General features: G+C 57.3%; 117 protein-coding genes and 1 tRNA gene (1 of these 118 only partly in view). 40 read left to right on the top strand and 78 right to left on the bottom strand.

From position 1 onward, the window contains the following. Positions 1-520: the start of a mechanosensitive ion channel family protein gene (locus Z947_RS0107075; RefSeq protein WP_025043611.1), read on the bottom strand. Its footprint begins 1,907 nt before the window's first position; the window shows 520 of its 2,427 coding nt (coding positions 1-520); the start codon lies at positions 518-520; its stop codon lies beyond the left edge, outside the window. Between the two features lie 239 nt (positions 521-759). Between Z947_RS0107075 and Z947_RS0107070 the strand changes: the two genes are divergently transcribed. From Z947_RS0107070 to Z947_RS0107045, 6 genes are read left to right on the top strand one after another with little or no spacing between them, the layout of a single operon-like run. Next, positions 760-1,971: a glycosyltransferase family protein gene (locus Z947_RS0107070; RefSeq protein WP_025043610.1), complete on the top strand. Its 1,212-nt coding sequence runs from the start codon at positions 760-762 to the stop codon at positions 1,969-1,971. Next, the gene (locus tag Z947_RS0107065) at positions 1,968-3,212 is read left to right on the top strand and encodes a glycosyltransferase family 4 protein (protein WP_025043609.1); all 1,245 of its coding nucleotides are present in this window, start codon (positions 1,968-1,970) and stop codon (positions 3,210-3,212) included. Before Z947_RS0107070 ends, Z947_RS0107065 begins: the two co-directional genes overlap by 4 nt. Further along, positions 3,212-4,288 (top strand): glycosyltransferase family 4 protein, encoded by a 1,077-nt coding sequence (locus tag Z947_RS0107060; protein ID WP_179453250.1) that lies wholly within the window; start codon positions 3,212-3,214, stop codon positions 4,286-4,288. Before Z947_RS0107065 ends, Z947_RS0107060 begins: the two co-directional genes overlap by 1 nt. After that, a complete protein-coding gene (locus tag Z947_RS0107055; protein ID WP_025043607.1) occupies positions 4,285-4,869 on the top strand; it encodes a histidine phosphatase family protein in 585 nt (194 codons plus the stop codon). Before Z947_RS0107060 ends, Z947_RS0107055 begins: the two co-directional genes overlap by 4 nt. Further along, the gene (locus Z947_RS0107050; protein WP_025043606.1) at positions 4,866-6,011 is read left to right on the top strand and encodes a glycosyltransferase family protein; all 1,146 of its coding nucleotides are present in this window, start codon (positions 4,866-4,868) and stop codon (positions 6,009-6,011) included. Before Z947_RS0107055 ends, Z947_RS0107050 begins: the two co-directional genes overlap by 4 nt. Next, positions 6,004-6,762, top strand: coding sequence for a polysaccharide deacetylase family protein (locus tag Z947_RS0107045; RefSeq protein WP_025043605.1), 759 nt, complete (start codon positions 6,004-6,006; stop codon positions 6,760-6,762). Before Z947_RS0107050 ends, Z947_RS0107045 begins: the two co-directional genes overlap by 8 nt. 2 nt (positions 6,763-6,764) lie before the next feature. On the opposite strand, the gene Z947_RS0107040 is transcribed toward Z947_RS0107045, so the two are convergent. Further along, positions 6,765-6,947, bottom strand: a complete 183-nt coding sequence (locus Z947_RS0107040) for a hypothetical protein (protein ID WP_025043604.1) — start codon at positions 6,945-6,947, stop codon at positions 6,765-6,767. 160 nt (positions 6,948-7,107) lie between these two features. Next, positions 7,108-7,611 carry an alkylphosphonate utilization protein gene (locus Z947_RS0107035; RefSeq protein WP_025043603.1) on the bottom strand — a complete coding sequence of 168 codons (504 nt, stop codon included), beginning with the start codon at positions 7,609-7,611 and terminating at the stop codon, positions 7,108-7,110. Between the two features lie 240 nt (positions 7,612-7,851). Here Z947_RS0107035 and Z947_RS21465 point away from each other — a divergent pair, with 240 nt between their 5' ends. Then, positions 7,852-9,132 carry a DUF4214 domain-containing protein gene (locus tag Z947_RS21465; RefSeq protein WP_025043602.1) on the top strand — a complete coding sequence of 427 codons (1,281 nt, stop codon included), beginning with the start codon at positions 7,852-7,854 and terminating at the stop codon, positions 9,130-9,132. Between the two features lie 235 nt (positions 9,133-9,367). Here Z947_RS21465 and lepA read toward each other — a convergent pair whose 3' ends face one another. The 5 genes from lepA to Z947_RS0107000 form a co-directional block, all read right to left on the bottom strand. After that, on the bottom strand, positions 9,368-11,167 hold the full coding sequence (lepA, locus tag Z947_RS0107025; protein WP_025043601.1) for a translation elongation factor 4: 1,800 nt from the start codon (positions 11,165-11,167) through the stop codon (positions 9,368-9,370). Positions 11,168-11,443: 276 nt separating this feature from the next. Beyond that, entirely contained in the window at positions 11,444-12,592 is a 1,149-nt protein-coding gene (locus Z947_RS0107015; RefSeq protein WP_025043600.1) for a lytic murein transglycosylase, read from the bottom strand. Positions 12,593-12,695: 103 nt separating this feature from the next. Beyond that, the gene (locus Z947_RS0107010) at positions 12,696-13,751 is read right to left on the bottom strand and encodes a YeeE/YedE family protein (protein WP_025043599.1); all 1,056 of its coding nucleotides are present in this window, start codon (positions 13,749-13,751) and stop codon (positions 12,696-12,698) included. A gap of 42 nt (positions 13,752-13,793) precedes the next feature. Then, complete coding sequence (locus Z947_RS0107005) at positions 13,794-14,129, bottom strand: ArsR/SmtB family transcription factor (RefSeq protein ID WP_025043598.1); 336 nt, start codon at positions 14,127-14,129, stop codon at positions 13,794-13,796. A 60-nt stretch (positions 14,130-14,189) separates the two neighbouring features. Beyond that, the gene (locus tag Z947_RS0107000; protein ID WP_025043597.1) at positions 14,190-14,558 is read right to left on the bottom strand and encodes a thioredoxin domain-containing protein; all 369 of its coding nucleotides are present in this window, start codon (positions 14,556-14,558) and stop codon (positions 14,190-14,192) included. Positions 14,559-14,628: 70 nt separating this feature from the next. On the opposite strand from Z947_RS0107000, the gene Z947_RS0106995 reads away from it, so the two are divergent. The 12 genes from Z947_RS0106995 (at position 14,629) to Z947_RS0106940 (ending at position 24,869) form a co-directional block, all read left to right on the top strand. Then, entirely contained in the window at positions 14,629-15,369 is a 741-nt protein-coding gene (locus tag Z947_RS0106995) for a cytochrome c biogenesis CcdA family protein (protein WP_025043596.1), read from the top strand. 11 nt (positions 15,370-15,380) lie between these two features. After that, on the top strand, positions 15,381-15,941 hold the full coding sequence (locus Z947_RS0106990) for a thioredoxin family protein (RefSeq protein ID WP_025043595.1): 561 nt from the start codon (positions 15,381-15,383) through the stop codon (positions 15,939-15,941). 118 nt (positions 15,942-16,059) lie between these two features. Beyond that, positions 16,060-16,536, top strand: coding sequence for a sulfur oxidation c-type cytochrome SoxX (gene soxX, locus Z947_RS0106985; RefSeq protein ID WP_025043594.1), 477 nt, complete (start codon positions 16,060-16,062; stop codon positions 16,534-16,536). Between the two features lie 32 nt (positions 16,537-16,568). Then, on the top strand, positions 16,569-16,985 hold the full coding sequence (gene soxY / locus Z947_RS0106980) for a thiosulfate oxidation carrier protein SoxY (protein ID WP_025043593.1): 417 nt from the start codon (positions 16,569-16,571) through the stop codon (positions 16,983-16,985). A 23-nt stretch (positions 16,986-17,008) separates the two neighbouring features. Further along, positions 17,009-17,338 (top strand): thiosulfate oxidation carrier complex protein SoxZ, encoded by a 330-nt coding sequence (gene soxZ, locus Z947_RS0106975; RefSeq protein WP_025043592.1) that lies wholly within the window; start codon positions 17,009-17,011, stop codon positions 17,336-17,338. Between the two features lie 24 nt (positions 17,339-17,362). After that, positions 17,363-18,208: a sulfur oxidation c-type cytochrome SoxA gene (soxA, locus tag Z947_RS0106970; protein WP_025043591.1), complete on the top strand. Its 846-nt coding sequence runs from the start codon at positions 17,363-17,365 to the stop codon at positions 18,206-18,208. Between the two features lie 94 nt (positions 18,209-18,302). Beyond that, positions 18,303-20,006: a thiosulfohydrolase SoxB gene (gene soxB, locus Z947_RS0106965; RefSeq protein ID WP_025043590.1), complete on the top strand. Its 1,704-nt coding sequence runs from the start codon at positions 18,303-18,305 to the stop codon at positions 20,004-20,006. A gap of 27 nt (positions 20,007-20,033) precedes the next feature. Next, the gene (soxC, locus tag Z947_RS0106960) at positions 20,034-21,317 is read left to right on the top strand and encodes a sulfite dehydrogenase (RefSeq protein ID WP_025043589.1); all 1,284 of its coding nucleotides are present in this window, start codon (positions 20,034-20,036) and stop codon (positions 21,315-21,317) included. Beyond that, positions 21,301-22,353: a c-type cytochrome gene (locus tag Z947_RS0106955; protein ID WP_025043588.1), complete on the top strand. Its 1,053-nt coding sequence runs from the start codon at positions 21,301-21,303 to the stop codon at positions 22,351-22,353. Before soxC ends, Z947_RS0106955 begins: the two co-directional genes overlap by 17 nt. Next, positions 22,350-23,060 carry a c-type cytochrome gene (locus Z947_RS0106950; protein WP_025043587.1) on the top strand — a complete coding sequence of 237 codons (711 nt, stop codon included), beginning with the start codon at positions 22,350-22,352 and terminating at the stop codon, positions 23,058-23,060. Before Z947_RS0106955 ends, Z947_RS0106950 begins: the two co-directional genes overlap by 4 nt. Positions 23,061-23,084: 24 nt before the next feature. Then, positions 23,085-24,350, top strand: coding sequence for an NAD(P)/FAD-dependent oxidoreductase (locus Z947_RS0106945; protein ID WP_025043586.1), 1,266 nt, complete (start codon positions 23,085-23,087; stop codon positions 24,348-24,350). 81 nt (positions 24,351-24,431) lie between these two features. After that, positions 24,432-24,869: a DUF302 domain-containing protein gene (locus tag Z947_RS0106940; protein ID WP_025043585.1), complete on the top strand. Its 438-nt coding sequence runs from the start codon at positions 24,432-24,434 to the stop codon at positions 24,867-24,869. 3 nt (positions 24,870-24,872) lie between these two features. On the opposite strand, the gene Z947_RS0106935 is transcribed toward Z947_RS0106940, so the two are convergent. From Z947_RS0106935 to Z947_RS0106920, 4 genes are all read right to left on the bottom strand, one after another. After that, positions 24,873-25,949, bottom strand: a complete 1,077-nt coding sequence (locus Z947_RS0106935; protein ID WP_025043584.1) for a YeeE/YedE family protein — start codon at positions 25,947-25,949, stop codon at positions 24,873-24,875. Positions 25,950-26,095: 146 nt separating this feature from the next. Continuing rightward, a complete protein-coding gene (locus tag Z947_RS0106930) occupies positions 26,096-27,040 on the bottom strand; it encodes an MBL fold metallo-hydrolase (protein WP_025043583.1) in 945 nt (314 codons plus the stop codon). A gap of 2 nt (positions 27,041-27,042) precedes the next feature. After that, entirely contained in the window at positions 27,043-27,963 is a 921-nt protein-coding gene (locus Z947_RS0106925; RefSeq protein WP_025043582.1) for an MBL fold metallo-hydrolase, read from the bottom strand. An 81-nt stretch (positions 27,964-28,044) separates the two neighbouring features. Beyond that, positions 28,045-29,232: an MFS transporter gene (locus tag Z947_RS0106920; RefSeq protein ID WP_025043581.1), complete on the bottom strand. Its 1,188-nt coding sequence runs from the start codon at positions 29,230-29,232 to the stop codon at positions 28,045-28,047. Positions 29,233-29,315: 83 nt separating this feature from the next. Here Z947_RS0106920 and Z947_RS0106915 point away from each other — a divergent pair, with 83 nt between their 5' ends. Beyond that, complete coding sequence (locus Z947_RS0106915) at positions 29,316-30,284, top strand: GlxA family transcriptional regulator (protein ID WP_025043580.1); 969 nt, start codon at positions 29,316-29,318, stop codon at positions 30,282-30,284. Between the two features lie 56 nt (positions 30,285-30,340). Here Z947_RS0106915 and Z947_RS0106910 read toward each other — a convergent pair whose 3' ends face one another. From Z947_RS0106910 to glpD, 8 genes are all read right to left on the bottom strand, one after another. Continuing rightward, positions 30,341-32,062, bottom strand: coding sequence for an ABC transporter substrate-binding protein (locus Z947_RS0106910; protein WP_025043579.1), 1,722 nt, complete (start codon positions 32,060-32,062; stop codon positions 30,341-30,343). A gap of 68 nt (positions 32,063-32,130) precedes the next feature. Continuing rightward, positions 32,131-32,403 (bottom strand): DUF2160 domain-containing protein, encoded by a 273-nt coding sequence (locus tag Z947_RS0106905; protein ID WP_025043578.1) that lies wholly within the window; start codon positions 32,401-32,403, stop codon positions 32,131-32,133. Then, the gene (locus Z947_RS22040) at positions 32,403-32,906 is read right to left on the bottom strand and encodes a hypothetical protein (RefSeq protein ID WP_156026631.1); all 504 of its coding nucleotides are present in this window, start codon (positions 32,904-32,906) and stop codon (positions 32,403-32,405) included. The genes Z947_RS0106905 and Z947_RS22040 overlap by 1 nt, the downstream gene beginning before the upstream one ends. Further along, on the bottom strand, positions 32,906-33,745 hold the full coding sequence (locus Z947_RS0106900; RefSeq protein WP_025043577.1) for a carbohydrate ABC transporter permease: 840 nt from the start codon (positions 33,743-33,745) through the stop codon (positions 32,906-32,908). The genes Z947_RS22040 and Z947_RS0106900 overlap by 1 nt, the downstream gene beginning before the upstream one ends. Continuing rightward, a complete protein-coding gene (locus Z947_RS0106895; protein WP_025043576.1) occupies positions 33,745-34,617 on the bottom strand; it encodes a carbohydrate ABC transporter permease in 873 nt (290 codons plus the stop codon). Before Z947_RS0106895 ends, Z947_RS0106900 begins: the two co-directional genes overlap by 1 nt. Before the next feature lies 1 nt (position 34,618). Further along, positions 34,619-35,698 carry an ABC transporter ATP-binding protein gene (locus Z947_RS0106890; protein WP_025043575.1) on the bottom strand — a complete coding sequence of 360 codons (1,080 nt, stop codon included), beginning with the start codon at positions 35,696-35,698 and terminating at the stop codon, positions 34,619-34,621. A gap of 12 nt (positions 35,699-35,710) precedes the next feature. Then, on the bottom strand, positions 35,711-36,799 hold the full coding sequence (locus Z947_RS0106885) for an ABC transporter ATP-binding protein (RefSeq protein ID WP_025043574.1): 1,089 nt from the start codon (positions 36,797-36,799) through the stop codon (positions 35,711-35,713). Then, entirely contained in the window at positions 36,799-38,406 is a 1,608-nt protein-coding gene (glpD, locus tag Z947_RS0106880) for a glycerol-3-phosphate dehydrogenase (RefSeq protein WP_025043573.1), read from the bottom strand. Before glpD ends, Z947_RS0106885 begins: the two co-directional genes overlap by 1 nt. Before the next feature lie 294 nt (positions 38,407-38,700). Between glpD and Z947_RS0106875 the strand changes: the two genes are divergently transcribed. The 3 genes from Z947_RS0106875 to Z947_RS0106865 are packed head-to-tail and all read left to right on the top strand — an operon-like array spanning position 38,701 to position 41,163. Then, positions 38,701-39,459, top strand: coding sequence for a DeoR/GlpR family DNA-binding transcription regulator (locus Z947_RS0106875; RefSeq protein ID WP_025043572.1), 759 nt, complete (start codon positions 38,701-38,703; stop codon positions 39,457-39,459). 34 nt (positions 39,460-39,493) lie between these two features. Then, the gene (locus Z947_RS0106870) at positions 39,494-40,360 is read left to right on the top strand and encodes a carbohydrate ABC transporter permease (protein WP_025043571.1); all 867 of its coding nucleotides are present in this window, start codon (positions 39,494-39,496) and stop codon (positions 40,358-40,360) included. 5 nt (positions 40,361-40,365) lie between these two features. Next, positions 40,366-41,163, top strand: a complete 798-nt coding sequence (locus Z947_RS0106865; RefSeq protein ID WP_025043570.1) for a carbohydrate ABC transporter permease — start codon at positions 40,366-40,368, stop codon at positions 41,161-41,163. Between the two features lie 18 nt (positions 41,164-41,181). Here the strand turns inward: Z947_RS0106865 and Z947_RS0106860 are convergent, their stop codons facing one another. The 11 genes from Z947_RS0106860 to rpsL all read right to left on the bottom strand — a co-directional run bounded on the left by Z947_RS0106860 (position 41,182) and on the right by rpsL (position 49,536). Continuing rightward, positions 41,182-41,397, bottom strand: coding sequence for a WGR domain-containing protein (locus tag Z947_RS0106860; RefSeq protein ID WP_025043569.1), 216 nt, complete (start codon positions 41,395-41,397; stop codon positions 41,182-41,184). Between the two features lie 188 nt (positions 41,398-41,585). Beyond that, positions 41,586-41,792, bottom strand: coding sequence for a cold-shock protein (locus tag Z947_RS0106855; protein WP_025043568.1), 207 nt, complete (start codon positions 41,790-41,792; stop codon positions 41,586-41,588). Between the two features lie 302 nt (positions 41,793-42,094). Then, positions 42,095-42,391, bottom strand: a complete 297-nt coding sequence (locus Z947_RS0106850) for a 50S ribosomal protein L23 (RefSeq protein ID WP_025043567.1) — start codon at positions 42,389-42,391, stop codon at positions 42,095-42,097. Then, positions 42,388-43,005, bottom strand: coding sequence for a 50S ribosomal protein L4 (gene rplD, locus Z947_RS0106845; protein WP_025043566.1), 618 nt, complete (start codon positions 43,003-43,005; stop codon positions 42,388-42,390). The genes Z947_RS0106850 and rplD overlap by 4 nt, the downstream gene beginning before the upstream one ends. Next, on the bottom strand, positions 43,002-43,874 hold the full coding sequence (gene rplC, locus Z947_RS0106840) for a 50S ribosomal protein L3 (RefSeq protein ID WP_037938761.1): 873 nt from the start codon (positions 43,872-43,874) through the stop codon (positions 43,002-43,004). The genes rplD and rplC overlap by 4 nt, the downstream gene beginning before the upstream one ends. Before the next feature lie 19 nt (positions 43,875-43,893). Then, positions 43,894-44,211 carry a 30S ribosomal protein S10 gene (gene rpsJ / locus Z947_RS0106835; RefSeq protein WP_011567658.1) on the bottom strand — a complete coding sequence of 106 codons (318 nt, stop codon included), beginning with the start codon at positions 44,209-44,211 and terminating at the stop codon, positions 43,894-43,896. 196 nt (positions 44,212-44,407) lie between these two features. Beyond that, positions 44,408-44,950 (bottom strand): hypothetical protein, encoded by a 543-nt coding sequence (locus Z947_RS0106830; RefSeq protein ID WP_156026630.1) that lies wholly within the window; start codon positions 44,948-44,950, stop codon positions 44,408-44,410. Between the two features lie 186 nt (positions 44,951-45,136). Beyond that, positions 45,137-46,312, bottom strand: a complete 1,176-nt coding sequence (tuf, locus tag Z947_RS0106825; RefSeq protein WP_025043539.1) for an elongation factor Tu — start codon at positions 46,310-46,312, stop codon at positions 45,137-45,139. A 102-nt stretch (positions 46,313-46,414) separates the two neighbouring features. Next, on the bottom strand, positions 46,415-48,535 hold the full coding sequence (gene fusA, locus Z947_RS0106820; protein WP_025043563.1) for an elongation factor G: 2,121 nt from the start codon (positions 48,533-48,535) through the stop codon (positions 46,415-46,417). Positions 48,536-48,609: 74 nt separating this feature from the next. Further along, positions 48,610-49,080, bottom strand: a complete 471-nt coding sequence (rpsG, locus tag Z947_RS0106815; protein WP_025043562.1) for a 30S ribosomal protein S7 — start codon at positions 49,078-49,080, stop codon at positions 48,610-48,612. Between the two features lie 84 nt (positions 49,081-49,164). After that, entirely contained in the window at positions 49,165-49,536 is a 372-nt protein-coding gene (gene rpsL, locus Z947_RS0106810) for a 30S ribosomal protein S12 (RefSeq protein WP_025043561.1), read from the bottom strand. Between the two features lie 328 nt (positions 49,537-49,864). Here rpsL and Z947_RS0106805 point away from each other — a divergent pair, with 328 nt between their 5' ends. Next, a complete protein-coding gene (locus Z947_RS0106805) occupies positions 49,865-50,683 on the top strand; it encodes a putative rhamnosyl transferase (protein ID WP_025043560.1) in 819 nt (272 codons plus the stop codon). On the opposite strand, the gene Z947_RS0106800 is transcribed toward Z947_RS0106805, so the two are convergent. Together Z947_RS0106800 and Z947_RS0106795 are read right to left on the bottom strand one after the other, a co-directional pair. Further along, positions 50,669-51,538 (bottom strand): DMT family transporter, encoded by an 870-nt coding sequence (locus Z947_RS0106800; protein WP_025043559.1) that lies wholly within the window; start codon positions 51,536-51,538, stop codon positions 50,669-50,671. The genes Z947_RS0106805 and Z947_RS0106800 overlap by 15 nt on opposite strands. 17 nt (positions 51,539-51,555) lie before the next feature. Beyond that, complete coding sequence (locus tag Z947_RS0106795) at positions 51,556-52,362, bottom strand: glycosyltransferase (RefSeq protein ID WP_025043558.1); 807 nt, start codon at positions 52,360-52,362, stop codon at positions 51,556-51,558. A gap of 395 nt (positions 52,363-52,757) precedes the next feature. Here Z947_RS0106795 and Z947_RS22035 point away from each other — a divergent pair, with 395 nt between their 5' ends. Continuing rightward, the gene (locus Z947_RS22035) at positions 52,758-53,825 is read left to right on the top strand and encodes a hypothetical protein (RefSeq protein ID WP_156026629.1); all 1,068 of its coding nucleotides are present in this window, start codon (positions 52,758-52,760) and stop codon (positions 53,823-53,825) included. A 127-nt stretch (positions 53,826-53,952) separates the two neighbouring features. Here Z947_RS22035 and rpoC read toward each other — a convergent pair whose 3' ends face one another. The 15 genes from rpoC to Z947_RS0106710 all read right to left on the bottom strand — a co-directional run bounded on the left by rpoC (position 53,953) and on the right by Z947_RS0106710 (position 73,390). Further along, positions 53,953-58,200 carry a DNA-directed RNA polymerase subunit beta' gene (gene rpoC, locus Z947_RS0106785; RefSeq protein ID WP_025043556.1) on the bottom strand — a complete coding sequence of 1,416 codons (4,248 nt, stop codon included), beginning with the start codon at positions 58,198-58,200 and terminating at the stop codon, positions 53,953-53,955. Positions 58,201-58,272: 72 nt separating this feature from the next. Continuing rightward, positions 58,273-62,412, bottom strand: coding sequence for a DNA-directed RNA polymerase subunit beta (gene rpoB / locus Z947_RS0106780; protein ID WP_025043555.1), 4,140 nt, complete (start codon positions 62,410-62,412; stop codon positions 58,273-58,275). 287 nt (positions 62,413-62,699) lie between these two features. Next, positions 62,700-63,071, bottom strand: a complete 372-nt coding sequence (gene rplL / locus Z947_RS0106775) for a 50S ribosomal protein L7/L12 (RefSeq protein WP_025043554.1) — start codon at positions 63,069-63,071, stop codon at positions 62,700-62,702. A 72-nt stretch (positions 63,072-63,143) separates the two neighbouring features. After that, a complete protein-coding gene (rplJ, locus tag Z947_RS0106770; RefSeq protein WP_025043553.1) occupies positions 63,144-63,656 on the bottom strand; it encodes a 50S ribosomal protein L10 in 513 nt (170 codons plus the stop codon). Between the two features lie 376 nt (positions 63,657-64,032). Next, positions 64,033-65,211: a DegT/DnrJ/EryC1/StrS family aminotransferase gene (locus tag Z947_RS0106765; protein WP_025043552.1), complete on the bottom strand. Its 1,179-nt coding sequence runs from the start codon at positions 65,209-65,211 to the stop codon at positions 64,033-64,035. 54 nt (positions 65,212-65,265) lie between these two features. Continuing rightward, positions 65,266-66,147, bottom strand: coding sequence for a glycosyltransferase family 2 protein (locus tag Z947_RS0106760; RefSeq protein ID WP_162171867.1), 882 nt, complete (start codon positions 66,145-66,147; stop codon positions 65,266-65,268). 186 nt (positions 66,148-66,333) lie between these two features. Next, a complete protein-coding gene (rplA, locus tag Z947_RS0106755) occupies positions 66,334-67,032 on the bottom strand; it encodes a 50S ribosomal protein L1 (RefSeq protein ID WP_025043550.1) in 699 nt (232 codons plus the stop codon). A gap of 1 nt (position 67,033) precedes the next feature. Then, entirely contained in the window at positions 67,034-67,459 is a 426-nt protein-coding gene (gene rplK, locus Z947_RS0106750; RefSeq protein ID WP_025043549.1) for a 50S ribosomal protein L11, read from the bottom strand. A gap of 272 nt (positions 67,460-67,731) precedes the next feature. Continuing rightward, positions 67,732-69,696 carry a methyl-accepting chemotaxis protein gene (locus Z947_RS21460; protein ID WP_162171866.1) on the bottom strand — a complete coding sequence of 655 codons (1,965 nt, stop codon included), beginning with the start codon at positions 69,694-69,696 and terminating at the stop codon, positions 67,732-67,734. A 123-nt stretch (positions 69,697-69,819) separates the two neighbouring features. Then, positions 69,820-70,278, bottom strand: coding sequence for a cache domain-containing protein (locus Z947_RS0106740; RefSeq protein ID WP_025043547.1), 459 nt, complete (start codon positions 70,276-70,278; stop codon positions 69,820-69,822). Positions 70,279-70,596: 318 nt separating this feature from the next. Next, positions 70,597-71,130, bottom strand: a complete 534-nt coding sequence (nusG, locus tag Z947_RS0106735) for a transcription termination/antitermination protein NusG (RefSeq protein ID WP_025043546.1) — start codon at positions 71,128-71,130, stop codon at positions 70,597-70,599. 199 nt (positions 71,131-71,329) lie between these two features. After that, positions 71,330-71,527 carry a preprotein translocase subunit SecE gene (secE, locus tag Z947_RS0106725; RefSeq protein ID WP_025043545.1) on the bottom strand — a complete coding sequence of 66 codons (198 nt, stop codon included), beginning with the start codon at positions 71,525-71,527 and terminating at the stop codon, positions 71,330-71,332. Between the two features lie 90 nt (positions 71,528-71,617). Continuing rightward, a complete protein-coding gene (locus tag Z947_RS0106720) occupies positions 71,618-72,304 on the bottom strand; it encodes a hypothetical protein (protein ID WP_025043544.1) in 687 nt (228 codons plus the stop codon). Between the two features lie 112 nt (positions 72,305-72,416). After that, on the bottom strand, positions 72,417-72,713 hold the full coding sequence (locus Z947_RS0106715; RefSeq protein WP_025043543.1) for an AzlD domain-containing protein: 297 nt from the start codon (positions 72,711-72,713) through the stop codon (positions 72,417-72,419). Beyond that, positions 72,710-73,390, bottom strand: coding sequence for an AzlC family ABC transporter permease (locus Z947_RS0106710; RefSeq protein WP_025043542.1), 681 nt, complete (start codon positions 73,388-73,390; stop codon positions 72,710-72,712). Before Z947_RS0106710 ends, Z947_RS0106715 begins: the two co-directional genes overlap by 4 nt. A gap of 102 nt (positions 73,391-73,492) precedes the next feature. Between Z947_RS0106710 and Z947_RS0106705 the strand changes: the two genes are divergently transcribed. Further along, positions 73,493-73,948 (top strand): Lrp/AsnC family transcriptional regulator, encoded by a 456-nt coding sequence (locus Z947_RS0106705; protein WP_037938756.1) that lies wholly within the window; start codon positions 73,493-73,495, stop codon positions 73,946-73,948. 75 nt (positions 73,949-74,023) lie between these two features. On the opposite strand, the gene Z947_RS0106700 is transcribed toward Z947_RS0106705, so the two are convergent. From Z947_RS0106700 to Z947_RS0106670, 7 genes are all read right to left on the bottom strand, one after another. After that, a tRNA-Trp gene (locus Z947_RS0106700) sits at positions 74,024-74,099 on the bottom strand. 214 nt (positions 74,100-74,313) lie between these two features. Continuing rightward, on the bottom strand, positions 74,314-74,853 hold the full coding sequence (locus tag Z947_RS0106695; protein ID WP_025043540.1) for a hypothetical protein: 540 nt from the start codon (positions 74,851-74,853) through the stop codon (positions 74,314-74,316). Positions 74,854-75,127: 274 nt separating this feature from the next. Further along, the gene (gene tuf / locus Z947_RS0106690) at positions 75,128-76,303 is read right to left on the bottom strand and encodes an elongation factor Tu (RefSeq protein ID WP_025043539.1); all 1,176 of its coding nucleotides are present in this window, start codon (positions 76,301-76,303) and stop codon (positions 75,128-75,130) included. Between the two features lie 132 nt (positions 76,304-76,435). Then, entirely contained in the window at positions 76,436-77,002 is a 567-nt protein-coding gene (locus tag Z947_RS0106685) for a hypothetical protein (protein ID WP_025043538.1), read from the bottom strand. 73 nt (positions 77,003-77,075) lie between these two features. Beyond that, on the bottom strand, positions 77,076-78,170 hold the full coding sequence (locus tag Z947_RS0106680) for a M48 family metallopeptidase (protein ID WP_025043537.1): 1,095 nt from the start codon (positions 78,168-78,170) through the stop codon (positions 77,076-77,078). Then, complete coding sequence (locus Z947_RS0106675) at positions 78,167-79,519, bottom strand: DUF898 family protein (protein WP_338057817.1); 1,353 nt, start codon at positions 79,517-79,519, stop codon at positions 78,167-78,169. The genes Z947_RS0106680 and Z947_RS0106675 overlap by 4 nt, the downstream gene beginning before the upstream one ends. Before the next feature lie 11 nt (positions 79,520-79,530). Further along, entirely contained in the window at positions 79,531-81,849 is a 2,319-nt protein-coding gene (locus Z947_RS0106670; RefSeq protein WP_025043535.1) for a DNA topoisomerase IV subunit A, read from the bottom strand. Between the two features lie 249 nt (positions 81,850-82,098). On the opposite strand from Z947_RS0106670, the gene Z947_RS0106665 reads away from it, so the two are divergent. The 6 genes from Z947_RS0106665 (at position 82,099) to Z947_RS0106640 (ending at position 86,226) form a co-directional block, all read left to right on the top strand. Further along, positions 82,099-82,650, top strand: coding sequence for an SH3 domain-containing protein (locus Z947_RS0106665; protein ID WP_211100834.1), 552 nt, complete (start codon positions 82,099-82,101; stop codon positions 82,648-82,650). Between the two features lie 57 nt (positions 82,651-82,707). Next, positions 82,708-83,547, top strand: a complete 840-nt coding sequence (locus tag Z947_RS0106660; protein WP_025043533.1) for an SDR family oxidoreductase — start codon at positions 82,708-82,710, stop codon at positions 83,545-83,547. Between the two features lie 60 nt (positions 83,548-83,607). After that, positions 83,608-83,814, top strand: coding sequence for a twin transmembrane helix small protein (locus Z947_RS0106655; RefSeq protein WP_025043532.1), 207 nt, complete (start codon positions 83,608-83,610; stop codon positions 83,812-83,814). Then, the gene (locus Z947_RS0106650; RefSeq protein ID WP_025043531.1) at positions 83,814-84,386 is read left to right on the top strand and encodes a cob(I)yrinic acid a,c-diamide adenosyltransferase; all 573 of its coding nucleotides are present in this window, start codon (positions 83,814-83,816) and stop codon (positions 84,384-84,386) included. Before Z947_RS0106655 ends, Z947_RS0106650 begins: the two co-directional genes overlap by 1 nt. A 155-nt stretch (positions 84,387-84,541) precedes the next feature. After that, entirely contained in the window at positions 84,542-85,300 is a 759-nt protein-coding gene (locus Z947_RS0106645; protein WP_025043530.1) for an electron transfer flavoprotein subunit beta/FixA family protein, read from the top strand. Then, the gene (locus Z947_RS0106640; RefSeq protein ID WP_025043529.1) at positions 85,300-86,226 is read left to right on the top strand and encodes an electron transfer flavoprotein subunit alpha/FixB family protein; all 927 of its coding nucleotides are present in this window, start codon (positions 85,300-85,302) and stop codon (positions 86,224-86,226) included. Before Z947_RS0106645 ends, Z947_RS0106640 begins: the two co-directional genes overlap by 1 nt. A 58-nt stretch (positions 86,227-86,284) precedes the next feature. Here the strand turns inward: Z947_RS0106640 and Z947_RS0106635 are convergent, their stop codons facing one another. Next, positions 86,285-87,115 (bottom strand): DUF6473 family protein, encoded by an 831-nt coding sequence (locus Z947_RS0106635; protein ID WP_025043528.1) that lies wholly within the window; start codon positions 87,113-87,115, stop codon positions 86,285-86,287. Positions 87,116-87,272: 157 nt separating this feature from the next. Here Z947_RS0106635 and Z947_RS0106630 point away from each other — a divergent pair, with 157 nt between their 5' ends. Beyond that, positions 87,273-88,148: a 3-hydroxybutyryl-CoA dehydrogenase gene (locus tag Z947_RS0106630; RefSeq protein WP_025043527.1), complete on the top strand. Its 876-nt coding sequence runs from the start codon at positions 87,273-87,275 to the stop codon at positions 88,146-88,148. A 121-nt stretch (positions 88,149-88,269) separates the two neighbouring features. Here Z947_RS0106630 and Z947_RS0106625 read toward each other — a convergent pair whose 3' ends face one another. Genes Z947_RS0106625 through Z947_RS0106595 form a run of 7 tightly spaced genes read right to left on the bottom strand, consistent with a single transcriptional unit; the run spans position 88,270 to position 93,647 of the window. After that, positions 88,270-89,139: a lysophospholipid acyltransferase family protein gene (locus Z947_RS0106625; RefSeq protein ID WP_025043526.1), complete on the bottom strand. Its 870-nt coding sequence runs from the start codon at positions 89,137-89,139 to the stop codon at positions 88,270-88,272. 55 nt (positions 89,140-89,194) lie between these two features. Then, positions 89,195-89,464 (bottom strand): HPr family phosphocarrier protein, encoded by a 270-nt coding sequence (locus Z947_RS0106620; protein ID WP_025043525.1) that lies wholly within the window; start codon positions 89,462-89,464, stop codon positions 89,195-89,197. A gap of 12 nt (positions 89,465-89,476) precedes the next feature. After that, positions 89,477-89,869 (bottom strand): PTS sugar transporter subunit IIA, encoded by a 393-nt coding sequence (locus Z947_RS0106615; RefSeq protein WP_025043524.1) that lies wholly within the window; start codon positions 89,867-89,869, stop codon positions 89,477-89,479. Then, on the bottom strand, positions 89,866-90,783 hold the full coding sequence (gene rapZ, locus Z947_RS0106610) for an RNase adapter RapZ (protein ID WP_025043523.1): 918 nt from the start codon (positions 90,781-90,783) through the stop codon (positions 89,866-89,868). Before rapZ ends, Z947_RS0106615 begins: the two co-directional genes overlap by 4 nt. Beyond that, entirely contained in the window at positions 90,780-91,217 is a 438-nt protein-coding gene (locus Z947_RS0106605; RefSeq protein ID WP_025043522.1) for an HPr kinase/phosphorylase, read from the bottom strand. The genes rapZ and Z947_RS0106605 overlap by 4 nt, the downstream gene beginning before the upstream one ends. Positions 91,218-91,220: 3 nt before the next feature. Next, positions 91,221-92,912, bottom strand: coding sequence for a sensor histidine kinase (locus Z947_RS0106600; RefSeq protein WP_025043521.1), 1,692 nt, complete (start codon positions 92,910-92,912; stop codon positions 91,221-91,223). A 33-nt stretch (positions 92,913-92,945) separates the two neighbouring features. Beyond that, positions 92,946-93,647 (bottom strand): response regulator transcription factor, encoded by a 702-nt coding sequence (locus Z947_RS0106595; RefSeq protein WP_025043520.1) that lies wholly within the window; start codon positions 93,645-93,647, stop codon positions 92,946-92,948. A gap of 361 nt (positions 93,648-94,008) precedes the next feature. On the opposite strand from Z947_RS0106595, the gene Z947_RS0106590 reads away from it, so the two are divergent. After that, positions 94,009-95,607 carry a phosphoenolpyruvate carboxykinase gene (locus tag Z947_RS0106590; protein WP_025043519.1) on the top strand — a complete coding sequence of 533 codons (1,599 nt, stop codon included), beginning with the start codon at positions 94,009-94,011 and terminating at the stop codon, positions 95,605-95,607. A gap of 60 nt (positions 95,608-95,667) precedes the next feature. Here Z947_RS0106590 and Z947_RS0106585 read toward each other — a convergent pair whose 3' ends face one another. Then, positions 95,668-96,384 carry a hypothetical protein gene (locus Z947_RS0106585; protein WP_025043518.1) on the bottom strand — a complete coding sequence of 239 codons (717 nt, stop codon included), beginning with the start codon at positions 96,382-96,384 and terminating at the stop codon, positions 95,668-95,670. A 100-nt stretch (positions 96,385-96,484) separates the two neighbouring features. Next, the gene (locus tag Z947_RS0106575) at positions 96,485-97,405 is read right to left on the bottom strand and encodes a helix-turn-helix domain-containing protein (protein ID WP_240477514.1); all 921 of its coding nucleotides are present in this window, start codon (positions 97,403-97,405) and stop codon (positions 96,485-96,487) included. A 170-nt stretch (positions 97,406-97,575) separates the two neighbouring features. On the opposite strand from Z947_RS0106575, the gene Z947_RS0106570 reads away from it, so the two are divergent. After that, positions 97,576-97,935 (top strand): helix-turn-helix domain-containing protein, encoded by a 360-nt coding sequence (locus Z947_RS0106570; protein ID WP_025043516.1) that lies wholly within the window; start codon positions 97,576-97,578, stop codon positions 97,933-97,935. 1 nt (position 97,936) lies between these two features. Here Z947_RS0106570 and Z947_RS0106565 read toward each other — a convergent pair whose 3' ends face one another. Further along, entirely contained in the window at positions 97,937-98,701 is a 765-nt protein-coding gene (locus Z947_RS0106565) for a sulfite exporter TauE/SafE family protein (RefSeq protein ID WP_025043515.1), read from the bottom strand. A 143-nt stretch (positions 98,702-98,844) separates the two neighbouring features. On the opposite strand from Z947_RS0106565, the gene Z947_RS0106560 reads away from it, so the two are divergent. From Z947_RS0106560 to Z947_RS0106550, 3 genes are all read left to right on the top strand, one after another. Continuing rightward, positions 98,845-100,533: an acyl-CoA dehydrogenase family protein gene (locus Z947_RS0106560; RefSeq protein ID WP_025043514.1), complete on the top strand. Its 1,689-nt coding sequence runs from the start codon at positions 98,845-98,847 to the stop codon at positions 100,531-100,533. 63 nt (positions 100,534-100,596) lie between these two features. Next, positions 100,597-101,115 carry a TetR/AcrR family transcriptional regulator gene (locus Z947_RS0106555; RefSeq protein ID WP_025043513.1) on the top strand — a complete coding sequence of 173 codons (519 nt, stop codon included), beginning with the start codon at positions 100,597-100,599 and terminating at the stop codon, positions 101,113-101,115. A gap of 5 nt (positions 101,116-101,120) precedes the next feature. Beyond that, complete coding sequence (locus Z947_RS0106550) at positions 101,121-101,513, top strand: META domain-containing protein (RefSeq protein WP_025043512.1); 393 nt, start codon at positions 101,121-101,123, stop codon at positions 101,511-101,513. Here the strand turns inward: Z947_RS0106550 and recO are convergent. The 11 genes from recO to folK all read right to left on the bottom strand — a co-directional run bounded on the left by recO (position 101,497) and on the right by folK (position 110,285). After that, positions 101,497-102,222, bottom strand: a complete 726-nt coding sequence (gene recO, locus Z947_RS0106545; RefSeq protein ID WP_025043511.1) for a DNA repair protein RecO — start codon at positions 102,220-102,222, stop codon at positions 101,497-101,499. The two genes, Z947_RS0106550 and recO, sit on opposite strands and share 17 nt — an antisense overlap. After that, positions 102,222-102,551: a DUF1491 family protein gene (locus Z947_RS0106540; protein ID WP_025043510.1), complete on the bottom strand. Its 330-nt coding sequence runs from the start codon at positions 102,549-102,551 to the stop codon at positions 102,222-102,224. Before Z947_RS0106540 ends, recO begins: the two co-directional genes overlap by 1 nt. Positions 102,552-102,615: 64 nt before the next feature. Beyond that, complete coding sequence (era, locus tag Z947_RS0106535) at positions 102,616-103,542, bottom strand: GTPase Era (protein WP_025043509.1); 927 nt, start codon at positions 103,540-103,542, stop codon at positions 102,616-102,618. Further along, positions 103,539-104,225, bottom strand: a complete 687-nt coding sequence (gene rnc, locus Z947_RS0106530; RefSeq protein WP_025043508.1) for a ribonuclease III — start codon at positions 104,223-104,225, stop codon at positions 103,539-103,541. Before rnc ends, era begins: the two co-directional genes overlap by 4 nt. After that, the gene (lepB, locus tag Z947_RS0106525; RefSeq protein WP_025043507.1) at positions 104,222-105,058 is read right to left on the bottom strand and encodes a signal peptidase I; all 837 of its coding nucleotides are present in this window, start codon (positions 105,056-105,058) and stop codon (positions 104,222-104,224) included. The genes rnc and lepB overlap by 4 nt, the downstream gene beginning before the upstream one ends. Before the next feature lie 91 nt (positions 105,059-105,149). After that, a complete protein-coding gene (acpS, locus tag Z947_RS0106520; protein WP_025043506.1) occupies positions 105,150-105,560 on the bottom strand; it encodes a holo-ACP synthase in 411 nt (136 codons plus the stop codon). Beyond that, positions 105,560-106,321, bottom strand: coding sequence for a pyridoxine 5'-phosphate synthase (locus Z947_RS0106515; RefSeq protein ID WP_025043505.1), 762 nt, complete (start codon positions 106,319-106,321; stop codon positions 105,560-105,562). The genes acpS and Z947_RS0106515 overlap by 1 nt, the downstream gene beginning before the upstream one ends. An 11-nt stretch (positions 106,322-106,332) precedes the next feature. Continuing rightward, the gene (locus tag Z947_RS0106510; protein ID WP_025043504.1) at positions 106,333-106,998 is read right to left on the bottom strand and encodes a DUF2062 domain-containing protein; all 666 of its coding nucleotides are present in this window, start codon (positions 106,996-106,998) and stop codon (positions 106,333-106,335) included. Positions 106,999-107,055: 57 nt separating this feature from the next. After that, positions 107,056-109,197 (bottom strand): RelA/SpoT family protein, encoded by a 2,142-nt coding sequence (locus Z947_RS0106505; protein ID WP_037938753.1) that lies wholly within the window; start codon positions 109,195-109,197, stop codon positions 107,056-107,058. A gap of 36 nt (positions 109,198-109,233) precedes the next feature. Next, positions 109,234-109,587 carry a DNA-directed RNA polymerase subunit omega gene (rpoZ, locus tag Z947_RS0106500; protein ID WP_025043502.1) on the bottom strand — a complete coding sequence of 118 codons (354 nt, stop codon included), beginning with the start codon at positions 109,585-109,587 and terminating at the stop codon, positions 109,234-109,236. Positions 109,588-109,664: 77 nt separating this feature from the next. After that, the gene (gene folK, locus Z947_RS0106495) at positions 109,665-110,285 is read right to left on the bottom strand and encodes a 2-amino-4-hydroxy-6-hydroxymethyldihydropteridine diphosphokinase (RefSeq protein ID WP_025043501.1); all 621 of its coding nucleotides are present in this window, start codon (positions 110,283-110,285) and stop codon (positions 109,665-109,667) included. Between the two features lie 152 nt (positions 110,286-110,437). Between folK and Z947_RS0106490 the strand changes: the two genes are divergently transcribed. After that, a complete protein-coding gene (locus Z947_RS0106490; protein WP_025043500.1) occupies positions 110,438-111,001 on the top strand; it encodes a LabA-like NYN domain-containing protein in 564 nt (187 codons plus the stop codon). Between the two features lie 89 nt (positions 111,002-111,090). Here Z947_RS0106490 and Z947_RS21455 read toward each other — a convergent pair whose 3' ends face one another. Beyond that, a complete protein-coding gene (locus Z947_RS21455) occupies positions 111,091-112,017 on the bottom strand; it encodes a response regulator (RefSeq protein WP_025043499.1) in 927 nt (308 codons plus the stop codon). 262 nt (positions 112,018-112,279) lie between these two features. Here Z947_RS21455 and ispH point away from each other — a divergent pair, with 262 nt between their 5' ends. Then, complete coding sequence (gene ispH, locus Z947_RS0106480; RefSeq protein WP_025043498.1) at positions 112,280-113,230, top strand: 4-hydroxy-3-methylbut-2-enyl diphosphate reductase; 951 nt, start codon at positions 112,280-112,282, stop codon at positions 113,228-113,230. Positions 113,231-113,294: the final 64 nt, after the last annotated feature.

Below are 113,294 nucleotides of genomic sequence, written 5' to 3'. Positions count from 1 at the left end.
ACCCTTCGGGGTTTTCGCGCACACGCCGCACAATAATATTACGCATCAACCGTTTGCCGTAAATTTCACGTTCGAACAGAACACCCGCAGCAAACAAGAGCAGACTATAGGCAAGCGCCTTTCCAAAGGCCATCAAACTGCCGTCAGGACTGGCCGCACGCAGGACATAGAGCACTTCGTTAAAGGCGGCCGGTAGTTGCAACATCCGGTCCAGCAAAGCCGCGCGAAACCGCACAGTGCTGTCCTGTAGCGCCATCAGGGTCGATCCCTCCTGCGTGCCCTCGGCCTGCGCGGGCAAGGCTGGCGGGTCCGGTTGCAACAGGTTTCCCTCGCGGTCGATGACCACAACGCCAACCCCGTTCTCTGCCGCCTGACGCATGATCTCTTCGATCTTGGCACTCTGTTCGTCGGCCGCCGGTTTGGTGCCGGTGACAAAGGGAATGCCCTGCGCCTGCACAGGGGCGTGGAACGCACCGAACAAAAGGCTAAAAAGGAGAGAGACCAAAAGGATCAGGCGCATGAGCATTCCGAGGTTCGAAAAAGTTAAACCACGCTAGGCCACTGCCATAGGGATTGTAAATCGTGCAGCACAGCCCCGATGCACATAACCGTGATCCTTGGTGTTTTACAAAGCCCTGCGAATTATGTCATAGCGGAATGGGGCTGGTGCATGCAGCACCCTCAATTCACAGACGAATCCTGCGGGGGTCTGTTCACAGGCTAAGCCACGAATAACGCGTGGTGGAAAAGGTGACACTTATGGTGCCAACACCCTCGCACAGCAACCGCGGCGCGACACGTGCACGCCGGATTATGTTTTACAGTCACGATACCTTCGGTTTGGGGCATCTGCGCCGCTCGCGGGCGTTGGCGACGGCCCTGACCCAAGCGGACCCAGAAGCATCGGCGATCATTCTGACCGGATCGCCAATGGCGGGGCGGTTCACCTTTCCCGAACGGGTTGATCACATCCGTCTGCCCGGCGTGACCAAAACACCCGATGGCAGCTATATCAGCCAAACTTTGGGATTGGACATCGACGACACCACGTCGCTGCGCGCGGGGCTGATCCAAAGCGCGGTCGAACGGTTCGAACCGGATTTGTTGATTGTCGATAAAGAACCCACCGGCTTTCGCGGCGAATTGCTGCCAACGCTGGAATATCTGCGCATGCGCGGGCGGGCGCGCGTGGTTTTGGGGCTGCGCGATGTGCTGGACGAACCCGAAGTTCTGGCCGCCGAATGGACCCGCAAGGGCGCGTTGGCCGCAGCCGAAAACCTATATGACGAGATTTGGGTTTACGGGGTGCGCGATGTTTACGACCCCTCAGAGGGCCTTGCCCTTTCTCCGGAAACCCGCGCCAGAATGCATTGGACCGGCTATTTGCGCCGCCAGGTTACTGATGCATCAGACGTGCCAGACACCCCCTATGTCCTGATCACACCGGGCGGCGGCGGCGATGGTGCAGCGATGGTCTCGCTGGTGCTGTCCGCCTATGAACAGGACCCTGAACTCGGGCCGGATGCGATGTTGATCTACGGGCCGTTCCTGTCCGGCGAAGTGCGCGATGCCTTTGACGCCCGTGTGGCAAAACTGAACGGGCGGGTCACTGCCGTGGGTTTTGACAGCCGGATCGAGGCGCTGTTTGCCGGTGCCGTCGGGGTGGTTTGCATGGGCGGGTACAATACCTTTTGCGAGGTCTTGTCGTTTGACCGGCCCGCCGTGATCGTACCGCGCACCAAACCACGGCTGGAGCAATGGATCAGGGCCAGCCGCGCCGAAGAACTGGGGCTGGTGCGGATGCTGGATGAATTTCGTGACGGGATGACAACCGATGCAATGATCGCGGCCATTCGCGCCTTGCCCGATCAACCCAAGCCCTCTGCCGCCGGGGCGGATGGATTGCTTGACGGGTTGGATGTGGTTGTGCGCCGTGCGCTAGCTTTGATGGAAAAAGGATCAAGCCGATGACCAAGCCTCCCCGTCTTGCCGTCGTGGTCAAAGGCTGGCCGCGCCTGTCCGAAACCTTCATCGCGCAGGAACTTGTCGCCTTGGAAGAGGCCGGTCTGGATTTCGACATCTGGTCGTTGCGCCATCCGACCGACACGAAAACCCATCCGCTGCATGACCGGCTGCAGGCGCCTGTCCACTATCTGCCGGAATACCTGCGTGATGATCCGGCCCGCGTTGCCCGTGCCATGGGGGCCGCAGCCGAGATGCCGGGGTTCGAAGCTGCCGCTGCCGCATTTGTCGCAGACCTTGAACGCGACGACACGGCGAACCGCCGCCGCCGTTGGGGGCAGGCCTGTGTGATGGCCTATGAATTGCCCGCCGATGTGCGCGGCATTTATGCGCATTTCCTGCACACGCCGTCATCCGTGGCACGCTATGCCGCGATCCTGCGCGGGCTGCCATGGTCGTTCTCTGCCCATGCCAAGGACATCTGGACCTCCCCCGATTGGGAGTTGCAGGAAAAGTTGTCGGGTGCCACGCATGGGGCGGCTTTTGGCGCGACCTGTACGCGCTTCGGCGCAGAGCATTTACAGGCAATGGCAGATACGCCGTCACGGGTGGATCTGGTCTATCACGGCCTTGATCTGGGCCGCTTTCCTGCGCCGCCCACCCGTGCCTTGCGCCAACCCGACGCGCCCTTTGCCATGATGTCCGTCGGACGTCTGGTCGAGAAAAAGGGATATGATAACCTGCTGGACGCTTTGGCCCTGTTGCCGGCGGCGCTGGATTGGCATTTCACCCACATCGGCGGCGGGGCTTTGGACGCTGAAATGCGAGCGCGCGCCGACCGGCTGGGCATTGCCAGCCGCATCACGTGGCGCGGTGCCTGCGACCAGCCAGAGGTGATTGCCGCCATGCGCAAGGCCGACCTTTTTGTGCTGCCCTCACGTATCGCTGCCGATGGCGACCGCGACGGGTTGCCCAATGTCCTGATGGAAGCAGCCAGCCAGAAGCTCGCGATCCTCAGCACACCGGTCTCGGCCATTCCCGAATTTATCGACACCGGCGTGCATGGCATTCTCAGCGACGACGCGCCTGCCGCCCTTGCGATCGAGATGGCGAAAATGGCCGCCGATCCGGCAGGCACAACAGCAATGGCGAACGCTGCCTTTACCCGACTTACCGCCCATTTCCTGATGCACCCCGGGATCGAACACCTGACCAAGCGTTTGACCGCGATGTTGACGGCACAGGGCTGATGCGGCTGGCCTTTTATGCACCGATGAAATCCCCGACCCATTCGGTGCCGTCCGGGGATCGCAACATCGCGCGTTCCTTGATTGCGGCCCTGAAACACATGGGCGCGGAAGTCACGTTGGCCAGCACATTGCGCAGCCGCGATGGCAAAGGGGACGAGCGCGTTCAGCACAGTTTGCAAGACGCAGCGCAAAGCGAAGTGGACCGGTTGATCCCACGGGGCCGAACCGCCGGGTGGCAGGCATGGATCACCTATCACAACTATTACAAAGCTCCCGATCTGGTCGGCCCCAACGTCAGCAAGGCCTTGGGCATTCCCTATCTACAAATCGAATCCACCCGCGCCCGCAAGCGGTTAACCGGTGCATGGGCCGGTTTCGCCAGAGCCGCCGAAGCCGCCGCAGATGCAGCAGACGTTGTGTTTTACTTCTCTACCCGCGACGCTGTTGGTCTGCGCGAAAACGCAACTGCGTCGCAACACCTTGTCCATCTGCGCCCTTTCCTGCCCGCCGTTTCAGTGCCGCAGGTCCAGGCCAGTGATGGCGCGATGCTTAGCGTTGGTATGATGCGCGCCGGTGACAAAATGGCCTCGTTCGAGATCATAGCAAAAACCCTTGCGCTATTGTCTTACGACAACTGGCACCTTGATATTGCCGGTGATGGCCCCGCCCGCGCCGATGTCGAAGCCTTGATGGCACCCTTTGGGACGCGCCTGCGGTTTCTGGGACAACTCGATCCCGATGCCCTGAGCACCGCCTATCAAAACGCCAGTCTGATGTTCTGGCCCGGCGTGAACGAGGCCCTCGGCATGGTCTATCTGGAGGCGCAAGCCGCCGGTCTTCCCGTGCTTGCGCAAGATCGCCCCGGCATGCGGGAAGTTCTGGCCCCTGCGCGTTACCCCGCACCCGATGAAGGCCCTGCCGGACTGGCGCGCGTATTGGACGAAATGCTCGCCAACCCGTCGCAACGCCGCCAGTCAGGCAAGGCGGCGCAGGACTATGTCGCGCAGCATCATCTGATGCCAGCTGCCGCGTCTACGTTGCGCGACGGATTAGCCCGTGTGGGGGTAACCTTATGATCCGTCTCGCCCTTTTGCGTCACGGTCACACAGAGTGGAACCGCGCCGGCCGAATTCAGGGCCGTACCGATATCCCACTGGATGCTGAAGCTAAACGTGATCTTTCCAAGCTCATGCTGCCCGCCGCGTGGCAGGAGGCCACCGTGTTTTCCAGCCCCCTGTCGCGCGCCGCCGACACCGCGCGGATCGTCGCGGGCAAAGAGCCGCACACAGTTCCTGCCCTGATCGAAATGAACTGGGGCGCATGGGAGGGCAAGTTTGGCAAGGAAATGCGCGCCGATCCCGATAGCGGGTATCGCGACATTGAAACTTGGGGATGGAATTACACGCCACCGGGCGGAGAGCCGCCATTGGCCCTACTCAACCGGCTGGAACCTTGGGTCGCGCAGCTGCACGGAAACAGCATTGCAGTTTGCCATATCGGTGTGATGCGGGTTCTTTTGGCACGTGCCACGGGGTGGCAATTTGACGGCCCCGCCCCATTTCAAATCAAACGCAACAGGCTTTATATCATCGAGATCACAGGCAAGGACTGGCATTTGCAAAACGAACCGGTGCGACTGGTGGCGCGGCCCACATGAAGGTGATGATTGTCGTTACCCATCTGCTTGGCACGGGGCATCTGACGCGGGCCATGACGCTGGCGCAGGCGTTTCAGTCTGCGGGCCACCAGCCGGTTGTGGTTTCCGGCGGAATGCCAGTCGCGCGCTTGGCGTCAAGCGAGATCAAGCTTGAGCAACTGCCGCCCCTACGTTCTGACGGTGTTGATTTCAGCCGGCTTCTGGATGTCGCCGGGGAGGTTGCAAACATTTCCTTGATGGAAACGCGACAGGCACAACTGATTGCAACGCTTCATGCCTTTCAGCCTGATGCGCTGATCACAGAGCTGTTTCCGTTTGGCCGCCGTATTCTAAAGGACGAATTCACCGCGCTGCTGGCTGCGTCAGAAACAATGCCGAAACATCCCATTGTGTGCGCGTCGATCCGCGACATTCTTGCCCCGCCCAGCAAGCCGAAAAAGGTGGTCTTCGCGGATGAGATCATCGATACATATTATGACGGCGTTCTTGTGCACTCCGACCCCGATGTCGCCCCGCTTGACCTCAGTTGGCCGGTTTCGGACGCGCTGCGCGACAAGCTGCGCTATACCGGTTTTGTCGCCCTGCCCCCCGCCTTGCCGCATCCCGACGGTGCAGGTACGGGCGAAGTAATTGTCAGCGCAGGCGGCGGTCCGGTGGGCGAAAACCTTTTTCGATGCGCCCGCGCCGCGGCCAAGCTGGACGCAGCACGGGTTTGGCGTTTGTTGATAGGCGGGCAAGCGGCGCAAACAACAATTGCCGCCTTGCAGGAAGGTGCACCGGACAATGTGATCGTCGAAAGCACACGGCCCGATTTCCGGCAGATGTTGAACCATGCGGCGGCGTCGGTTTCCTTTTGCGGGTACAACACCGCGCTGGACCTGCTGCAAACCACATGCCCTGCGGTGTTTGTGCCCTTTGACGATGGCAACGAGGTTGAACAGGGCATTCGTGCAAATGCCCTTGCCCGCTCTGCTGGTATTGAAGTGGTGACGTCGGACGCTTTGACAGATGAAAAACTGCTTGCCGCTGTGACCCGCGCGATCTCAGATGGCGGTGCACGGCAAAAACACACGCAAATGTTCGGGGCGGAAACCTCTGTTGAAATCGTTGCGAATATGGTGAGGGAGCGGGAACGTGGTTGACTGGACAGGCTTGCAAAACGAGCTGCGGATCTGGCAGGCCGAGGGGCTTTACCTACCGCTCTGGTGGCGTGATGATGATGCGGTAAGCATGACAGCAGCCCTTGACCGGATGACCACCCGGGCCACCCAGTTGAACATGCCGGTTCATATCGCGGTAATTCCCAAACATGCGGACCAGACCCTTGTTGATGCTGTCGCAGAAACGCAAAAACTTGTGCCGCTCGTCCATGGGTGGGCACATGAAAACCACGCCACTGCGGGCCGGAAAAAATCCGAATTCGGTGAGCCGCGACAAGGGCAGCTGGAAGAGATCGGCGCAGCGATCGGCCAGATGAGAAACCTGTTCTCTACGGCCCTCGCAGAGATTTTCGTCCCGCCGTGGAACCGGATTGATCCCGCCTTGGTCCCGCAACTTTCTGCCCTTGGATACCGTGGCCTGTCCACATTTACACCCCGCGAAACGCGAACGCCGGCTGACCTTTTGGTTCAGATCAACACCCATATCGACCCCATCGACTGGCGTGGTGGTGGCGGGTTGCGATATCCCGAGGACCAGCTTTCAAATCTGACAGAGTACCTGCGCGACCGGCGCGAAGGGCGTGCGGATGCGGCTGAACCCTTGGGCATGCTGACGCATCATTTGGTGCAGGATGACGCGACATGGGCGTTTACACATGAGTGCCTGTCGCGTCTGCTGGATGCGGGGGCAACGCCCTTGAACCTGCGCGATGTGATACAGGACCTGCCCTAAGCTCAGGACCCCGTAAGCTTGCGCGCAACCAGATAGGACACCGGCACCGCCAGAACCGCACCTGCGGCGGCGGTGGCAAGGATAGGTGTCAGGGAAACATATCCCGCCGATAAAACGGCGATGACCCCTGCCCCCGCCATAGCGGAGGCAATGATGGAATAGAGCATAGAAGCAAGACGAAACATGGTTTGTCCTTTCGGTTTGATGCGAGTCGCGAAAGGAATAGCAAACGGCCAAACAGACGGCGTTGATTTGGGTCAAGCCGCCCTTAAACCGGTATAAGGTATGGCCGGTCTGAAAATCCGGGGTTAAGCACGTGGTCCGGCAGCAGTCTTGCGCCGCAGGTCAGCCGCGCTTTTTCACGAACTCGGTCAGGATCACGATCCGCTGGCCCTCGACTCGGCCCTCGATATGATCGGCGTTGTCCGCCACCAGCGAAATTCTGTGCACAGCCGTGCCGCGCTTTGCGGTGAACCCTGCGCCTTTAACATTCAGGTCCTTGATCAGCACAACCGTATCACCAGCAGCAAGCGCCACGCCGTTGCTATCCTTATGCGCCGTTTCTTGCGCCACATTATCGGCCCAGGCTTGTGTTTCTTCATCAAGATAAAGCTGGTCGGACAAATCACGGGCCCAACTTGTATCAAGCCGCTTGAGCGTGCGCGCCGCAAGGACCTGCACCGCCGCATCCTCTGTCCACATCGTTGACGCAATCGCACGGAAATGGTCGGGTGGCGTTTCAGGATCAGCGCAAGCCTCGCAAATGTTTACGAAAACATCAGCAGGGCCACCAGCAACCGGCGTTGCAACAAGCGGGACATCAGCGGTGGTACAAAGGGGGCAAGTCATAAGCAGGGTTTAGGCCCTGAAATGACGGTGCGCAACGGTTTATGATCAAGTAAGCGCAACACCGGAAAACCACATTGCATCGCTTTTTTCCATGGCGAGGACCCTGTAAGGAGGACCCTAACCGAGAGGATTTCAGCGCGATTGCAGGACTTTACCCGCCATTGCAAAAAATGCGCCCTATTCCTACCTAATAATAAACATATTCGCGTGCTGTAAGCTTGCGAAACAAGGAAATGCCCTATGCCAACCTATGATCTTACCGAAAACGACGACAGCTTTGCCGCGAGCAACGGCGACGACCTCATCCGTGGATTGGGCGGGAACGACATGATCGATGCCAGGTTTGGCAATGATACAGTCAGGGGCGGTGCGGGCGATGACACGATCTATGGGCGCGATCAGAATGACCTTATCTACGGTGACGCAGGCAATGATTCACTGATTGGTGGTCTGGGCACGGATACGATGTTTGGCGGCGACGGTAACGACCTTTTGGCTGGCAGCCAGGGGGACGATGAAATCCATGCCGGCAATGGCGACGATCTGGTGTTTCTGGGTGTACTGGAAGGGTCCGACCGGATTTTCATGGATGCGGGCAACGACATTCTGGACGGGGCGGCGGCAGATTCAGCCTTTTACGCCGAGGGCGGCACAGGCGACGACGAATTGCGCAGCGGGCGTGCCGATGACACGCTGGATGGCGGCGCGGACGACGATTGGGCGATGTTCACCAGCGGCATGGAAAGCTATACGCTGACCCTGCAACGCGGCGACCTTTCCATCACAGACCGCAGCGCCGGCGGGACGGGCACCGATACGTTGCGCAGCATTGAAAATCTGGAATTTGCAACCGGCGGAGAGGATACTCCGAACGAGGTTTTCGATCTGGATACATTCGGAGGCATGGCAAACCTGAGCGCGGATCAGGTCGAAAGCTTTGTCGAGTTCTACATCGCATATTTCAACCGTGCGCCGGATGCGGTGGGCCTGAACTTTTGGGGCACAGCCTTTGCCAACGACACATCGCTGGCCGAAATGGCAAGCCTTTTCATTGATCAGGACGAAACCCGCGCGACCTACCCCGCCTCCATGAGCAATGCCGATTTCGCAACAACCGTTTACAACAATGTGTTGGGCCGCGTGGCGGATCAGGACGGGTATGATTTCTGGGTCGGCGTTCTTGATGACGGCTCGGTCGGGCGCGACCAGTTCATCCGCGAAATCCTTGCCGGTGTACGCGCAGACCCGCCGCAGGGCGCATCCGCTGCTTTCATCGCACAGCAAAGAGCGGACGAGGATTATCTGGAAGCCAAGGTCGACATCGGTGCATATTACGCGATCCACAAGGGGTTGTCAGACGTCAGCGATGCCTCCGCTGCGATGGCGCTGTTCGACGGCAGCGCGGCAAGCCTGAACCGCGCTGTAGATGCGATTGACGACTACCACCAAGACGCGCTGAGCGCGGATGGCGGATTCTTGTTGCCGCTGATTGGTGTGCTGGATGATCCGTTTTCGGGGTAGGGTTTGGGTTCCGTCACTGCGGCAGAATTTTCTATTTTTCCACCGCTTGTAAGTGAAATGGCCGGAGAGGTAATCAAAGCAATCTCGAAAAATTTTTGGAGAAATGGTGTGAGACATTCTTCCAAGCAATGCGCGATTTTGTAACGGCCCACTCCAACGATAGGGAGTGGGGCCGCGCCTCGCTCCGCGAGACTCTCACCCCACCGTCTTTCATCCGCGCTGAAATGATCGGCTTTTAGCCGTCCATTTTCAGTGCGCTGATGAAAGCTTCCTGCGGGATATCCACTTTACCGAACTGGCGCATTTTCTTCTTACCGGCCTTCTGCTTTTCAAGCAGCTTCTTCTTACGCGTGGCGTCACCACCGTAACATTTGGCCGTCACGTCCTTGCGCATCGCGCTCAGGGTCTCGCGGGCAATCACCTTCCCGCCAATCGCCGCTTGGATCGGAATTTTGAACATGTGGCGGGGGATCAGGTCTTTCAGTTTTTCGACCATCGCACGGCCGCGCGCCTCGGCACGGTCGCGGTGGACCATGGTTGACAGGGCGTCGACCGGTTCATCGTTTACAAGGATCGACATTTTGACCAGCTGGTCGGTGCGGTATCCGATCATCGCATAGTCAAAAGACGCGTAGCCCTTGGTCACGGATTTCAGGCGATCGTAGAAATCAAATACCACTTCGTTCAGCGGCAGGTCATAGACGACCATGGCGCGGGTACCGGCATAGGTCAGATCTTCCTGAATGCCGCGGCGGTCCTGACAAAGTTTCAGCACATCGCCCAGATATTCGTCCGGCACAAGGATCGTCGCCTTAATGCGCGGTTCTTCGATGTGATCCACAAACGTCAGGTCAGGCATGTCTGCGGGGTTGTGCAGCTGATCAACCGTGCCGTCCTTCATGTGGATGTCATAGATGACCGAAGGTGCGGTGGTGATCAGATCGATGTTGTATTCACGTTCGATCCGGTCGCGAATGACCTCAAGGTGCAACAGGCCAAGGAAACCGCAGCGAAAACCAAAGCCCAGCGCAGCGGATGTTTCCATTTCGAAACTGAACGACGCATCGTTCAGCGCCAGCTTTTCAATGCTGTCGCGCAGGTCTTCAAAATCGGCGGCATCGACGGGGAACAATCCACAGAACACAACCGGCTGGGCGGGCTTAAAGCCCGGCAGCGCCTCTGTCGTGCCCTTTTTCTCATGGGTGATCGTGTCACCGACGCGGGTGTCACGCACCTGTTTGATCGAAGCGGTCAGAAACCCGATCTCGCCGGGGCCGAGTTCGTCAATCTCTGTCATCGCGGGGCGGAACACGCCGATGCGGTCCACGTGATGGGTGGAGTTGTTGGACAGCATACGAATGCGTTCGCCCTTTTTCAGCACGCCATCCATGATGCGCACCAGAACAATCACGCCGAGATAGCTGTCGTACCATGAATCCACCAGCATCGCTTTTAGCGGCGCGTCGCGGGTGCCTTTGGGCGCGGGCAGATGTTCAACGATGGCTTCCAGTGTTTCCGCGATGCCGATGCCGGTTTTGGCGGACACCCGGATCGCACCCGAAGCATCAATGCCAATGACATCTTCGATCTGTTCGGCAACACGATCACAATCAGCCGCCGGCAGGTCGATCTTGTTCAACACCGGTACAATCTCGTGGTCTGCATCAATCGCGTGATACACATTTGCCAGCGTCTGCGCCTCGACACCTTGGGTACTGTCCACAACCAACAACGACCCTTCGACCGCACGCATGGAGCGGGAGACCTCATAGGCGAAATCAACGTGACCGGGGGTGTCGATCAGGTTGAGGACATATTCCTCACCGTTGTTCGCCTTGTAGTTGATCCGCACGGTCTGCGCTTTGATCGTGATACCGCGCTCGCGCTCGATATCCATGCTGTCAAGCATCTGCTCTTTCATGTCGCGATCGGCCACGGTGTGCGTGGACTGGATCAAGCGATCAGCCAGAGTGGATTTACCGTGGTCAATGTGCGCCACGATGGAAAAATTGCGGATGTGTGAAAGTGGTGTCATGTATGGGGATATGTAGGGGTTTTGGGGGTTGGTCAAGGTGGTTGATACCCCACATTGCCAAAGTGGTTTACCAGAACCGAAAAAGCCCGATTTTCAACGGCGAGCAGCACGGTTTTGTACCGTCCTATCTGTTCCATCAAGCGACCTTTCAGGCGCAGACTTGCGGGCATTTTTCACGCCTGTGTTAGGCAGGGACTAGCCCGGCAGGCAGCCCCCCGCCTGTGATAAGGCGCGACAGATCTATAGCGCCCCGCGAAACGGTGAACGCCTGCTCCTCTACCCCAAGGAACGCAGCAATGCGATTGACGGATCACCCGTGGGCTGCTGTCCAATGCTGCTTTGATAGGCGCTGATCGCCTTGCGGCTGTTAGGACCAATCACACCGTCCGATCCCTGCGTATCAAAACCACGTGCTGTCAGACGCTGTTGCAGGCGCACGCGGTCGTCTTTGGTCAGCCCGTATTTATCGGGCGGAAAGCTGGCGCGGATCGGGCCGCCGCCTGCGATACGGTCCGCCAAATGGCCCACGCCAATCGCGTAACTATCTGAATTATTATACCGTTTGATCACGTTGAAGTTGCTGGTCACAGCAAAGGTTGGGCCGCCGGCCTGTGGCTGCAAGCTGCGCCCCTGCGGTGCGCCATTGCCGATTTCACCGCCCCACTTGCGCCCTTTGGTCCAGCCGTTACGCGCCAGATAGGCGGCAGTGGAAGCCAGCGAATCCTCGGGGTTTTCCGACCAGATGTCGCGCCGCCCGTCCCCGTTGAAATCAACCGCGAAGGCTTGGTAAGAGGTGGGAATGAACTGTGTGTGCCCCATGGCACCGGCCCATGACCCCTTTAGCGTGGCAGGGGAAGTATCGCCGGATTGCAGGATTTTCAGCGCTGCAATCAGCTGTTTTTCGAAGAAGGCACCGCGCCGCCCGTCAAAGGCCAGTGTCGAGGTGGAGGAAATGACCGGCACATCGCCGCGCCGTTCCCCGTAAAAACTTTCGAGCCCCCAGATTGCCGTGACGATCTCTGCGGCGACCCCATAACGCGCCTCGACAGCAGCAAGCGTTGTGCGGTGGCGGGCAAAGGCCGCGCGCCCTTTGGACACCCGTTCGTCGGATGCGGCAATGGCCAGATAATCCTCTAGCGTGCGGGAAAATTCTGTTTGGTTGCGGTCACGTTTTACCACACCGGGCAAATAGCCCGTGCCGCGAAACGCTGCCGACAAGGTGCCTGATGAAATGCCCTGCCCCAAAGCGCGGGCGCGGAAATTGGCGACCCATGTTTCATAGGCCGCATTGGGCACCGGGCGCAGGTCGGCGGGCAAACCGCCAGAAGGTGCGCCGCTACGCGGACCTAGGGTGCCGCCTGTCGCACAAGCGCTCAGGCCGAATGCGCCAAGGCCAAGGAGGGTCGATCTGCGGGATAGGGTCATCTGCTCTGTTCCGATGTTGTTTTTCCAAAACACTAACGGATGAAAAACCTCGCGGGAAGCAGGGTTTCGCCAGTGAAACAAGGATCGGCGGAATTCCCGCAGCTCAGACCGACGGGGCAAAGCCCAGGATGAGCTGGCGCAACCCGATCGCGGCACCCGCCATTATACTTAGCAGAGTCACAGGCGCGCTGAAGGACAGCACCGAAAATGCCGACAGGCCTTGCCCGACGCTGCATCCGACGGCAACGACCGCCCCCATGCCCATCAATACCGCGCCAAGGATCTGCCGGCGCAATTCGCGCGGATCATCGCAGGCTTCCCAGCGGAAATGTCCCTTGATCAGACTGCCCAACAAGGCCCCCGCCAAAACTCCCATCACCGAACCTGTGCCAAAACCGATGGTGTTGCCATAAGACGTCATCGCATAAAGCATCGTTTCCCCGATGGGGGCGGAAAACGTGTGGCTGACCACCGCAGTTGCATCAAACCCTTTGGTCGCGATCCACTGCGTGCCCGCCCATCCCGAAACAACCGCAAGACCCGCGATGCCCCCCCAGAAGATATGGCCGAAAGACTGGCGCAAGCCACGGTGCAACAGGGTGAGCGCGATAATTGCAACGCCGATGATGATCCCGATGGTATTCACAGACCCACCGCTAAGGGCCGCGATACTATGGGCGAATGTCGGCATGTTTTGTGCGGGTTCCGCCGCACCAAACAGCCAGATCCGCAGGCCCGCCAAGGGGCCGCCCAGGGTGATATAGGCCGAAAGCCCCATGACCAGCACGATTAAAAGCGAGCGCAAATCACCGCCGCCGATCCGCGCCAATGCGCCGTATCCACAGTTGCCCGCAAGGGCCATGCCGTAGCCAAAAACCAGACCCCCGATAACGCTTTCTGCGGGGTTCCACGCACGTGACAGATACAGGGTTTGGTTCAGGTCAAGCAGACCAAGCGCGGCTAGACTGAAAGTTCCGGCCACCGCCACACCAATTGCAATACCCCACATCCGCAACCGCAGGGTATTTTCGCCATAATACAGATCTTCGATTGCGCCCAAGGTGCAAAACCGCCCCATGCGCGCTGCAAGACCCAACAGGATGCCACCGAACAATCCGACAAGCGCAACAAGCACGGGCTCTGACAGGGCTTCACCCATCGGGCTGTCCCGTCACACGGGGCTCATGCGTGTTGCGCGGTGTCATTTGTCACGGCAAAACAGGTCATAGACGACTTCCATGATCTGTTTGGGCCGGTCGTCGGTCAGACTGTAATAGATCGTCTTGCCCTCGCGGCGCGGCGTCACCAACCCCTCAAGCCGCAAGCGCGACAATTGCTGGGACACGGCCGCTTGGCGGGCGGACAACAGACTTTCCAGTTCGGTGACCGATTTCTCACCGGATGCAAGGTGGCACAGGATCATCAGACGCCCCTCATGGCTGATCGCCTTAAGGAAATTGGATGCTTCCATGGCATTTTGCGCCATTTTATCCATGTCGTCGGCACACATGTTTACGTCAAATACCGGCAGGCCCATCAACTTCTCTCTTCTTGTCGTACTTACTTGCGGCCCATCATCGGCCTGTGTCATCCGGTCTTACCCGGTTATATCTCTTCTGGCATCCGCCAGCATCTTCTCGAAGATACCCCAAAAGAAATCCTCGCCCGGATACCCCTCAAGGCGCGACACTTCTTTGCCGTCCACCATCAGTACAAACGTGGGCGTGAAAACCAGTTTACGCGAGAAAGCCAGATCATCGGGAAGGGGTGCGTGAATATCCATGCGACGCAGCGGTGCCGCCTTTCCCGCATCGGTCTTGGGGTAAATATCCGCGATTTCCTCGTTCCAGCGCGCACACCACATGCAGCCGTCTTCCTCGACCATAATCAAACGGGTATCGGCCACCGCAGAGAATGCAGAGGCAACAAGGAGCAGGGCACCCATCAGGAACAACCGAAAAGACATGCGAAATTGACCTTTGTTAGTCAGATAACGTAATATGAATATATGAATTAGACAAGAGCGGGACAATCACATGCTAGAGATCACCTTTGCTGGTGCTGCATTCGCGGGCATTCTGTCATTTCTGTCGCCCTGCATTCTGCCCATCGTGCCGTTTTACCTGAGCTATCTGGCGGGGATCGGCATGAACCAGATTACCGCAAACGCAAAGATTGATGCGGCGACACGCAACCGCGCGGTGCTGGCTGCCTGCTTCTTTGCCGCCGGTGTGATCACCATCTTTATGGGGCTCGGTGCGGCGGCCACCCTGTTCGGACAGGTGGTGCGCGAATATTTCGACATCCTGCGCTGGATCGCTGCGGCGATCATCATCGCGATGGGTCTGCATTTCCTCGGCGTGATCCGCATCGGCATTCTGTACCGCCAGTTGCGGGCCGATGGCGGCGATACCTCTAACGTCAGCCTGCTGGGGGCCTATGTGATCGGCCTTGCCTTTGCCTTTGGCTGGACGCCTTGCGTGGGTCCGGTACTGGCCGCCATCCTGTTTACGGCAGCGGGGGCAGATACCGCATCCACCGGCGCGTGGCTGCTTTTTGTCTACGGGCTGGGCATGACCGCGCCTTTCATCATGGCCGCCTTTTTCATCGGACCATTTATGCGCTGGATGACCCGCTTTCGCCGTCACCTTCGCACCATCGAGAAAATCATGGGCGGCATGCTGATCGTCTTTGGCTTGCTGATCGCCACCAATTCAATGAACTATATCGCACAATGGATGCTGGCCGTCGGGCCGGACATCGGCGTGCTGCGCTAGGAGAACACCAGATGAGACTATTGATTGCCGCCTGCGTCACCTTCGTTATGACTGCCGCAGCCTTTGCCGCTGAACTGGGCGACGATGGCCTGCACAAGGCCCCGTGGATGCGCGACACCTTCAAAGACCTTGCCGAGGATCTGGCAGAGGCAAACGACGAGGGCAAACGCCTGATGGTGATGATCGAACAGCGTGGCTGTATCTATTGCCAGAAGATGCACGAAGAAGTGTTTGTCGTTCCCGAAATCGCAGCCTTTATCGAAGAAAACTACTTTGTTGTTCAGATCAACATGTTCGGCGATGTCGAGGTGACTGATTTTGACGGTACCGCCCTGCCCGAAAAGGAAATGGTCAAGAAATGGGGGGCGCTGTTCACCCCGATGATTCTGTTTTTCCCCGAAGAGGTCGGCCCGGATGCGTCCGCAACACAGGCAGCCGTGGCCACAATGCCGGGGGCATTCGGACGCCATACGACCTTTAACATGCTCAACTGGATTGTCGAAAAAGGATATGACGGCGAGGAAACTTTCCAGAAATATCATGCACGTAAGTTCGCCGAGCAAAGCAACTAGGGCAGACCGGAACGCGCCCCTCCCGACGGCCCAAATAATTCAAGTAGTTGAATTTGTTGTTGCGTCTTCACAATTCTGTGCGCTACGGTGGCTGAAATAGATACGTTTGGGAGGACGCATGAGGATTTCTGTCATTTCAGTCGCCGCGATGGGGCTTATGGCTTCCGTGGCCTTCGCCGAAGAGGTGCTGCCCACTGCCGTCAGCTTTAACGATGATGGCGCGGTTGAGCAGTCCTTGTCTGGTACGGCCGGTGATGCCGCCAACGGGCGCAAAATTGTTGGCGATAAAAAACAGGGCAACTGTGTGGCCTGTCATCAGGTCAGCGATCTTGCCGACGTTCCGTTTCAGGGCGAGATTGGCCCGATGCTGGATGGCGCAGGCGAGCGTTGGTCCGAAGCCGAACTGCGCGGGATCGTGGCAAATGCCAAGATCATGTTCGAGGACAGCATGATGCCTTCATTCTACAAAACCGAAGGCTTCATTCGTCCCGGCAACGCCTATACCGGCAAAGCGGCGGATGACACATTCGGCCCGCTGCTCAGTGCACAGCAAATCGAAGATGTTGTGGCCTATCTGGTCACCCTCAAAGAATAGACAAACCTCTCAAGGGTTTAAGGAGTAGAGCTATGGAACTCACAAGACGTAATGCGATTGCGATGGGCGCCGGTACGCTGTTGATCGCCGGTCTGCCTGTGCGGGTCTCTGCCGCAGGCGAAGACGCAATTGCCGCTTTCACCGGTGGTGCCGAAGTGGGCACAGGTGACATCAAACTGACCGCACCTGAAATCGCCGAGAACGGCAACACCGTGCCAATCGAAGTATCTTCCGGTTCGGCGACAGAGATTCTGGTGCTGGCAATGGGTAACCCGACCCCCGGTGTCGCGAACTTCAAGTTCGGCAAACTGGCCGCCTCGCGCTTTGCATCCACCCGCATCCGGCTGGCCGGCACGCAAGACGTCGTGGCCATTGCCAAACTGGAAGACGGATCATTCGTTCAGGCCTCCAGCACGGTGAAAGTCACAATCGGCGGCTGCGGCGGCTAAATCAGATACGAAGGAGAAATATCATGGCATCTGGTGTAAAACCCCGCGTAAAAGTACCGAAAAAAGCAGCGGCAGGTGACGCGATCACCATCAAGACGCTGATCAGCCACAAGATGGAATCCGGTCAGCGCAAGGACAGCGACGGCAACGCAATCCCCCGCTCGATCATCAACCGCTTCACCTGTGATTTTAACGGCGAAAATGTCGTTGATGTAACGATGGAACCGGCAATCTCGACCAACCCCTACTTCGAATTCGAAGCATTGGTGCCCGAGGCCGGCGAATTCAAGTTCACGTGGTACGACGACGACGGCTCGGTCTATGAAGAAACAAAATCAATCGCGATCGGCTGAATGAATATTCTTGGGAGGGAAACCATGCGGAAATTGACAGGCGCCTTTATGGCGACGCTGATGGCGACAACTGTGGCATCGGCCGACCCCGTTGATGACAATCTGATACTGAACGAAGAAACCGAAATCGTGACCCGCACTGCGGCACCGGCACATCTGTCGGATGCACTGGACGAGGTTATGTCAGGCTGGTTGTTCCGCGGCACCGAGACCCGTGCGATGCAAGCTGACGACTTCGACAATCCGGGCATGATTTTTGTCGAACAGGCGCAGGAAGCATGGGAGACCGCAGAAGGGTCCGAGGGCAAATCCTGCGCGTCCTGTCATAACGACATGGACAGTATGGCAGGTGTCAAGGCGACCTACCCCAAGTGGAACGAGGCCGCCGGTGAAGTGCGTACCTTGCAGATGCAGGTCAACGATTGCCGCGAGAACCGCATGGGTGCCGAAGCGTGGAAATACGACAAGGCCGACGCCATCAACATGGAAGCGGCACTGGCATCCGTGTCACGCGGGTTGCCGGTGAATGTGGCCATCGACGGTCCGGCACAATCCACATGGGAACTGGGTAAAGAGCTTTATTATACCCGTACCGGCCAGCTGGAATTGTCTTGTGCCAATTGCCACGAAGACAACTATGGCATGATGATCCGCGCGGACCACTTGAGCCAGGGCCAGATCAACGGCTTTCCGGTGTATCGTTTGAAAAACACCAAGCTGAACGGTGCCCATTCGCGTTTCAAAGGCTGTATTCGCGACACACGCGCGGAAACCTACAGCCCCGGCAGTGCGGAATTCATCGCGCTTGAGCTTTATGTCGCCTCCCGCGGCAATGGCTTGAGCGTCGAAGGTCCGTCGATCCGTAACTAATCAAATTGCCCCGCCCGAGGTATCGTTGCGGGGCTTTTTTCGCCCTTAACTAATTCACAAATGCGCATATGTATGTGACATCAGGAGCCCCGCCATGATTTCTCGCCGTGACTTTTTGCAAACCAGTATGGCCGCCGCCGCTCTTTATGGCGGGTCCGGCTTTGGCAACTGGGCACGGCTGGCCGCTCAGCAATCCTTGACGCAGGACAAGCTGCTAGAGTTCGACACTTTCGGCAATGTGTCCCTGATCCACGTCACCGACATTCATGCGCAGATGAAACCAATCTATTTCCGCGAACCTTCGGTCAACATCGGCGTGGGTGGCAACAAAGGCGCGGTGCCCCATGTTACCGGCGCGGATTTCCGCAAGCTGTACGGCATCGACGACGGCAGCCCTTCGGCCTATGCGCTGACGCATGATGATTTCGCGTCGCTTGCCAAAGGCTATGGCAAGGTTGGCGGGCTTGACCGCGTATCCACAGTGATCAACTCAATCCGCGCGGATCGCCCCGATGCGTTGCTGCTGGACGGTGGCGACACGTGGCACGGCAGCTATACCTGCTATCACACGCAAGGGCAGGATATGGTCAACGTGATGAACGCGTTGAAACCGGATGCGATGACCTTCCACTGGGAATTCACGCTCGGCTCTGATCGCGTTGCCGAGATTGTCGAGGGCCTGCCCTTTGCCGCTCTTGGCCAGAACATTTTTGACGCGGAATGGGATGAACCCGCCGAATTGTTCCCGCCTTACAAGTTCTTTGAACGGGGCGGCGTCAAGATTGCTGTCATCGGTCAGGCCTTTCCCTATATGCCCATCGCCAATCCGGGCTGGATGTTCCCGGAATACTCATTCGGTATCCGGGACGAACGGATGCAGGAGATGGTGAATGAGGTGCGCGCCGCCGGTGCGGAGCTGGTCGTTTGCCTGTCACACAACGGGTTTGACGTGGACAAACAGATGGCGGGCAAGGTCACGGGCATTGACGTGATCTTGTCGGGCCATACCCATGACGCCCTGCCCGAACCGGTACTGGTCGGGGATACGATCATCGTTGCCTCAGGCTCCAACGGGAAATTTGTCAGCCGCGTCGATCTGGACGTGCGCGAAGGGCGGATGCTGGGCTTCCGTCACAAACTAATCCCGATTTTCTCGGATGTTATTGCGCCGGATGCCGAGGTTACGAAAGTCATCGACGCCCAGCGCGCCCCGTTTGAGACCACCCTGTCCGAAGTAATTGGCCAGACCGCTGACGACCAGCTGCTTTACCGCCGTGGCAACTTTAACGGCACTTGGGATGACCTGATCTGTGACGCGCTGATTTCAGAACGCGAGGCTGACATCGCGCTCTCCCCCGGTGTGCGCTGGGGGCCGTCAATCCTGCCCGGTCAGGACATCACCCGCGAGGACATCTGGAACGTGACTTCAATGAGTTACGGTGAGGCATATCGCACTGAAATGACAGGCGAATTCCTACATGTAGTATTGGAAGATGTGGCGGATAACCTGTTCAACCCCGATCCTTATTATCAACAGGGCGGTGATATGGTGCGTGTTGGCGGCCTTGGCTACCGCATTGATGTGACCAAGCCGCAAGGCGAGCGGATCACCGAAATGACCCTGCTGAAAACCGGCGAAACGATCGACCCCGCAAAGACCTATCAGGTCGCGGGATGGGCCTCTGTCAACGAAGGCACCGAAGGCCCCGCCATCTGGGATGTGGTCGAGGCGCATATCGCCAAACAGGGGGTGGTTTCCCTTGATCCAAACAACAGCGTGAAAGTGGTCGGCATCTGAGCCACCAAACGACAGGAGGTATCTGGCATGTCAGATAACAACACAGGAAACGGGACATCGCGGCGCGCGTTTTTGCGAGGGGCCGCAGCGGCAGGGGCCGGCGCATTGGGTGCAACCGCAGCCAAAGCGCAATCCCCAGATCCGTTGATCACCGAACTACAGCCTTGGGCGCAGGGGTTCGGCGAGGGCGTTGACGCCACCCCTTACGGTCTGCCGATCGAATTCGAGGGGGATGTCATCCGCCGCAATGTGGAGTGGTTGACCGCAGATACCGTGAGCTCGATCAACTTCACCCCGATCCACGCGCTGGACGGCACGATCACCCCGCAAGGCTGTGCTTTCGAGCGTCACCACTCCGGTGCAATCGAGCTGCGCAAGGAAGATTACCGGCTGATGTTGAACGGTCTGGTCGACACGCCTTTGGTCTTTTCCTACGCTGATCTGGAACGTTTCCCACGCGAAAACCACGTCTATTTCTGCGAATGCGCCGCAAACACCGGCATGGAATGGGCCGGTGCCCAGCTGAACGGAGCCCAGTTCACCCACGGCATGATCCACAACATGGAATACACCGGCGTGCCCCTGCGCACCCTGCTGGAGGAAGCGGGGTTGGATACGGCTGGCGATCTCAGTGACAAATGGGTCTACGTTGAAGGGGCCGATGCCTCCTCCAACGGGCGTTCCATCCCGATGGAAAAGGCGCTGGATGACTGCCTGATCGCGTTCAAGGCGAACGGCGAGGCCCTGCGTAAGGAACACGGATACCCTGTGCGTCTTGTTGTGCCCGGTTGGGAAGGCAACATGTGGGTTAAATGGATCCGCCGGATCGAGGTCACGGATGGCCCCATCGAAAGCCGCGAAGAAACCAGCAAGTATACGGATGTTCTGGAAAATGGCATTGCGCGCAAATGGACCTGGGCGATGGATGCAAAATCCGTCGTCACCAGCCCCAGCCCGCAAGCGCCGATCACCCATGGCAAGGGGCCGCTGGTCATCACCGGTCTGGCGTGGTCGGGACGCGGGGCGATTACCCGCGTCGATGTCTCCAAAGATGGTGGCATGACATGGGAAACCGCACGGCTCGCCAAACCTGGTGAGAAAATGGCACTGACCCGCTTTTACCTCGACACCGATTGGGACGGCAACGAAATGATGCTGCAAAGCCGCGCGATGGATGACACCGGATATATCCAACCGACCAAGACGCAACTGCGCGAGGTGCGCGGGTTGAATTCGATCTATCACAACAATTGCATCCAGACGTGGTTGGTGCGCAGCAATGGCGAGGCGGAAAATGTCGAAGTTTCTTAAATCAACGGCCTTGCTGGCTGCCCTGTCGCTTACGGCCACCCCTGTTCTGGCGGAGAAATTCGGCCTTGGCCGCGCCGCCCTGCCCGAAGAAATTGCAGCATGGGACGGTGACATCGGCCCGGACGGCACGGGCCTGCCCGTCGGCTCCGGCGATGCGCTGATCGGCGAGGAAATCTTTGCCAGCCAATGCGCCGCCTGCCACGGTGATTTTGCCGAAGGGATCGACAACTGGCCCAAACTGGCCGGTGGTGCGGATACGCTGGATCACGAGGACCCGCTGAAAACCGTCGGCTCCTACTGGCCCTATCTGTCGACCGCGTTTGATTACATCAAACGGTCCATGCCTTACGGCAATGCCGGCACGCTTAGCGACGATGATGTTTATGCGATTGTCGCCTATATCCTCTATTCGAACGATCTGATCGAAGATGATTTTGTCCTCTCCAACGAGACATTCTTTGATGTCGAGATGCCCAATGCCGACGGCTTCATCCTCGATAATCGTGCGGAAACGGAATACAACATCTGGCGCGGCGAACCTTGCATGGAAAACTGCAAGACCGATGTGACGGTCACCATGCGTGCGATGGTTCTGGATGTAACGCCCGAAGAAACGGGCGATGATGCACCGGCCCCAGACACCAAAGTCGAGGCGGCAAAAGTTGAAGAAGCCAAAGCCGAGGAAGCCCCGGCACCTGTAGTGGCCGCTTTTGACGCCGATCTGGCTGCCAAGGGTGAAAAAGTGTTCAGGAAATGCAAATCCTGCCACCAGCTGGGCGAAGGGGCGAAAAACCGTTCCGGTCCAATTCTGACGGGCATTATAGACAATCCGGCAGCCGCGGTTGACGGGTTCAAGTATTCAAAGGCGCTGAAGTCCGCAGCCGAAGGGGGTTTGATCTGGAATGAAACCGAGCTGGCTGCCTTTCTGGCCAAGCCCAAGGCTTATTTAAAAGGCACCAAGATGTCGTTTGCCGGGCTGCGAAAAGAAGCCGATCAAGCGGCGGTGATTGAATACCTCAAGTCCTTCGAAGAATGACCGGAGGGAAGGCCATTTGCGGCGTCTTGGCCCTTGCCGCTGTGTTTGCTGCAGGGCTCGCCAGCGCCAATGAGTTGGGCGATCCAGATAAGGGCGCTGAGGTTTTCAAGAAGTGCAAGTCCTGCCATCAGATTGGTGAGGGGGCCAAGAACCGCGTTGGCCCGCAATTGAACGGCATTTTCGGGCGCCCCGCTGGGTCGCTCGACGGTGCGAAATATTCCAAAAGCATGTTGCGGGCTGGCGATGACGGGTTGATCTGGACCGAAGAAACGCTGGATGCCTATATCGAAAACCCGAAAGCGCTGATTTCCAAAACCCGAATGAGTTTTCGCGGTATTTCCGACATCAAAGAACGCTCTCATCTGCTGGCCTATCTGCGCGTCTTTTCGGATGATCCCGCAAATATCCCCGAGGCGGAACCGACCGCGACCGCCACAGATCATGATCTGGACCCCGCGATCCTCGCCCTGAAGGGCGATCCGGAGTATGGTGAATATCTGGCCAGCGAATGCCTGACCTGCCATCAAATCAGCGGAAACAGCGACGGTATTCCCGCGATTACCGGCTGGCCCACAGAAGATTTTGTTGTCGCCATGCATGCCTACAAGCGCAAACTCAGACCCCACCCTGTTATGCAAATGATGGCGGGGCGTTTGTCTGATGAAGAGATCGCAGCGATCGCTGCGTATTTTAAGGACCTCGAATAGGGGCCGTTTTCTGGGAGGAAAAACATGAAACTCAATAGACGTGTCTTTATCGGCACCAGTGCTGCCGCGGCCGCGACGCTTGCTGCACCATCCGTATTTGCCGCCGGTCACGGCAAACCGCGGGTCGTCGTTGTCGGCGGCGGCGCGGGGGGGGCAACCGCAGCGCGCTACATCGCCAAAGACAGCAAAGGCGAGATCGACGTCACGCTGATCGAACCAACGCGGATGTATTACACCTGTTTCTTCTCGAACCTCTATCTGGGTGGTTTCAAGGAAATCGATGATCTGGGTCACAGCTACGGCGGTTTGGCCGCGGGTGGCGTGAATGTCGTGCATGATTGGGCCACGGGTGTGGACCGGGATGCCAAAACTGTGGCGCTGGCCGGTGGCGGTTCGGTACCTTATGACAAACTGATCCTCTCCCCCGGTATCGACTTTGTCGATGGCGCGGTTGAAGGGTGGGATCTGTCGGCGCAAAACGCCATGCCCCACGCCTACAAGGGCGGATCACAAACCGAGCTGCTCAAGGCGCAGCTGATGGCGATGCCCGAGGGCGGCACCTTTGCCATGGTCGCACCGCCAAATCCCTACCGCTGTCCCCCCGGCCCTTATGAGCGCGTGTCGATGGTGGCGCACTACCTCAAGGCAAACAACCCGACGGCCAAGATCATTGTTGCGGACCCCAAGGCGAAGTTTTCCAAACAGGGGCTGTTTCAGGAAGGTTGGGCGAACCATTACGAAGGTATGGTCGACTGGATCGGCGAGGATTTCGGCGGCGGCAATGTATCCGTCGATCCAAACGCGATGACCGTGACCATCGACGGCGAGGAAACATCCGTCGATGTCTGTAACGTCATCCCCGCGATGAAAGCAGGACGGATTGCGGAGCTTGCAGGCGTTACAGATGGCAATTGGGCCCCGGTGAACGCGGCGGATATGTCCAGCAAAGCCGACGGTGACATCTATGTTCTTGGCGACGCGGCAAGTCAGGGCGATATGCCCAAATCCGGTTTCTCGGCCAATTCACAGGCGAAAGTCTGCGCAAATGCAGTGCGCGGTGCACTGACCGGTTCAAAGGTATTTCCGGCCAAGTTCTCCAACACCTGCTGGTCGCTGATCGACACCAATGATGGCGTCAAAGTCGGTGCTACTTACGAGGCAACAGAGGAAAAGATTGCCAAGGTTGACGGGTTTATCTCTGCCACCGGAGAAAGCGCCGACCTGCGCCGCGCGACCTATGAGGAATCCAAAGGCTGGTACGCGGGCATCACTGCGGATATGTTCGGATAACGAAAGGTGCTGCGGATTTGACACGGATCAACCCCGCAGCGCCATTATCGCGCTAAGGTTCACACATAAGGAGACGATGACATGAAATCACTTCTACTGGGTGGCGTGCTGGCCCTGATCAGCGCAGGATTTGCAGCAGCGCAAGACGGCGCGACCGTTTATGACTTTGACGGCAGTTTTGATGATGCGACTTTCAGTGTGGAAAGCGCGATTGTCGGTAAGGGGCTGGTCATTGATTATGTCAGTCACACCGGCGAGATGCTGAACCGCACCGCAGGGGACGTCGGCAGCGATGTGAAACTGTTTGAAGCGGCAGATATCTTTGTGTTCTGCTCTGCGGTTCTGTCGCGCAAAGTCATGGAAGCCGATCCGATGAACATTGCCCACTGCCCCTACGGCATTTTTGTCGCGGAACGGGAAGGCAAGGTTATGGTCGGTTATCGCAACTATCCTGAAGGCGCGATGCAAGAGGTTCAGGCCCTGCTGGATGAAATCGCACAGGAAGCGATCGGAAACTAGCGATCAGGACTGCGGGCGCGGGGCCGCCGCCCCTGCCCCGGCGCGGGCGTCCGCGACAAGCTGGGTGGCGACCGCCCCGACCCACATAGACAAAAGCGCCAGCCACGCGGTCAGGGCGAATATCGCGCCCCCCGTCATGCCTGCGCCTACAGCGCAGCCGCCGGCCAACATGCTGCCGAACCCCATCAGGACGCCCCCCACCAGATACCGTTCCATCGGCATCTGCGCCTCAAAGCGTTGTATGCGGGCCTCCCCTGTGATCACGGCCATCAGCAGCGCACCCAGAAAGACACCGGGCACGAGGCCGGAACCAAAGCTCAGCGGTAATTGGCGTTCATTGACGAACCCCATCAAAGTATCCGCCGAAGGGCCGGTAAAGGTGATGGATGAAATCGCCACCACCTCAAACGAATTCTGCGCAACCGCATAGGTGGCCACCCAACCGGCCGCAATCGTTGCGCCGACAATCACGGCGGCGCCCGTCCGGCTTTTGGCGTTTCCGCGGTAAAGTGCAAAGGCGACGGCCACCACCAGACAGCCCCCCGCGATCAAAGCAACCGTGCGCGGCAGAATGCCGATGTGCGCCAGCAGGTCACGCGACGGGCCACCACTGATTGCCCAGATCCCGCCTAGGCTTTCGCGCAAGGGCGACAGAACCCCGCGCAAGGACGCCTGTGCTGTTAGGGTCAGCACCAGTCCGGTGACAATGGCCCGCAGGTTGCCCGTGGCCGACAAAACCAGCAATCGGCTGGCGCACCCCCGCGCGAGGATCATGCCGGAGCCGAACATAAGCCCGCCTAGGATCGCGCCGGACAAGCTGCCCTGTGCTGCAATCTGGCGGGCGTTTGAAACATCCAGATACCCCGTGGCGATGGCACCTTGCACCGTAAAGACCGCCGCACTGAAGGCGACCAGCCAGATGCCAAGTCGCGGCCCCCAGATGTTGTGAGAAAACTCGACCGTGGCCGCCCGCAAACAGAACCGCGAATGCTGTGCGGCCGCCCCGAACACCATGCCGATGAACAGGGCCAGCGCGAACACGACAGCCCCATCACCGAAACGATCAATCAGATTTTCCATGGCACCTACGCTCCGCTGGGGTTGCAAATCCTTACCCTTGCCGCCCATCAAACGCTTTGACGCAGATCAACACGCCCTCGCCCATGGGCGCTGGTCAGTGGTTTGCGCGGGTGCTCATCCTGATGAACGGTTCATGGCGACCCGCGCTATTCGAACTCCATCTGCTCATAGACGCGGCCGGCGTTTTTGGTTGCCAGTTCCTCGAATGTATCGAGATGCGCGTAAGGCGTCTGGTCGACATAGAACGCATCGGCCAGATCGCCGCCCTCTTCCAGATGCGCGCCGACTTTCCCGCGCAGATAGACCAGATAGTCGCGGGTATAGCGGCGCACTTGATCCATGTTGGTGGGATGGCCGTGGCCGGGGATGACATAGGTGGCTTCGAGAGGTTCGAACGCTGTCTCCCAAGTCTCGACCCAATCAGCCGTCATCGTGTGCTCAAAGATTGGCAACATGCGTTCGTGGAATGCCATATCGCCGGAAATCACGAGGCTTTGCTGCGGCAACCAGATCACAATATCGCCGGGGCTGTGCGCGGGGCCAAGGTAGCGCGCTTCGATCTGCATCCCCCCCATTTCGACAACATACCGATCATCAAAGGTTTTTGTCGGCAGCACCACGGTGGTCTGATCGGCACGTTCCTTGAGGCGGGCCTGCGCCGCGCGCAGCGATTGACCGCCCTGCGCCTCGAACTCTTCCGCAGCTTCCACATGAGCCACGATTTCCACACCCTGCTCTGCCCAGTAAGAATTGCCCAGCATAGCGTGGCCCTGACCGTTTTCATTGAACACCAGTTTGACCGGCTGGTCGGTCATGGTTTTGATTTCCTCATGCAGCGCTTTGGCGAGCAAATACGACCCGCCCCCATTCACCACGACCACACCGTCACCCGTGATGATAAAGCTCAGGTTATTGTTATGACCCGCATTCTCATACGTGGGCGGCGCGGTGGCCCCGATGGCGGAAAAGACATGCGGGATCACTTCGACCGGTTTGGAATAGAGCAGTGAAGCGGGATATTGATCCGCTATATCTTCGCTGGCCAAGGCTGGTAGAGCGATCAAAGAACAGATCAGGGCAAGCAGTCGCATGGTTATCCCTCCTTCACAAAGGCATAGCCGGTTGATGTTTTATCGACATACCCCACACCGTTTCCGGTCAGGTGATACCCGATCACGCGGGTCTGTTCATGCGACAGCTGATCCATCAGGGACAGCCGTGTCTGCGCTGCGGTTTCGGGGTCCTGGTCTGATCCGGAATGCCACTGGGGCCGTGCGAAAGCGATGTGATCATTGCCGATGCTGTCACCCAAAATCATCACCGCTTCGCTCCCCTGCCGCACCTCAAAAGCCATATGACCGGGCGTGTGGCCAAAGCAGGCGCGGGCCGCGACGCCGGGCAGGATCTCCGCCCCATCCGTGAAAAACGTGATCTGCTGCGCGATCATATCAAGCCGGCGTTTGGCCCCGACGGCAAAAGACGCCCGCGCATCGCCGATCTGATCGACCGTGTTGGGGTTGGTCCAATAGTCCCACTCGGCCTGTCCGATCATATAGCGGGCCTGTGAAAACAACGGATCGTCAAAATCATCCAGCACACCCCACAGGTGGTCGGGATGGGCATGGGTGAATACAACGTCGGTCACATCGTCAGGCGCAACATCCAGCGCCTCGAGCGAGGCCAGCAAGTCACCGGCAGTCGGCGCGAAATCCGGTCCAGATCCAACGTCGAAAAGCACGACCCGCTCCCCTTGGCGCATCAGCGTGACGTTGCACGGCGGGGTCAGCACCTCTGCCGATTGGCCAAGGTTTTCAAGGATCGGCAACAGTTCGGCTTGCGGCATCGGGTCAAAGATAAAGCCGCCCGGCAAAGTGAGCGAGCCGTCGCTGACCACGTCAAGCTGGATATCACCCAATGCAATCCGCGCATGGGCCGGCGCGGGCATCATCATCAGGCTTTGACCAGCCACCATGCCTGCCGCCCCTGCAAGAAACTTTCGTCTTGAAACCGCCATCCCGACACCCCTCCAATAATTCTATTATTTGAATATGAAGGAAACAGGATGGTGGGGCAAGGGATATGGTTGTGCGGCTGATCAGACGGCGGCTTGACGGGCCGGCATGGCAAGCGCCCCCAAGGCGACCACAAGAACGATCAGCGCCACCACAGCCAGAACCGTCCAGCCGTATCCGGCTACGATTGCCCCTGCCGCAAAGGCACAGATTGTCGAGGCCAGCGCGACCACCGTGTCGTTGGCCCCCTGCACCACGGGTCTTTCCGCTTCGCTCACGGCACGGGTCAACATATTCGTCGCGCCAATAAAGCCAAAGTTCCACCCAAGCCCCAACAGGATGAGCGAGATGTAAAAGTGCCCGCCTGAAAGGCCGCTCAAAGCTACAAGCGCAGAGAGGATCAGCAAGGCCAGCCCCCCAAGCGCGATGTGTTGGGTGCCATAGCGCTTGATCAGGAAACCCGTGAAAAAGCTGGGGGCGAACATGGCCACCACATGCCAACGGATCACATCGCCTGACGTGGCCTCGCTAAACCCGCAGCCCACCATCGCCAGCGGCGTGGGGATCATCAGAAACACCATGATCCCCTGCGATACCGCGCCAATGGCCACAGCCTTGCGCACCGGCCCCCGCCGCAACACGCAAAGCGAGGCCAAGCGGTCGCGAAACCCCTGTTTGGTCGGAGGCGTGGTTTTCGGCATACGCACCAAGGCAAGCGGCAGCAGCCCGATCACGGAAACGACGGCAATCGCCACGTAGGCGCCCGCCAAGGGCACAGGGGCAAAAGCATCTTTGGCAATGATAAATACCTGCGGTCCGCCAAAGGCCGCCACCAACCCAGAGGTCAACATCAGCGAAATCGCCACCGGCTGCCATTCGGGGCTGACCACCTCTGCCGCCGCGAAGCGAAAGAACTGGAAACAGGCGAGTGCCGCCCCCAAAGCCAGATGCGCGAGGCAGAGCAGAAAAAAACTGCCGGTGAGCATCGCCCAGAAGCCCACCAATGCACCGATGATCGCTGCTGCAACACCAATGACAAACCCCGCCTTCCGGCCAAGCCGGCCCATCAACAAGGAGAAAGGTGCCGCAGCAAACAGGCCGGCCAATGTCTGAAGTGACGCAGGCAAGGTCGCAAGCGCCGTGCTCGGGGCCAGCATCAATCCGGCCAGCCCGCCGAGGATGATCAGCATCGGCATCGCAGCACCCAGAATTGTATTGGCTGCAAGCAGCCCCAGAAAGTTGCCGTTTCGAGCGAAGAACAGGGAGGACATGGGAAGAACTCTTTCGGAAATGGTTGACACATCAGGATGTAAAACAGATGCATTATGTCTGATATGTCAAAAGGTCGTCAAAAATGGACACCCCGGTTACAGCGCGCAATATTGACGTGCTTCTCTACGAGAATATGAACCTTCTGGATGTTGCAGGCCCTGTGCAGACTTTTAAAACCGCGCGCGTCAACACCCGCCGGAAATACAAAATGCGGTATGTCTCCCTTGACGCAAAGCCGGTCCGCAGCTGTTGCGGACTTACGTTGCAGGCCGAGGCACAGCTTGACGACGCTTCGCCCTCCAATGACCTGTTGATCCCCGGCGGCATTGGCGTGGACGCCTTGGTACCGGATCAAAGGTTACGTCGGATTGTCCAGCAACGCGCCGCACATAAAGGTGACGGTCGATTGATCTCCGTCTGCTCCGGTGCCTTGGTCCTTGCCGCTGCGGGGGTGCTCGACGGGCTTGCGGCCACGACCCATTGGTCCCGCGCTGCGGATGTTCGCAAATTCGCAGATGTCTTGTGGGATCTGGACCGGATTTGCACAACGCACAGGCGGGTCTTTACCTCTGCCGGTGTGGTCACCGGGATCGACCTTGCGCTGGCGATCATCCGCGCTGATTGCGGTGCAGCCGCTGCGTTGGACGTGGCGCGCGAACTGGTCGTGCAACTGCGCCGCACCGGCGGTCAAAGCCAATATGCCCTCCATCTGGCCGGTCAATTTTCAGCGGATGACGCCTTGGCCCGATTGATTGAACAAGTGGTGACGCACCCGCACCTGGAGTGGTCGCTGGAAATGCTGGCGGATACAGCGGGCATGAATGCTCGCACCCTGTCACGGCACTTCAAACGGGATTTACAAGTCACACCTGCCCAGTTTGTAGAACGGGTGCGGGTCGATCATGCGCGCGGATTGTTGCAGGGAAAGCTGCCATTGAAACAGGTCGCACAGGACAGCGGTTTCGGGGATCTGCAACGGATGCAGCGGGCGTTTCAACGCCGGTTTGGTGTGCGTGTCAGCGAATATCTGACCACCTTCGGGGACGTATAAATTTTGGGGAAATGGGGGGCGTCCCGGGGCCAGCGCACTGGCCCCGGATCAATGGCTTACTGCCAGGATTTGATCAGCTCGTCATAAGCGATCGTAACTGGTTCTTCGTCCTCGTTCGCCAGCTTCGCTTTGGGCGAACCGGGCTGGGACAGCCAGTACTCGGCATCTTTTTCTTCGTTCATCTTCGGACCGATATCGCCCTGAACACCGGCACGCTCCAGACGGATCAGAACTTTTTCCTGATCTGCGCAAAGTGAATCCAGTGCTTCCTGAGGTGTTTTCGCACCTGACATCGCGTCGCCAATGTTCTGCCACCACAGCTGTGCCAGCTTTGGATAGTCAGGCACGTTGGTGCCGGTTGGCGACCACTGAACGCGCGCGGGCGAACGGTAGAATTCAACCAGACCACCCAGTTTGGGCGCACGCTCGGTAAAGCTTTCGTGCTGGATCGTGGATTCACGAATGAACGTCAGACCAACATGGCTTTTCTTCACGTCGACAGTTTTCGATGTCACGAACTGGGCATAAAGCCAGGCCGCCTGAGCGCGATCAACAGGTGTTGATTTCATCAGGGTCCAGGAACCGGCATCTTGGTAGCCAATCTTGGTGCCTTCGGTCCAGTATGCACCGTGTGGCGAAGGTGCCATGCGCCACTTTGGCGTGCCATCTTCGTTCATCACAGGCAGATCAGGCTCTACGGACGCCGCAGTGAATGCGGTGTACCAGAACATCTGCTGTGCAACGTTACCCTGTGCAGGAATTGGGCCCGCTTCAGAGAACGTCATACCGGCAGCGGCGGGCGGAGAGTATTTTTCCAGCCATTCGATTGCCTTGGTCACAGCATAGACAGCTGCTGGTCCGTTGGTGGCACCACCGCGCGCAACGCAGGACCCCACAGGCTGTGAGTTTTCGTTCACACGGATGCCCCATTCGTCAACAGGCAGACCGTTGGGTTCGCCCACATCGCCGGCACCGGCCATGGACAGCCACGCGTCAGTGTAACGCCACCCCAGTGACGGGTCTTTCTTGCCGTAGTCCATGTTGCCAAAGACTTCGCCTTCAACGCCAAGACGTGACAGATCACGGCCGGTGAAGAATTCCGCAATGTCCTCGTAAGCCGTCCAGTTGACTGGCACACCCAGATCGTAGCCGTATTTCGCTTTGAAATCCGCTTTGTTCTGTTCGTCGTTGAACCAATCGTAGCGGAACCAGTAGAGGTTCGCGAACTGCTGGTCGGGCAGTTGGTACACCTTGCCATCGGGGCCGGTGGTGAAGGACAGGCCGATGAAATCTTCCAGATCAAGGTTCGGGTTTGTAACCGCCGCCCCTTCGCCGGACATCCAGTCGGTCAGGTTGCGCGCCTGTTGGTAACGCCAGTGCGTACCGATCAGGTCGGAGTCGTTGATATAGGCGTCATAGATGTTTTCGCCCGACTGCATTTGTGTTTGCAGCTTTTCAACAACGTCGCCTTCGCCGATCAGGTCATGTGTGACCTTGATGCCGGTGATCGCTTCGAATGCAGGCGCAAGCACGGTGGATTCATAGGTGTGCGTGCCGATGGTTTCGGAGACAACGTTGATCTCCATACCCTCGAACGGTTTGGCTGCGTCGACGAAAAACTGCAGTTCCGCTTCCTGATCTGCACGTGACAGCACGGACATATCGCCGATTTCACTGTCGAGAAATGCCTTAGCGGCATCCATGTCAGCAAAGGCGGGTGCGGCGAACATACATGTCGCCAGCGCAATCGCTGTGGTTCCCTTAAGTCGCAAGTTCATTCTGGTTCCTCCCTAAAATGATAGTAATGAAGGCGATCCGGTTCTTGCGTGCCGGACTGCCTTTTCGATTACACCCAGCGGAAAACCGCAATGGCGTAAAACAGACAAACAACCAACGCACCCCATTGCGGCGCATCCAGTAAGCCAAGCCATGCCAGATTGATAAAGGCAGAGCCCAGCAGCGTGATGAACAGCCGGTCACCACGTGTTGTTTCGATCCGCAAGATACCGCTGCGCGGTGCCTCGGGGAATTTGATTGCCAGCACTGTGAAAGTCACCAGCGTGGCCGCGATGATGCCGAAGAATGCGGCGGTCGGCCAAGTCCATGCCATCCAGTCCATCAGAGGTCCTCTTTTTCTACGGGCGATGCCCAACCAACAAATTTTCGATTTGAATTCCGCACATAAGCCACGACCCGAATCCAATGCCTGCTGGGTTCGAACTCCTCAGGCGGTGTCGAAATTGCAGTATACTCTTCACCTTGGGCGATCACGTTTGGCACATACCTCACAGTGTTTTCTTTATGCGGGTCACGTTCCTTCTTGAATGAAGGGCTCATCTGGGACGATTGATCATAACGCTCGATCGGCCCTATTGTATCTCTGCCCTTTAGACTTGAATGAAAACTAACATGTACACTTTGAACTACGAAAGGGCGCGAGCCAGCATTCGAAACCACAAATCCATAGTGTCGATCTCTGGTCCAGAACTCATTTGGATTGAAGACACTTACAGAAGCCTTTGGTCCCTGTAATAACCAACGAAGTGCTGCAGTTACCGCGATGATGGTTGATAACATGGCTCCATAAATCGCTACAAGATTAGCCACCGTCCACTCTGCCATCACACTCTCCCCAGGGCAAAACCCTTGGCGATGTAGTTGCGGACAAAATAGATCACCAAAGCGCCCGGCACGATCGTCAGCACACCGGCCGCGGCCAGCACGCCCCAGTCGATACCGGCAGCGCCCACAGTACGCGTCATGGTGGCGGCAATGGGTTTCGCGTTAACCGATGTCAGCGTCCGGCTGAGCAGCAGTTCCACCCATGAGAACATAAACAGGAAAAACGCGGTGACACCGATGCCAGAAGCAACCAGAGGCGTGAAAATCTTGATGAAAAACCGCGGAAAGGAATAGCCGTCGATATAGGCGGTCTCGTCAATCTCCTTGGGCACGCCGCGCATGAACCCTTCCAAGATCCAGACCGCCAGCGGCACGTTGAAAAGACAATGCGCCAAGGCGACGGCGATATGGGTGTCGAACAGGCCGACCGAACTGTAAAGCTGGAAAAACGGCAGGGCAAACACCGCAGGCGGGGCCATCCGGTTGGTCAGCAGCCAGAAGAACAAATGCTTGTCCCCCATAAAGGTGTAGCGGCTGAACGCATAGGCCGCAGGCAGCGCCACCAGCAGCGAAATCACCATGTTCATGACCACATAGGCCATCGAGTTGAGATAGCCGGTGTACCATGACGCATCCGTCAGGATCGTCAGATAGTTGTCAAACGTCAGATCACGCGGCCACAGGGTAAAGGTGTTCAGGATCTCTGAATTGGTTTTCAGGCTCATCATCACCAGCCAGTAAATTGGCAGGAGCAAGAACAAGAGGTACAGCCCCATCACCACAACATTGCCTTTGATACGGGGCATACGGCGGGCTTGGGTTTGGGCGACATCAGACATCAGTGGCCATCCCTTTTATCAAGGTTCGTCATCACGGTGTAGAACACGTAAGACACCAGCAAAATCACCAGATAATACATGATCGAGAATGCAGCGGCGGGGCCAAGGTCGAACTGTCCCAGCGCCATCTTGACCAGATCAATCGACAGGAAGGTGGTCGAGTTGCCGGGTCCGCCGCCAGTCACCACAAATGGCTCAGTGTAGATCATAAAGCTGTCCATGAACCGCAACAGGATCGCGATCATCAGCACGCCCATGATTTTGGGCAGCTCAATGAAACGGAACACTTTCCAGCGGCTGGCTTGGTCGATTTTGGCCGCTTGGTAATAGGCGTCGGGAATGGATTGCAGGCCGGCATAGGCCAACAGCGCGACCAGCGATGTCCAGTGCCAGACATCCATCACAATGACGGTAATCCACGCGGCATAGAAATCTTGGGTATAGTTATAATCAATGCCCAAAGCAGCGAGCGTATAGCCCAACAGGCCGATATCGACGCGCCCGAAAATCTGCCAAATCGTGCCGACCACATTCCACGGAATCAACAGCGGCAGCGACATCAACACCAGACAGAGCGACGCCCAGAAGCCCGATTTGGGCATATTCAGCGCAACAAAGATTCCCAGCGGAATTTCGATGGCAAGGATGATCGCCGAGAACGTAATCTGACGCCCGAGCGCATTCCACATCCGCTCAGATGCCAGCATTTCCTCGAACCACTCAAGGCCCGCCCAGAAGAACTGGTTGTTGCCGAACGTGTCTTGCACCGAATAATTTACAACTGTCATCAGGGGGATAACAGCCGAAAAGGCGACCAGCACGAGAACCGGCAGGATCAGGAACCATGCCTTTTGATTGACGGTCTTGTTCATATCAAGCCCCCTTTGGCGCGACGCGCCAGCTGTCGGAATAAACGTTCACACCCGCCGGATCGAAAACCACACGGTTCATATCGGGTGAAATCTCGGCCCCTTCGGGGGCAAGGACGTTCACCTCGGTTCCGTTGAAATCGGCGCGCACAATCTTGTGGCGGCCTACATCTTCGACACGTTTGATGGTGACCGGCAGCCCCTGATCCCCCGTCGCAAGTGACGTGAATTCCGGACGCACGCCCAGTTCAACCTTGCCTGACAGCGGGCCAAACCCTTTGCCCAGATTGATCTGGGTCCCTGCCAGCACCGCCTTGTCGCCGTTCACTTCTGCATCCAGCACATTCATGCCGGGCGAGCCGATGAAGTAACCGACAAAGGTATGTTCCGGCGTTTCAAACAATTCCTGCGGCGTGCCCATCTGCACAACGCGGCCATCATACATCACCACCACCTTATCGGCAAAGGTCAGCGCCTCGGTCTGGTCATGGGTCACATAGATCATCGTGTGGCCAAATTCGTGATGCAGGGATTTCAGCTGTGTGCGCAGTTCCCATTTCATATGCGGGTCAATCACTGTCAGCGGCTCATCAAACAGCAAGGCGTTCACGTCTTCGCGCACCATGCCACGGCCCAGCGAGATTTTCTGCTTCGCATCCGCCGTCAACCCGCGCGCCTTGTGGTTCAGCGTGTCTTCCATGCCGATCATCGCGGCGATCTGTTGCACGCGTTCTTTGGTATAGGCCGGATCAGCCCCGCGGTTGCGCAGCGGGAACGCCAGATTATCGCGCACCGTCATCGTGTCATAGACCACCGGAAACTGGAACACCTGCGCGATGTTGCGCTCGGTTGTGGGGGCCATTGTCACGTCTTGGTCGTTAAACAGGATACGGCCCTGCGACGGGTGCAGCAGACCGGAAATGATGTTCAGCAACGTGGATTTGCCACAGCCCGACGCACCCAGCAGCGCATAGGCTTCGCCGTCCACCCAATCGTGGTTCAGCTCCTTCAGCGCGAAATCGTCTTCGCCCTTGGGGTTGGGCAGATAGGAATGTGCCAGATTTTCGAGGGTGATTTTTGCCATGACCGTTCTCCCTCAGGCCGCCGTCGCATAAGACGCAGGCGCAACCGATGTGCCGTCTTGTGCAAAAATGTAGACATGTTTCGGGTCAAGATAGACCTGAAGCGGCGCACCAATTTCCAGGTTCTTCACCCCGTGGATCAGACCCACCCAAGTGTCGCCGTGATGATCAAGGTGCACAAAGGTTTCCGAGCCGGTGATTTCCGTCACCTGCAAGGTCGCGTTGAACGTCATACCGTCAGTGCCTGTGTGATCCAGTTCAAGGTGGTTGGGCCGGAAACCGGCAAGATACACACCGTCGGCCAGCCCCGCAAACGCCCCCAAGGCCGGCGCGCTTTGCCCGTCCCCGAAGGACAGGGTATCGCCAGATTTGCGCACTTGCAGAAAGTTCATCGGCGGGTCGGAAAACACCCGCGCCGTTGTCGCATCAACCGGCTGGCGGTACACCACGGGCGTTTTGTCAAACTGGGTGATCCGCCCTTCCCACATGGTGGCCGTGTTACCACCGAGTAGCAGCGCCTCTTCCGGCTCTGTGGTGGCATAAACAAAGATTGAACCGGCTTCTTCAAAAATCTTGGGGATCTCGGCGCGCAATTCTTCGCGTAGTTTGTAATCAAGGTTCGCCAGTGGTTCATCCAGCAACACCAGACCCGCGTCTTTCACCAAAGCGCGCGCGAGCGCACAGCGCTGCTGCTGACCACCGGAAAGCTCCAGCGGTTTGCGATCCAGAAACGGGGAAAGCTTCATCAGATCCGCGGCAGTGCGCACAGCCTTGTCGATTTCATCCGCCGTTTTGCCCAGCAGGCGCATCGGGCTGGCGATATTGTCATAAACGCTCATCGAGGGGTAGTTGATGAATTGCTGATATACCATCGCAACGCCCCGGTCCTGCACGCGCATGCCGGTCACGTCCTTGCCATCCCAGAAAATCTTGCCACTGGTGGGGACATCCAACCCGGCCATCAGGCGCATCAGCGACGTCTTGCCCGCTGACGTCGGCCCAAGCAACACGTTCATCGTACCCGAGGACAGTTCAAGGTCAGTGGGGTAAATCAAGGTCTGACCGTTCAAAACGGTGGACACGTTTTCAAGGACAAGTGACATTACGCCTCCCCGGTTTCTGATTGACGGGCAACGCCCAAAGCTTGCGCCATCCAGTCATCCAGTAGTTTGATTTCCTGCGCCGTCATGCGCAGACCCAGCTTGGAGCGGCGCCAAACGATGTCTTCCGCGCGGCGGGCAAATTCCTTTTCAACCAGCCAGAGCACTTCGAATTCTGTCAGGTTGGATCCAAAGCTCTGCCCCAGATCTTGTGCCGTTTTCGCCTCGCCCAGCACCTCGAACGCATCCTTGCCGTAGGCCTTGATCAAACGGGTGGCCCAAGCTGTATCCAGAAACGGGTATTGCGCCTGAAGCTGCGCGATCAATGCGGCAACCCCGTCGACAGGGAAATCCCCGCCCGGCAAAGGCACCCCAGCGGTCCAGGGTTTGTCGTCTTTGGAAAAGAACGGTGTGATTTTTTCCAAAGCGCTTTCGGCCAACCGGCGATAGGTGGTGATCTTGCCGCCGAACACGTTCAGTATCGGCGCACCTGCTGATTGGTCCAGTGTCAGAACATAGTCACGCGTCGCCGCAGTGGCCGAGGTTGCGCCGTCATCATACAGCGGGCGCACACCGGAATAGGTCCAAACGATGTCGTCTTTGCTGACCGGTGTTTTCAAGTATTTCGACGCAAATTCGATCAGGTAATCCTGTTCTTCAGGTGTGCAGACAGGTTTCGTTGCGACGTCCGTGTGTTCCGCATCGGTGGTGCCGATCAGGGTAAAATCGTTCTCGTAAGGGATCGTGAAAATGATCCGCCCGTCTGTGCCCTGAAAGAAATAGCATTTGTCGTGATCATAAAGCTTGCGGGTCACGATGTGACTGCCCCGCACCAAACGCACGCCTTCGGATGAATTGATGCGCACTGCGTTGCGAATGACGTTTTCGACCCATGGCCCACCTGCGTTGACCAACATGCGTGCCATCACGACACGCTGCGCGCCGGTGTCTGTGTCTTCAAGCGTGATCTGCCAAATGCCGTCGACCTGCTGGGCCGATACAACTTTGGTGCGCACGTTGATCTTTGCGCCGCGATCCTGCGCATCGCGTGCGTTCAGCGCCACCAGACGGCTGTCTTCGATCCAGCAATCCGAGTATTCATACGCTTTTTCAAACCGGTCTTGCAGCGGCGCGCCTTCGGCCGTGCCGGACAGGTTGATCGATGTCGTCCCCTTGAGGATTTTGCGCCCGCCCAGATTATCATACATGAACAGACCAAGGCGCACGAGCCACGCAGGGCGACGCCCGCGCATCCAGGGCATGACAAAACTCAGGACTTTGGATGTTGGCGTGTCGCCCTCAAACCGCATGTCCTTGTGATAGGGCAGGACAAAACGCATCGGCCATGAAATATGCGGCATTGCCCGCAGCAAGGTTTCACGTTCAATCAACGCCTCGCGCACAAGGCGGATTTCCCAGTATTCAAGATAGCGCAGCCCGCCGTGAAACAGCTTGGTTGACGCTGATGAGGTGGCAGAGGCCAGATCGTTCATTTCGGCCAGCTCGACACTTAATCCACGTCCGACCGCATCGCGCGCAATGCCGCATCCGTTGATGCCGCCGCCGATGACAAACAGGTCTACGATGTCGTGGTTTTCACGCTGATCCAATGAAGCCCCCCCGCGTTCACCTTGCGCTGTTCACTTGCTGACAACGCTAGGGGCCAAACAACACCACATCCGGCAATATGGCAATAACGAATGTTCGTTTATGTTCCTTTTAGGACAAGCTGCTGAAAATGATGGGAGTTTTCTTTCGCCTTCCTGCAAATAGGCCGCGTTTTAGCAAGGCATTCGAATCGCGGCCTTGACGATTTGGGCGGACTGTTGATTGATACCTGCCATAGAATACGGCGCAGCGCCCCGCACAAACGGGCCGCGCATGCAAAAATCAGAGAGCACACGATGGTCGCAAATTTCAGGCAAAAAGAGATCCTTGATCTGGCCCGTAAGGACGGCAAGGTCACTGTGGACGGGCTGGCCGAATTTTACGACGTTACCGTGCAAACCATCCGGCGCGACCTGTCTGATCTGGCGCAAAGTGGTCGGCTTGAACGGGTACATGGCGGCGCGGTGATCCCGTCAGGTGTGGTCAATATTGTCTATGAGGAACGCCGCCGGCTGAACGAAGGGGGCAAGAAATCCATCGCGCTGGCCTGTGCGCAGGCGATACCGGACGGGGCCTCCGTCTTTATGAACATCGGCACCAGTACGGAAGCCGTTGCGCGCGAATTGCTGGATCACGAAAACCTGCTGGTGGTGACGAACAACCTGAACATCGCGAATATTCTGGCCCAAAACCACAGCTGCGAAATCATTCTGGCCGGGGGCGTGTTGCGCCGTGCGGATGGCGGGATTGTCGGCGGGCTGACCGTCGATATGGTCAAACAATTCAAGTTTGATTATTCCGTCCTGGGGTGCTCCGCGATTGATGCCGACGGTGATTTGCTGGACTTTGACGGGCAGGAAGTCATGGTTAGCAGCACCGCCATCGGACGCTCGCGCAAGGTGATGATCGTGGCCGACCAACACAAGTTTACCCGCAAGGCACCGCTGACCATCTGTTCCCTGCGTGATGTCGATATTTTGTTCACCGATGGTAAACTTGCCCCTGCCCTAAGCGCAAATTGCGAAAGTTGGGGCACTCAGGTGGTGACGTCGTGACTCCTGCGATCTTACAGATGTGTCTCTTGCGTCCATGAAAACCCAAGACCGTTCAGGTTGGGTGTTCGTGGCACCTGCGATGGTGATTATGGGGCTGGTCGGTCTTGTTCCCTTGCTGACCGTGGTGAACTATTCCTTCTTTGAAATCTTCATTCTGGAGTCGCGGTTCTGGGTCGGACTGGAGTGGTACACAGAGATCATCCGCGCTCCGCGTTTCTGGTCAAGCTTTGGCCGCAGCACCCTGTTCAGCGCGCTGATCCTGTTGATCCAGATCCCATTGGGCATCGCCATCGCCCTGTGCATTCCGCACGGTAAATTCTGGGTCGGGATCACACTTGCCCTCGTTGCCCTGCCGCTGCTGGTGCCATGGAACATGATCCCGTCACTTTGGCTCAGCCTGCTCAACCCCGAGACAGGTATCTTGGGCCGGATCTTGCCAAACCTCGGATGGCCCGACGACTGGAAGCTTTCTGCGCCCCATACATGGGCGGTGATCGTTGCAATGGATGTCTGGCATTGGACCAGCCTTGTGGTGATCCTGTGCTACAGTGCGCTGACCACCATTCCCGCAGCCTATTATCAGGCCGCTGCCATCGACGGGGCCAGCCCGTGGCAGGTGTTTCGCCACATCCAGCTGCCGCGCCTGTTGAACGTGTTGCTGATGGCAATCCTGCTCAGGTTCATGGATTCCTTTATGATCTACACAGAGGCGTTTCCGATCAACGCGGGCGGGCCGGATGGTGCAACGCTGTTTCTGGCCGTGGATCTGGGGGAGGAAATCAAAGCCTTTAACTACGGCCCCTCCGCTGCGCGCTCTGTCATCTACTTCCTGATCATCGTCAGCGTCGCATGGCTGTTCAGCAAGGCGCAGGGCAAGCTAGATCGCGCAGGTGCCACGTGAACGGGATGGCCAGATATCTTGGTGCGATCAAAACCGTGACATTGCTCGCTTTTCTCGGCTTCACCTTTCTGCCGCTGGTGCAGATGACGCTGATCAGCTTTGTTGCGACATTGCCCACCACTTCCGTCGAGGTCGGCTCCTTTACCCTGCACAACTACGCAGGGATCTGGAGCGACCCAGCCTTGCGTTCAGCCTTTGTCAATTCCATCGCCTATGTGTTGATCAATATCTGCATCACCGTGCCGGTCGCCATCCCCGCCGCCTATGCGTTTTCGCGCATGTCCTTTGCTGGCGACACCCATCTGTTCCTTGCGTTCATCGCGTTTCGCATTACCCCGCCGGTTGTGCTGACCCTGCCGATCTTCCAGTTGTTCTCGGCGCTTGGCATTGTGAATTCGGTATTTGGAATCGCGCTGGCGCATTGCCTGTTTAACCTGCCGGTTTCAATTTGGGTGCTGCAAGGCTTCATCTCGGCCATCCCCAAAGAGATGGACGAAACCGCATTTCTTGACGGCTATTCGCGTCCCCGCTTCATCTGGGGAATCCTGTTGCCACAGATCGCACCGGGCATCGCGGTCACCGCCTTCTTTTGCTTCATGTTTTCTTGGGTCGAAGTCGTTTTCGCCCGCATCCTGACCACCACAAATGGCAAACCGATCAGCATGGCGTTGAACGCATTGTTCGGATTTCAAACCGACATCGGACTGGTGATGGCCGTCACAGTGGCATCCATGCTGCCCGGCGCGGTATTGCTGTTTGCCATGCGCAACCATTTGTCGCGCGGCTTTCGCATCGGCGGCTAGAACAGGCGCATGGGACAATCAGTCGTAACCGACTTTGGCCTTTTTCATGTGCAATTCGAACCGTGCATCTTTGGCTTCGGCTTCGTCATCAAACCAGTCTGTACGCGACTGCCCCGTACTGCCGACACGCCCCCATTCACGCACCAATGCCCAGTCGCCAAACAGTCCGGGCAGCAAATCAATACGGTAGAAACGACAGTTGGTGGAGGATTTGTCGAGTTGAGTCAGATACATACCGTCTTCGCCATAACAAGATAGAACTAGAACTTTACGATACCAAGCCGAATCACCGATGTCTTTAGGAAGATGCGTATTTCGGTCGAAAAAGTCGCGAACCTTGCGGCAGCACGAAAAAGGGCGCAGCTGAATGCCACGCCCCTTCCTGAAATCTTACATCATCGCCTTGAAAAGGCGCGGCTCGCTTATGCCAGCTGGATGTTTGTCGCGCTCTCGCGGCCGTCGCGGCCTGCTTCGATGTCGAAAGTAACTTTCTGATCATCGGACAGACCTGTCAGGCCTGCTTGCTCGACTGCAGAGATGTGTACGAAAACATCTTTGCTGCCGCCTTCGGGCGCGATAAAGCCGAAGCCTTTAGTTAAGTTGAACCATTTGACTGTGCCATTGGCCATGTCATTATTCCTTAATATGCTGCCCGCAGGATGCGGCAGGTCGGCTAAGTCCGTAGATAGATCGTATGACTGAGCCGTAAGGAGCAGTAATGCCGATAGATATAATAACGTCGCACCGCCCACATGCGCCTTTATTACCTATATAGCAAGCACCATTCCTGCCGCGCCTTAACTGTCTTGCGAATATTGCCCCGCCACCGTTCAACCTGATGGGGCGGCCTTGCCCAAGTCACTGGCATACGGCAAAGAAAAAGGCCCCCCGCATCTGCGGAGGGCCTTTCAAAAAAACGATAACGCTGGGCTTACAGGCCCGTGGATACGTCGATCGTGTTGCCTTCTTCAAGCGTCACATAGGCCTTTTTTACGTCCTTGCGGCGACCGATCTGGCCCCGGAAACGCTTGACCTTGCCTTTGGTGACGGTCGTGTTCACGGCCTTCACCTTGACACCAAAGAGCGCTTCAACAGCTTCTTTGATCATTGGCTTGTTGCTATCGATTGCCACTTCAAAAACAACGGCATTGTTCTCGGATGCCATGGTTGCTTTTTCAGTGATGATCGGTTTGCGGATCACGTCATAGTGGTTGTGCTTGGCGCTCATTTCAAACGGGCCTCCAATGCTTCGATGCCCGCCTTCGTGATCACCAAAGTGTCACGCTTGAGGATATCATATACGTTAGCGCCCATTGTCGGCAGGATGTCCAAACCTTCAATGTTGCGCGCGGCTTGCAGGAAGTTTTCGTTGACGGTTGCGCCGTCAATGATCAACGCCCGCTTCCAACCGAGGTTGGAGACCTGCTTGGCCAATGCTGCTGTTTTACCTTCGGATGTTGCATCCTCGATAATCACCAGCTCGCCCGCTTTCATCTTTGCAGACAGCGCGTGACGCAGACCCAGCTTGCGGAACTTCTTGGTCAGCTCGTGACCGTGAGAACGCACAACCGGCCCCTTGTAAACACCACCCCCGCGGAAGATCGGCGCAGAACGTGCACCGTGACGTGCGCCGCCGGTACCTTTCTGACGATAGATCTTCTTGGTAGAGTAGCTCACTTCGGAGCGCGTCTTGACCTTGTGTGTACCGGCCTGCGCGTTGTTGCGCTGCCAGCGGACAACGCGGTGCAGGATGTCGGCGCGTGGCTCGAGGCCGAACAGGGCCTCGTCCAGGTCTACCGATCCGGCTTTGGCGCCGTCGAGTTTGATGACATCGAGTTTCATGCGTCACCTTCTTTCTTGTCTGCGTCAGCGGCAGGTGCATCGGCACCTTCTGCGGCGATCTCTGCTTCGGCTGCTTTCAGCGCTTCTGCTTCGGCTGCTGCCTGCTCTTCAGCAAGACGTGCGGCTTCTGCTTCGGCTTCTGCGGCTGCGGCGGCGGCTGCTTCTTCAGCGGCTTTCGCGGCTTCACGTGCGGCAGATGCCAATGCGGCTGGAACAATCGCATTCTCGGGGAACGGCTTTTTCACCGCGTCCTTAACAGTCACCCAACCACCCTTGGAGCCGGGAACCGCGCCTTTGACCATGATCAGACCACGTGCTGTGTCGGTTTTCACGATTTCAAGGTTCTGCGTTGTCACGCGGGCAGCACCCATGTGACCGGCCATTTTCTTGCCTTTGAAAACCTTACCGGGATCCTGACACTGGCCTGTAGAACCGTGCGAACGGTGAGAGATGGAAACACCGTGTGTCGCGCGCAAACCGCCAAAGTTGTGACGCTTCATCGCACCGGCAAAACCTTTACCGATCGACGTGCCTGCAACATCAACATACTGACCTGCGAAATAGTGATCCGCAATGATCTCTTCGCCAACGTCGAGCATGGCATCCGCATCAATGCGGAATTCTGCAACTTTACGCTTTGGTTCAACCTTTGCTGCTGCAAAGTGGCCGCGCATCGCCTGAGACGTGCGTTTTGCCTTTGCCGTACCGGCACCGAGCTGAACAGCAACATAGCCGTCCTTTTCGATGGTACGCTGTGCAACAACCTGAAGGTTATCGAGATGAAGAACGGTTACAGGAATCTGCTTGCCGTCTTCCATGAACAGCCGGGTCATGCCCAACTTTTTTGCAATAACGCCTGAGCGCAACATAACAATTACCCTCCTACGTTTATGACTGCAGCTTGATCTCGACGTCCACACCAGCGGCGAGGTCGAGCTTCATCAGCGCGTCAACGGTCTGGGGGGTCGGATCAACGATATCCAGCAGACGCTTGTGCGTGCGGATTTCGAACTGGTCACGGGATTTCTTGTCGACGTGCGGGCCACGCAGAACGGTGAACTTTTCGATCTTGTTCGGCAGCGGAATCGGGCCACGAACAGATGCGCCGGTACGCTTGGCGGTGTTGACGATTTCTTGTGTGGAAGTGTCCAGCACGCGGTAATCAAACGCCTTCAACCGGATGCGGATATTTTGGCTTTGTGCCATGTATATATCATCCCTAAATCAGGGCTTTAACGGATTGGAGGATGTCGGCTCATCCGGCACCCTCTTCGCGTCTTATGTGTAACACGGGCAAGGCCGCGTGTTGAACGCGGCCTTGGTGTTGGGGCTGCTATAGGGGGAGTCGGTGTGGGTGGCAAGAGGGTTTTTTATGCGACTTCTCTTCTGAAATAGGTCAGGTTCAGAACCCTATTTCCTTCAGGCGCAGCGTCACGTCAGTAACGTCCTCATCTGATCTCAAAGTTTCATCATACATCAATCGATAAGAATTCGTGTACTGATTAAACTTGGCTTTTCGAACGACAACATCCACAGGGATAAGTGATGCGACGACTACGCGATATTGTCTATCGAACAGCACCGCTGCAAGAACGTCGAAACCGGCAAGATCACGAATAGCGCCAAGCTGCTCATTTCCGCCGGAACGAGACAATCGCCTCGCCTTTATCTGGATCCTCGATCCACCGGAATTTGCATCGAACCCTTTCTGAGATCGTGTTGCCGGTTTCCAGCCAAACGCCTTGATGAAAGCGTGTTCGGCAAGGTCCCCCGTCAAACTATTACCCGACTTCAACACACCACGCGCTCTAAACTCATCCTGAACAGCAACAAATGTAGAGAGTAGGTCGGCGGTCGATACTTCACCAAGCTGCAAACGCTGTTCCTGCGGAGAAACAACGCAGGGAATAAGCAGGCCAAAAAGAAAGACGATTGTAAACTTCATTCCCCAATCTTCGGCGCAACACCGTTAACGAACCGTTAAAAAAAGCAAAAGGCCGCCCCGAATGGAGCGGCCTTTTGTTCTCTATAACTTCTGTGTGCCGACACCTTGCTCTCGTGATCTTTTTCTCAAGGGGAAAAGACACTGACACAAGGCGTCGCACCGTCAACGACGCATGAGCGTTGTTGCTTACTCAGTGATCTTGGACACAACGCCCGCGCCAACAGTACGGCCACCTTCGCGGATCGCGAAACGCAGGCCCTGCTCCATCGCGATGGGCGCGATCAGCTCAACGTCGAACTTCAGGTTGTCGCCAGGCATAACCATTTCTGTGCCTTCTGGCAGAGCAACGGTACCGGTCACATCCGTGGTACGGAAGTAGAACTGTGGGCGGTAGTTCGCGAAGAATGGCGTGTGACGGCCACCTTCTTCTTTGGTCAGAATATAGGCTTCTGCCTCGAACTTGGTGTGTGGGTTCACGGACTTGGGCGCGCAGAGAACCTGACCACGCTCAACGCCGTCACGGTCGATACCGCGCAGCAGAACACCAACGTTATCACCGGCCTCACCACGATCCAGCAGCTTGCGGAACATTTCAACGCCCGTGCAAGTTGTTGTTTTCGTGTCGCGAATACCAACGATCTCGATTGAATCGCCAACGTTGATCACGCCACGCTCAACACGGCCTGTCACAACTGTACCACGACCGGAGATCGAGAATACGTCTTCCACAGGCATCAGGAACGGCTGGTCAACCGCACGTGCAGGTGTCGGGATGTATTCGTCAACAGCTGCCATCAGCGCCACGATTGAGTCTTTACCGATGTTGTCGTCACGCTCTTCCATCGCCGCCAGAGCGGAACCAGGAATGACAGGGATGTCGTCGCCAGGGTACTCGTAAGAGGACAGGAGCTCGCGGATTTCCATTTCCACCAGTTCCAGCAGCTCTTCGTCGTCAACCTGATCCACTTTGTTCATGTAAACAACCATGTACGGGATGCCAACCTGACGGCCGAGCAGGATGTGCTCGCGTGTCTGTGGCATCGGGCCGTCGGCCGCGTTCACAACCAGGATCGCACCGTCCATCTGCGCGGCACCGGTGATCATGTTCTTAACATAGTCCGCGTGGCCGGGGCAGTCGACGTGCGCGTAGTGGCGTGTCTCTGTCTCGTACTCAACGTGCGCGGTGGAGATCGTGATACCGCGTGCTTTTTCTTCGGGCGCGCCGTCAATCTGGTCGTAGGCTTTGAAGTCACCGAAGTACTTGGTGATCGCAGCTGTCAGCGTTGTTTTACCGTGGTCAACGTGGCCGATTGTGCCGATGTTGACGTGCGGTTTATTACGTTCAAACTTTTCCTTTGCCATGGTGTTGGCTCCTTTTGGTTTGTTGGGTGGCGAGGTGAACCCCGCCCTACAGTGTGGGTAGGGCGGGGTTCACCCCGCCGCCCCGATTGTTAATGTTGCCGGTTATGCAAACTTTGCCTGAATCTCGTCAGAGATCGCCTGTGGCACACCTTCGTAGTGATCGAACTGCATGGAGAAGTTCGCACGACCCGAAGACATGGACCGCAAGGTGTTGATGTAGCCGAACATGTTCGCCAGTGGCACGAATGCGTCGATGGCAATCGCGTTACCGCGTGTGTCCTGACCCTGCACCTGACCGCGACGTGATGTCAGGTCGCCGATGATGCCGCCGGTGTATTCTTCCGGTGTGATCACTTCGACTTTCATCACAGGCTCGAGCAGTTTTGCGCCGGCTTTCTTCATGCCTTCGCGCATACCCATGCGGGCCGCGATTTCAAACGCCAGTACGCTGGAGTCAACGTCGTGGAATTTACCTTCAATCAACGCAACTTTGAAGTCGATCACGGGGAAGCCCGCCAACGGACCGGAGTCCATGACAGATTTGATACCCTTTTCAACACCCGGAATATATTCCTTGGGTACCGAACCACCAACAACGCGAGATTCGAAGGAGTAGCCTTCGCCCGGCTCTGTTGGCGTGATGATCATCTTCACTTCCGCGAACTGGCCCGAACCACCCGACTGCTTCTTGTGGGTGTATACGATTTCAGCTTCACGAGAGATGGTTTCGCGGTAAGCAACCTGAGGCGCACCAATGTTGGCTTCAACCTTGAATTCACGCTTCAGACGGTCAACCAGAATGTCGAGGTGAAGTTCGCCCATGCCCTTCATGATCGTCTGACCGGACTCAAGGTCAGTCTCAACGCGGAAGGATGGATCCTCGGCAGCCAGGCGGGCCAGACCGGTCGACATCTTCTCTTGGTCAGCCTTGGTTTTAGGCTCAACCGCGATCTCGATCACCGGATCAGGGAAGGTCATCGTTTCCAGAACCACAGGATCGTTTACGGCGCACAGCGTGTCACCTGTTGTGGTGTCTTTCAGACCCGCCAGCGCGATGATGTCGCCCGCGAATGCTTCGGTGATTTCTTCACGGTCGATGGCGTGCATCATCATCATACGACCAACACGTTCTTTCTTGCCCTTGGTGGAGTTCAAAAGCGTATCGCCCTTGTTCAGAACACCGGAGTAGATACGTGTGAAGGTCAGCGAGCCCACGAAGGGGTCGTTCATGATTTTGAAGGCAAGGCCGGAGAACGCCATGTCATCATCCGCACGACGCGGGATGTCACGAACTTCTTCTTCGTCTCCGGGTTTAAAGCCCATGTAGTCAACAACGTCGAGCGGGCTCGGCAGATAGTCGACAACAGCGTTAAGCAGCGGCTGAACGCCTTTGTTCTTAAACGCGGAACCGCCCAGAACTGGGACGAAGGACAAGGACAAGCAGCCCTTGCGGATCAGTTTGCGCAGTGTTGGAACGTCGGGCTCAGCCCCGTCCATCAGGTACGCTTCCATTGCCTCATCGTCCATTTCCACAGCAGCTTCGATCAGCTTGCCGCGCCATTCTTTGGCCATGTCCTGCAGGTCGGCACGGATTGGGCGCTTCACCCATGACGCACCAAGGTCTTCGCCCTCGTATACCCACTCTTCCATGGTGACGAGGTCAACCAGACCTTCAAGCTCGGTTTCGGCACCGATTGGAACGCCGATTGGCACAGCTGTCGCGCCGGTACGGTCTTCGATCTGTGCAACACAGTTAAAGAAGTCCGCGCCGATTTTGTCCATTTTGTTAACGAACACGATGCGTGGCACTTTATAGCGGTCGGCCTGACGCCAAACCGTTTCGGTCTGTGGCTCAACACCTGCGTTACCGTCAAGAACAGTAACCGCGCCATCGAGAACGGCCAGCGAACGCTCAACTTCAATGGTGAAGTCAACGTGGCCGGGCGTGTCGATGATGTTCATGCGGTGCTTGGGGGAATCCGGTGTCATGCCGTCTTCGGTGCGCTCCCAGAAGGTGGTTGTCGCAGCGGAAGTAATTGTAATACCCCGTTCCTGCTCCTGCTCCATCCAGTCCATTGTTGCCGCACCATCATGCACTTCGCCGATGTTATGCTCTTTGCCCGTGTAATACAGGATACGTTCGGAACATGTGGTCTTGCCCGCGTCGATGTGCGCGATGATACCAAAGTTGCGATACAGTTCGAGGGGGTAGTCGCGTGCCATTTTAAAGCTTCCTCAGGAATATGCTTTGAAAAAGGTCAAGGGCCCGGCGAATCCGAGCCCCCAATCCAGAGATTTTACCAGCGGTAGTGGCTGAATGCTTTGTTCGCATCGGCCATCTTGTGCGTGTCTTCGCGTTTCTTCACGGCTGTACCGCGAGACTGAACAGCGTCCAGAAGCTCGCCTGCAAGGCGCTCTTCCATGGTGTTCTCGTTGCGCGCACGGGCGGCTTTGATCAACCAGCGGATCGCAAGCGCAACGCGACGCTCGGGGCGTACTTCGACAGGTACCTGATAGGTGGCACCGCCAACGCGACGTGAACGTACTTCGACGGAAGGCTGGATGTTTTCCAGCGCTTCGTGAAACACTTCGATCGGTGCGCGTTTGATCTTGTCTTCAACGCGGGTCATGGCGTTGTAAACAATGCTTTCAGCAACGGACTTTTTACCGTCGATCATCAGGTTGTTCATGAATTTGGTCAGAACCAGATCGCCATACTTGGCGTCTGGCAGTACTTCGCGTTTTTCAGCGGCGTGACGGCGTGACATATGAGTGTCTTCCTCTTAGCGGGGGTGAGGCCACGGCCCCACCATACAAACGGTTGGTGAAACGGGGTTGCCCCCGCCTGTGACTTACTTCGGACGCTTGGCACCGTACTTGGAACGACGCTGCTTACGGTCTTTAACGCCCTGTGTATCCAGAACACCGCGCAGGATGTGGTAGCGCACACCGGGAAGGTCTTTCACACGACCGCCGCGGATCAGAACCACAGAGTGCTCCTGAAGGTTGTGGCTTTCACCCGGGATATAGGAAATCACTTCGAAACCGTTGGTCAGGCGAACCTTGGCCACTTTCCGCATCGCGGAGTTCGGTTTCTTTGGCGTGGTTGTATATACACGTGTGCAAACGCCGCGCTTTTGCGGGCACTGCTCAAGGTGCATGGATTTAGAAGTCTTGCGTTTCGGCTGGCGCGGCTTGCGGATCAGCTGTTGGATCGTTGGCATTCCGGTTTATCCCCGTTCTGTCTACATCAGATGCGCGGGGCTGACCCCAACGCGGTTTCAAATTCTGTGCCTTGTCTTTCGACAAAGCGAAAACACCGCAACGCATCCGTACCGAGGAAAGCGAGGCGGTGGGGCACCAGAGGACCGAGTCAGCAATAGACCGGATCTTGACCACTTAAGTTATGATTTCGGCTGGCAAAGGAGACCTCCGCGACCGAGATAGCGGGCGTATAGGCGATGGTTCCAGAGGTGTCAACCGCATGGACCGCCTTGCGCGGCTGCGGGCCGCCTGTAATGGTAGACCAACACAGAAAAGGCAACAGACCCCATGCAAACAATTGGCATCTGCCGCTTTTCCTACCCCGGTGACGGCGGGTTTCAAGTAGAACACGCCACCCTGCAAGAGCGCATGGACTACCTATATGCGCCCGCGCGGATGGCCGAACGTTTCGCGACCTTCGAAACCATGACATTGCCCCCGCTTATGGCGCAATCAGACGATGACTTTACCCTATTGATCGTGATCGGTGAAAGCCTGCCGGCCCGTTACCTCGACCGGCTGCACGCCGCAGTCGAACACATGCCCCAGGCGGTGATCCGTGCCTATCCCCCTGCCCCGCATCGCAAAATCATGCAAGAAGCGATCAATACTGTGCGCCGGTTTGACGGCGACGCCTGCCTGCAATTCCGTATGGATGACGATGACGCCGTGGCCTGCAGCTATATCGAACGCCTGCGCGAAGCAGCGCAGGATGTTTTGCCCTTGGCCGCCAAACACCGCCATATCGCAATTGATTTCAATCAGGGTTTCATCGCGCGACCCTCTGCACGGGGCCTTGATGTCGCCCCGACCAATACGCCTTATACCACCGCTGCGCTGGCTTTGATGTTCCAGCCGGACCTGCCGCTCAGCGTGATGAACTTCGCCCATATGAAGGTCGGGCAAAAGATGCCGACTGTGACGTTCTCGGGGCAGGATATGCTGATCCGTGGTCACAACGACTATAATGATTCCCGCCAGAAGCCTGGTATCAAAGCGCCGCGTCTGACACCGCTCGATGCCTCTGGAAAGGCGCATTTCAAAGCGACCTACGCCATTGACACAGATGCCGTCGCCGCCGCTTTTGCGGCGTTATCCTCCGATTGACAGCTTGCGTTCGCGGTAAAAGCTGAACACCCCGGTCGCCACAACAATTGACGCCCCCACCAGCGTCAGCACATGCGGCCATTCGCCGAAAACGAACCACCCCAGTATCAGCGCCCAGACCAGCCCCGAATACCGGAAAGGAGCGGTGAACGATACATCGCCGGAACGCATCACCTGTATCGAAAAGAAATACCCGCCCAGAATGCAAAATGCCGACGCCACGATCAGCCCCCATGACTGGGCGGAGATCGCAACCCAAGGCGTGCCGAGCGACGCAAGCCCCGCAGCGGTCATCACGGATGCCGCCGTGACCAGTGTTACCGTCATGGACGGCACAGTTGGCGAAAGCTTGCGGGTGACCAGATCGCGGATCGTAACACCGATCATCGCGATCAGCGCATAGATCGACCAGATGTTGAACCCTTCGGCCCCCGGTCTGACAATCAGCAGCACGCCGCAAAACCCCACGGCAATCGCCAGACTGCGCCGCCATCCGACGGCCTCGCGCAGGATCACCGCGCTTGCCAATGTCACCGCCAGCGGCACCACCTGCAAAATAGCCGTCAGATTTGCGAGAGGCATGTTGAACAACGCGGTGAGGAAGAAATACGAAATCATCACTTCCGTGGCCGCGCGCACCCAGATGATCACCCAGTCACGCCGCGCGATATTGAAATGCAGCGCGCCCAGCCGTCCCTTGGTGGCAAGGATCAGCCCACAGGTGATCAGGCTGCGCACAAACAACAGCTGGAACAATGGCACGGCACCGCCGGTCAGTTTCAGCATCGTGTCGTTCAGAACAAAGAACGCCATCGACCCCATCATCAGCAGGGCCCCTGCAAGGTTCACCGACATCTCAAAACCCTAACATCCTAAAGATCATCCAGCATTTCAGGCGTCAGCCCGAAACCATCCGCCAACACCCGCCGAACACCGCGCGGACGCAACGCACCGGCCCTGCCCTGCGGCTGGGCGGTGGAATCATTGTCCGCATGCACCGACCTGATCCACATCGGCCGCGCCACCTCGCTGTAGCAATCGTAGTATTCCATCAGGTTCCGATGATTGCGCCGGAACACCGTGGCATGATCCCCCTTGGGCGTGACCATCGCCAAACCGATCCCCAAGGGGGCACGTTCATACCATTCGGTAATCGGCGTTTCGCTGGTCGGATCCAGATAAAGGCCGCGATTGAACGCGATCACAAAGGGCTTGGTATCGGTGCGCACCTGCAACAAATTGTCTGCCACGGCCCTGATCCGCGCCGTCGTGCTGCGGTGCATCGCGTCATCGTCATCTTGACGGAAGGTCGCAATATGGGTCGCGGATGGATCATCCGGCAGCGCGTTAAAGGCCTGTTTGACCGCTTGGATATGAACCAGCGGCGGCAAGGACACGATCTGCATCGGCTTGAAATCGCGAATGATGTCCTCAAGCTCTGCGCGTGCCTTGTCCGGAAAGCTGTCGCCGATCAGCACGGCGCAGGTGAAATCCGTATCTTCCTGAAGCGACATGGTATGAAACGCCAGCCGTTCGAAAAGCTTGAACCGGCGCGACAGACGCGCAGGATCGTATAGCATCTCGCGCATGGCATCCATGCCTTGGGTCGATTTGGCAAACCCGTTTTCGGACAGATAGGAAAACCGCATCAGCCCTTTGATCTGTGCCTTGAGTTTCACTGCTGCCCTGTGGTTGGTTGTGTTTTGGGCAACGTAAGGGATTGCATCGGGGGGCGGAAGAGGCGTCGATGCCTTTCAGTGCGATCGCGCATTTCGCAGCGTGCAGGGTTTGGTCGTTTTTTGCCAAAACCGTTCAAAAATCACTTATTTGAAGCTGAAAACATCAACTTTGCGCCTAAATTCGCATTCCGAAAAAGTTACTCTCTCCATGTAAGCACATGGTATTGCCGAACTTTTCCAGCCTTCAAAGCGCCCGTTTTACGATCCGCAAATTTCAACTCACACGTCAAAATTGAGCCATATCCGGCCCCTAGGCTTGAGGATGTAACCGATTGTGGTCTTACAAATTGGACGTGGATCGCATGTGTATTTTGTAAAAAAGTGAGGAAATGATCATGCAGAATGTAAAACATTTCACCCTCGTAACTCTTGTCTCCGTCGGCATCGGGTCGAGCGCGCTTGCCCTTGATGTGGGCCTTGGCGGTATTGGTATTGGTGCGGACGTCAGCGTTGGCGGCGGCGGTGTCGGCGTGGGCGTCGGCGCCGATGTCGGTGACGTTGGTGTCGGCGTTGGTGCAGGTGTCGGAAGCGGCAGCGGCAGCGGCTCCGGCAATGGCGATGCATCAGGTCAGGGATCTGGCGATGGCTCGGGCAGCGGTACAGGCAGTGTTGGCGCGGGCGGCGTTGGTGTCGGATTGGGCGGCGTAGGTGTCGGTGCGGGCGTAGGCGTGGGCATTGGCGGTTCGGGTGACGGCGGTACTGGCAGTGGTGGCTCTGGCAGTGGGGGGGCCGGTAGCGGTGGTTCGAGCAGCGGTGGTTCGGGCAGCGGCGGGTCCGGCAATGGCGGGTCAAGCAGTGGCGGGTCAGGCAGTGGCGGGTCAGGCAGTGGCGGGTCAGGCAATAGCGGTACGGGCAGCGGTACTGGCGGCGCAGGAACCGGCGGATCCGGCAGCGGGTCTGGCAACGGCTCAGGGACCGGAAACTCGGGCAGCGGGAACAACGGGTCCGACAACGGAAATTCCGGCAGCGGTAACAGCAACGGCAATTCCGGTAATGGGAACGGCGGCTCTGGTAACGGCAACGCCGGTAACGGGAACGCCAACGCTGGCAACAACAGCGGTGGCGGCGCAAGCCCCTCCGTTGGGCGTGGCCGTGATGGTCACAGTGGGCGGGCATCGATCAACGGCAATACAGTCACACGCCTGTCCAACTCCGTCGTGTCGAAAGACGTGGCACGCGACGCACTGGGCACAACCATCTGGTCTTCGGACCGCACGTTCCTTGGCGAAGTCGTGTCGGCAAAACCGGGGCCGGACGGCTATATTGATGTGGCCATGCGTCTGAACCAAAAGATCGGGAATGGTCAGTTGGCCCATATCCGTATGAAGCCTGACTGGATCCGCAATGGTAAATTCAGGATGCGCATGTCGACCGGTAAGTTCATTAAAAGCGTCGTAAACTGAGCCCCGCGCGTCCCTCTATCGAGCCCCTTTATTCTGCCTGTCTCCTCTCGCGGGCAGAATAAAAACAAAAAGCCCCCGCAGTTGGCATACTGCGGGGGCTTCTTATCAATTAAGGGTCAGGGCGAAATCAATCGCGGCTTTCCTCGTCAAAGGTCGGCGAGTTGAACACATCGCCACCGACGATGTCGTTGTTCTCGACCACAGGTGCCGCCAGGGCTGCCGCTGCTTCTGCTTCTTCGCGGCGCGCTTCTATGACAACATTGTCACGGTCGCTTGCCACTTTACGCATCTGCATGGTCGCACCACCGGTACCGGCCGGGATCAGACGGCCCACGATGACGTTCTCTTTCAGACCGACCAGTTTGTCGCGCTTGCCCTGAACCGATGCTTCGGTCAGAACCCGCGTTGTTTCCTGGAACGATGCCGCAGAGATGAACGAACGGGTCTGCAAGGACGCTTTGGTGATACCCAGCAGGATCGGTTCGCCCTTGGCAACACGGCCGCCTTTGGACAGTGCCTTTTCGTTGGCTTGATCGAACTCCTGCTTATCGACGTGTTCGCCTTTCAGCAGCGTGGTGTCACCAGATTCCTGGATCTCCCACTTCTGCAGCATCTGGCGCACGATCACTTCGATGTGCTTGTCGTTGATCTTAACGCCCTGCAAACGATACACGTCCTGAACTTCGTCGATCATATAGTCGGCCAAAGCCTCGACACCCATAATCGCAAGGATGTCATGCGGCGCTGGGTTGCCGTCCATGATGTAATCACCCTTCTGGACAAAGTCACCTTCCGCAACCGGAATGTGCTTGCCCTTGGGCACCATGTATTCAACCTTGTGATCCGGATCCTCGGAGGACTCAATCGCGATACGGCGCTTGTTTTTATAGTCCTTACCAAAGCGCACATAGCCGTCGATCTCTGCAATGATCGCGTGATCCTTGGGGCGACGTGCCTCAAAGAGTTCCGCAACCCGTGGCAGACCACCGGTAATGTCCTTGGTCTTGGCACCTTCACGCGGGATACGCGCGATGATGTCACCGGCTTTGACTTCTGTCTGGTCTTCAACAGACAGAACCGCGTCCACAGACATCGGATAGGTCACAGGGTTGCCCGCGTCATTGCGCAGCGGCTCGCCATCTTCACCCACCAACAGGATTTCCGGCTTCAGCTCGTTGCCTTTAGGTGCCGCACGCCAGTCGATCACGATCTTCTGCGTCATACCTGTCGCATCATCGGTCTCGTCCTTAACCGCGATCCCGGACACAAGGTCCACGAACTTCGTCATACCGGACTTCTCGGCGATGATTGGCAGCGTGTAGGGATCCCATTCGAACAGCTTGTCGCCGCGTGCAACGGTATCACCGTCCTTGACGAACAGCGTTGTACCATAGCCGATCTTGTGGCTCGCACGCTCTGCACCGTCTTCACCAACGATAAGCATTTTCATGTTCCGGCCCATGACCATGATCCCGCCATCGGCGTTCTCAAGGGTCATTGCGTTTTCGAACACGATCTTGCCCTCTTGGCTCGCTTCGAGGAAGGACTGCTGTCCACCCTGTGCAACGCCGCCGATGTGGAATGTCCGCATCGTCAACTGTGTACCCGGTTCACCGATTGACTGCGCCGCGATGATACCCACCGCTTCGCCTTGGTTCACCAAAGTACCACGGGCAAGGTCACGACCGTAACAGGTTGCGCAAACGCCTTCTTCGGCTTCACAGGTCAGCGGCGAACGGATGCGTGCAACCTGCACCGCATGTTCGTCGATCAGATCCGCCATACGTTCGTCGATCAGACCACCGGCCGGCACGATCACTTCGTCCGTACCCGGCTTGACGATATCGTCCGCCGCAACACGGCCCAGCAAACGCTCGGCCAAGGACGACACAACTTCACCGTCGTTCACCGCAGCTTCGGCAGTGATCGCAGTTTCCGTGCCACAGTCATGCATACGAACGATGCAATCCTGCGCCACGTCTACCAGACGACGTGTCAGGTAACCCGAGTTCGCAGTCTTCAAAGCCGTATCCGACAGACCCTTACGGGCACCGTGGGTGGAGTTGAAGTATTCGAGAACGGTCAAACCTTCCTTAAAGTTTGAGATGATCGGTGTCTCGATGATGTCGCCGTTCGGCTTGGCCATCAAACCACGCATCCCGCCGAGCTGTTTCATCTGCGTCACGGAACCACGCGCACCGGAGTGGGCCATCATGTAAACCGAGTTCGGTTCGTTCTCTGCCCCGTTTTCAGCGTAGGTGGTGTCGGAAATCGACCCCATCATCGCGTCGGTGACCTTGTCGTTACACTTTGACCATGCGTCGACAACTTTGTTGTACTTTTCGCCCTGAGTGATCAGGCCGTCCATGTACTGCTGTTCAAAGTCGCGGACTTGTTCACGTGTTTCTTCGACCAGTGGCCACTTGCTATCGGGGATCAGCATGTCGTCTTTACCAAACGAAATACCGGCCTTGAAGGCTTCGCGGAAACCCATGGTCATGATGTGGTCACAGAAGATAACCGACTCTTTTTGACCACAGTAACGGTAAACCGTGTCAATCACCTGCTGCACTTCTTTCTTGCGCAGCAAACGGTTGACCAGATCGAACGGTGCCTTGGCGTTCAACGGCAGCAAGGCCCCCAAACGCACACGGCCGGGCGTGGTGTCAAAGCGCATCAGCACTTCGTTGCCTTCGTTGTCGATCTGCTTGATCCGCGCCTTGATCTTGGTGTGCAGGTGTACCTCACCCGCGTCGAGTGCGTGCTGCACTTCGTCGACGGTGCCGAATACTTTGCCTTCGCCCTTCATACCTTCACGCTCAAGCGTGGTGTAATACAGGCCCAAAATCATATCCTGAGAAGGAACAATGATCGGTGCGCCGTTTGCCGGCGACAGAACGTTGTTCGTGGACATCATCAGAACGCGCGCTTCAAGCTGTGCTTCAAGCGACAGCGGCACGTGAACCGCCATCTGGTCACCGTCGAAGTCCGCGTTAAATGCGGAACAAACCAGCGGGTGCAGCTGGATCGCTTTACCTTCGATAAGAACCGGCTCGAACGCCTGAATGCCAAGACGGTGCAGCGTAGGCGCACGGTTCAGCATGACAGGGTGCTCGCGAATAACTTCGTCGAGGATATCCCAAACTTCGGGGCGTTCCTTTTCGACCAGCTTCTTGGCTTGCTTCACCGTGGAAGACAGACCTTTGGCTTCAAGCCGGCTGTAGATGAACGGCTTGAACAGCTCGAGCGCCATCTTTTTCGGCAAACCACATTGATGCAGCTTCAGCTCCGGCCCTGTCACAATGACCGAACGGCCAGAGAAGTCGACGCGCTTACCCAAAAGGTTTTGACGGAAGCGACCCTGCTTACCCTTCAGCATGTCGGACAGTGATTTCAACGGGCGCTTGTTGGCACCGGTAATCACACGACCACGACGACCGTTGTCGAACAGGGCGTCTACAGATTCCTGCAACATCCGCTTTTCGTTACGCACGATGATATCGGGCGCACGCAGTTCGATCAGACGCTTCAAACGGTTGTTACGGTTGATCACCCGGCGATACAGATCGTTCAGGTCAGACGTCGCAAAGCGACCGCCATCCAGCGGCACCAGCGGGCGCAGTTCTGGCGGGATCACGGGGATCACTGTCAGAACCATCCACTCAGGCCGGTTGCCGGATTCAAGGAAGCTTTCAACCACCTTCAGGCGCTTGATGATCTTCTTGGGCTTCAGTTCGCCTGTGGCTTCTTTCAGCTCTTCACGCAGCTGGTCGGCCTCTGCTTCAAGGTCGATCGCAGCGAGCATTTCGCGGATCGCTTCAGCACCGATGTTGGCGGTGAACGCGTCCATGCCGTAAGCATCCTGCGCGTCCATGTACTCTTCCTCGGTCATCATCTGACCGTAGGTGAGGTCCGTCAGACCGGGTTCGATCACCACGTAGTTTTCGAAATACAGCACGCGTTCCAGATCACGCAGTGTCATGTCGAGCATGAGACCGATCCGGGACGGCAGTGATTTTAGAAACCAGATGTGTGCCACAGGCGAGGCCAGCTCGATGTGGCCCATACGCTCGCGGCGAACTTTTTGCAGCGTAACTTCGACACCACATTTTTCGCAGACAACGCCGCGATACTTCATGCGCTTATATTTACCGCACAGGCATTCGTAGTCTTTGATCGGGCCAAAGATACGCGCACAGAACAGGCCGTCACGCTCGGGCTTGAACGTCCGGTAGTTGATGGTTTCGGGCTTTTTGATCTCACCGAACGACCACGACAGGATACGCTCTGGCGAGGCCAGGGATACCTTGATCTCGTCAAACGTCTTCATCGGCGTGACGGGGTTGAACGGGTTGTTTGTCAGTTCCTGGTTCATTTTCAAATCCTTGAATTGGGGGGAGGTGCGGATCGGGCAAAATCGCCCGATCCGCTTAGATGAGCTTTGGCGTTACTCATCTTCCTCCGCATCCAGGAGTTCCATATTCAGGCCGAGGCCGCGGACTTCTTTCACGAGAACGTTAAAGCTCTCTGGAATGCCCGCTTCAAAGTTGTCCTCGCCCTTGACGATGCTTTCGTAGACCTTCGTCCGGCCGGCCACGTCATCCGATTTCACAGTCAGCATTTCCTGCAGGGTGTATGCAGCGCCGTACGCCTCAAGGGCCCAGACCTCCATCTCACCAAAGCGCTGACCACCGAACTGCGCTTTACCGCCCAATGGCTGCTGGGTGACCAGCGAGTATGGACCGGTAGAACGCGCGTGGATTTTGTCATCCACAAGGTGGTGCAGCTTCAGCAGGTACTTGACACCCACGGTCACAGGGCGGGCAAACTGCTCGCCTGTACGGCCGTCAAACAGCACCGACTGACCAGATGAACTAAAGCCGGCACGTACCAGCGCGTCGTTCACATCTGCCTCTTTGGCACCATCGAATACCGGCGTCGCAATCGGAACACCACGTGTGACGTTGGACGCCGCATCCAGCAACGTTTCCTCGTCCATACCTTCGATACCTTCGGCATAAACGTCCGCGCCATAGGCGATGTTCATCGCCTCACGTACAGGTGTCAAATCGCCGGAACGTTTGTACTCTTGCAGCGCCTCATCGACGTTCAGACCCAGACCGCGTGCGGCCCAGCCCATGTGTGTCTCAAGGATCTGACCAACGTTCATACGCGATGGAACACCCAGCGGGTTCAAACAGAAGTCAACCGGCGTCCCGTCTTCGAGGAACGGCATATCTTCCATTGGTACAACCTTGGAAATAACACCTTTGTTCCCGTGACGGCCCGCCATTTTATCGCCCGGCTGCAGCTTGCGCTTCACCGCAACAAAGACTTTGACCATCTTCATCACACCCGGAGGCAGATCGTCACCACGACGGACTTTCTCGACCTTATCCTCGAACCGCGCATCCAAGGCCCGCTTCTGGATCTCGTACTGCTCGTTCAGGGCTTCGACGATTTTCGCGTCATCTTCGTCTTCCAGTGCAAGCTGCCACCACTGACCGCGGGTCAGGACGTCATCCAGCATGGTTTCCGTGATCTGGCTGTTGGATGCGACGCCTTTCGGCCCCTTCACTGCAACCTTGCCCAGGATCATACCGCGCAGACGCGCGTAGATGTTGCGATCCAGAATGCCCAATTCGTCATCCCGGTCACGTGCCAGACGTTCGACTTCTTCACGTTCGATCTGCAGCGCACGTTCGTCTTTTTCCACACCGTGGCGGTTAAAGACGCGCACTTCTACAACCGTACCAAAGTCACCCGGCTTTACCCGCAGGGATGTGTCACGCACGTCAGAAGCTTTTTCACCAAAGATGGCACGCAGAAGCTTTTCTTCCGGTGTCATCGGGCTTTCGCCCTTCGGTGTGATCTTGCCGACCAGAATATCGCCCGGTTCAACATCCGCGCCGATGTAAACGATGCCCGCCTCGTCGAGGTTGCGCAGCGCTTCTTCACCGACGTTCGGAATGTCGCGTGTGATTTCCTCTGGCCCAAGCTTGGTGTCACGCGCGGCGACCTCAAACTCTTCGATGTGGATCGAGGTAAAGACGTCATCGCGTGAAATCCGTTCGGAAATCAGAATGGAGTCCTCATAGTTGTACCCGTTCCAAGGCATAAACGCGACGACCACGTTTTTACCAAGGGCAAGTTCACCCATATCCGTGGATGGACCATCGGCGATAACCTGACCTTTTGTGACCTTCTCACCCACTTTCACCAGCGGACGCTGGTTGATGCAGGTGTTCTGGTTCGACCGTTGGAATTTACGCATGCGGTAAATGTCTACGCCCGCATCACCCAACTCAAGATCTTCGGTGGCGCGCAGAACGATACGGCTGGCGTCGACTTGGTCGATGATACCACCACGTTTCGCCATGTAAGCCGCACCGGAATCCCGTGCCACAACTTCTTCGATGCCTGTCCCAACAAGCGGCGCTTCCGCTTGCAGCAATGGCACCGCTTGGCGTTGCATGTTCGACCCCATCAAAGCGCGGTTGGCGTCATCGTTTTCAAGGAACGGGATCAACGAGGCCGCAACTGAGACCAGCTGCTTTGGTGAAACGTCGATCAAATCAACGCTTTCCGTAGGTGCCAGCGTATAGTCACCGGAGCGGCGTGTGTTTACCATCTCGTTTGTGAACTTGCCGTTCACATCCAGCGACGCGTTCGCCTGCGCCACAGTGTGACGCATTTCCTCGGTCGCGGACATATAGTGCACTTCGTCCGTGACGGTGCTGTCCTTAACCACACGGTAAGGCGTTTCGATAAAGCCGTATTTGTTCACTCGGGCAAAGGTCGCCAGCGAGTTGATCAGACCAATGTTCGGACCTTCCGGCGTTTCAATCGGACACATCCGGCCATAGTGGGTCGGGTGAACGTCACGTACTTCAAAACCGGCACGCTCACGTGTCAGACCGCCAGGCCCAAGCGCTGAAAGGCGACGCTTGTGCGTGACCTCGGACAGCGGGTTGGTTTGGTCCATGAACTGCGACAGCTGCGACGAGCCAAAGAATTCACGAACCGCAGCAGCAGCAGGCTTCGCGTTGATCAGGTCCTGCGGCATGACTGTGTCGATCTCGACAGAAGACATACGCTCCTTGATCGCGCGCTCCATGCGCAGCAGGCCAACGCGGTACTGGTTTTCCATCAGCTCGCCAACAGAACGCACACGACGGTTGCCAAGGTGGTCAATATCGTCGATGTCGCCGCGCCCGTCGCGCAGGTCAACCAATGCTTTGATACAGGCAACGATATCTTCGCGGCGCAGGGTGCGCTGCGTGTCTTCGGCGTCCAGATCAAGGCGCATGTTCATTTTCACACGACCAACAGCCGACAGGTCATACCGTTCGCTATCAAAGAACAACGTGTCGAACAGGTTCGATGCGGCTTCAACGGTGGGCGGTTCGCCCGGGCGCATGACACGGTAGATATCCATGAGCGCGGTGTCGCGGTTCATGTTCTTGTCGTTCGCCATGGTGTTGCGCATGTATGGACCGACATTGACGTTATCGATGTCCAACAACGGAATCTCGGTGATGCCCGCGTCGACCAATTCCTTGGCCGTACCGCCGATCAGATCGCCGTCCTTGTCGTACTCAAGTGTCAACTCGTCGCCAGCCTCGACATAGATCGCGCCGGTTTCTTCGTTGATGATATCCTTGGCAACGAATTTGCCCTGAATGTGATCGAAGGGCAGCAACAGCTCGGTCACCTCACCCGCGTCGATCAATTGCTTGACCGCACGTGGCGTGGCCTTTTTGCCCTGCTCGAACAGGATCTCGCCGGATTTGGCGTCGATGATGTCATAGGTTGGACGTGTGCCCCGCACACGGTCCGGGAAGAACGGCGCAACCCAGCCCTTTTTGGCCTGAAGCTTGTATGTCACCGTGTTGTAATAGGCATCCATGATGGATTCCTGGTCCAGCCCCAGCGCATAAAGCAATGTGGTGACAGGCAACTTGCGACGACGGTCAATGCGCGCGAACACGATATCTTTGGCATCGAATTCGAAGTCCAGCCAGGAGCCGCGGTAGGGAATGATGCGGCACGCAAACAAAAGCTTGCCCGAGCTGTGGGTCTTGCCCTTGTCGTGGTCAAAGAACACACCGGGGGAGCGGTGCATCTGGGAAACGATCACGCGCTCGGTCCCGTTCACAATGAACGTCCCGTTCGGTGTCATCAGGGGCATATCGCCCATGAACACGTCTTGTTCTTTAATGTCTTTAACAGACTTGGCGCCCGTGTCCTCGTCCACTTCAAACACGATCAGACGCAGGGTCACCTTAAGCGGCGCGGAATAGGTCATGTCACGCTGCTGACATTCCTCAACATCGTACTTTGGCTTTTCCAGCTCGTACTTGACGTATTCAAGCACGGATGTTTCGTTGAAATCCTTGATCGGGAATACCGACTGGAACACGCCCTGAATGCCGTCACCATCGGTGGGCACTTCGGCATCGCCGGAGTTCAGGAACAGATCGTATGATGATTTCTGGACCTCAATGAGGTTCGGCATGTCCAGCACTTCGCGGATTTTGCCATAATATTTACGTAGACGCTTCTGGCCAAGGAAGGATTGTGCCATGTGTCGTAATACCTTTCGTATCTCTTGCCTGAACGCCGCCACCGGGGCCGTGACGCGTCCATCAGAGCGGATTAGTCCGGTCTATGCTGGCATGCGTCCCACCGCACACCTTCCGACCTCTGGACCTCTCCAGAAGGATGCTTTGCCCATCAAAAGCACCCTTCAAGACAGGTTTGGCTGGACAGGGATTTCTCCCCATCCAGCCAATGTTTTATTCGGGAACATCGGAAACTTTGAAAGTTTCCGACCGCTTTCTTTGAAAGAAAGCGATCCCTGAAGTAGACCGATTAGGCCAGTTCGACTTCTGCGCCAGCTGCTTCCAGCTTGGCTTTTACGTCTTCGGCTTCGGCTTTGTCGACGCCTTCTTTGATTTTGCCACCGGCTTCAACCAGGTCTTTGGCTTCTTTCAGGCCCAGACCGGTGATGCCACGGACTTCCTTGATCACGTTGATCTTGGAAGCGCCGGCGTTCTTGAGAACGACGTCAAATTCAGATTTCTCTTCTGCGCCGCCGCCAGCGTCTGCTGGGCCAGCCATCATTACAGCGCCACCGGCAGCTGGTTCGATGCCATACTCGTCTTTGAGGATGGTTTTCAGTTCTTGTGCTTCAAGCAGTGTCAGACCTACGATGTCTTCTGCCAGTTTTTTCAGATCAGCCATGTTTTAGCTCTTTCCGTTAACAATATGTGTGTTCCAACGTGTTGTTTCAACACGCCAGCTTGACGATATGCTTTACGCAGCTTTGTCCTCGATCGTGGACAAAATGGATGCGATGTTGCTTGCAGGTGCGCCAATGGCCCCGGCGATGTTGGATGCAGGTGCGCCCAGCATGCCCGCGATGGTGGAGATAAGCTCCTCCCGCGAAGGCATTTTGGACACGGCTTCAACACCGGCGACGTCCAGAGCGTTCTCACCCATTGCACCACCAAGGATCACCAGCTTTTGGTTCTCTTTGGCGAAGTCCTGAGCAACCTTGGCCGCAGCCACAGGATCCTCGGAATAGGTCAGAACGGTCATACCCTCGAGAAGATCACCGATGCTTTCGCATGGCTTTCCCTGAAGGGCAATTTTGGCGAGCCTGTTCTTGGCAACACGCACAGATGCATCAGCCGCACGTGCGCGCGCCCGAAGATCCTGCATTTCAGCAACTGTCAAACCGACGTAGTGAGATACCACAACGACGCCAGAGCTTTCAAAGATCTGGCCGAGTTCGTCGACCAACTGTTCTTTTTGTGCTCTATCCACAGTTTCACTCCAGTAAGGGAGGGTTACCCCTCCGGCTCAGTTTTGCCGGAACGTTTGGTCGTCCCGACATTCGGGTCCTTACGGGGGCCGGGTGCGTCACTGCGGAGAGCCTGTTCGGGCGATCCGAAGAAATTACCGTTTCCCGTCTCAGGCAGGAATTATGCAGGAAATATTTCCAACACCCACCGTCTCGGACGAAAAGCACAAAAGCGCGACGAATCGCGCTTTGGTACTTGAGGTGTGGATTACCCCCTTGGTCCGGGGTTTCCAACCCCTGAAACAATCCCTTGGCCGGATTTACCGAAAATTCGCGCCCCTCGGGCCGTTTTCTGCGCCTGCAGCGCCTTCGCCCGCAAGCTGAAAGCGGCACATCGCATCAAACGGGTGCCGTCACCATCGTCGCCGCGATGGCATCAAGGATCGCTTGCGCCACGACATCACATTCCGCAAGCTCCAGCCGCGCCGGCAGGCGCACGTCACAGGCACGATCCAGCATCGCGCGGGTCATTGGCTGGTCGGGGTTGGGGTCCAGAAACTGCCAGTTCCAGAACGCGCGCGCATTGTCGTCAGAACGGCCGAACACCTGCACCTTCAGACCGCGCGTGCCGGCCTGACGGATAAATTCATCCACCTGCGCATCCGACATATCCACCAGATTGAACTGAATTGAATCCGGGGCGCGTTCTTCCGCTGGTAGCGAGGGCGGCACAGAAATCCACGCACAGCTGTCAAGCGCTTGCGCCACATGATCATGGTTGCGCCGTCCTGCCCGAACGCGTTCCGGCAATGCCGCAAGCTGGGGACGGATCAATGCCGCAGAAAGCGTATTCAAACGCAGGTTATATAACGGCAGCTGGTTCTGCCATTTCGCAAATGCCGCATGCAAAACAGGGTGTTTTTTCCAGTTGTGCTCATAGGCACCGGACATCACAATCGCCTGCGCAATCAGATCGGCATCATCCGTAATCATGATGCCACCCTCCCCCGCGTTCAGCAGTTTATAAGACTGGAAACTGAAACACCCGATCTTGCCGATCGTCCCGATGTTGCGCCCCGCCCATGTGGTGCCCAAGCTATGCGCCGCATCTTCGATCACCGGAATACCGGCCGCGTTGCACATATCCATGATCACATCCATGTCAGAGGTATGACCCCGCATGTGGCTGATAATCACCGCATCACACTCCGCCAGTTTGATCGCGAAATCATTCAGGTCGATGCGATAGTTACTGCCACATTCACAGAGCACCGGCACGCAATTGGCATGCACCACAGCGGAGGGCACAGCCGCAAAGGTAAAGGCGGGGATCAATACCTTGGCGTCGCGCGGCAACCCCAAAGCCTTCAGCGACAAAAACAGCGCGGCGGAGCAGGATGAAACAGCCAGCGCAAAAGTACTGCCAAGAGCAGCGGCAAATTCCGCCTCCAGCAAGGCAACCGGCGAGTCATCGGAAGTATATCGAAAAAGATCGCCGGTCTGTAAAATCCGCTCCACCTCGGCTCTGGCGGACTCGGGGATTGCTTCGGCGTCAGTTAAGTTTGGCATCGTTGGCATAGTGTTACCTGTCCTGAAATCCTGCCGCGGCAGATGCTGGCGCAGTCCGGCATGCTAAGCCCGATCCACACCGGCGAATCGCGCGGGCAGCTGATAAATCTCGTCGTATTTTGTATGGGTGAAATGCCACAGCGTATCATTACGCTTGCGCCATGTGTCGTGCATTCCTTGGCGCACGTGGTTCAGGTCAAAGTCCTGCACAATCGGGCGCTCGGCAAATTTCGCAAAGACGGCATCGTCATCACGGTTCTTTGCAAACCACTGCGGGTTGGACCGGACCTTGCCATCACCGTGCTGGGCCTGCTCATCAACAAAAGCGTTGCGTCGGTTCAATGTGTCCTTGAACACGCCGAAATCACAGTACTTCATGTGAAAAAGGTACAAAAAGTCGGGCATATTCAGTTTGCGATAAGCTGCGTAATGCCCGCCCCGCGCTAACTTGCCCCCGCGCGACACGATGCAGGGTTTGGCGTAGTGCAGATCAATCTGCGCGAACATGCGCGGCCCGATGATGCCATCCTCTACCGGTTCCGGTTCACGGTCCCGCATGTGCACAATTTCCATCCCCATGGCCGTGTAAATCGTGCCCCCGTCGGCACCGTCCAGCCATTCGCGCAAATTCATGCCCGCGGCCGGATCGACGACCAGAAATTCGTCCACATCCACCACAATCACATGCTTGAACCACTGGCGCAGCGCGTCCTTCATGTGGTTCATCGTGCGGGATTTCAGGATGGTGAAATTGTTGGTCTGCGTGTCCGGTATCGGGATCACGTTACAGCCCTGTGCAAGCGCGCGCACTTCGGGTTCGTCACCGTGGCTGACGATATAAAGGTTTTCGCGCCCGAACAGCGCGCCATAATACGCCACAAACCGTTTCAGATAGAAGTGATCGTCCCGACAAATCGTCAGTATCGCTGTCAGCCTGTCTGCCACGTCACCCTCCATCTTCCTCGCATTGTTAGGGGGGATGGATTCTGCGGACAAGTCAAATGGCCCGTAACCGCTCTATTTACCTGTGACCCGAATCGGTTGCACCCTGCCCGGCATTATCGGTTCGCGCATATGAAAAAGGGCGGTGATTATCTCACCGCCCCTTCCCTAATAACGATTGATCAACGCTTACTCGGTGATCGCGTTGTCCACGGAAACAGAAACGCCCGGGCCCATTGTAGAGCTAAGGTTGATCTGCTTCATGTAGGTGCCTTTGGTGCCTGTCGGCTTGGCTTTGGCAACCGCACCAACAAAGGCACGGATGTTTTCGACCAGCTTGCCTTCGTCGAAGGACAGTTTGCCAACGCCGGCATGCACAACGCCGCCTTTTTCAGCTTTGAACTGAACTTCGCCGCCTTTGGCCGCTTTAACAGCGTCCGCCACATCCATGGTAACCGTGCCCACTTTGGGGTTTGGCATCAGGTTGCGGGGGCCCAGCACTTTACCCAGACGACCAACGATTGGCATCATGTCAGGTGTCGCGATGCAACGATCGAATTCGATCTTGCCGGACTGCACGATTTCCATCAGGTCTTCTGCACCCACGATATCGGCGCCTGCCGCTGTCGCTTCTTCGGCCTTGGGGCCGCGTGCAAAAACAGCAACCCGCATGGTTTTGCCGGTACCGTTTGGCAGACCAACCACACCGCGGACCATCTGGTCTGCGTGACGTGGGTCAACACCAAGGTTCATGGCGATCTCGATGGTTTCGTCGAACTTGACGGTCGAGTTGCCTTTGATCAGCGCCACAGCTTCTTCTACTGTGACGTTCTCTTTGCCTGCGAATGCTTCGCGGGCGGCGCGTGTGCGCTTTCCAAGTTTTGCCATCTTACTTAACCTCAATGCCCATAGACCGGGCGGAGCCCAGAATAATTTTCATCGCCTGCTCTACGTCGTTCGCGGACAGGTCCACCATTTTCGCCTCTGCAATTTCGCGCAGTTGCTTTGGTGTTACAGAACCAACGGTTTCGCGGCTTGGCAATTTGGCACCAGAGTTAACTTTGGCGGCTTTTTTCAGGTAGTAAGACGCAGGCGGCGTCTTGATGTCCATGGTAAAGGACTTGTCCTGATAATAGCTGATCACGGTCGGGCAAGGGGCACCTGGCTCCATGTCCGCTGTCTTGGCGTTGAACGCCTTACAGAATTCCATGATGTTGATGCCGCGCTGACCCAATGCTGGACCTACGGGCGGGGACGGGTTTGCTTGACCCGCTTTAACTTGCAACTTCATCGTACCGACGAGTTTCTTGGCCATTGGCCTTCTCCTTTGCAACGCCCCTTGGTCGCGACCGCAGGGCTATGTGTTGTGTGGTCCGGTTAGCGTGCCGCGGCGCGCGTGCCTCCCACAGTAGTGAATCACCTGATAGGGCGATTGCTGCGGGTTATAGCGCAGCGGCCCATATTGCAAGCAAAGGATGCGGCGGCGGCGTCATGTGATCGACCTCGGTGGTTTGACGCCGTCCCCAATCGACAGTGCCGCGCAGTCGCGCGCAGCAGCCCCGTCCATTAACCTGCAATCCGATTGGCTCACGCCGCCGCACCAAGAGGCTCCGACCCTTTGGTGCTGAATTGGAGCGCCAGATCGGTCAGCTCTTCTGCCGCGCTCGACAGCGAATGGCTAGCCGCTGTTGTTTCTTCAAACATTGCAGCGTTCTGTTGGGTGGCCCTGTCAATTTCGTTAATGGCCACATTGACGTTCGATATACTGTCCGCCTGCTCTGCAGTGGACTGTGCGATTTGCGACACGTTCTCTGTCACCTCTTTGATCGAAAGGGACATTTCGCTAATGGTTTTGCCGGTCTGGCTAACAAGATTAACACCGTTTCGCACCTGTTCGGAACTCCGGCTAATCAGTGTCTCGATTTCACCGGCCGAAGTCGCCGCCTGTACCGCCAGGACCCGGACCTCCGAAGCGACGACGCTAAAACCCCGTCCACTTTCCCCGGCTCGGGCGGCTTCCACGCCGGCATTCAACGCAAGCAAATTCGTCTGAAACGCAATTTTGTTAATCATCGTCACCGCCTCCGAAATCTCATCCGACAGGGTCGAAATTTCCGCCATGGCCGCAATCGCGTTGTTCACCACCGCCTCGCTTTCATCCGCCTTGCTGAGGGACGAGAGGACAAGTTGCTTGGCGCTTTGGGCATTTCCGGCAGCTGACTGAACAGAGATTGTCACCTCTTCGATGGCAGCAGAGGTTTCTTCCAGACTGGCGGCGGTTTTTTCCGTTCTTTCCGAAAGGCTGTTCGCTGCGGCGGCAATTTCGCTGGAATCGGCAAGGACACCCGATGCGCGGCTGGTGATCTTGATAATAGCCTCCTCGAACTGCTGGGCAGACAGGTTGGTGTCATCCTGCAATTCGGCAAAAGCGCCCTTGAAATCGCCCTCCATGCGCACACTCAGGTTGCCGGTGGAAAGCTGTTTTAGAATACCACAGGCCGCGCGCAGGCCTGAATCAACCGTCGACAACAGCGAATTCACCCCGACCGCGACATCGCTCAGTGCTTTCTCCTGAAATGAATCTTCCATCCGCTGCGAGAAATCACCTTGTTCAGCCGCAGAAATCACATTGGCCAACTGGTCCTCCATGAGTTTGGATTGCGCGGCACGCCGCATGACAACTTCCTGCTCGCTGCGGATACGCTCCGCATCCTGTTGTTTCTGCGTGTTTTCAGCCTCTAGCGCTTCTTTCTCAATGCGCGCCTGATCTTCCAGCGCTTTTTCCCGCGCAATCCGCAGGCCTTGCGCTTCCTTGGCATTTTCGCGGAAAACATCCAGTGCAGTGGCCATCTGCCCGATTTCGTTCGGGGCGTCTGTGCCCTCAATCTCCACCTCAAGATTTCCTTCGGCAAGTGATCGCATGTTTTCAGTCATGCTCTGGATCGGACCTGTGATCGAACGGATGATCGACGACGTGACAATCAGACATAACGCGATGCTCGCGGCTGCAATGATCAGAAAAGTGACCTTTGCCCGATCTGCCTCGGCAACGGTTTGTTTGGACGCGGCATCCACTTCCAGCCTTGATGCACCGGCCGCAGCATTTGCAATCTCGACAACTTCGACGAATTGGTCATCTGCCTGATTGATCAAAATGGAGCCGGTCATCGGTTCTATCGCAAGCATTTCAAGTGCCGATGTCGCAGAGGTCAGGTAGCCGATTACAATTTCCTGCGTGGCTTCAATGATAGATCCCTCGGGCACCTTTTCCGCCCCATCATAAGCTGTTTGAACCTGTGCCAGTGCCGCTGTGGCCGCCGCGAATTGCCGCTCCATCGGTGCCCCCGACAGACCGGCGTTTGCCAAAGCACTGGTGCGAACAACCTCAAGATGAGCGCTTTTCAGCAGGCCGGTCGTTTCTGAAATCTCCTGCAGTTGCGGGATCAGAACATCAGCGGTTTCCAGCAACTTACCAGACAGGTGGGACAGCACGCTGCGTGCGATGAACGACGTGCACATCAGCGAAAATACCGCAACGGCAACAATCGCCATGCCTTTAATTCGCAAGCTCGTTTTGGTGAAGAACCGCATCATTCAAACCTGTCTGTAAATTCTAATTGGATGATTCAGCGGAGGCGACCAGCCTTAGCCCCTCCGCCTTCGGCGAGTGTGATGTCAGTCCTTGTAAATACCGACACCAGCATAATGGCTGTCGCCAAGCCGCACGACCCGCGTAGACTTTGATTCAATTTTCTTGGTGGCAGGGTTGGGCCAGACATAATCGACCCAGCCGGCACCATCTTCACGGGCTGTTTTCTGCAATTCGACACCAACCAATACACCGTTGGCATCTTTCATCCCGTCCAGATTTCTGCCGACCAAAGCGGAGTTAGCCCCGTGCGCGACAAGGTTCCCGCCAAGTTCGCCAACGATGACATAGAGGTCGCGGTCACGAAACGTCGCGTTGGATGGATCGCCAACAGCCGCAATAACCGCTTCGATCCCCTCCGCATCAAACAGGGTCACGACATGTTCGACCATCGCTGCGGCCTCATCGGCTGATCCGCGTTCCGCGGCAAGGCCAGCCAGCGGTGCCAAGACCAGCGCCATAACAAACATCATCTTCTGTAGCATCGGGGTATCTCCATTTTTGATCTGCGCACAGCTTGACCAAAAAACTCTGAACAATCTCGTAACGCGCAGAGGAGAAAACCGAAAACATACCGAGACTTTTATCGATGGTACGGTGACACCGATAATTTCAGCCCCTCGAGACGCAGGGCTGCGCAGACCGACGCCATGCACAAACCAAAGACAGATATCTTGGCGACAAACGATGCTGATATGTGAAATGGGTGGTTGCCCGTTTTCGTTACGGGCCTTGAATGACGGGCACTGCTGCCCGTCTTCATGTCTTGTAAACTATCGGCCGGGGTTCGCCCCGCCGCGGGGTTACGACTGTTTGATAACCTGCGTGAATTCCAGCTCGACCGGTGTTTCGCGGCCAAAGATGGACACGGACACTTTCAAACGCTGGGCCTCGTCGTCAACTTCTTCGATCATCCCGTCAAAGTCTTCAAACGGACCGTCACCGACCTTGACCCGCTCACCCACTTCAAAGTGGATCAACGTCCGAGGCGCATCTTCGCCTTCCTGAACCCGGCCGAGGATCGCCTGAACTTCGGCATCGCGCATTGGCATCGGGCGGCCTTGTGGCCCCAGAAAACCGGTAACGCGGTTGATCGAGTTGATCAGGTGATAGCCCTGATCGGACATTTCCATATGCACCAGCACATAGCCGGGCATGAACCGCCGTTCCGTCGTGACCTTCTTGCCGCGACGCACTTCAATTACTTCTTCGGTCGGCACCAATACTTCGTCGATCTGATCCTCAAGACCCTGCTCTTCAGCCGTGGTGCGGATCTGTTCTGCGATCTTTTTCTCGAAATTGGACAGGACACTGACCGAATACCAACGTTTTGCCATCTGAACTTATGTCCCTGTCTTGCGATAGCGCGCGGCGTTACGCCCGGCCATCTGATCCGTGAATACCTGAATAAAAAAGGGCGCGCGGGCTCGATTCGCCGCACGCCACATCAGGTCTGGATTGGGCAATAACCTTTGACGGTTCGGGATTCAAGCCTGTGCTTGGTATTTTTGAACCGCCCGCCGCAGTTAGACCAGCCTAGCCAAACATTCCAAGGACGCTGTTCAATCCGCCGCGGATCAGGATATCGACAATGGCAAAGAATACCGCCGTCAGTGCGGCAAGGATAAACACCATTACCGTGGTTAACATTACCTCGCGGCGGGTGGGCCAAACGACCTTGCCGACCTCGGCGCGTGCCTGTTGGATGAACTGCAGTGGATTGGTCATCGCCATGTGATTGTCCTTGAAAAAGCGCTTATGGGCATCTAGCGGCTGTCGCCTTGGGTTTCAAGCCTGCAAGCACGTGCCGGTCACTTGTCCCGCTCACCCTTCGTTTTCGGCCATGTTGGCAAACCGCCGGTCAAGGGCTGCGTCGTGGCGCGCATCAGCTGTCGCAAGATTACCGAAATCCGGCAGATACAGCCCGTCCACCGTTCCTTCGGGGAACCGGTCAAGCACCGCGTCCCATTTCATGGCAAAGCGGTCCAGCTTGCGGTGTAAAGCTGCCGCACGGTTCGGCCGGCGGCGGGCATACCAGCGGGCCATACTCATCGCTCCGCGCCAGAAGCCGTCATAACCGACGATCAAAAACACACCGATCATGATGATCAGGCCCATAAACGTAAGGCCGATGACCAGCCACGGACGCAGGAACACAAGCAAGGCAAAGCTGGCCCAGATCGCGAATTTCAACGAGGGGCGAAAACCGACTATTGCGGATTTAATCCGTCCCAGAAAACCACCCTTTTGGGCTGCCGCATGGTCCATTTGCGGCACAGGCTCTTGCGCTGGTTGGGGGGCAGCAGGCGCACGGCGCGGGGTGCCATCGCGCCGGTCTACATGGCCCGAAGCGGAAGAGTCCCGCCGCTCTGGCCGGTGCGCGACGACAGGATCGTCCGCCTGTGGCGGTTGGGTGTCCAGCAGGTCGCGGATCGCGGCAAGCGCTTTGGGGTCAAGCTCACCGTCATCCACTGCTGTTTCGCGTAGATTGCTCTGCATTCCTGTTGTCATAACCAATACCCTCTCCCGTCTGCGCCACGGTGCTATCGGGTTTTTCCGCCCGTCTAAGGGCGGGAATGTGACAAAGCCAAGGCAGGGATAGGCAGCCTCCCGGTAAAGGGCATCACAGCCAAATCGCTGCGAGCCCTGCATAAACCACCGCCCCTGCGATCATCGTCGCGATGACGTGATTGGTACGGGCCGCAACGGCAACAGCGACTGCGGCGGCGATCCACGTTTGAAACGATTGTCCTGCAAGTGAGGCTGCGACCAGTGAAATCACAATCAGGCCCGGTATTTCATCCAGAACCCAAGCGCAACGCGATCCACTGATACGGCTCCCTGCGATCAGCCCAAGAAAACGGATACCGAAAGCCGCAAGCGCAAGGATGCCAATAACGCCCCAATGCGCCCCCGTCATGTCACCGCCCCACCCGTCCGGCGCAACACATATGTAACGGCCAATCCGCTGAGCGTGCCCAAAACGATCGCGTAAGCTTTGGGCAGACCGAATGAGGTTGAGATGACCGTCACTGTGGCTGCCACGACCCAGGGCAGGAATTGCGGTCGTCCGCGCCAAAGCCCGCGCGCCATTGCGATGAACGCGGCCGTAAATGCGAACCCAAGACCAAAGCGTTCAAGGTCCGGCAGCTTTGCGCCAGCGACTGCACCGGCGGTGGTCGACACGGTCCAGACGCTGATCATCACAAAACCTGACCCCAAAAGAAACGCCGCACCAATGTCGGGCGACTTCGCGCGCTGCGCCATTGTCAGTGCCCAGTTTTCATCGCCAGTGACGTGAATTGCCAACAGTTTGGCCCGCCATGAAAGCCCTGCCAAAACATCCGACAAGGAGGCGATGATACCGATATACCGCAGGTTCAGCGCGCCACCGGCCAGTGCTGCGCCCAAAACGGTCTGGGTGGTTGCAAACTGCTCGACCGCAACGATCTGCGACGATCCGGCATGGACGGCCGCTCCCATCAAACCGACACCCCACCACGTAAACCCCACCTGAGCGGCAAGAAGGCCGAAGGCAAAGCCATAGATGGCAGCTCCGAGAGCCAGCGGAAGTATTGCAAAAGCACCTTGTTTCATAAAAACAGAAGTACACTGTTATGATGATCGAAAACACGCCATATTTCGGCTTTTTACGATGCGTACACATCAGATTTTTGCTCATATTTGGAGATTGAACTCATGGATAATACCGACCGAAAACTACTCGATCATCTGCAGAAGAATGCGCGCACACCGATCCAGACCCTTGCGGATATCACGGGCATCTCGACCGCTTCCGTCCAGCGGCGGATGCGCGCCCTGCGCGAGGCGGGCGTGATCAAAAGCGAAGTGGCGATCCTTGATCCAAAACCCTTGGGGCTGGGCATCACTGCAATCGTAGCGGTAGAACTTGAACGTGACCGGCTCGACTATATTCAGGCTTTCAAACGCAAAGCGCATCAAGATCCGCAAGTGACCCACTTCTATTGTATCGCCGGGGACGCGGACTTTATTCTCATCATGATGGCAAAAGATATCGCGGATTACGAAGCCTTCACGCACCGCTTTTTCTTTGCGGATAAAAATGTCCGCAAATTTCGCACCTCTATGGTCGTTTCAACCGAAAAGGCGACGTCGCAGGTGCCAATCGGGTAAACGCCCCTGTCGCGGGTGCCACGGAAATTTTGCGGCGCGTGCGCGCAGAAATCTGAATATTACGGAAGTGTGGCATGGCAGGGGCTGAGGGACTCGAACCCACGACCCTCGGTTTTGGAGACCGATGCTCTACCAACTGAGCTAAACCCCTATGCCGATCGATTGGGTAGTCGCAATTCGGACTGCGATCAAGAGCAGATCGCAGAAAGCTTGCCGATTTCGCGCCGGTTTTGCCGATTCTCTTGTCTTTGGTTCTCTTCAACGGGGTACAGCGTGCGAGGTCGCGCAAACGGACAGGCTGCTAACCGCTCAAATCGACGACAAAACCGGCCAGCATAACGTGCGGCGGGAACGCTGCGCTACGCCTATTGCCGCTTCAGCAGCGTGGTAATTTCGCGATCAAGTGTGCCGTTACGAAAACGGCGGAACAACAGGTCCAGCCCACCCTCGGCAAGGGTCCGGTGGAATTCCTGCACCTCATAATCGCCCGCTTCGTTGATAAATAACGAAAACACCGAAAACGTGTCCCGTTCGAATCGCGCCCAGACAAAAGGTTCGCCTTGCAAGGGATCTAGCGGTGTGGCCTTGCCAAACAGGTTCGTCTTCATTGCGGATTGGTAAATATTGTCGCGCGCTGACGGTACAAACTGGATCGTATAGGTGGCTTCTTTGGTGCGCCCGTCACTGCGATAGGTGACCGAGGTCCAACTAAGCAGAAACCCGTTATCCTGCGCTTTGATCGTTGTGCTCATGTCACGCTTTTGCACTTCGCCATTCAACGTGAACTCGGCTTTCCCGTTGAATGTCCCTTCGAAACGGTCGAATTCAGCGGCCATCCCCACCAAAGGGAAAAGCACCAAAAGTAAAACGAAAAAGGGCGATAAAAGGCGTGATTTGAGTCTCATACTGAAACACTAGCGTGTCGTTGCGGAGTTGTCAGTTTTCTTTGCTCACGATTTCGTCGGTAACATGGCCACCCATCATCCGTAGGGCGGGGTTCAACCCGCCATCCCGTAAACGCCTTCTTCCTGCCAAAAGCAAAAGGCCGCCCCGAATGGAGCGGCCTTTTGTTCTCTATAACTTCTGTGTGCAGACACCTTGCCCTCGTGATCTTTTCCTCAAGCGGAAAAGACACTGCCACAAGGCGTCGCACCGTCAACGACGCATGAGCGTTGTTGCTTACTCAGTGATCTTGGACACAACGCCCGCGCCAACAGTACGGCCACCTTCGCGGATCGCGAAACGCAGGCCCTGCTCCATCGCGATGGGCGCGATCAGCTCAACGTCGAACTTCAGGTTGTCGCCAGGCATAACCATTTCTGTGCCTTCTGGCAGAGCAACGGTACCGGTCACATCCGTGGTACGGAAGTAGAACTGTGGGCGGTAGTTCGCGAAGAATGGCGTGTGACGGCCACCTTCTTCTTTGGTCAGAATATAGGCTTCTGCCTCGAACTTGGTGTGTGGGTTCACGGACTTGGGCGCGCAGAGAACCTGACCACGCTCAACGCCGTCACGGTCGATACCGCGCAGCAGAACACCAACGTTATCACCGGCCTCACCACGATCCAGCAGCTTGCGGAACATTTCAACGCCCGTGCAAGTTGTTGTTTTCGTGTCGCGAATACCAACGATCTCGATTGAATCGCCAACGTTGATCACGCCACGCTCAACACGGCCTGTCACAACTGTACCACGACCGGAGATCGAGAATACGTCTTCCACAGGCATCAGGAACGGCTGGTCAACCGCACGTGCAGGTGTCGGGATGTATTCGTCAACAGCTGCCATCAGCGCCACGATTGAGTCTTTACCGATGTTGTCGTCACGCTCTTCCATCGCCGCCAGAGCGGAACCAGGAATGACAGGGATGTCGTCGCCAGGGTACTCGTAAGAGGACAGGAGCTCGCGGATTTCCATTTCCACCAGTTCCAGCAGCTCTTCGTCGTCAACCTGATCCACTTTGTTCATGTAAACAACCATGTACGGGATGCCAACCTGACGGCCGAGCAGGATGTGCTCGCGTGTCTGTGGCATCGGGCCGTCGGCCGCGTTCACAACCAGGATCGCACCGTCCATCTGCGCGGCACCGGTGATCATGTTCTTAACATAGTCCGCGTGGCCGGGGCAGTCGACGTGCGCGTAGTGGCGTGTCTCTGTCTCGTACTCAACGTGCGCGGTGGAGATCGTGATACCGCGTGCTTTTTCTTCGGGCGCGCCGTCAATCTGGTCGTAGGCTTTGAAGTCACCGAAGTACTTGGTGATCGCAGCTGTCAGCGTTGTTTTACCGTGGTCAACGTGGCCGATTGTGCCGATGTTGACGTGCGGTTTATTACGTTCAAACTTTTCCTTTGCCATGGTGTAGCACCCTTTGTTTATTGAGGGGCCACGCGGGCCCGGTATGGAATCTGCCAGAGAGTTCTGACATGCGTTATGGCGGGCGATGTATTGGGTCTGGCCGGTAAAATCAAGCGTGTTTCAACGCAGCCGCTATTCCACCGCTGCGACTGTTTCGCCGCTGCCATTGAACCAGCCCTTTTCCTTGTTTTGCTTGACCAGAAAGGTCTCGATCTGTTTGGCCGCATTCTGGCTTAGGTTCTTGAGCTGCTCTTGCGCCGACTTGGTATATCCCGAGCCGACGATCGGTCCCTGATCAAACGATTCCAGCACGGTAATCTGGTGCGGTTCCGGCGTAAGTTTCAGGTTTTTCGCATCATCCCAGACGGTCAGATTGATAATCAGAATCGATTTTGGGGCAAACACCAGCGGGATACCGGGCTGGGCCAGAACATAACCTTCGACGCTCATCCCGAAATGATAATCGCGCGTGCCGTTATATCGACCAAAACGTTCCTTGGTGGCCTCGGTCAGCGCCGTTGTCAGTTCACTCTCACTGACTTCACGGCTCAAGGGGCCTTTGAACGCTTTGGGCGCGACGGCGATGTTATGCACCAGTTTGAAATCGCCCAGTGGCACAGGCGCATCTTGCAAATCGCGCGCACCGTTGCAGGCGGCAAGCATGGCAAGGCTGATCAGAATGGCAAAAACACGTGTCATCTTGGTGGTAATCCCCGTTTAGCGCCTTTCAGCGATAGCGCAGCCCCCCTCGGGGTGCAATCACTTGGCAGGCTTAGCCACAGATCCCCTGCACCGCTGCCCATTCTTGCGATGTCATGGACGGGGTGTAGGTCGCGGTATCGTCGACCTCTGCGCGGGCGGCGGCGATTCTGCTGCCCAGCGCGGGATGGCTTAGGAAATGCGCGGTCACACCGTCCGCATCGCCGTGCTCTGCCCGCATCGTCGTGAACATGTCGCCCAGCGCGCCGGGATTAATGCCCGCCTGCGCCAAGATCCGATGGGCAAATCTGTCCGCGCCGGTTTCAGCCGCCTGCGAATACTGCGCCGAAATCAGCCGTTCGGTCAGGAAAAGCACCGCCGCACCACCCGCGAAATCCCCGAACAGCAAGCCCAACACGCCGATGGAACCCGCCGAGCGCAGCGCGTGGCGGGTCGGATCGCTGCTGACAACATGGCCAATCTCATGCGCCAGCACGGCGGCCAGTTCATCTGGCCCCTGTGCGGCATCAATCAGGCCGCGAAACAGCACCACAAAACCACCGGGAAGCGCAAAAGCATTCACCATCTTATGATCCAGAACCGACAGGGAAACCTCTTGCCGGAAATCCTCTTCTGTACTCAATCGCGCGACCAGCGCTTCCAATGCGGCAACGCCTTCTGCCCCGTCACAGATCTCCAACGGGTTCAAGCCGGTCTCGTCCAGTGCTTCGCGAATCTGGCCAAAAGTTGCTTCGCCCAGCGCCCTTTCCCCTTCGGGCGGGATGAAGCCCGCCAGATTGTCGGCCAGCAGGGGCACCAGCACGAATATCTGCAACCCGACGGCCGCAACGGCCGCTGCGGCCCAGGCGGCCAGTCGCCCGCGCCCTTTAGGCGGCGCGCGGCGGGTGAGGTGCGGCAGGTGCTTCAGCAGGCTTTGATCCGTTACATAAAGCCGCGCCAGCGGATCGCTGATGCGGCGCAGAACCACCGTTTGTTTACCCGCAAGGTCCGGCAGTTGGCGCACGTCTTCGACCGGCCAGCGCAGGATCAAACCGTCGTCCAACCCGATCTGCAACATGCCTGCCGCAATGTGCAGCGACACCTCTTGCGGTTCGGGGCTGTCACCGTCAAAGAACGCGGCCCCCAGACCGTCAAACCCCATACTCATATGGCCGCCCCCAGATCCAGCGCTTCGGCGAAGCCTTCGGCTTCGGCAAACTCATCGCGCGCCCGCTGGCTGACCAAAGCCAGCCCCACCGACAACGGCAAACTGGTGGTGCGGGCCATATGGCGCATCAAGGGATAGGTAACAAAGGTGTTATAAAGCACCCCCCACAGCAGGAAGAAGGTCAGGTACAACAGGGCCAACCCAGCCACAGCAATCCCGCGCGGCAGGTCCTGCATCATGCCCGCGCCGGGCGTATCTGCCAGTATCGCCATTCCGTCCGAAAACAGGGCAACCGCCAAAAGCGCCAGTGCTGCGACGCCCAGTACCAACATGGCATAGGCGATGAAATTGCCCAGCACATAGATGAAACTTACCCGCACACCGCTCAGGCGACTGTCAAACTGCACGCCGGGCCCCCGTTTATGCTGTGCCATAATCCTTTTGCTGACCCAGCGATAATAGATCGCGCCACAAACAATCCCAGACAAGGCCAGCGGGAACAGCAGCAGCCGTTCGGGCTGCGTCCAATTGATGCTTGGGTCCAGCCCGTCGAAAAAGGCATCCACCAGCTTGATCAATTCCGCGCCGTCCTTGATTCCATCGGGGAACACCGGGGCGAATTGTATTGTCCACAACACCGCCCCCGCCAACAACACAAGGCTGGCAATCAGGGGCCATGCGGCGCGATATAACATCTGCCAACGCCCGTCCTGAAACAAGCGGGCAGAGCCGTAGAACGTTCGATCGGTTTTGTATTTTTCCAACAGGAAGGTCATGCGCGGCCACAGGATGCCTGCCGTGATAATCGTTAAAAACCAATACCAAAGGGCGCGGATGGCATAGCCCCACGCGCCTTTTTCAAGGCCGAAACGCACACCACGCCAACGGGTCCGCGCCAGCACATAACGTCGCGCACGGTAGCGGGCGTAAAACCAGATCGGGACAACCCCTGCGAAACTTAGCACATACCCGATGACCGACGAATTAAAGACCGAAAAGCTGACGAACATCAGCAACAGGTTCACGATGCCGATGTAGAAGGTCAGGATCACCACAGCGATGAAAAAGCCCAACAGCTTTTCCATCGGATCGCCGGTGTATTCCATCGGGTGCCCGCCGGGGCGGATGGCCGACCAGTACCAGCGCCGCAATCGCGTCTTCATCCAGAAGCGATAAAACCCGAGTGTTAAGATCGTAAAGAAACCGGTTTTCAACGCCAGCCAGAAAAGGCTCCAGCGTTTTCCGCTAAACTCAACGGTCATCCCGTTTTCTGCACCTGTCCCCGAGGGGACAACTTTGGGTTGCGGTGCGGATTGCCAAGGGCTGTTAAGGATCGGGGCGTCGCTCATCAGCGTCCCTGTCAGGTGAACTTGTTATCACGCGGGAAACCACGTGGTGCCATCCGGCCCGCGCTGGCGCGTTTGCCGGTCCACTCTTTCAGGTCCACTTCGGTGCGTGTGCGCCCCGCAGGATCGAGCCAGCTCAGCCCGTCCTCCAGCACGAAACTGGTGGCATCCGACAGCCCGCCATCCTTGTATTTCTGCAAACGCACGCCTTTACCACGTGCCATTTCGGGCAGCTCGTCCAAGGCGAACACCAGCACCTTGCGGTTTTCGCCGACCGTCGCCACAGCATTGCCCGCCGTCGGTTTACAGATCAACGCAGTGGTATCGCCGCGTACGTTCAGCACCTGTTTACCCGACCGCGTCTGCGCCACCACGTCGTTTTCCGGCACCACAAATCCGTCCCCCGCCGAAGAGGCGACCAGCAGTTTGCGATCCGGTTGGTGGATGAACAACGCCACAATTTGCGCTTCGTTCGGCAGGTCCACCATCAGACGCACCGGTTCCCCCATGCCGCGCCCGCCCGGCAGGGTCGAGGCGGACAGCGTGTAAAACCGCCCGTTCGAGCCAAAGACCAGCAAACGGTCGGTGGTTTCGGCGTGAAAGATATAGCCCGGCCCGTCGCCGTCCTTGAACTTCAGCTCGCGGTTCAGGTCGATGTGGCCGGTCATGGCGCGGATCCAGCCCATTTCGGAACAGACAACCGTGATCGGTTCGCGGTCGATCATCGCTTCAAGCGGCACCTCTTCGATCACGCCCGCTTCGGCAAATGTCGTGCGGCGGTTGCCACAGGGAACGCCGTCAATCACCCAGTCCTTGCCGAACTGCTTTTTGGTCGCGCGCAGCTGGTCGGTAATGGTTTGCCATTGCAGGTCTTCGCTTTCCAGCAAATCCTCAAGCCCGGCACGTTCTTCCATCAGCGCGGATTGCTCGCGCATCAGCTCCAGCTCTTCCAGGCGGCGCAGGGACCGCAGGCGCATGTTCAGGATCGCATCGGTTTGCACTTCGGACAGCTCGCCATCGCCTGCTGGCGGCGAGACATAATCGGCCTCGGTCATGGCGCGCACGTGCTCACGCCCCCAATCCTCCCGCATCAGCGCCGCCTTGGGGTCATCATCATAGCGGATGATGTCGATCACACGGTCAAGGTTGAGGAAGGCAATGATAAACCCTTCCAATACCTCAAGCCTGTGGTCAATTTTTTCCATCCGGTGGGTGCTGCGGCGCTGCAAAACCTCGCGACGGTGATCAAGGAAAGCGCGCAGTACTTCCTTCATCGAGCAGACCTTGGGCGTTACCCCATCGATCAGCACGTTCATGTTCAACGAGAACCGCACCTCAAGGTCACAGTTGCGGAACAACATGCCCATCAAAACATCGGGATCGACGTTTTTCGAACGCGGTTCGATCACCATACGCAAATCTTCGGCAGATTCGTCGCGCACATCCGCCAGAATCGGGATCTTCTTGATCTGGATCAGCTCGGCGATCTTTTCGATCAACTTGGATTTCTGCACCTGATAGGGAATTTCGGTGACGACAATCTGCCAGACACCGCGGCCCAGATCCTCGACCTCCCAACGGCAGCGCAGGCGGAAACCGCCCTTGCCCGTGGCATAGGCGTTGGCGATGTTTTCCTTCGGTTCGACAATGACACCACCGGTCGGGAAATCGGGGCCGGGTACATAGTTCAACAAGGTTTCGTCGCGGCAATCGGGTACTTTGATCATGTGGATGCAGGCATCGCACAGTTCAGAAATGTTATGCGGCGGGATGTTGGTCGCCATGCCCACGGCGATACCGGTCGACCCATTGGCCAACAGATTCGGGAACTGCGCCGGCAGCACCACAGGTTCGGTCAGCGTGCCGTCATAATTTTCGCGAAAATCAACGGCGTTTTCGTTAAGCCCTTCCAACATGGCCTCGGCCACGGCGGTCATCCGCGCTTCGGTATAACGGCTGGCGGCGGGGTTATCGCCGTCGATGTTGCCAAAGTTCCCCTGCCCGTCGACGAGCGGATAGCGGACGTTAAAATCCTGTGCGAGACGCGCCATCGCGTCGTAAATCGCGGCGTCGCCATGCGGGTGATAGTTACCCATCACATCGCCGGAAATCTTGGCGGACTTCCGAAAGCCCCCGTTCGACGCCAGACGCAATTCGCGCATCGCATACAAGATACGGCGGTGGACCGGTTTCAATCCATCGCGGGCATCCGGCAGGGCGCGGTGCATGATCGTCGATAATGCATAGGTCAGATAGCGTTCGCCCAGCGCAAGACGCAGCGGTTCGGAGACATTGCGAGGATCGTCCTCGGTAGGATCGGTTATATCTGACATGGCGCGTTTTGTAGCGGGGCCTTCGGAACACAGCAAGCGATGGTTTACTTCCATTCGCATTCAAAGCGGCACAGATGCCACGGGGGAGCAGGTTTCGGATTTTCCCCCGCGCGCTCAGGAAAATAACGAGGTATTGCAACCAAAGTTGCCAATTTGTGTTATGCTAACAGCACGAGTATTTTCGGGGGTATCACGGTGTTACGATTTATTTTTCTTTCCTTTGGCTTTTTAGGCTGGAGTTTTTACGAAATGAGCGGCGGCTCCGATTTTGATGCGGACGCGATCCGCGCTGCGCGTCTTGCAGCTGCCGAAGAACCTGCGGTGATCGTGCAGAAGGAAATCGTTACCACACCTCAGCCGGTTGTGCTGGCTGCTGCGCCAAAGGTGGTTGTTGATACGGATCCGCCACTGGACAACGGTGTGACGCGGGTATCTCTCAACCTGACCACGTTGGGCGATGTGTCCTCAAGCGCGGACCGTGAAATCGTGCCGCAGAACGCCAGCCTTGTAACCTCATCTGCCGATACACCTGCGATCATTCCCAGTCTCATCGACCCGAATGACGGTGTTTCCAACGCTGTCAGCATCCCCACAAGTGCGGCCGCTGATATTCGCACCGTGTCGGGCAACCGTGTGAACGTGCGCGGCGGTCCGGGGACAGATTTTGGTGTCGTTTCCCGTCTGGTGCGCGGTGACGAGGTCAAGATTATTCAGGACGATGGCAATGGCTGGGTCCGTTTTGAAACGCTTGACGGGGGCACCGGTGGCTGGATGGCGGATTTCCTGTTGACCAGCGGCTAACCTTGCCATCCCTAACAATGCACGCGATGAAAGCCTCCTGAACCGGAGGCTTTTTTCATGTCTGATACCCCTATTGCCAAGTCGATCCTGATCACCGGCTGTTCCAGTGGCATCGGCTATGACGCCGCGCACGGGATGCGGGCACGGGGCTGGCGGGTGTTTGCCGCCTGTCGTCAAGCAGACGACTGTGCCCGCTTGAAAGCCGAAGGCTTTGAAGCACCCTTGCTGGATTACACTGACGAAACAACGATCCAATCTGCGCTGGCCGAAGTTCTTGCCGCAACCGGCGGGACATTGGACGCACTGTTTAACAACGGCGCGCACGGGTTGCCCGGCGCGGTAGAAGACCTGCCCACAGACGCCTTGCGCGAGATTTTTGAAAGCAACTTTTTCGGCTGGCACAGCCTGACCCGCGCGGTGATTCCGGTCATGCGCGGACAGGGCGGCGGGCGTATCGTGCAATGTTCATCAGTGTTGGGGTTCGTCACAATGCCGTGGCGCGGTGCCTATAATGCCACCAAATTCGCGCTTGAGGGGCTGACCGACACATTGCGCATCGAAATGCGCGGGACCGGTGTGCATATCTGCCTGATAGAACCCGGCCCTGTGACGTCAAAAATCAGAGCAAATTCGATCCCGCATTTCGAACGCTGGGTGGACTGGAGAAACTCTGTGCGTGCAGAACAATACCAACGGTCCCTCCTCAAACGCCTGTACGAATCATCGGGGCCGGACCGGTTCGAACTGCCCCCCGATGCTGTCACCAAACGCCTGATCCACGCGGTCGAAAGCCCCCGTCCCCGCCCGCGTTATTACGTCACACTGCCCACCTATCTGTCTGGTATCCTGCGCCGTATCCTGCCCACCCGTGCACTTGATTGGGTCTTGAGCCGCTGACAAGCCTTGCGTTGTGCGCATCACCGGCTACATCTCGCATGACAAGCGAAGGGAAACACGATGACGGACGATCCGCTATTTATTGTGCTTTTGGTGGCTGTGTTCGCCGTGCTGATCATTTTGATGATCGGATTGGGCGGGTTTGCCGGTGGCGGTGCCTTTAACAAAAAGAACTCCAACAGGCTGATGCGCTACCGTATCGTGGCGCAGTTCGTCGCGGTATTGCTGATCCTTGGATTTGTCTGGCTACGCGGAGGATCGTTTTAATGGTTGTTCTGAACAAGATTTACACACGGACCGGTGACAGCGGCACAACCGCCCTTGGCAACGGGGATCGCGTTGCGAAACATGACGCGCGGGTCGACGCCTATGGCACCTCGGACGAATTGAATTGTTTTGTCGGTGTGGCGCGGCTGGAGGCGACGGGAGAGACCGACGCGGCGCTGTCGCGCATTCAGAACGATCTGTTCGATCTGGGTGCGGATCTGTGCCGCCCCGATATGGCGTCCGATAAGGACGCGGAATACCCGCCATTGCGGTTGGCAAGCGCGCAGGTTGACCGGCTTGAGGCCGAAATTGACGTGATGAACGCAAGCCTTGACCCGTTGCGCAGTTTTATCCTGCCGGGCGGCACCGCATTAGCGGCACATCTGCATGTCTGCCGGACTGTGGCGCGGCGCGCCGAACGGCTGGCCGTCCTTTTGGCGGAGCATGAAACGGTCAATCCAGCCGCCGTGAAGTATCTGAACCGGCTTAGCGACTGGTTCTTTGTTGCCGCACGCATGTCGAATAATGGCGGCAAGGATGACGTGCTTTGGGTGCCGGGGGCGAACCGCTGAATAACTGGCAGCGCTAACACAGGAAAACGCGGCGTCCTTAGTGTGCAATGTGACGATTTTTCCCTGTTTCGACCGTTACGCATTCGCTAAACCTGCCCGAGAGAATTGAATCGCACGGCCACACGGGTCGCGCAGCAACCAAGGAGAGAACGCTCATGAAGGTGCTTGTACCTGTCAAACGCGTGATTGATTACAACGTGAAAGTGCGCGTCAAAGCGGACGGATCGGGTGTTGATCTTGCCAACGTAAAAATGTCGATGAACCCGTTTGACGAAATTTCCGTCGAACAGGCCATCCGTCTGAAAGAAGCCGGTCAGGTTGATGAAATCGTCGTGGTTTCTATCGGCGTGAAACAGTCGCAGGAAACCCTGCGCACGGCTTTGGCCATGGGCGCGGACCGCGCGATTCTTGTTGTCGCCACGGATGATGTGCACAACGACATCGAACCGCTGGCCGTTGCAAAAATCCTCAAGGCGATTGTGGATGAAGAGCAGCCCGGTCTGGTTCTGACGGGCAAGCAGGCGATTGACAACGACATGAACGCCACCGGTCAGATGCTGTCAGCGCTGATGGGTTGGTCACAGGCAACATTCGCTTCCGAAGTTGCGATCGAAGGCGACAAAGCCAAAGTCACACGCGAAGTCGACGGCGGTTTGCAGACCATCGAAGTCAGCATGCCAACGGTCATCACCGTTGACCTGCGCCTGAACGAACCACGTTATGCATCCCTGCCTAACATCATGAAGGCCAAGAAAAAGCCGATGGATGAAAAGACACCGGCAGATTACGGCGTTGATATCGCAAACCGTCTGGAAATCGTGAAAACGGTTGAGCCGGCAGAGCGTGCGGCAGGCATCATGGTTGCATCCGTGGATGAACTGGTAGCGAAACTCAAAGAAGCGGGGGCTGTGTAATGGCTGTTCTACTCCTTGCAGAAGTAACCGACGGCGAACTGGCGATGGATGCAACGGCCAAGGCCGTGACTGCCGCCAAAGCTTTGGGCGATGTGACTGTTCTTGCGGCGGGCGGCTCTGCCGCGGCGGCAGGTGAAGCAGCAGCCAAGATTGATGGTGTGTCCAAAGTGCTGGTCGCCGAAGATGCATCGCTGGGTCACCGTCTGGCCGAATCAACAGCGGCGCTGATTGTTTCGCTGGCGGATGATTATGAACATATCGTCGCCCCTGCGACCACAGACGCCAAGAACGTGATGCCACGGGTTGCGGCGCTGTTGGACGTTATGATCATTTCCGACGCTTCCGGCGTTGTGGATGGCGACACGTTCGAGCGTCCGATTTACGCGGGCAACGCGGTCCAGACTGTTAAATCCACCGATGCCAAAAAGGTCATCACCTTCCGCGGCGCGTCCTTTGATGCGGCGGGCGAAGGCGGTTCTGCCTCTGTCGAAACCATCGGTGCGGCGGCTGATCCGGGCCTGTCTTCATGGGTTGAAGACAAGGTTGCGGCGTCCGACCGTCCTGAACTCACCTCTGCGGGTGTGGTTGTGTCCGGTGGGCGCGGTGTTGGTTCCGAAGAAGACTTTGCACTGATCGAAAAGCTGGCAGACAAGCTGGGCGCCGCCGTGGGCGCGTCCCGTGCTGCGGTTGATTCGGGCTACGCCCCGAACGACTGGCAAGTTGGCCAGACCGGCAAGGTTGTCGCCCCTGATCTGTATGTCGCTGTTGGTATTTCCGGTGCGATTCAGCACCTTGCCGGCATGAAAGACAGCAAAATCATCGTCGCCATCAACAAAGACGAAGAAGCGCCGATCTTTCAGGTTGCCGACTTTGGCTTGGTTGCGGATCTGTTCGAAGCCGTCCCCGAGTTCATGGACAAGCTGTAAACGCTTCTCTCCTCGACTGATTGACGAAAGGCCCGCCAGCATTGGCGGGCCTTTTGCGTTACCGCATGGTCTGGATCACCTCGACCAAGGCATCTGCCGCTTCCTGATGGGCCATGGGCCCCAACAGTTCAGATGCGACTTGCCGATCCATCTCGTCGAACACCATGTTTTGCGTGCCCTGTGCGATGGCCGCCTTGGAGGCGACGACCTCGACCACCTGAGTGGCCAGCGGTGTGATTTCATCCATCATGGCACGGGTTACAAACAAGGGGTCACGCCCGATCCCTTCGGGATCATCGCCGTTTTCTTCCGGGGCATGATCGGAGAACCACAAGAGAATTGATTTCCCGTTGATCCGTTTGAGCATCAGGCGCATCCGCGCCATCCACGCCTGTTGCAATTCGTCCCGTACGGTTCGGAATCGCTCGGGCGATACTTCCATCAGCCGCTTCAACATATGTTTGTTGAAATGGAAGTCGGCAAAATCAACCTCGCGGTAAATGGTTTGCAGCAGCGGCGAGGTACTGATGAAGCGATCATTGCGGCGCGGGTGCACGGCGTAGAACCGGTTCGTCATGTTTTGTGCACCCATCACCTGAACCACTGCAATTTGCGCATCTGTTGCGGCATTCATCACAAATGGATCCGTCGAAAACGCGTCAATGCCCGCGTTGATCTGGCCGAAGTTGGCACAGTTTTGGCCGATGGCGCTTTCGACAAGCGCGGGAAACGGCCTGTCGATAAATTTGCCATAGGTTTCGGTTGCCCCCACAAAGGCCAGATACGGCTTGGATAAATCCCGCCGTGGCCCCCGGAACAACAGTTTGGACGCGCCGTAGCGACACGGTAGATAGTCGAGGGGCGCGGCCCCCAATACGTCATAGGTCATCTCACCCACCTTTTTTAACTCACCCAAGACGCACATTGCGGCAGGCGGCTTGAGATAATGTTAAACGGTTATTTTGCATTGAATTCTTGGTACCCCGCGCCCTTGCGGCCCGCCCCGTCCAGCCCCTATTGTAGCGTAACTCTTGAAAGGACTTCTGATGGACATTCAGACAATCGGCATCGTGGGCGCAGGGCAAATGGGCAACGGGATTGCCCATGTGATGGCGCTGGCGGGCTATGACGTAAAGATGACCGATATCAGCGAAGAGGCCCTGAAGGCCGCGGTAGACACCATTCAAGGCAATCTGTCGCGGCAGGTCGGTCGGGGCAAGATTGCCGAAGCTGACATGACAGCGGCCATGGGGCGGATTGCGACCACGACCGTGCTAAAGGAGCTGGGCCCCAGTGATCTGATCATCGAGGCGGCCACCGAACGCGAGACGATCAAACAGGCGATTTTCGAAGACCTGTTGCCACACCTGAAACCCGAAACGATTCTAACGTCGAACACCTCTTCGATTTCGATCACCCGTCTGGCCAGCCGGACGGACCGGCCCGAAAAATTCATGGGGTTTCATTTCATGAACCCGGTACCGGTGATGCAGCTGGTGGAATTGATCCGCGGCATTGCGACCGATGCGCCGACATTCAATGCCTGCAAGGCTGTTGTGGACAAGCTGGGCAAGACCTCTGCCTCGGCCGAGGATTTTCCGGCGTTTATCGTGAACCGGATCCTGATGCCGATGATCAACGAGGCGGTTTACACGCTGTACGAAGGTGTCGGGAATGTTCAGTCCATCGACAGCTCCCTGAAGCTGGGTGCGAACCATCCGATGGGGCCGCTGGAGCTGGCGGATTTTATCGGGCTGGATACCTGTCTGGCGATCATGAACGTGCTGCATGACGGTTTGGCGGATACCAAATACCGCCCCTGCCCCCTGTTGACCAAATATGTCGAAGCCGGATGGTTGGGGCGTAAATCACAGCGCGGGTTTTACGATTACCGCGGCGATGTCCCTGTGCCGACACGCTAAGGGGCGATAGCCCAGGCAAGCGGGCGGTGCGTGTTGAGAGTGCGGACAGTATATAAGGCCAAAAAGAGGAGAGGCCGGGCGTGAGGTCCGGTTCTTCAACGGCAGGCGTCTTTCAGTGCCGTTAGTCTTTCAGTGACAAGGTATGGGCGCGCAGCCATGCCATGAACCCGCGCGGATCGTCAGCGCGGGACTGGATTTCGGATTGCGCGATCGGATGCCCGACAATCGGGCCCTGGGGTTTGTTGCAGGCGTGGACGATCTCGTGCAACAGCAAACCCTGACGCAGCATAGGGCTGACTTTATTGGCGATTTGATAGGCGCGGCTGTTTTGCCCGGGGAATTTCATCGGCACAACCGTGGCACCCGAACGGCGGATCATTTTGGCGGTAAAGACGTTCCATTCCGCTTCGACCGCCGGCCCCCACCATGTTTCAGACGCCGCGACCACGCCCGACGGAAAGAGGGCAACCACGCCGCCATCCTTCAGATGTTTCATCGCGCTGGCCCGCATTTCAACCCCTTTGCGCTGCGCATCGGGGTCATGCGGGAACGGCACAGGGATCATAAAGCTGCCGGCGACCTCGTCGATGGAGGTCAACAGGGAGCGGGTGAGGATGCGGTAATCGGGGCGCACGCGGCCGATGAGATCGGCAAAGATCATGCCGTCCACCATGCCATGCGGATGATTGGCAACCACGACCACGGGCCCCTCTTTGGGGATGCGGTCCAGTTGCGCCTGCGGTGTGGTCAGGTCGATGCCCATGGTATCGAGCGCGCCCCGCCAGAAGGCCTGACCGGTGGGGGCACCGCTGCGTTCGAATTTGCGCACCAGCTTCAGGATCGTCAGCTTGCCGGTCAGCATTTCGATGGCGCTGATCATGCGCGCCTTCAACGGATCGTCAAAGGTGGAGGCATAGGACAGGCTGCTGCGGTCATATTTCAACGGCGCGGCGTCAGCCTCCGTTTGGGTGACCCCTTGTGCGTCGGTCATCGAGTGTATGTCGTTTGCCAAGAGAGATCACCCTTTGCAGGTCCACATGCAGGCGTCAGTCGCCCTCGCCGAATTTATCTGCCACCAGCGCTGTTAATGCCTCTGCCAGAGGCACTTCATCAGGGCCGGAAGTGACAACCTCAATAGTGCTTCCGCAGGCCGCTGCCAACATCAAAAGGCCCATGATGCTGTCACCTGATGCAGACATGCCATCCTTGCTGACCTCCGCGCGGGCGTCAAATGCTTCTACGACCTCTACCAGTTTGGCAGAGGCCCGCGCGTGCAGGCCCTTAATGTTCACGATCTCTAGGGTAATCTGGGTCATTGAAACGGGCCTTTAAGAGGGGCTGACATTCTGGCTGTCGATATATTTCTTGCCAGCCTCAAGGGCGGCGCGCACAGCGTCGGGCACATCCATCTGGCGCGATTTTGCGAGTTTTATCAGCATGGGCAGGTTCGCACCGTAAACGATCCGCCGGTTTTCCGGTTGGCAGGCCCGCAACGACAGGTTGGAAGGCGATCCGCCGAAAAGGTCGGTGACAATCACAACGCCGGCCCCCTGGTCAACGGCATCGGCGGCGCTGCAGATTTCATCCTGTTTGGCGGCACGGTCATGGTCGGCCTGAATGGAAATGGCGCGCACGCCGTTTTGCGACCCCACAACATGTTCGATCGCCGCAAGATATTCCCGCGCCAGCCCGCCATGTGCAACAATCACAATACCAATCACATCTGTGCCTTATCTTCATTCTGACGATCAAGCTCGCGGTGCCTTATTGACACCTGCCAGCCCAACTGTGCAAGGCGCTTTGCATGATCCTGCGCCATAGTCACCGAACGGTGTTGCCCGCCGGTACAGCCAAAGGCAATCGAAATGTTCGATTTACCTTCTTGCTTGTAGGCCGGCAGCAGCAGTTCACTCAATCCGAAGACCTGATCAGCGAAATCGTCAAAGCGCGGATCCTGGCCAACATATGCGGCGACACGGGGGTCCAGACCATTTGCGGTACGCAGGGACGCATCCCAATAGGGGTTTCGCAGAAACCGGCAATCATACACCATATCGACCGATCGCGGCAGGCCGCGTTTATAGGAGAACGACTGCACCGATACGGTGAGGAAATGTTGTCCATCGGGTGAAAACCAACGCTCCACCTCGCCGCGTAGTTCGTGGATGTTGAGGTTGGTCGTATCGATCAGCACATCCGCGCGGGCGCGCAGGGGGCGCAGCAGCTCTTGCTCGCGCTCGATGCCTGCGACCGGCGGTCCGCCCTCCGCCAGAGGGTGGCGGCGACGCGTTTCAGAGAAACGGCGCAACAGAACATCAGGCGCACAATCCAGATAAAGCATTTCAACGGTCAGATCATCGCGCGCGCGCAGATGGCCCAGTAGATCCATAAGTCCGTTGGTGGAGAAATCCCGCGTGCGCGCATCAATCCCCAGCGCGACAGGACGGTCCTGCCCTGCCCCTTCAAGCAAGGCGGGCAACAGGCGGATGGGCAAATTGTCGATGGCTTCGAAACCTGCGTCCTCCAGCACTTTCAGGGATGACGACCGCCCCGCACCGGAGGGGCCGGTCACCAACACGATGCGGCGCTTCGCCAAAGCGGCGTCAGCATCAGGGAAAGGCGGGAAATCGCTCATACATCGTGACTTATCCCATGGCGCAGGCAATGCAAGACGGCAGCCGCAAAATGTGAACTGGGCGCGCGCCACAAGCACGGCAGGGTGATGCCGGAAATCGTAGTCTGATGGGGGTCCGGAAGGCGGGCGGTTTCCGTTTTGTCCATATCCACGACCAGCGTAACCGGGGCGGGCTGCGCGACCGGCAGCCGCAATATTGCGACACCGCGTGCTTCGATCAGACCCTTGATGGCGGGCGGGCACTGCGCATGCAACACCCCGTCGCGCGCATGTAGTTCGGTACGGTCATCCGCAATCAGCCCTGCCCCGAGCGCAATCAATTGCAGCGCCAGCGACGATTTTCCGGTTCCGCTTGCGCCACGGATTAACAGGGCATTGCCGTCAAGACTGACGCAGCTGGCATGAACTGTTGTCGCGGGGCTTTGGGTCGCCATACCTCAGGTGGGCAGACCCACCACAAACCGCGCGCCAAGCGGGTCCGAGGTGATGTCGGCCTCGGTCGGGCGGATGTTTTCAGCCCAGATCACGCCGCCATGTGCCTCGACAATCTGCTTGGAGATCGCGAGACCAAGGCCGGAGTTATTGCCGAAATGTTCATCGGGACGTTGGGAATAAAAGCGTTTGAACACTTTGGACAGGGATTGTTCGGGAATACCGGGGCCGGTGTCCTCGACCACGACAAGGACACGGTTTTCACGCTTGCGCGCCCAGACGCGGATCGCATCACCGTCTTCGCAAAAGGAAATCGCATTGGTGATGAGGTTCACAAATACCTGCGCCAAACGCCCCTCAAGACCCAGCACGTTGATCGGTTCGTCAGGCAGGTCGGTGATAAAATCGATGCCCTTTTTGCGGGCATCTTCACCAAGATACTGACCCAGATTGCCGACCATATTCAGCAGATCGAACTCTTCCTCTTCTTCCTTGACCAACTCGGCGTCCAGCCGCGAGGCGTTGGAAATATCACTGACCAAACGGTCCAGACGGCGCACATCGTGGTCGATCACATCCAGCAGTTTTTCGCGCTGGTCCTCGCGCTTGATCATCCGCAAGGTCCCGACAGCAGAGCGCAAGGAGGCGAGCGGGTTTTTGATTTCATGAGCCACGTCAGCCGCAAACTGTTCGTTGCCGTCGATCCGGTTGTAAAGTGCCGACACCATGCCGCGCAGGGCACCGGACAGCCGTCCGATTTCGTCGGGCCTTGCGGTCAGATCGGGAATACGGATACGGCCGGGGTTCACTTTGCGGGAATCCTTGTCGCGGCCCAATTCAGCAGCGGCGGCAAGATCGGCCAGCGGGTTCGCAATCGTCGATGCCAACACAAGGCTAAGCCCGATAGAAACAAGCGTTGCGATTACGAACATCTGCAAGACACGTTCACGTTCACCGCGCACCAGTTTGTCGATTTCGCCAGCCGCCGAGGCAATGGCAACAACACCGACGCTGGTGCCGTTTACCGTGATCGGGGTCATCACGGTAAACAGGATGCCCCCCTCCCCATCAAGCGTGTCCTCGATGCGCGTCCCGCTTTGCAGGCTGCTGGCAAGCAGCGGTTTGAATTGTTCGGTGAGCGGTGTCACGTCCCTGTCGGCACCGGAACTCAACGGGCCGGTCAGTTTCTCCCAGATCCAGCTTAACCCGTCCGTCAGCACAGTACGGCCATTGCTGTCAGATCCGTCTTGTGACGTCAGGGCCATCTTGCCTTTGGACTGAGCAAGCAGGGTTTCGTTGGTGTCATAAACAAAAACGTCGATGCCGCTGCGCAGATCGATCGCTTCGAGGGTGGCGGACATGTCGACGGCACCGGCCAGATCGGTGGTTGCGCCTTCGGGAAGTCTGGCCTCGATCACATCGGCGATCAGCTCGGCTTCGGACACCAGCCCCGCTGCACGCTGTACAGCAAGGGAGTCGCGCGACGAGTTAAGGTAGAGAATACCGGCGACGAGGATGTTCAGCGCGATCAGGTTAAAGGTGATGATCTTGCGCGTCAAAGGCGAGCCACGCAACGAAAACCACCCCCGCCGTTCCCGGCGGACGCGCAATTCATCGGGGCTGGTTTTGTCGGGTGCGACCCAATCGTCGCCCAGAACAACATCGCCATCCCGCGCAGGTGTGCTTAGATCACGCACAAAATTCCTTTCGGCAATCGCCACGAGGTCGGATCACTCTTCGTTATATCTGTAGCCGATACCGTAAAGTGTCTCAATCGCGGAGAATTCATCGTCAGCGGTCCGCATCTTCTTACGCAGGCGCTTGATGTGACTGTCGATCGTACGGTCGTCCACATAGACCTGATCGTCATAAGCGACATCCATCAGCTGGTCGCGCGATTTGACAAAACCGGGACGCTGGGCCAGCGCCTGCAACAACAGGAATTCCGTTACGGTCAGGGACACATCTTTGCCCTTCCATGTCACCGCGTGGCGCAGGGGATCCATTTTAAGATCACCGCGATCCATCACTTTGGTTTCTTCGGTATCGCCGACCTCGCCGGTTTCCACAGCGTCCTGACGCCGCAGCAGGGCGCGGATCCGCTCAACTAACAAACGTTGGCTAAAGGGTTTTTTGACGTAGTCATCCGCCCCCATGCGCAAGCCGAGCACCTCATCGATCTCATCATCTTTGGAGGTCAGAAAGATCACCGGCATCGCCGTTTTCTGACGCAGCCGCTGCAACAGATCCATCCCGTCCATGCGCGGCATCTTGATGTCCAGCACGGCCATATCGGGGAGTTTCTTGTTGAATGCGTCGAGCGCGGCTTGCCCGTCGTTGTATGTTTCCACCTCGAAACCTTCGGCTTCAAGAGTCATCGACACAGACGTCAGGATATTCCTGTCGTCGTCCACCAATGCAATTTTTGACATTGCCCGTTTCCTTGTACTGCTCAATTTTTGTTTTTTTGTTTTGTGACATTGATCGTCATTTTTACCTCCCGAATCAATCTCTAAGTGCGAATCGCACTGTCTTGCGGACATATCTCCGCCATAATTTGGTTAGGAATGGCTAAATTGCCGCACTTTTAGGGCTGCCGTAGCGGCAGGAGTTGGCGCTTGTTAGCGCTGCATCAGCAAAGTTTGTCCTGATGGCGCTAACTGCTGCGTGCCTGTCTGTTCATTGCGCAAAACCTCGTGCTAAGAGGCGTTTTATGACCCAAAAGGGTCGCGGCCAGATTGGTCGATTACGTCAGCTCTGCGCCACCAGACGCGCGCCTACAGGAGAAATTGCATGACATTTGGACGGGTAAACCCGCAGTTCCGCCTTGAAGATCAACAGATCAACGGGTTGGGCGATGTCTATTATAACCTGATGGAACCGGCGCTGGTCGAAACCGCGCTTAAGCGTGGTGAGGGGACGCTGGGCAACGGCGGTGCCTTCCTTGTCACCACCGGCAAGTTCACCGGCCGTTCACCAAAAGATAAACATGTCGTCAAAACGCCCAGCGTGACCGACACGATCTGGTGGGAAAACAACGCCGAGATGTCGACCGCAGGGTTTGACGCGCTTTACGACGATATGATCGCCCATATGCAGGGCAAGGAATACTTTGTGCAGGATCTGGTCGGCGGTGCGGATCCGCGTCACGCCATCAACGTGCGCATGGTTACCGAACTGGCATGGCACGGGTTGTTCATCCGCACGATGTTGCGCCGTCCCGAGCGCGAAGACCTTGATCATTTCACTGCCGACTTCACCGTCATCAACTGCCCCAGCTTTCAGGCCGACCCAAAGAAACATGACTGCCGGTCCGAAACCGTGATCGCCATGAACTTTGATCGCAAGCTGATCCTGATCGGCGGCACGGAATACGCGGGCGAGAACAAGAAATCGGTCTTTAGCCTGCTGAACTATCTGCTGCCCGAAAAAGGCATCATGCCGATGCACTGCTCTGCCAACCACGCGACGGGCAACCCTGTTGATACGGCGGTATTCTTTGGCCTGTCAGGCACCGGCAAAACGACCCTGTCGGCAGACCCGAACCGCACCTTGATCGGCGATGACGAACATGGCTGGTCCGACAACGGCACGTTCAACTTCGAGGGCGGCTGTTACGCCAAAACGATCAACCTGAGCCGTGAGGCGGAGCCGGAAATTTACGACACGACTAAAAAATTCGGCACGGTTATCGAAAACATGGTTTTTGATCCCGACACCAAAGAGCTGGATTTCGACGACGACAGCCTGACTGCCAACATGCGCTGCGCCTATCCGCTGCACTATATCTCCAATGCGTCGGCCAAAGCGACGGGCGGTCACCCCAAAAACATCATCATGTTGACCTGCGACGCCTTTGGCGTGTTGCCCCCCATTGCGCGGCTGACACCGGCACAAGCAATGTATCACTTCCTCTCCGGCTTTACCTCAAAGGTGGCAGGCACGGAACGGGGTGTTACCGAACCCGAGCCGACGTTCTCCACCTGTTTTGGCGCGCCGTTCATGCCGCGCCGCCCCGAGGTCTATGGCAACCTGTTGCGCGAAAAGATCGCCCAGCACGGTGCGACCTGCTGGTTGGTAAATACCGGTTGGACCGGCGGGGCCTATGGCACGGGGTCACGCATGCCGATCAAGGCAACGCGCGCGCTGCTGACTGCCGCGCTTGAGGGCGATCTGGCCGAAGTGACCTATCGCAAGGACGCGAATTTCGGGTTCGAAGTGCCTGTTGCCGTAGACGGCGTTGCCGATATTCTGCTGGATCCGCGCCGCACATGGGACGATGGCGAAGCTTATGACCGTCAAGCGGCCAAGCTGGTGAACATGTTCTCTGAGAATTTCGCCCAGTACATGCCGTTCATTGATGACGACGTGAAATCAGCCGCAATCGGCTGAATTTCCTGAACAGTTTGAATAAAAGGGGCCGTTGATTTTCAGCGGCCCCTTTTGTTTGGGTTAAGCGGCTTGCGACATCAGATCTTCGACCGGAATATCCAGCAAAAACCGCGCCTCTTCCTGGCTGAGATAGGTCAGAAACGCCTCAAGCGGGTGGTCGCGGCCAGCGATGTGCCATTTCAACGCCCCCGGTTCATTGTGCATATAGCCCATCCGTTCGGCAAAGCCCTTGAACGCAACCTGACGCAGCATGAAGCCATAGATAAAATCCGCATTCCAACGGCGCATAACCTCGAACAGACCCGTGCGCGCCAGAACTGTCGACAGGCCGGAGCCGCGATAGCGCCCCTCTTCCGGTGCCATCCAGACTTCGCCGTGATACACCACGTTGCCCATGATCTTGTGCGACCCCGGCGTGGCGCGAAACCGCGAACGGTCAAAGTCGACGCCCGGAATTGGGGGCGGAAAATCACGGAAGCGGGTCAACAGATGGCTTGCCAAAGATTTGCCATTTAATGGCACCTTTTTGGCCGCTTGTGTGTGAATTAGGTCACCCTCGGCGTTACGCCCGATCAGCCAGAAGGCGTGATTCTCTTTCAGGTCGAACTTCTCGAAATCAAAGGGCGCACCTAGATTCTGTACCTTGCGCTCGGCCTTAATGATCGCGCTGTAGTCTTCGAAATTACTACCTATGGTTACTTCAATGCCATATGCCCTCAATATGTCGCGGCTCGTTGCAATAAACGGAGCCGCGTCCCGGGGAAATTGAAGCGTCATTTTTTTGATCCTTTCATCATTGTTGATGAAAGGTTAATTCAATTGACTGATAATTACCCGACATTTGACATCATTTTGACAAATTTCAGCCAGTGATGGGTTATGGATCAACCAGCAACTTTTCAAATATGGCCTCTTCGGAGGGGAACTCGAATTGCTCCACCGGGCCCAGATTGTTGGTTCGGCCTGGCTCCAGATCGCTGATGTTCAATTCCTCGACGGGCAAAACCAGCGACATGACGGCCGGCGAACCATCGGGAAAAGCGCCACTCAAGATCAAACGCTGATAGGCAACTGGGACCAGAGTTTCCGCATCCGACCGCGGCATATGGGTAAGCACGTGATCCAGTCGCGCCATTTGCGCCGCCTGTACCTCGTCGAATGCCTCATAAATCAGGTGTGAAAACTCGACACCGGCGGGCATTTTGCTGATGGGGCGGCCAATACTGGAGCGCGCATAATCCTGCCCGAACCATTTTACATACACCGATTTCTGGCCGAATTCGACGCAAATCCAGCCGATATCGGACTGCCGATAGATGATCAGATAAGGGCGCACATGGGCAAACCATTTGCTTTCAATCTCGCCCCTCGCCATCGTCCACGCCCGAAAAGTTTCGCGCAGCAGCAGCGACGGATCGCTCCAAATTTTCCCAAGCGGCTGTTGTTGCTGGTAAAAATCCCAATCATCAACATTGGCCTGCAATCGTTGCAACGCCCCGACCGTACGCGACTGCCCGCGCAGCCATAACGTGCCACGCGCCAGAAAGTCCTTAGCATCGGGCAAAACGCTTTCGCCCAGGCTGGATAATTGGTACCGCCGGTCTTCGACCAGAAAAAGCGGTGCGCCCATCGAGTTTTCAAGATGGGAAATATGCCGCCGCACGGTTTGACGCGTGCTGTCGAGATCTTTCACAGCATGGCTGAGATTAAGCGTCGACGCGAGCGTAACGAAAGAGCGGATCATTTCGAATAGAAGCGCCGGAGGTACTTCTTGCGCTGCGTCAGCAGTCTTTTGCATTGGGGTATCGTGCTTCATTGAAATGTTTGGTATAGAAATCACCCATTATAGCAACATTAATTTAACATCCCCGGAACATTGATTTTCTAAAATTGAAAATTTCTATGCAATTGAAAGCATCACTAATTCTGGGGAATACAGTCTGAGATTGTACAACCTGAGGTTCTTTTATGTCACATCCCGTCGATATTCACGTCGGTCGCAAACTAAAGCAAATCCGAACGCTTCGGCGCCTGTCCCAAACGGACGTGGCGCGAAAACTGGATCTCTCGTTTCAACAAATACAAAAATACGAAATCGGGTCGAACCGCGTCGCTGCAAGCCGGCTGTTCGAACTGGCGCAAATTCTGGATGTCCCGCCGTCTTTCTTCTTTGACGGCCTACACGACAACGACAACGAAGCGCCGCAAAAAGACACCGGCATGGAAATCGTCACAGCACTGGCCGCGATCAAGGACGATGATATCAAATCGCGGATCGTGACCTTTATCGAGGATGTATCGGGCGTGACGGTCGCGCGGCGCAGCTGATCTAGAAAATAGCGCGCCGGATCAGATTTGCGCCGGCGAGCAACAGCACAACCAGGGTCGCCCGTTTGAATATGACCTGATCAATGCGGTCGACCACTTTGCCCCCTGCCCACATGCCAAGTACGGCAGGCAGGATCAGCAGGATTGAAAAAGGAATGGTGTCCGCGCGCAGCACGCCGGATGCCAGATGCGCAAAGAAAAGCGCCACCGCCCCAGCCCCGTAAATCACACCCTGCACCCGCAATTGATCCGCCTTGGGCGTCCCGAGCGCTGTCAAATACATGACCGTGGGCGGCCCCCAGACGCCGGACAGCCCGCCAAGCACGCCAGCGATGCCGCCTACAGCCGCCTCCACCTTTGAGCTGCGGCGCGGCAGCGAAAACCCCAGACCGCCAAGTTGTAGTGCCGCATAGGCCAACGCCGGTATGCCAATTGCCATCAGCAACACCGCTTCGGGCACCACCCGCACCATCTGCGCGGCGATGACCAAGGTGATACCTCCGCAAATCAGAAAGACGCGAAACGCCTTGACCGAAGCCCAAGCGGCCTGAGGTCCGTGGCGCAGGGACTGCATGGCGTTTGTCACAAGGGTTGGGATGATCAGACCGGCCAGCGCCAGTTCTGGCGGCAGGAACAGCGTCAGACCGGAGATGAGAATCAACGGCTGGGCAAACCCGACCACACCTTTGACGAATCCCGCCACAAGCGCGATACCAAAGGCCAACAGCAGGGATAAGATGCTAAGCGAGGGGAAAAGGTGTTCCATGCCCCTCCTTACCACCTCAGATTTTCGCCGCACGGCCAAAGTGAACACGAAATTATCGAACAAAATGACGCAGGAAAACGTATCTTTATTGTGCTGCGACTGCGAAGGCGCTATTTGCAACGCAGCAAAGAGGGAATGATATTATGGCACATGATGGTCAGGACATGACATTGGAGCAGGCACCGGTCTTGCTGAATGATCTGCTGGGGTTGAGCGCGGCGGCAGTGCCCCCGGTAGAAGCCCTGCTGGAAAAAGCAAAGACAAGCGTACGCGCCTTGGTCAGCAAAGACGGTCGTCTGTCTGCCGGCCTGATCGAAGCGCATCAGACGGCCGCCCATGGCCTTGCCTGGCTTGCGACCTATGCCCAGGCCCTGCGTCAAATGCACGAATGGGCCGAGGCGCTGAACAAGGATGGCAAATTCGGCGAAACAGAACAGTTGATCCACCAGATCGCCTTTGGAGAATACCTTTGGCAGATTTACGGTGGCATCCAGATGAACCAGGGCGAAGTGTTGCGCCTGCAGGATATGGGACTGTCCCAAGAGGACATGCGCGGTTTGATGGAACCTGCCATCCAGACCCTGACACAGGGCGGCAATACCCAAGCGGCACGCACCCGTCTAGTCGAATTGATGCAAGAGCAGTCCGCCAATATCACTGTCGGTGCCAGCGGCCTTGATGAAGAACTCGAAATGATCCGCGAGCAGTTCCGCCGTTACGCCGTGGAAAAGGTCGAACCCTTTGCACATGAATGGCACCTCAAGGACGAATTGATCCCGATGGAGGTGATCGACGATCTCGCCGAGATGGGTGTTTTCGGCCTGACCATCCCAGAAGAGTTTGGCGGTTTCGGTCTGTCCAAAGCGTCGATGTGCGTGGTGTCCGAAGAATTATCGCGCGGGTATATCGGTGTCGGATCACTGGGCACCCGCTCTGAAATCGCGGCCGAGTTGATCATCGCGGGCGGTACGGATGAACAGAAACAAAAATGGCTGCCGCGCATCGCCAGCGCCGAAACCTTGCCGACGGCTGTTTTCACCGAACCCAACACCGGCTCCGACCTTGGGTCGTTGCGCACGCGGGCGGTCAAGGACGGCGATGACTACAAGATAACCGGCAACAAAACATGGATCACACATGCGGCCCGCACCCATGTGATGACCCTGCTGGCACGCACGGATTCCGATACGTCCGATTATAAGGGGCTGTCGATGTTTCTGGCCGAAAAGACGCCAGGCGATGACGCAAACCCCTTCCCCACCGAGGGCATGACCGGCGGCGAAATCGAGGTGCTGGGCTATCGCGGCATGAAGGAATACGAGCTGGCGTTTGACGGCTTTCACGTCAAAGGTGAAAACCTGTTGGGCGGGGAAGAAGGCAAGGGCTTTAAACAGCTGATGGAAACCTTTGAGTCTGCCCGCATCCAGACCGCGGCGCGGGCCATTGGTGTCGCGCAATCCGCGCTTGATCTGTCGATCCAGTATGCGCAGGACCGCAAACAGTTCGGCAAAGCGCTGATCAACTTCCCGCGTGTGTCGTCCAAAATTGCCATGATGGCGGTAGAACTGATGGTTGCGCGCCAGCTGACCTATTTCAGTGCGTTCGAAAAGGACGAGGGCCGGCGCTGTGACGTCGAAGCGGGTATGGCCAAGCTGTTGGGCGCGCGCGTCGCATGGGCCGCAGCCGACAACGGTCTGCAAATCCACGGCGGCAACGGTTTCGCGCTGGAATACAAGATCAGCCGTGTGCTGTGCGATGCACGTATCCTTAACATCTTTGAGGGCGCGGCTGAAATTCAGGCACAAGTGATCGCGCGTCGCCTTCTTGGCTAATCCCAAGGGATGAATGGAGAGGCATCCCTTGCCTCTCCATCATGCGCAGCGCTATGGATGCGTATGAGCAAACTGCGCCTATCCCCTGACAAGTGGTTAACAGCCGGTTTCGAGGCGCTTGTCGCCTCTGGCCCCACCGCTTTGGCCGCTGAACCTCTGGCACGTACTTTAGGTACAACAAAGGGGTCGTTTTACTGGCATTTCAAAGACCTGCCCGCTTTTCAGGACGCCCTCCTGGCCGCATGGCAGGCCAAAGCGCTTGAACAGGTGATGGAGGCGGTCAGTCAAACCGGCGAAGCAGAAACACGGTTGCGCAGCTTTGGCAAAACCGTGCTTGACGATCCGGTTGAGCCCAAACTGCGCGCTTGGGCGCAAAGCGACGCGCGCACAGCGGCAATGCTTGCGGAGGTCGACACCGAGCGGTTGCACCTGCTGGCGCGGCTGTTGACGGCATTGGGCCTTGGCAATCCCGATTTTGCCCGCGCATTACAGGCCACGTTGATCGGCCTGCCCTTGCTGGATGAAGGCAGCGATACCAGCGCTTTCGACATTCTGGTCGATACCATTCTGGCCCTCGATTAATCGCCATGCCCTCTCATCTTATCCTCGCACTCATCTTGGGGCTGACGATCTTGCAGCCGGACGAAACCCTGCGCAGCTACGGCGGCGCAGCGCGCGAATGGCATTTGGTGACGCTCAACGGTACCGCGTTCGACACGACCGCAACCCTCAGCTTTCCCAGCCGCAATCGCATAACGGGTCAGGCCCCCTGCAACCGCTACAACAGTCGCAACGCTGCGCCCTACCCGTGGATCGCAATTGAAGAAATTGCCGCCACCCGCCGTGCCTGCCCCGACATGCAAGCGGAAACCGCATACTTTGTCGCGCTTAAATCAGCCAATGTGGCCGTGATCGACGGTGACACCCTGACCCTGTCAGACGAGGAAAAGGCGCTGCTGGTTTTCAAAGCCCGCGATTAAAGGCATCCACAAAGCGCGCGCGCGCCTCGGGCAAAGGTTTGTTGCCAAGATCCGCCGCCAGATGGGTGCCCAAAAAATATCCCGTAACCGCAAATCCCTGTGCAATATCGGCATCCGACGCGTCGCCCTCCCCGCGCAACACTTCCGGCAGAGGCAGCAGTTTATCCGCCCAATCACCCGCCCCTTTTGTCGATACAGCCCGCCCGGATTTGGGTGAAACATAGGTCAAGCCCTCCGTCACCCCCGTCACCGCACAGGCGCTGAGGTCCAGCCCGTATCCCATGTCCTCAAGCAGCGCCAATTCCCACTGTAGATACGCCAAGGGCCACAGGTCCCAGTCACCAAGCAAATCCAGTAATGCTTCAGTACGGGCATAAAGCGGTGCATGTGGTTCGCGTTCCGGCAGGCAGAAACACAACAAGGCCGTTACGGTGTTCAGTCCTGCCAGGCTTTGCCGGCTGGCCATCGCCGCCGCCGCCCGACTGCGCAAGGGTTCGACAGAAAAGGCCCCGATGTGATCCTCCAGCCGCGCCCGCCACGCCAGATCAAGCTGCGCGCCCGGTTGAAGGATCGGCGCGATCTTGCGGCTTGTACCCCCGCGCACAATGCCGGCATGCCGCCCGCGTTCTGGCGTAAAAACTTCGATAATGACAGAGGTTTCCCCATGGCGGCGCGAACGTAAAAGGATCCCCTGATCGCGCCATTCCATCACGCAAGACCGTCCTGATCCAACAGATGGCGCCCCTGCCGGTCCTCGACTTCGATCACCCAAAGATCAGGGTCAAATCCGCGCTGACGGGCAATCGCCTCGTCCACGTCACGCTCGGCACCTGTGCTCAATTCGACCCATTGGCGTTCACCGCTCATCAAGTCGAAAGAACGCTGAAAAACCACGGCCTGACCGTCCAAAGTGGCAAGTTTCACCAGAACGGCGCCACCGGTATCATCGCCATGCGCCACCACAAATGCCGGAATATCATAAACCGAAAGCCGCGCCAGATAGGCATCGACCCAGAACCGCGCAGTCAATCTGGCCACAGCGCTCCTCCCTTCATGTTGCCCCTAAACTTAACTCCGCGCCTACAGCGCACGCAGTGTCGGGTCAGGTATTGCCGTCTTTGAAATCAAGGCCCATTTCGGTATAGCGCTCGGCCTCTTCCAGCCAGTTCGCGCGCACCTTTACCTGCAAAAACAAATGGATACGTCGGCCCAAGAATTCTTCCAGTTCCTCGCGCGCCGCTTTGCCCACCGCTTTGATCGTCTCGCCCTTATTGCCCAGCACGATGCCTTTGTGACCATCTCGCACCACATAGACCAGTTGATCCACACGGGCTGAACCGTCAGGGCGTTCTTCCCAGTTTTCGGTTTCCACCGTCAACTGATAGGGCAATTCCTGATGCAGACGCAGGGTCAGTTTCTCGCGGGTCATCTCGGCCGCAATCATGCGCATTGGCAAATCCGCGATCTGGTCTTCGGGATAAAGCCACGGCCCTTCGGGCAGTTCATCCGCCAACCATTTGCGCAAGACATCCACGCCGTGTCCTTTTTCGGCAGAGATCATAAATGTCTCCGCGAAGGGATATAGCTCGTTCAGTTTCTGTGTCAGCCCCAACAACACCGGCGCTTCGACGCGGTCGATCTTGTTAATGGCCAATGCGACCTTGCGGCCCTGCCCCACTTCGGCGAGCCCCTCAAGGATACGTTCAACGCCCTCGGTTACACCGCGGTGCGCCTCTATCAGCAGCACCACCACATCAGCATCAGACGCCCCACCCCAAGCGGCGGCGACCATGGCGCGATCCAGACGGCGGCGCGGCTGGAACAAACCGGGAGTATCGACAAATACCAGCTGTGCATTGCCTTCCATCGCGACGCCGCGAATGCGGGCGCGGGTTGTCTGGACCTTATGGGTGACGATCGACACTTTTGCGCCGACCATGCGGTTCAACAGGGTGGATTTCCCTGCGTTGGGTTCGCCGATCAGGGCGATAAATCCGGCGCTTTGTCCTGTGGACTCGGGGCTGCTCATTTGCTGTTCTCCAGTTGCGCCAAAAGCGTCGTTGCGGCGGCCTGTTCGGCGCTGCGTTTTGAGGGGGCGGTGGCCTGTGCCTCGGCCCCGTTTTCAAGCCGTGCGGCAATGGTAAAGACCGGCGCATGATCGGGACCGGAACGGGCCACCTGAACGTATTTCGGCGGTGCCAGCTTGCGGGCCTGTGCCCATTCCTGAAGCGCGGTTTTTGCGTCGCGCGCGTCATCTTCGACAGTATCGATCCGGTCGCCCCAAAGCCGCAGCACAAGGGCGCGTGCTGCTTCGAAACCGGCATCCTGATAGACCGCTGCAATCACCGCCTCGATGGCGTCGCCCAACAGCGCCTGCTTGCGCCGCCCGCCGGAAATCATTTCCGAACGCCCCAGTTTCAGCACCTGTCCCAGATCAATTTCACGGGCCACATCGGCGCAGGTTTCCTTGCGGACAAGCGCGTTGAACCGTGGGGCCAGCTGCCCTTCGGAGGCCTGTTTGTCAGAGCCTAGCAACGCCTCAGCCATCACCAGACCCAAAACACGATCGCCCAGAAATTCCAGCCGTTGGTTGTCGTCACGGTTGGCCGATGACATGGAGGCATGCGTTACCGCACGGACCAGCAGCGCGGGATCGGTGAATACGTGCCCGATACGCCCCTGAAAGGCCCGAAGATCGCTGCTTAGCTTCATTCAACCCCTTTGAAGAAACGGTCGCTGCGCCATGTCCAGAAGTACAACATCGACCGGCCAGCCGAGCTGAACATGATCCGGTCTGCGCGGCCAATCAGGTTCTCGTAAGGCACGAAGCCAACGCCGCCCACCTGTTGCGCCAGACGGCTGTCCGCAGAGTTGTCGCGGTTGTCACCCATAAAGAAATAGTGGCCTTCCGGCACTGTGTAGATGCCAGTGTTGTCAGACTGTTGATTGCCAATGTTCAGGATCGGATGGGACACGCCATTAGGTAAGGTTTCGATCTGGCGTGATTTTTCACATGGACCGCCCTCGCCGACAGGGCCGTTTTCACAGCGCGGGCGCAGACGTTGCGGACCTTGCGCTGTCATCACTTCCTCGAACACGCCAGCGTCCTCGACCTTGACCGGTTCGCCATTCAGATAGACCAGACCCAGTTTCACCTGAACCGTGTCACCGGGCAGACCAATCAAGCGTTTGATATAATCCCGCCCCGATACAGGATGGCGAAAGACCACAACGTCACCGCGTTCAGGCTCGCCGCCCCACAGGCGTGTGTTGTCGCCGTCAAAGCTGCCGCAGACATCGCGCGCGTCGACTTCAATGCCAAGATTGTGCAGCATCAGTGACGGACAGGAGGCGTAGGAATAGCCATAGGCCATTTTATTCACGAACAGGAAATCGCCGATCAGCAATGTCTCTTTCATCGACCCTGACGGGATCCAGAAAGGTTGGAAAAACAGAGTGCGGAACACACCTGCGATGACCAAGGCATAGACGATGGTTTTTACGGTTTCGACAAAGGCGTTGCCGGATTTTTCCTTGTCGGCCATGCGGCGTCCCTTTTATGCGATTTGAGGTTACATGAGGGTGAGCGGCGGCACTGTCAAGGTGACGGCGCAGCGGCGGCGCATTCGCGGCCGATTATTCGCCACCCGAACGCGGTCGCGCCTCGATCACGACAAAGGCCTGCGCCCAAGGGTGATCATCTGTCAGCGTTACGTGGATCACTGCGTCGTGGCCGGCGGGGGTCATGTTGGCAAGGCGTTCGGCGGCCCAACCGGTGACTTCCATCACCGGCTGGCCTGTTTTCAGGTTGCTGACGGCCATGTCGCGCCATGCGATTCCCATTCGCAACCCTGTGCCCAGCGCCTTGGAACAGGCTTCCTTCGCAGCCCAGCGTTTGGCGTAGGTGCCCGCGACATCACGACGCCGTTCCGCTTTGGCCTGTTCCACCGGCGTAAAGACGCGGTTTCGGAACCGGTCGCCAAAGCGGTCCAGCGTTCCCTGGATGCGTTCGATGTTCGCCAGATCAGTACCAATGCCAAGGATCATCAGCCGGCAGCACCCGCACGCGCGGCGTCCATCATTTCGCGCATTTCGCGGATCGCAGGTTCGAGGCCCAGAAAGATCGCCTCGCCAATCAGGAAATGTCCGATATTCAATTCCCGCACTTCCGGGAAAGCGGCGACCGGCGACACGGTGTCATAAGTCAGCCCGTGACCGGCATGCACCTCAAGCCCCAGTGAATGGGCAAAGGCGGACATCTCTTTGAGCTTCTTCAGCTCCTTTTCGGCGGCGGCCGCCTCCCCTTCGGCAAAGGCATCGCAATAGGCACCTGTGTGCAGCTCGATCACCTCGGCACCGATGCGGTTGGCGGCTTCGATCTGGCGCGCATCAGCCGCGATAAAGATCGAGACTCGGCTGCCCGCCTCGCGCAGGGGGGCGATAAAATGGGCCAGCTTGTTTTCTTCACGCGCAACTTCAAGCCCGCCTTCGGTGGTGCGTTCCTCGCGTTTTTCAGGCACGATGCACACCGCGTGCGGCTTGTGACGCAGGGCGATTTTCTGCATTTCATCAGTCGCGGCCATCTCGAAATTCAACGGCACGCTCAGGACATCCATCAACCCTTCGATGTCGGCGTCCGAGATGTGGCGGCGGTCTTCGCGCAAATGCGCGGTGATGCCGTCTGCCCCTGCGGCTTCGGCAATCTTGGCGGCCCGCAATGGGTCAGGATAGGCCCCGCCACGCGCGTTGCGTACGGTTGCGACATGGTCGATGTTGACGCCAAGGCGCAGTTTTTCGTTCAATCCCATCTTCGTATCTCCTAGTTGACCTCGTCCGCCTTGCGCTTTCCATCCGCTTTTACCGCGGCTTTGTGCTTGAGCGCTTCGAACTTGGCCTTAATCAACCCCCGTCGACGTTTTTGATACGCCCGAAGCAACGGAACCGCCAGATAATAAGCGATGGTCGCGCAGGTGATGCCGGGAATGATGGAACCGATCAGATAGGGATAGAAAACGTCGCGCGAAAAGATGGACAGGCCGGACCAGTCCATTTCAGCAGCGGTAAATATGGACACGAAATTGTGCCACAGATCGCTGCCTGCATCCCCGAATTTGCGGCTAAGGGCGCGCAGTTCGCCGTCTTGCAATTCCGTGCCCAACAACAGGTGACCGGTTTTCAACGAGGACAGGGCAATGAAAACAAATGTCACCGGATTGCCGACAAATGTCGCCATGAGGGCCGCAAGAATATTGCCCTTCATCATCCGCGCCAGCACCGCGGCCACAAAGAAGTGCAGCCCGAACAGCGGTGTAAAGGTAACAAAAACACCGGCCCATACCCCACGCGCGATCCGCTCGGGGCTGTCGGGCAGACGGCGCATGCGGTGTTTGACATAGTGAAAGGCACGCGCCCATCCGCCGCGGGGCCATAAAAACTCGGCCACCGCACGAAGCGTGGGTTTGGGATCGCGGCGTTTGAATATCAACTCAGCTGTCCTGCATCGGTCTTTCGTCTGCCCGTTCGGGCATGGGGTTCGAACGCGTCACCTGCCGGGCGATACAACGTCATTTTTGCGATATCTCGAAATCGCAGCGATGTCACTTTCCGCCTCAAGCGTTAGCATCAAAGAATGCAGATGCGCCACGTCTCTGAGTTCCAGATAGATCAGAAGACGGTAAAAGTCAGGTTTCCGTTCAAGGAATTCCAAATCCGAGATATTGGCAGAAGCCTCGCCGATCAAGGTACAGATCCGCCCTAAAACGCCGGCCCCGTTGCCCATCGTCAGGTCAATTACGGTGCCATAAACTGCCGGGTGATTCCCCTCGTGCCAGCGCAGATCAAGCCAGCGGTCCGGCTGGTCCTCGTATTCCGCCAGTTTTTCGCAATCAATGGTGTGGACGGTCACGCCCTCGCCCTTGAATCCGATGCCGATGATCCGTTCGCCGGGCAGCGGGGTACAACAGGGCGCGCGGTTAAAATTCTGTCCCGCCTCAAGGCCTACAACCGCACGGGCGGCATCAATTTCGCTGCCCTCCTTGGGGGCCAGATCGGCGTAAACAGATTGCACGACCTCGCGGCCGGTGATTTCGGAGCTGCCAAGGCGCGCGAGCAGATCATCCGCCCCGTCAAATCGCAGGCTTTTCGCCGCGGTGCGCAGCGCCTTGTCGGTTGCACGTTTGCCCACCTGCGCAAAAGCTGAACGCGCCAGTTCACGGCCCAGTTTGACGAACCTTGCGCGGTCTTCTTCGCGCAGGGACCGGCGAATGGCGGATTTGGCTTTGCCCGTGGTGGCGATGTCGAGCCATGTGACCTGCGGTGTCTGTCCCTGTGCGCGAATGATCTCGATCGACTGGCCATTCTTAACGCGCGTCCATAGTGGTACGCGCATCCCGTCGACCTTGGCTCCGACGCAGGAATTCCCGATTCGGGTGTGGATTGCATAGGCGAAATCAATCGGCGTCGCGCCGCGCGGCAATTTGACGACGTCCCCTTTGGGCGTAAAGCAGAACACCTGATCCGCATACATTTCCAGTTTGACCGCCTCGAGGAAATCCTCGTGGTTCACTTCGGCGTCAAATTGTTCGTTCAGCTGCGAAATCCATTTCACCGGATCCACGGCAAAGGGGTTTTTAGACCGCTTGCCGTCGCGATAGGACCAGTGGGCCGCAACGCCGGTTTCGGCGACGTCATGCATTTGGCGGGTTCTGATCTGGACCTCGACCCGCTTGCCATCGCGGCCGGAAACCGTGGTGTGGATCGACCGGTAGCCGTTTGATTTAGGCTGGCTGATGTAGTCCTTGAACCGGCCGGGCACGGCGCGCCAGCGGCCATGGATAACCCCAAGCGCGCGGTAGCAGTCCTCGTCACTCGCGGTCAGAATCCGAAAGCCGTAGATATCCGAGAGGCGCGAGAAACTCAGTTCCTTTTCCTGCATCTTGCGCCAGACCGAATAGGGTTTTTTGGCGCGGCCAAAGACCTCGGCCTCGATCTGGGCTTGCGCAAGTTCATGACGCATGTCGCCGGTAATCCGCTGGATCACATCGCCCGCTTCACGTTGCAACGTGATGAAACGACGGATGATGCTGGCGCGCCCTTCGGGGTTAAGGACCCGGAACGCGAGATCCTCGAGTTCTTCGCGCATCCATTGCATCCCCATGCGACCGGCGAGCGGCGCATAGATATCCATGGTTTCACGGGCTTTTTGCGCCTGTTTGTCAGGGCGCATCGCCTTGATCGTGCGCATATTGTGCAACCGGTCGGCCAGCTTGACCAAAATAACCCGCAAATCCTTGGACATTGCCATGAACAGTTTGCGAAAGTTCTCGGCCTGTTTGGTCTCGGTGGAATTGAGTTGCAGGTTAGTCAGCTTGGTCACACCGTCGACCAGTTCGGCCACTTCTGTGCTGAACAGCTTCTCGACGTCCTTGTAAGACGCAAGCGTGTCTTCGACGGTATCGTGCAGCAGGGCAGTGATCAGCGTGTCATCATCCAGTTGCTGTTCTGTCAGGATCGCGGCGACGGCAACTGGATGAGTGAAATAGGGTTCGCCGGAATGGCGAAACTGCCCCTCGTGCATCTTGGCACCATAGGCAAAAGCCGCACGTAAGCGCGGCTCGTTGGTCTTGGGATTATAGGCCCTGACAAGGGCAACCAGATCATCGGCAGTGATTTCGGTGGTGTCCATCAAACTGCCTCTTGACCCGCACGCAGCGGGCGGGGGTTAGCCCTGCCCTTGTGCTGCCATCAATTGCCGCAGCAGCATTTCTTCGGACATGCTGTCTTCTTCGGGCTTGTCTTGTTCGGCACCCATCAAAAGCGCCATTGCGTCTTCTTCAGGCTCATCAACCTCGATCTGGTTCTGGTTGCTTTCGATCAGGCGTTCACGCAGATCATCCGCCGACTGGGTTTCGTCCGCGATCTCGCGCAGGGATACAACCGGGTTCTTGTCATTGTCGCGGTCGACAGTAACAGCAGAACCGGCAGAGATTTCACGTGCGCGGTGGGCCGCCAGCATGACAAGCTCGAACCGGTTCGGAACTTTATCAACGCAATCTTCAACGGTAACGCGGGCCATGGAAGCCTCCAATATCTCAAGGGTCAGTCAGAAGTGGGGTATTTAGGCCGCTTTTGCCGGATTTACAAGCCGTTATTCTACGTCTCTGCGGGCAGCGGGCGTACTGCGGCAAGGTCGGCGGGATCCAGCGCATCGCGCATCTGAAGAACTGTTGTTCCCAGCACCGGATGGACCCAGTCAGGGGCGACATCAGCAAGCGGCACAAGGACAAAGGCACGTTCGTGAAGTCGCGGATGGGGCAGAATCAACTCCTGCGGAACCTGCTCCATTTGCTGTTCCAGCGCCAGGTTGCGCCAGCGGGCGTGGGTTTGCGGGTCGGGCAACACCTGATCCCCTGCCGCAATCAGATCGAGGTCAAGTGTGCGCTGCCCCCAACGCACGGCGCGGCTGCGGCCCAGCTCTTCTTCTATATCGTGACAGATCGACAGCGCCTGCGCCGCTGTCCAGGGCGCGCTGATTCTGGCGGCAGCATTAACATAATCAGGACCATTGCCCGCTGGAAATGCAGGTGTACTATAAAAAGCACTTATTGCGCGAATCACAGCGCCACGTATTTTTAGCAGTTCCAGCGCCGCCCGGAGGGTAATTTCAGGCGCTCCAACGTTTGACTTCAGGTTAGCACCAAGCGCCAAAAGCAATGAAGAAGGGGGGTTGAGCGAACTATCGCTTCTTTCCCCGTGATCTTGGGCTTGCGGCATGGTCAAAAATCCTTAGGTAGGCGGCCCGGAGTTGTTGGGCAGTATTTCAAGTTCGGCGCTACTCGTTTTCAAGCGCATGACGATATTTCGTTCTGACACGAGTGTTACGTGATAGTTCAGAGTTTGGCGACGTCGTCGCCGGAAGGGCACAAATGTTTTATAAAGACGAGCGACTGGCACTCTTTATTGATGGATCGAACCTCTATGCGGCTGCAAAGACGCTGGGCTTTGATATCGACTATAAATTGCTGCGCCATGAGTTCATGCGCCGTGGCAAATTGCTGCGCGCGTTCTACTATACCGCTCTGTTGGAGAATGACGAATATTCGCCGATCCGCCCCTTGGTGGACTGGCTGAACTACAACGGATTCTCGATGGTGACCAAGCCAGCCAAAGAATACACCGACAGCATGGGCCGCCGTAAGGTCAAAGGGAATATGGACATCGAACTTGCGGTCGATGCGATGGAACTGGCCCCGCATGTGGATCACATCGTGATTTTCTCGGGCGACGGCGATTTCCGGCCCTTGGTCGAAAGCCTGCAACGTCAAGGCGTGCGCGTGTCTTGCGTGTCTACGATTCGCAGCCAGCCGCCGATGATCTCCGATGATCTGCGCCGTCAGGTCGATAACTTTATCGAGCTTGAAGATCTGAAAGACGTGATCGGCCGCCCGCCGCGCGACAATGATTTTGCCCCGCGGCCGGAGCAAACGTAAAATCGACACACAATCACCGCGCCAATGCTAAGCTGCACTGGCGCGGTATTTGACAGATTGCGCAGGCGGGGTTCCTGCCCGCTTGCCTCCTAACCTAGACGCAGACGTTCTTGTGCGACGTGTATGATGCGCAACGGATCAGACCCGCAAGGCACGTCAGATGCCCGCGCAAAAGCAGTGCGACATGCCGTTGCCCCGTCCTGAGGTCCAAAGATCTTCTTGTCCGTTCGACGCGCTGCTTTCTGCACCAATGCGTCCATATTCTCGACATCGCTGCTATCGAAGGCAAAGGACAGCGCCATGAACTGGCCGTCCCCCCGATAGGTAACAATCGCCTGTGTTGACGAGAACGCACGGCTCAGCTGCTTTGCCATTACTGCGGGGTATTTCGCCCGCTTTTCTTCACTTAGGCTGCATAGCCGGTTGTTAAACCCGTCCACCTCGATCATCAAAACGCGCAAATCCGATCCCACTTCTTCACGGATACGCAGAAGACAGTTTTCAAAGGCGTCCTCAAGGATCAGGCCACTATGCCCGACCGCTTCGAATTCACGCGGGCGTTTCAGCGCGATCTGACGTTTTGCCGGAATTTCCAGCTGCGCCGGTGCCTGATCTGGCCGCGCGTAAAAGCGCCTGGTTTCTGATAGCCTGAGCTCCGCGGCATGCAGTCTGGTTTCAAGCTCATAAAGCTCGAATGGCTTTGAGACATAATCCCAAGCGCCCGCAACGAATGCTTCTGCAATCCAGTTGCGATCCAACATCGCGGTCAACATGATAATCGGGGTGAAAAGATAGTCGTCGATCGAACGTACCTGCGGGATCAACTCAATTCCCGTCATTCCAGGCATCTGAATGTCCAACAGGATACAATCAAATGGCGTTCGTGTGTTTTCTATTTTTTTGAGCGCTTCTGCACCAGAGGTAACATATTCGACATCGTCATATCCAATCGAGCTGAGGAAAACCTCGAGCAACTCAAGGATCACGCTGTCGTCGTCTACTGCTAGTAGTCGCATTGCTTGTACTTTCTGCTCGTTTCGACCAACGGCAATGCTGCGGAATGTGTAAATCTCGGCTTAAAATTGCAGCAATACACAGTTGATCGGTTAGTCACTGTCTTGGATTTTTCGGCCCCTCCCTGTGAGATGTTAATACTGTAGACAGAATCCACTAAATCACCAACCCTTAGTTGAATGCGCCGTGTATCGGCCTTCCGGTCGCAAGGCTGGACCTGCAAGCTGCAAGCGATTAGGTCTAGCGCAGATGAAGGAACACGCCATGACTAAGCCGCCACTGACCCTATATCTTGCTGCACCGCGCGGGTTTTGCGCGGGCGTGGACCGCGCGATCAAGATCGTTGAAATGGCCTTGGAAAAGTGGGGCGCACCGGTGTTTGTGCGCCACGAGATCGTACACAATAAATTCGTGGTCGACGGGCTGCGCGACAAGGGCGCGGTGTTTGTCGAAGAACTCGACGAATGCCCCGACGACCGGCCGGTCATCTTTTCCGCCCACGGTGTGCCCAAATCTGTCCCATCCGCCGCAGCCGCGCGGCAGATGGTCTATGTCGATGCCACCTGCCCCCTGGTTAGCAAGGTGCATATCGAAGCGCAGCGCCATGCCGACGCCGGATTGCAGATGATCATGATCGGCCATGCGGGCCACCCTGAAACCGTGGGTACAATGGGACAGCTGCCGGAGGGCGAGGTTCTGTTGGTCGAGACCCCCGAAGACGTGGCCGAAGTCACGGTGCGCGATCCGGCAAAGCTGGCCTATGTCACCCAGACCACCCTGAGCGTGGATGACACCGCAGAGATTGTCGCCGCCCTGAACGCAAGGTTTCCCGAAATTGTCGGCCCGCATAAGGAAGACATCTGTTACGCCACCACCAACCGGCAGGAAGCGGTCAAGGCGATGGCCCCCAAATGCGACGCCATGCTGGTGGTGGGGGCACCGAACTCCAGCAACTCCAAACGTCTGGTCGAAGTGGGCGCGCGCGCGGGCTGTAAATACGCGCAACTGGTGCAACGCGCCGACGACATCGACTGGCGCAGTCTTGAAGGCATCCGCAGCATTGGCATCACCGCCGGTGCATCCGCCCCCGAAGTGCTGATCAACGAAGTCATCGCCGCCTTTGACGCAAAATATGCTGTGACGCAGGAACTGGTGGAAACAGCGCAGGAAAACGTCGAGTTTAAAGTGCCGCGCGTGCTGCGCGAACCGGCTTGACCCGGAACTCCCCGCTTTACCTGTAAACCGGTGCCGCCTAGGCTTGGCCGCATCATTTCGCGAA

This window comes from Sulfitobacter geojensis (genome assembly GCF_000622325.1).
GTDB lineage: Bacteria > Pseudomonadota > Alphaproteobacteria > Rhodobacterales > Rhodobacteraceae > Sulfitobacter > Sulfitobacter geojensis.
This window is presented reverse-complemented; position numbering and strand designations above follow the sequence as displayed.

Bases quoted from the DNA above. Each gene is read 5' to 3' on its own strand.
- Z947_RS0107070 (WP_025043610.1), top strand. From the start codon at position 760: ATGGTGCCAACACCCTCGCACAGCAACCGCGGCGCGACACGTGCACGC.
- Z947_RS0107065 (WP_025043609.1), top strand. From the start codon at position 1,968: ATGACCAAGCCTCCCCGTCTTGCCGTCGTGGTCAAAGGCTGGCCGCGC.
- Z947_RS0107060 (WP_179453250.1), top strand. From the start codon at position 3,212: ATGCGGCTGGCCTTTTATGCACCGATGAAATCCCCGACCCATTCGGTG.
- Z947_RS0107055 (WP_025043607.1), top strand. From the start codon at position 4,285: ATGATCCGTCTCGCCCTTTTGCGTCACGGTCACACAGAGTGGAACCGC.
- Z947_RS0107050 (WP_025043606.1), top strand. From the start codon at position 4,866: ATGAAGGTGATGATTGTCGTTACCCATCTGCTTGGCACGGGGCATCTG.
- Z947_RS0107040 (WP_025043604.1), bottom strand. From the start codon at position 6,947: ATGTTTCGTCTTGCTTCTATGCTCTATTCCATCATTGCCTCCGCTATG.
- Z947_RS0107035 (WP_025043603.1), bottom strand. From the start codon at position 7,611: ATGACTTGCCCCCTTTGTACCACCGCTGATGTCCCGCTTGTTGCAACG.
- Z947_RS21465 (WP_025043602.1), top strand. From the start codon at position 7,852: ATGCCAACCTATGATCTTACCGAAAACGACGACAGCTTTGCCGCGAGC.
- lepA (WP_025043601.1), bottom strand. From the start codon at position 11,167: ATGACACCACTTTCACACATCCGCAATTTTTCCATCGTGGCGCACATT.
- Z947_RS0107015 (WP_025043600.1), bottom strand. From the start codon at position 12,592: ATGACCCTATCCCGCAGATCGACCCTCCTTGGCCTTGGCGCATTCGGC.
- Z947_RS0107010 (WP_025043599.1), bottom strand. From the start codon at position 13,751: ATGGGTGAAGCCCTGTCAGAGCCCGTGCTTGTTGCGCTTGTCGGATTG.
- Z947_RS0107005 (WP_025043598.1), bottom strand. From the start codon at position 14,129: ATGGGCCTGCCGGTATTTGACGTAAACATGTGTGCCGACGACATGGAT.
- Z947_RS0107000 (WP_025043597.1), bottom strand. From the start codon at position 14,558: ATGTCTTTTCGGTTGTTCCTGATGGGTGCCCTGCTCCTTGTTGCCTCT.
- Z947_RS0106995 (WP_025043596.1), top strand. From the start codon at position 14,629: ATGCTAGAGATCACCTTTGCTGGTGCTGCATTCGCGGGCATTCTGTCA.
- Z947_RS0106990 (WP_025043595.1), top strand. From the start codon at position 15,381: ATGAGACTATTGATTGCCGCCTGCGTCACCTTCGTTATGACTGCCGCA.
- soxX (WP_025043594.1), top strand. From the start codon at position 16,060: ATGAGGATTTCTGTCATTTCAGTCGCCGCGATGGGGCTTATGGCTTCC.
- soxY (WP_025043593.1), top strand. From the start codon at position 16,569: ATGGAACTCACAAGACGTAATGCGATTGCGATGGGCGCCGGTACGCTG.
- soxZ (WP_025043592.1), top strand. From the start codon at position 17,009: ATGGCATCTGGTGTAAAACCCCGCGTAAAAGTACCGAAAAAAGCAGCG.
- soxA (WP_025043591.1), top strand. From the start codon at position 17,363: ATGCGGAAATTGACAGGCGCCTTTATGGCGACGCTGATGGCGACAACT.
- soxB (WP_025043590.1), top strand. From the start codon at position 18,303: ATGATTTCTCGCCGTGACTTTTTGCAAACCAGTATGGCCGCCGCCGCT.
- soxC (WP_025043589.1), top strand. From the start codon at position 20,034: ATGTCAGATAACAACACAGGAAACGGGACATCGCGGCGCGCGTTTTTG.
- Z947_RS0106955 (WP_025043588.1), top strand. From the start codon at position 21,301: ATGTCGAAGTTTCTTAAATCAACGGCCTTGCTGGCTGCCCTGTCGCTT.
- Z947_RS0106950 (WP_025043587.1), top strand. From the start codon at position 22,350: ATGACCGGAGGGAAGGCCATTTGCGGCGTCTTGGCCCTTGCCGCTGTG.
- Z947_RS0106945 (WP_025043586.1), top strand. From the start codon at position 23,085: ATGAAACTCAATAGACGTGTCTTTATCGGCACCAGTGCTGCCGCGGCC.
- Z947_RS0106940 (WP_025043585.1), top strand. From the start codon at position 24,432: ATGAAATCACTTCTACTGGGTGGCGTGCTGGCCCTGATCAGCGCAGGA.
- Z947_RS0106935 (WP_025043584.1), bottom strand. From the start codon at position 25,949: ATGGAAAATCTGATTGATCGTTTCGGTGATGGGGCTGTCGTGTTCGCG.
- Z947_RS0106930 (WP_025043583.1), bottom strand. From the start codon at position 27,040: ATGCGACTGCTTGCCCTGATCTGTTCTTTGATCGCTCTACCAGCCTTG.
- Z947_RS0106925 (WP_025043582.1), bottom strand. From the start codon at position 27,963: ATGGCGGTTTCAAGACGAAAGTTTCTTGCAGGGGCGGCAGGCATGGTG.
- Z947_RS0106920 (WP_025043581.1), bottom strand. From the start codon at position 29,232: ATGTCCTCCCTGTTCTTCGCTCGAAACGGCAACTTTCTGGGGCTGCTT.
- Z947_RS0106915 (WP_025043580.1), top strand. From the start codon at position 29,316: ATGGACACCCCGGTTACAGCGCGCAATATTGACGTGCTTCTCTACGAG.
- Z947_RS0106910 (WP_025043579.1), bottom strand. From the start codon at position 32,062: ATGAACTTGCGACTTAAGGGAACCACAGCGATTGCGCTGGCGACATGT.
- Z947_RS0106905 (WP_025043578.1), bottom strand. From the start codon at position 32,403: ATGGACTGGATGGCATGGACTTGGCCGACCGCCGCATTCTTCGGCATC.
- Z947_RS22040 (WP_156026631.1), bottom strand. From the start codon at position 32,906: ATGGCAGAGTGGACGGTGGCTAATCTTGTAGCGATTTATGGAGCCATG.
- Z947_RS0106900 (WP_025043577.1), bottom strand. From the start codon at position 33,745: ATGTCTGATGTCGCCCAAACCCAAGCCCGCCGTATGCCCCGTATCAAA.
- Z947_RS0106895 (WP_025043576.1), bottom strand. From the start codon at position 34,617: ATGAACAAGACCGTCAATCAAAAGGCATGGTTCCTGATCCTGCCGGTT.
- Z947_RS0106890 (WP_025043575.1), bottom strand. From the start codon at position 35,698: ATGGCAAAAATCACCCTCGAAAATCTGGCACATTCCTATCTGCCCAAC.
- Z947_RS0106885 (WP_025043574.1), bottom strand. From the start codon at position 36,799: ATGTCACTTGTCCTTGAAAACGTGTCCACCGTTTTGAACGGTCAGACC.
- Z947_RS0106875 (WP_025043572.1), top strand. From the start codon at position 38,701: ATGGTCGCAAATTTCAGGCAAAAAGAGATCCTTGATCTGGCCCGTAAG.
- Z947_RS0106870 (WP_025043571.1), top strand. From the start codon at position 39,494: ATGAAAACCCAAGACCGTTCAGGTTGGGTGTTCGTGGCACCTGCGATG.
- Z947_RS0106865 (WP_025043570.1), top strand. From the start codon at position 40,366: ATGGCCAGATATCTTGGTGCGATCAAAACCGTGACATTGCTCGCTTTT.
- Z947_RS0106860 (WP_025043569.1), bottom strand. From the start codon at position 41,397: ATGTATCTGACTCAACTCGACAAATCCTCCACCAACTGTCGTTTCTAC.
- Z947_RS0106855 (WP_025043568.1), bottom strand. From the start codon at position 41,792: ATGGCCAATGGCACAGTCAAATGGTTCAACTTAACTAAAGGCTTCGGC.
- Z947_RS0106850 (WP_025043567.1), bottom strand. From the start codon at position 42,391: ATGAGCGCCAAGCACAACCACTATGACGTGATCCGCAAACCGATCATC.
- rplD (WP_025043566.1), bottom strand. From the start codon at position 43,005: ATGAAACTCGATGTCATCAAACTCGACGGCGCCAAAGCCGGATCGGTA.
- rplC (WP_037938761.1), bottom strand. From the start codon at position 43,874: ATGTTGCGCTCAGGCGTTATTGCAAAAAAGTTGGGCATGACCCGGCTG.
- rpsJ (WP_011567658.1), bottom strand. From the start codon at position 44,211: ATGGCACAAAGCCAAAATATCCGCATCCGGTTGAAGGCGTTTGATTAC.
- Z947_RS0106830 (WP_156026630.1), bottom strand. From the start codon at position 44,950: ATGAAGTTTACAATCGTCTTTCTTTTTGGCCTGCTTATTCCCTGCGTT.
- tuf (WP_025043539.1), bottom strand. From the start codon at position 46,312: ATGGCAAAGGAAAAGTTTGAACGTAATAAACCGCACGTCAACATCGGC.
- fusA (WP_025043563.1), bottom strand. From the start codon at position 48,535: ATGGCACGCGACTACCCCCTCGAACTGTATCGCAACTTTGGTATCATC.
- rpsG (WP_025043562.1), bottom strand. From the start codon at position 49,080: ATGTCACGCCGTCACGCCGCTGAAAAACGCGAAGTACTGCCAGACGCC.
- rpsL (WP_025043561.1), bottom strand. From the start codon at position 49,536: ATGCCAACGATCCAACAGCTGATCCGCAAGCCGCGCCAGCCGAAACGC.
- Z947_RS0106805 (WP_025043560.1), top strand. From the start codon at position 49,865: ATGCAAACAATTGGCATCTGCCGCTTTTCCTACCCCGGTGACGGCGGG.
- Z947_RS0106800 (WP_025043559.1), bottom strand. From the start codon at position 51,538: ATGTCGGTGAACCTTGCAGGGGCCCTGCTGATGATGGGGTCGATGGCG.
- Z947_RS22035 (WP_156026629.1), top strand. From the start codon at position 52,758: ATGCAGAATGTAAAACATTTCACCCTCGTAACTCTTGTCTCCGTCGGC.
- rpoC (WP_025043556.1), bottom strand. From the start codon at position 58,200: ATGAACCAGGAACTGACAAACAACCCGTTCAACCCCGTCACGCCGATG.
- rpoB (WP_025043555.1), bottom strand. From the start codon at position 62,412: ATGGCACAATCCTTCCTTGGCCAGAAGCGTCTACGTAAATATTATGGC.
- rplL (WP_025043554.1), bottom strand. From the start codon at position 63,071: ATGGCTGATCTGAAAAAACTGGCAGAAGACATCGTAGGTCTGACACTG.
- Z947_RS0106765 (WP_025043552.1), bottom strand. From the start codon at position 65,211: ATGCCAACGATGCCAAACTTAACTGACGCCGAAGCAATCCCCGAGTCC.
- rplA (WP_025043550.1), bottom strand. From the start codon at position 67,032: ATGGCAAAACTTGGAAAGCGCACACGCGCCGCCCGCGAAGCATTCGCA.
- rplK (WP_025043549.1), bottom strand. From the start codon at position 67,459: ATGGCCAAGAAACTCGTCGGTACGATGAAGTTGCAAGTTAAAGCGGGT.
- Z947_RS21460 (WP_162171866.1), bottom strand. From the start codon at position 69,696: ATGGCGATTGTTGCCGTTGCGGTATTTTCGCTGATGTGCACGTCGTTC.
- Z947_RS0106740 (WP_025043547.1), bottom strand. From the start codon at position 70,278: ATGCTACAGAAGATGATGTTTGTTATGGCGCTGGTCTTGGCACCGCTG.
- nusG (WP_025043546.1), bottom strand. From the start codon at position 71,130: ATGGCAAAACGTTGGTATTCGGTCAGTGTCCTGTCCAATTTCGAGAAA.
- secE (WP_025043545.1), bottom strand. From the start codon at position 71,527: ATGGCGATGACCAATCCACTGCAGTTCATCCAACAGGCACGCGCCGAG.
- Z947_RS0106720 (WP_025043544.1), bottom strand. From the start codon at position 72,304: ATGACAACAGGAATGCAGAGCAATCTACGCGAAACAGCAGTGGATGAC.
- Z947_RS0106715 (WP_025043543.1), bottom strand. From the start codon at position 72,713: ATGACGGGGGCGCATTGGGGCGTTATTGGCATCCTTGCGCTTGCGGCT.
- Z947_RS0106710 (WP_025043542.1), bottom strand. From the start codon at position 73,390: ATGAAACAAGGTGCTTTTGCAATACTTCCGCTGGCTCTCGGAGCTGCC.
- Z947_RS0106705 (WP_037938756.1), top strand. From the start codon at position 73,493: ATGGATAATACCGACCGAAAACTACTCGATCATCTGCAGAAGAATGCG.
- Z947_RS0106695 (WP_025043540.1), bottom strand. From the start codon at position 74,853: ATGAGACTCAAATCACGCCTTTTATCGCCCTTTTTCGTTTTACTTTTG.
- tuf (WP_025043539.1), bottom strand. From the start codon at position 76,303: ATGGCAAAGGAAAAGTTTGAACGTAATAAACCGCACGTCAACATCGGC.
- Z947_RS0106685 (WP_025043538.1), bottom strand. From the start codon at position 77,002: ATGACACGTGTTTTTGCCATTCTGATCAGCCTTGCCATGCTTGCCGCC.
- Z947_RS0106680 (WP_025043537.1), bottom strand. From the start codon at position 78,170: ATGAGTATGGGGTTTGACGGTCTGGGGGCCGCGTTCTTTGACGGTGAC.
- Z947_RS0106675 (WP_338057817.1), bottom strand. From the start codon at position 79,519: ATGAGCGACGCCCCGATCCTTAACAGCCCTTGGCAATCCGCACCGCAA.
- Z947_RS0106670 (WP_025043535.1), bottom strand. From the start codon at position 81,849: ATGTCAGATATAACCGATCCTACCGAGGACGATCCTCGCAATGTCTCC.
- Z947_RS0106665 (WP_211100834.1), top strand. From the start codon at position 82,099: ATGAGCGGCGGCTCCGATTTTGATGCGGACGCGATCCGCGCTGCGCGT.
- Z947_RS0106660 (WP_025043533.1), top strand. From the start codon at position 82,708: ATGTCTGATACCCCTATTGCCAAGTCGATCCTGATCACCGGCTGTTCC.
- Z947_RS0106655 (WP_025043532.1), top strand. From the start codon at position 83,608: ATGACGGACGATCCGCTATTTATTGTGCTTTTGGTGGCTGTGTTCGCC.
- Z947_RS0106650 (WP_025043531.1), top strand. From the start codon at position 83,814: ATGGTTGTTCTGAACAAGATTTACACACGGACCGGTGACAGCGGCACA.
- Z947_RS0106645 (WP_025043530.1), top strand. From the start codon at position 84,542: ATGAAGGTGCTTGTACCTGTCAAACGCGTGATTGATTACAACGTGAAA.
- Z947_RS0106640 (WP_025043529.1), top strand. From the start codon at position 85,300: ATGGCTGTTCTACTCCTTGCAGAAGTAACCGACGGCGAACTGGCGATG.
- Z947_RS0106635 (WP_025043528.1), bottom strand. From the start codon at position 87,115: ATGACCTATGACGTATTGGGGGCCGCGCCCCTCGACTATCTACCGTGT.
- Z947_RS0106630 (WP_025043527.1), top strand. From the start codon at position 87,273: ATGGACATTCAGACAATCGGCATCGTGGGCGCAGGGCAAATGGGCAAC.
- Z947_RS0106625 (WP_025043526.1), bottom strand. From the start codon at position 89,139: ATGACCGACGCACAAGGGGTCACCCAAACGGAGGCTGACGCCGCGCCG.
- Z947_RS0106620 (WP_025043525.1), bottom strand. From the start codon at position 89,464: ATGACCCAGATTACCCTAGAGATCGTGAACATTAAGGGCCTGCACGCG.
- rapZ (WP_025043523.1), bottom strand. From the start codon at position 90,783: ATGAGCGATTTCCCGCCTTTCCCTGATGCTGACGCCGCTTTGGCGAAG.
- Z947_RS0106605 (WP_025043522.1), bottom strand. From the start codon at position 91,217: ATGGCGACCCAAAGCCCCGCGACAACAGTTCATGCCAGCTGCGTCAGT.
- Z947_RS0106595 (WP_025043520.1), bottom strand. From the start codon at position 93,647: ATGTCAAAAATTGCATTGGTGGACGACGACAGGAATATCCTGACGTCT.
- Z947_RS0106590 (WP_025043519.1), top strand. From the start codon at position 94,009: ATGACATTTGGACGGGTAAACCCGCAGTTCCGCCTTGAAGATCAACAG.
- Z947_RS0106585 (WP_025043518.1), bottom strand. From the start codon at position 96,384: ATGACGCTTCAATTTCCCCGGGACGCGGCTCCGTTTATTGCAACGAGC.
- Z947_RS0106575 (WP_240477514.1), bottom strand. From the start codon at position 97,405: ATGCAAAAGACTGCTGACGCAGCGCAAGAAGTACCTCCGGCGCTTCTA.
- Z947_RS0106570 (WP_025043516.1), top strand. From the start codon at position 97,576: ATGTCACATCCCGTCGATATTCACGTCGGTCGCAAACTAAAGCAAATC.
- Z947_RS0106565 (WP_025043515.1), bottom strand. From the start codon at position 98,701: ATGGAACACCTTTTCCCCTCGCTTAGCATCTTATCCCTGCTGTTGGCC.
- Z947_RS0106560 (WP_025043514.1), top strand. From the start codon at position 98,845: ATGGCACATGATGGTCAGGACATGACATTGGAGCAGGCACCGGTCTTG.
- Z947_RS0106555 (WP_025043513.1), top strand. From the start codon at position 100,597: ATGAGCAAACTGCGCCTATCCCCTGACAAGTGGTTAACAGCCGGTTTC.
- Z947_RS0106550 (WP_025043512.1), top strand. From the start codon at position 101,121: ATGCCCTCTCATCTTATCCTCGCACTCATCTTGGGGCTGACGATCTTG.
- recO (WP_025043511.1), bottom strand. From the start codon at position 102,222: ATGGAATGGCGCGATCAGGGGATCCTTTTACGTTCGCGCCGCCATGGG.
- era (WP_025043509.1), bottom strand. From the start codon at position 103,542: ATGAGCAGCCCCGAGTCCACAGGACAAAGCGCCGGATTTATCGCCCTG.
- rnc (WP_025043508.1), bottom strand. From the start codon at position 104,225: ATGAAGCTAAGCAGCGATCTTCGGGCCTTTCAGGGGCGTATCGGGCAC.
- lepB (WP_025043507.1), bottom strand. From the start codon at position 105,058: ATGGCCGACAAGGAAAAATCCGGCAACGCCTTTGTCGAAACCGTAAAA.
- acpS (WP_025043506.1), bottom strand. From the start codon at position 105,560: ATGATCCTTGGCATTGGTACTGATCTGGCGAACATCGAACGCATCCAG.
- Z947_RS0106515 (WP_025043505.1), bottom strand. From the start codon at position 106,321: ATGGGATTGAACGAAAAACTGCGCCTTGGCGTCAACATCGACCATGTC.
- Z947_RS0106505 (WP_037938753.1), bottom strand. From the start codon at position 109,197: ATGGACACCACCGAAATCACTGCCGATGATCTGGTTGCCCTTGTCAGG.
- rpoZ (WP_025043502.1), bottom strand. From the start codon at position 109,587: ATGGCCCGCGTTACCGTTGAAGATTGCGTTGATAAAGTTCCGAACCGG.
- folK (WP_025043501.1), bottom strand. From the start codon at position 110,285: ATGCCGCAAGCCCAAGATCACGGGGAAAGAAGCGATAGTTCGCTCAAC.
- Z947_RS0106490 (WP_025043500.1), top strand. From the start codon at position 110,438: ATGTTTTATAAAGACGAGCGACTGGCACTCTTTATTGATGGATCGAAC.
- Z947_RS21455 (WP_025043499.1), bottom strand. From the start codon at position 112,017: ATGCGACTACTAGCAGTAGACGACGACAGCGTGATCCTTGAGTTGCTC.
- ispH (WP_025043498.1), top strand. From the start codon at position 112,280: ATGACTAAGCCGCCACTGACCCTATATCTTGCTGCACCGCGCGGGTTT.